This is a genomic window from Pseudanabaena sp. BC1403, from assembly GCF_002914585.1.
GTDB lineage: Bacteria > Cyanobacteriota > Cyanobacteriia > Pseudanabaenales > Pseudanabaenaceae > Pseudanabaena.
In genome coordinates this window covers 114606-197521 of record NZ_PDDM01000007.1, presented here as the reverse complement: position 1 = coordinate 197521, position 82916 = coordinate 114606, and the positions used below count along the sequence as shown (strand labels likewise).

The window sequence follows — 82916 nt, the reverse complement described above, 5'->3', positions numbered from 1 at the left end:
TGGACAGTTAAGCTATACTCTAGGATTTCTAGCTTCAGTGGTTATGTACGGACTGGTTACCGTGATTCACACTGAACGAATCGCACTTGTTGATGAGTTCTAGGAGGTTATCGGTTTGGGGTTCGAGGTGTTGGCGCAGTCGGGCGCGTGCGTCGGGGTTGCCTTTGAGTTTGGCGCTAAATTTGCCGATGCCGAGGAGGTCGGCGGTGACTTCACCTGTGCTGCTGGCGGCGACTTTGCCGATGAGGGGAATGTTACCTTCGCCTGAGACGCTGACATCGCTTTGGAGGACACTCCAAGTTTTTTGGAGGAGTCCCTGAAAGCCTGTGGGATTGAGTTCGATTTTGGCGGCGGTGAGGCTTTTGCTGATTTGGCGAGCGACGGTGAGGAGGATGTCGGATATGTCTACGTCGGTCATGACGAGGTCTTCGCTGGAGTCGAGATAGACGACGTGAAAGCCTTCGCGTTCGAGTTCGTATTTGAGTTTGCCGAGTTCGGTGGATTTGCCGCAGCCGATGTGACCTGTGAAGAGTTGATGGCTGCGATCGTCGCTACGGGTAATCGTGCGATAGAGTTCGTCGATGAGGCTGACGGTTTTGCGTTTGCCGCTTCTAGCGGCGGTGAAGTCGATGTAGTAGCTGCGGTCTGTTTCGTTGGAGACAATGAGGGTTTTGTTGGGGTTGCAAGCTTTGAAAAATTTGAGAGGGTCGAAGGTCATGGGTTTGTGGATTGGAGGAATTTTGGCTTCGGTTTGATGTGTCTAGCCCCCTAAATCCCCCAATTCTGGGGGACTTTAAGAGTTTGAATTTATCTTGTTCCCCCCAGAATTGGGGGGCTAGGGGGGCTATACAGTTCAATCATGGGAAAAACTCTACTTGAGCAAATTTAGCAATTTGGAGCAGGACATTTGATAAATCATACGAGTCTCTCTGTCTTCGGTTTAATGGATTTAAGCCCCCTAAATCCCCCAATTCTGGGGAACTTTAAGAGTTTTTAATTTGTCTTGTTCCCTACATCTCTCAAGTCTATAGGACTTAGACCTGAATCTGGTTCCCCCCAGAATTGGGGGGCTAGGGGGGCTATATACTTCAATCACGGGAAGAACTCTACTTGAGCGAATTTAGCAATTTGGAGCAGGACATTTGATAAATCATTTATCACTTCTTCGTTGGTAAATCTGAGAACGTGATAACCAAAGGTTTGTAGTTCATCTGTTCGTGCTTGATCGTAGGATTGTTGCTGATTATGAATGCTGCCATCGACTTCTATCACCAATTTGGCACTAGGACAATAAAAGTCAACGATAAATCTTCCAACAGGATGCTGACAACGAAATTTAAGTTGACCGATTTTGCGTCCTCGTAATGATTGCCACAATATTTCTTCAGCAGGTGTTAACTGTTTCCGTAAGCGACGGGCAGATTCTTCAATCTCTCTGGTAGTACCACGAATTCGATTAGAGTTTTTCATGTTTTGATAGTATCTCATGCTCTACGTTTTGATGTGTTTAAGCTTTCTAAATCCCCCAATTCTGGGGGAATTTAAGAGTTTTGATTTGTCTAATCCTCTAGATCTCTCAATTCTGGGGGACTTTAAGAGTTTTAGTGTGTCTAGCCCCCTAAATTCCCCAATTCTGGGGGACTTGAAGAGTTGAGTTTTGATTTGTCTAGTTCTCTAAATCCCCCAATTTTCGGGGGGTTGAAGAGTCTTAAACTATCTAGTCCTCTCAATCTCTCAGTTCTGAGGAACTTGAATCTGAATCTGGTTACCCCCAGAATTGGGGGGCTAGGGGGGCTAAACATTTGCTTTAAATGAAAATTTGTGCGTATGGACTTCTCAAATACTTTCTTAATCTCTTTTACCAATGAAAATAGAGGAGAGAAGGGTTGGTTTTCCATTTTTTAGGAAGTTGAAGGAGGTCTTGGGTGGGGGGATGCCTTCACAGGCGGTTTTGGCGCGTTGGCGGAGAACTCGGGTTTCTTTGGAGAGTTGACGATCACTATTGAGAGCTACAAAATCTTGCAAATAAAGTTTAAGATCATTATTTAGCGCCATAAAATCTTGCAAATAGTTACAACTTCGTGCCAATGAGAAATCTAGATCAATATGCCATAGCTGCGCTGTGCTATCCCAACTCCCTGTGACAACACTCTTGCCATCGGGAGAAAATGCGACACTAAAGACAACATCTTGATGTCCTTGGAAAGTTTGCATCAATCGCCCGTCAATGTTCCACAACTTCGCCGTTTTATCCCAACTCCCTGTGACAATACTCTTTCCATCGGGAGAAAATGCAACGCTATAGTAGACCTGAGACTGGCTTCCTTGGAAGGTTTGTAGCAATCGCCCATCAATGCTCCACAACTTCGCCGTTTTATCTTCACTCCCAGTGACAATGCTTTTTCCATCAGGAGAAAATGCGACGCTATAGACTGAATCTTGGTGTCCTTGGAAAGTTTGTAGCAATCGCCCATCAATGCTCCACAACTTCGCCGTTTTATCCCAACTTCCTGTGACAATGCTTTTTCCATTGGGAGAAAATGCGACGCTATAGACTGAATCTTGGTGTCCTTGGAAAATTTGTAGCAATCGCCCATCAATGCTCCACAACTTCGCCGTTTTATCTCCACTCCCTGTAACAATGTTCTTTCCATCGGGAGAAAAAGCTACACTAGAGACAGAATTTTGGTGTCCTTGGAAAGTTTGCAACAAGTGTCCGTCAATGCTCCACAACTTCACCGTTTTGTCCCAACTTCCTGTGACAATGCTCTTTCCATCGGGAGCAAACGCGACACTAGAGACTGAATCTTGGTATCCTTGGAAAGTTCGCAACAAGTGTCCATCAATGCTCCACAACTTTGCCGTTTTACCCGAATTTCCTGTGATAATGCTCTTTCCATCGGGAGCAAACGCGACGCTGAAGACTTGAGATTGCTGTCCTTGGAAGAAGATTTGCAACAAGTGCCTGTCAATACTCCACAACTTTGCAGTGTTGTCCCAACTCCCAGTAGCAATACTCTTACCATCGGGAGAAAATGCAACACTATAGACATTATCTTGATGTCCTTGAAAAGTTTGTAGCAAGCGCCCATCTATGCCCCACAACTTCGCAGTTTTATCCCAACCTCCTGTGACAATACTCTTACCATCGGAAGAAAATGCCACGCTATAAATATAATTTTGGTGTCCTTGGAAGGTTTGAAGCAAGCTTCCGTCTATGCTCCACAACTTCGCAGTAGTGTCCCAGCCTCCTGTGACAATACTCTTACCATCGGGAGAAAAAGCGACGCTAAAAATAGAATTTTGGTGTCCTTGAAAGGTTTGAAGCAAGCTCCCATCTATACTCCACAACTTCGCAGTGCTGTCCCCACTTGCTGTGACAATACTCTTACCATCGGGAGAAAAAGCGACGCTGGAGACAGAATCTTGGTGTCCTTTGAAGGTTTGCAGCAAGCGTCCGTCAATGCTCCACAACTTCGCTGTTTTATCCCCACTTGCTGTAACAATACTCTTACCATCGGGAGAAAAAGCGACGCTAAAAATAGAATTTTGATGTCCTTGAAAGGTTTGTAGTAAGCGCCCATCTATGCTCCACAACTTCACCGTTTTGTCCCCACTGCCTGTGACAATGCTCTTGCCATCGGGAGAAAAGGCAATGCTATAGACTCTACCTTGGTGTCCTTGGAAACGACTTTTCTCGCGGAAGACATTAATCGCAGGGCGTAAAATACCTATTGGGCGACGGTAGCTACTACGCAGAGTTTCAGGCTTAGCCTTTCCACTTTTGACATTTTCGATCGCCTCAACCTGATCTTCTATCGTCATGGCATCAGCATTGAGTAGTCCATTCCAAATCAGGATATCAGCAGTCCTTTTAGCCTCACTGGCTGTATCATCAGCAATAATTTTCTGCCAAACTGCCAAGCATCCAAAAGTAACCGCTAACATTGCCACCCCTGCCGTAGAGAACAAAACCTTAGTTAGTTTTCGGTTATTCCGTTTTGACTCTTCTAGCTTCTCTTGCAGAACTTGCTCAGCCTTTTGCTCTGCCTCCTTCCGCTTTTGTCGTTCCGACTCTAATTGCTTCGACAACTTCTCTCCAAAAATTTGACGAATCGGTTTTACGAGATAGTCATGAATCAATAGATAACGATTTTCTGGCAAAGCCGACACCTCAAAAGCTAAACCCGAACCTTTGAGAACTGTTAACACAAAATCTAAATCTCCTGTTACTGCAAATTCTCTCACTTCAGGCAACAGATCATCCGTCAACAACCGTACATCCATTTGTAATTCCGTTTTAGTTTTCGCAGGACGCTTTTCTGGTTCCTCTGTAAGCGCAAATAACACCCTTGGAGCCAATACCCAATTTACTTCGCCACAATCTCTCACCACCTGTATCAGCAAACTTCTTACTAGAGATTGTTTAGGATTTGGAGGCACAGACTCATACGCCGCCAAAGTCGTAATCTTCGCCTCCCCATGCAACATCTGCGCCCCCACCACCTGCAACTCAATCGGACGCACCTCCCCAAACTCCGCCGCCAGATCCGTCACCAACCGATCCACCAGCGACTCCTCCAACCGATAAGGCGATCGCTCTGTCAACTCCTTGATTACCGCTTTCGCCCTCTCCTTCGAGAAATTACCGAGGTAATAGCGCACATTCTTATTGAGAATGTCATTATAAATTATTTCTAAATTGGCAAGGCGATCGCACTCCAACAAATAATGAATATAATCCTCCCGCAACGACAAAATCACCCATACATAAGGCACGGCAAGACATTCGCGCAAAAAATCATATAACTTACGGCGATCGGGTACATCCGTATGCTTAAAAAAGAACTCCTCAAACTGATCGAAGATGAGAACCGTAATTAGATTTTGGCGATCGCGATCGTGGAGTTGAGCGATAAGTGACTCAGATCCCCCTAAATCCCCCTTATAAAGGGGGACTTCAATATCTTCTTCTTCTTTCCCCCCCTTTACAAGGGGGGCTAGGGGGGATCTATCCAACTTATGTGCTACGAGGGAATCCGATCCCCCTAAATCCCCCTTGTAAAGGGGGACTTCAAGATCTTCTTGTTTTCCCCCCTTTACAAGGGGGGCTAGGGGGGATCTCCCCAACTTATTTACCAATTCCCCTTGCCAATCCTCATAATGCTCAATCACCACAGGCTGAACCGATCGCGATTGATGAATAACCTTCCGTAAGGCTGGCACTAACCCCGACTGTAACAGCGAACTTTTCCCCACACCTGAAGGTCCATGCACCACCGTTAACCGACAATCGCTGCGTTTAACCCGATCCACCAATGCCTCAATATCTGCCTGTCGTCCTGAAGCCGCAACCTCCTCCATCGCATCCTCACCGATCGCCCCCACACGACGCTGTGGTTGCAACCTTCCCGCCCCAATAAACGCCCGAAAACCATAACTCGTTTCCACCGACTCGCGATCGCACTTCACCGTAAACGCATCACGATAATTTCCTACCGCCGTATAAGCCCGATGCAACGCTTGCAAAATCCGGATATGCAAATCAGGATCGACCTCTGGCAATACCAAAGCTTTCGCCCGTTCTAAAGATGCGATCGCCTCCTTTGCTTGATTCATACCAATCAGCGATCGCCCGAAAGACAACAAATAAAAACCTTGGCGCTCCTGTCCCTGTAAAGCTTTCTCTGCTTCAGTCTTAGCAACTTGCCAATCTTGACTGGCGATCGCCACCTCGGCACGTAACCCCGCCGCCCAGTCTGGCAAAATTATCAACTCATTCGCAAAATTTGCTAATGCTTCCCATTGAGTCGCCTTTCCAGTTTCAGGCAAAGCTAAAGCCAATAAAATCTCACCTAAAGCCAAGGCTACCGATGCTTGTTTTCCCTCAGACTCATGCCAAGCCATCTGTAACTGCTCACGGGCGCGATCGCAATAATCCAAAAAATTTACGCGCTCCTGTTTGCCCCGCAGTTGCCACCACAGCCCCAACCGATAACGCGCCGCCGCCGCCAAACTCCCCGTACTCACCTGCGCCAGACAATTCTCAAAATGCGCCCTTGCAGCATCACCACTCCCCGCCTCAATCCCAAACGCCAACGCAACCTTTGCCGCTAACTCAGGCGATCTATTTCCCTCAAGGCGCTGCCATTCCTGCCATGCCCACTGCAACTCTTGCCCAATTCCGCGTTTCCCCTCCCGCGCAAACGCCCAATCCAAAACATCCGCAGTCTCACGCTCTAGCATTGCTTGTAATTCTGCACGAGCCAAACCAAAGTCAAAGGGAGGCGCAGCCCAACTTGCCAAATCAGGCGATCGCCTGCGTAGTTGGGCATCCACATCATCCGTCACCCATAGCACCAAGGGAAACTTAAACCGCTTCCGAAATTCTTCCCGCGCATTATTCGCCAGCGCCAAAATGTCATGCAAGTGCGGCGAATCTTCCAACCCCGTGACACTAATTACCTGTGTCCCCTCACTCACCTCATCCAAAATATCGACAAGATTCACCACCCCATCTGCATCCGTGACATGGCGATCATAAAGCCCAGATCCCAATTGCGCTTTCAAATCCGCTACAAGGCGATCGCGTACATCTATCGAATTACAACGCGCCAACAGTAAAGCAAAATCGCCGACCGAAAGTGCGATCGCCCGTAATAGCCGTTTCAGAGTAGCCTGTCTATCTGCACTCATCTCTATTCACATCAGCGCTTTTCAATTAAAACTTTTGAGCCAATTCACTGAACGAATCAAAAAACTCAGAAGCTGCTCAAGTATAAATGCTATTTCTCAATATTTCGATAGTTTATCATTTAGAAATATTTAGGACTTATGCAAATAAACCAAGAACTGAAGTTCTTAGCTAAAAGATCAAATCTACTGAATCCGACTGAAGAATACGTCTGAATTTAAAAAATACCTGCGGATTCGTAGAGGCGGCGAATGAGAGAGAGTATTTTGCGATCGTAGAGAGGATCGATCGTCCAGCGTCCAGTTAGTTGATGTAAAACTGGGGCAATACCTCTCGCCACCAAATTGAATCTGGGTGCAACGAGTGGTTGAAATAGCGGAGCATTACTGGCATAGGCTTTAAGTTGTTGGATATGCGCTCTTACTCCTGTGCGCTGATCGGTAAAACTTGCTCCTACTCCATTTGTATGAGAACTGGCTGCTGCACCCAAACTAGCAAAATTATTTTGCTCAGGCTCAATACCTTTGACAAATCTGAGAAATCCCGTCTCAATACACATTTGGCAAAAAGCAATATCGTGATTTACCCCTTCAATTTCTGCTTCTTCGCGATATATATGCGGCAGATCGCTATATTTAGTGAGAACTGCTTCATTATTATTTTTAAGGAACATCAGCATTTGCACTTCCGAAGCATTTCCAACCCCCATGATCTGATCGATTTGTCCAGTGAAAACTTTGAAAATTGTTTTCAAATAAAGAGTGCGTGTATTGCTATCCCAAGATACGGAAGTATTGAGCTCGCGTAGCGCGATCGCCTGTACATAGACAATACCTTGATAACGGAGACGACAGTTTAGAGGAATTTGGTTGAGAGCGAAGCCGAGGCGATCGACTAAATCAGCAGGTACAAAAACATTGCCTGAAACTAAAATCCCTTTTTCTTCATAACTTTGACCATTGAGATTGATATTAATCTCTGGATGAGTAACGGGCTTGATATTAGTGGGGCGATTGGATGGCGAATATACAGGAATCGTCGTGGCAGTTTCGTTAATCCATGCTTGCAAACCATCGGCAATTCCGATCGCATAGTCGCGTCGCCTTGTTTGCATTAATAACTTATCTTGAGAATTGTTAGAAAAAACTAATTCCAGTAAAATAGAAGGAACTGAAATTTGGCGGCAAAAGCTCAAACTACCTATGCCCGCGATCGTATCCGCTTTTGCGCCGCGATTGATGATTTCAGGTACACGCTTAGTTAAAGCGCTGGTAAGTATTTCTGCTTGCCGTTTACGTAGGGCGTTATTTGTAATGTAATAGCCAGTTGTACCGCGTAACTCACTAGCATTAGCAATATCTATTTGCAATGACAACGCCACATCTTGAGATGTAGCTCTTGCATTAATCCATGCGATCGTCTCAGATAAATTTAAATCATCACTAGGGATGCTGATCGAAATGCCCCGCGATCGCAATTCGGCAATCACTAAGTCTCTGGTGGCAGCTAATTCAGCAGTTTCCATCGCTCCACCCGTCACCTCACTTAGATCGCGAAATGAACCCTCAAAACCACCGTGACCTGCGGAAATAAATATTTTACCCATATCTCTATCTGCCAGCCAATTTCAGCAACCAAAAAAGTCTTCGTAAGTCTATCAGCTTTTGTCCTGTTTGACTGTTTATTGTTAAAAATAGAAGGGCGCAAAGCGCCCTTCTATTTTTTTGCTTGAGATTTGATCGTAAAAACATCAAAATTGGTTTCATAATTAATACAACACTTTGTGAATGTGTGCTGAACATATTCGCAAAACAAAAATCAATCTCAGTGAGGTTTTTGGCTTTGTATTTTGCCATAGGCAAAATACAAAGCGATGTATTTCTGGTTATTAGGGCGGGAATCTTCAAAAAGCACCAATCATGAAAAAAAGAGTTAATCTTACCTTCCCCAAGCGATCAATCAGCATTCCGATCACCTATCGGCTTGCCAAAGATTTTAATATTGCCGCCAATATAATTCGCGCCCAAGTTGCCCCCAATAAAGTTGGCAAAATGGTGCTGGAGCTATCAGGCGATATTGACCAACTTGAAGAAGCGATGGACTGGATGCGATCGCAAGATATAGAGGTTTCATTACATGGGCGCGAAATTGTGATCGATGATACTGCCTGTGTCGATTGTGGCTTATGTACTGGTGTTTGCCCCACTGAAGCATTGACCCTCGATCCGAAGACTTTTCAGCTTAACTTTCTGCGATCTCGCTGTGTGGTGTGCGAACAATGCATTACTGCATGTCCTGTTAACGCGATATCTATCAACCTATAGCTTTTTTTAGCAATTTCAAATCAAAAGAGCCACAACAAATTTTTTGAAAGTCTTGCTTTGCGAGACTTTCAAAAAATTTGTTGGTTCATGTATGAGTGCAAAGCAATGTAAGCTCAAAAGAGGTAATGCTTAAGATACAAATCAACAACAACTGATTTGCGATCGCGATAACCGCCTATAATGATACAAAAAGTAACAATTTCGCATAAACCCTTTAATAAATCAAACTTTGAGTCATAACTCATGCATTTTGAGTTTTTTTCGCTAGAAATTATTCAAGAATGGACGCAGCAGTATGGATACTGGATTATATTCTTAGGCATCATGCTTGAGAATGCAGGTATCCCATTACCAGGGGAGACGATCACCTTAGTTGGTGGATTTTTAGCTGGAAATGGTGAGTTGCGATATCCATTAGTTTTGCTATGCACTGTCGCAGGAGCGATCTTAGGAGACAGTGCAGGTTACTGGTTAGGACGTTGGGGAGGCTTGCCAGCATTAGAAAAAATCGGCAAGTTGTTTCGGATGCCCAGCGATGAAATTGCGATCGCACGTGAAAAATTTCGCGGTAGCGCTGATCGGGCCGTCTTTTTTGGGCGCTTTATAGCTATTCTACGAATCTTTGCTGGTCCAATGGCGGGCTTGTCAGGGATGCCATACTCTCGATTTCTATTTTTTAACGCCACAGGGGCGATCGTTTGGGCAACAGTCACCACTGGAGTCGCTTACTACGCAGGCACATTAATTCCCCTAGAGGCGCTAGTCTCTGGAGTTGTTAGGATTAGTTCAATTATTCTAAGCGGTGTAGTTCTATGGTTTGCTTCGCCCCCTGCATTCCGATGGCTTAAGGCAAGATTTATCAGCTGGCGCAATGCAAATAAACCTCAATCTTCAAAACCTAGTCAACCTACTCTCCAATCTGCTCAAGAGCCACCTGTACTCTTATCAATCACTGAAGATAAAGTGATGGTGAAAATAGAAAAAGATTAAACACAAAAAGACGGGCTACCTAATAGGTGGCCCGTCTTTTTGTGTTTACGGAGAGAGAGGGATTCGAACCCTCGGTTGCTTTCACAACATTCGATTTCAAGTCGAACGCATTCGACCACTCTGCCATCTCTCCCGTTGGATATTCTAAAGCATGATTACACCTAACACAAGCAAAAAACAAAGACTCGCATTGCGAGTCTTTGTTTTTTGATGTTTGAGTTTCAAATGAGTATGCACTCATTTGAAACTCAAACATCAATCCTATGCCAAAGGCAGAATGAAAACCCCTACAGGCTAACGAGCCATTGACCTATGCCTTGACCGCAGACATCGACAAGGTATAGTAACCCAACTGGTTAGGAACTCTCTCCCATTTGCCATCCAGCTTGCCCTTAGACAAGTTTTTGGTAACGCGATCCTTTGCTTGACGGAAGTTTTCTGCTGAGAGATCACCATACAGAGCTTTGACAACGCTATCAGCATTGACAAACTCGCCTTTACGCTCTTGCAAAACCTTCTCGATCGCATCAGTTAAGGTATTGCCTTGATAGAGAGGGCGCATAATCAGAGAACTCATGCGTCCAGACTTCTTAGGCTGTGAAGCCTTAGATGCTTCAGCATCAGCTTTTTTTGAAGCCTTAGGAGCTGCCTTTGGAGCCGCAGCTTTAGGAGAGGCTTTGGTTGCTAAAGCCTTAGGAGCTTTGGTTGCTAAAGCCTTAGGAGCTTTGGCTGCTTTAGTTGCTTTAGGAGCTGGAGCTGCCTTAGCAGCAGTTTTAGCAGCAGTTTTAGCAGCTTTGGCTACTTTAGGAGCAGGAGCTTCAGTCTTCACAGATGCAGCTCTACCTCTCTTAATGGTAGAGGTAGGGACTGTTTTCAAGGTTTCTAAAGATAATGTGTAGTAACCAAGTTGGTTAGGAACACGCTTCCATCTATCTTCGCCTTTGCCCTTAGAGAGGTTTTTGGTGACGCGCTCCTTAGCAACGCGGAAGACAGTCTCAGTTAGATCACCGTAAAGGATATTGACCACGTCATCAGCATTTACAGCTTGACCTTGGCGTTCATTCAAAATCTTTTCGATCGCTTCTGTGAGGGTAAGACCATCATAGGCAGGACGAGTTGTCAAAGAGCCACGACGATGTCCTCTTCCTCTTCCTTTGGCGGTAGGAGCAACTTCAGGCTTAGCGACGGCTTTAGGTTTGCGTCCTTTAGTAGGGGCGGGTGGAACTTCAGCAATGATGACGGGAGCAACAACAGGAGCGACAACTTCGACTTCTTTCTTTTTAGCTTTGGTCTTAGGAGCTTCGGCGGGTAATGTGCCTAGAAGAGCTTCAACATGGGCGAGTTGGGCACGGGCTTGAGCAACTTTATCTTCATATTCAGAGAGGAATCCTTGCAAACTGCTATGCAAAGCTTGTAAAGTCGCGCCAAAGCCGTCTGGCTGTAAGGTTACAGGTAGATCTATAGTCATATTACGGAAACCAAAAAGATAGTAATGATTAATTGATTAGATTAGCTTGTTTCTTCATACGTTTGCTTATGATGGAAGAAACTCATCATTTCGTTCTATCATGTTTTGAGAGAACTCGCAATAGTTTGGAAAGAATTCTCACTATTTTATTTTTTTTTAGAAGAAAGAGGTCATATAAAGTACCCTCTCTCTTACTAATTGCCATTTTTTTAATCCAAGGAGAAACTTTGCTTCGGCAGCCCGATCGCTATTGGGATATCTCTCCAGTATTGTTTGTAAATAGTGAGGTTGGTCGCTGAGAAAGAAGCTAGAAAATAGCAAATCGTCAATATATGTGCTTTGAGGAAACTTAGCCTGTAACTCAGCGATAATCTCATCGATCCGTTTTTGATATTCAGAGCGTAAGCTTCTTGGCAAGTCATCCAAGTTAAAACGTTTACCTATGGCTGCTGGGAGTGTAGATAAGATTCTTTCAAAACTGCTGTTGAATTGATTAAAGCTTACCGTTGCAGTTACTCCTGCGGGAGGAAGGATTTCTGAGGGATTGTGGTTTTCCCACTGGTCAATTAAAGTCATAGCCAGCATATATAAAGTTTTTTCGCGAACTATTGGGGATGTGCTGCTGTCTTCGAGTAGTTCTTGATAGATAGAGATGGCGATCGCATTTGCACTATGCGGCAGATAACCGCGTAAGACTGGCAAATTTAGACGACCGTTTTTCCATCCGCCAATACCTGCCCAATTTGAAGCAATTTGATAGCGCGATTCGGGTGTATTTTCGATTTGCCATTGGAGGAGCTTTTGCCAGCGTAGTTTTTGTTCGCTCAGCAGCCATTGAGTTTCTTTTTTGTACCTAGCTACTCGATCGTACCAACTGTAATGCTTTCGACTAGGATCTTGAGGATAGAAATATGCATCAAGGATGCGATCGGGAAGTGTTTCTAGTTTTATATTTTCGGCAGTCTCTAGAGCTTTGGCATAGTCTTGCGATCGCGCGTATTGGATAGCGATCGCATATTGCAAGAAAGGAGCTAATGGTTGATTTTCTGGTTCTTGCAAAAGTATTTGCATTTGCTCGATAGACAAGCCAACATTTAGCAAGATGCGAATATGGGGAAAGGCGAGATAGAGGGCATCGCGATCGCCCATTGGATGAGCCATTATTTTAATCCAGAGGCGCATCGCTCCCATAATGTCATTATTGTCTTGTAAACTTAAGGCAAGGTAGTAAGAGGCATCATCTGCCGCTGAATGCTCTCCATATCGATCGATCCAGTCTTGCCAAGCATTGAGACGTTTCCGAGCTGTCATCTTTGCATTGTGATCGAGGATCTCTTGACTACGCTTCTCATTACCAAAATAAGAACGTCCCCTTAAATCGCCATATTCGCGAAATCCTTTCACAAATTTTGACTGCGGATATTTCTCCACCATTCCCAAAAGTAAGAAATAAGCGTGCCAACGCCTTCCTGAATAATTTAATGTGCCAGCAAGATAAGTAAGGGGATAAAGTTCTGGCAAGTCATTCTCCAAAATATCTTGAAGGATTTCCGACGCTTGCTCGTCTCCATGCCGATCAAGTTCGGCGATCGCCCAGATCCGATCTCTAGCCTTTTCCTCATCTGTGGAGAGATCGTTTGCTAAAGCGCGAAAGAAGGCACGACCGAAGGGAGTAATCTCTCCTGCTTTAATTTTGCCCAGACGCTCAACCAAAATTTTGTCTCGTTCATCAGTGGATTGTTTTTGGTATAAAGCGATCGCCTCATTTATTTGACTTTCTGTCGGATCTTGCAATTGCTCATACTTCTCCCATTCAGATGCCCCTACAAAAGCCTTAGCTTCATAATTATTTTTACCGTAAACTGCTTCATATTCACTCAGGTTTTCTAAAAAACGAGCGTTAAAACCATAGAATTGTGGAGAATCTCTCGGTTCCAGATTTGCTTTAGCTAAGGCAATCAACTCTGCTCTTACTTTAGGATCGTCCAAGCCAAAATCCTTCTTCCAAGATATAGTCTGACTCCACCAACTACTATATTCATCTTCAAAAAGCGATCTATAGTCGTCGCTATATCCACCCAAACGAGTAATCTTTCGTTTTATTTGTTGACGCAACCACATAGTCGTATAGGGTTTGCCGAGGCTGCGAATACCTTCAATACCATACTTTCGTCTCGTTCCATCACCAAAGCTAGCGTAATAGCTCAGTAAAGGATAAGCTTTTGCTCCATAACGCTTCCAAACTGGATTTGCAACTGTTTCTCGTCCCCATTTTGCCTGAATGAAGTCTTGACGGATGGCTTGAGCGATTTCTTGCCATTGCGGATCGAAGCGTAGGCGATCGCGCAGTACGTCATCGATTTCTAATTGGGCAATTTCTTCAGGACTGAAGGAATCCGCAAGTCGCGACATCTCGGCAGGGCTAGGGATTTTGTCGGTACGCGAATCAAAGATTTTCGCAGACTTAACCTCTAATCCAAACAAGCAAAAAGTTACGCATACAGACAATATGTATAGATGCTGCCTTTGCATATCTATCTTTAAAAATTTGTGTTTATTTCATTCTAATTGGTGTTCGTTCAAAACTATCCCTGCCCTTTTAATTGCAAAAGAAACTTTGCCTCAGCAGCGCGATCGCTATTGGGATATCGCTCTAGCAATTGTTGTAAATAATTGGATTGCTCACTGAGAAAGAAGCTCGAAAATAGCAAATCATCAATATATTGGCTCTGAGGAAACTTCACCTGTAACTCAGTGATGATGCCATCAATGCGCCTTTGGTAGTCAGAACGCATGTTCTTTTCGCGTTGCTCGTAATCTTGGTAAGAATAGCTACGTCTACTCATTGGTTGATATTGCTTAGTAGTCGTCACTCCTGCGGGTGGATGGATACGTTGGGTTTCTGAGAAAGTGTGGTTTTCCCACTGGGCAAGTAGGGTCATTGCTACCATGTAAAGAGATTTTTCTCGGAGTTCGGTCGGGAGACTGCGATCCTCAAGCAAGTTTTGATAGAGAGAAAGAGCGATCGCATTTTGACTGCCAGCTTGATATTTAGCGAGGATTTCTGCATTACTGCGTTTAGATTCATCACATACCCACCATTCGCGACAGCCCCAATCTGTCGGCAGGCGATAAAGGCGACTACCATCCCAGATTGGTAAATAACCGTTTTTCCATCCTCCCATGCCTGCCCAATCGGAGGCAATCTGATATCGTGATTCAGGAGTATTTTCGATTTGCCATTGGCGGAGTTTTTGCCACCGTAATTTTTGTTCGCTCAATAATGATTGAGCTTCTTTCTTAAAATTTTCGACCTGATTATATTGCCATGACCAACTCTGTCGTCCTTGCGGATAATAATAAGCTTCAAGGATGCGATCAGGCATAGCTTCTAGTTGCACATTTGCTGATATCTCTAGGGCTTTAGCATAGTTGTGCGATCGCGCATGTTGAATAGCGATCGCATATTGTAAAAGTGATGCAATAGGTTGATTTTCTGGTTCTTGCAGGAGGGTTTGCATTTGCTCAATGGACAGACCTACATCAAGGAGTGTGCGAACATGCGGAAAAGCAAGATAAAGAGCATCGCGATCGCCCATTGGTTGTGCCATAACTTTGATCCAGAGGCGCATCGCTCCGACAATATCATTGTTGTCTTGGAGGCTTAGGGCAAGGAAGTGATTAGCATCATCGGCTCCCGAATGATCGGGATATCGCTTAAGCCAATCTTGCCATGCACTAAGGCGTTCTTTTTCAGAGCGTTTGGCATTACTAGCAAGAATTGCTTCACTACGGGGCTGACCGTCAAAATAAGAGCGACCTGTTAAATCACCATATTCGCGACAGGCGATCGCAAATTTTGATAGCGGATATTTCTCCACCATTCCCAGCAGCAAGTAATAGGCATAGTCACCTTTTGACGCAAAATTTTCGTAACTGACGATCCGTGAGAGGGAATGTAGTTGAGATAGATCGTTATTCAAAATATTTTTGAGGATTTCTGTCCCTTGAGGATCACCATGTCGATCCAATTCTGCGATCGCCCACATGCGATCGCTAGCAGTGCGGTCATTAGCTAAAGAAAGAAAGAAGGAGCGAGCGAAGGGTGTGATTTGTCCTGCTTTGATAGCACCTAATCGCTCAACTAAAATATGCTCTTGGGCATCGCTAGACAACTTTTGATAGAGGGCGATCGCAGATTTGACTTGAATATCTGTAGGCTTTTGAAGTTGCTCGTACTGTAACCATTCCGATAGACCCACAAAATTCTTGTCCTTCTCGTAGGTGTTTTTGCCATACACAGCTTCATAACCTAGTAATTGAGTTAAAAAACCTAGATTAAATTGGTCGTAATATTGCGGCGAATTCCGAGGTTCAAGATTTGCTTTGGCAAGACTGATTAACTCTTCCCGTACTTTTGGATCATCCAAGCCAAACTCTTTTTCCCAGTCCTTGCTTTGAGCCTCTGAAGTATAGGGAGCGATGTCATAAAAGTTAGGATAAGCCAAACGTCGTTGAATCTGTCCTCTCAGCCACAGAGTTGTATAGGGTTTACCTAGACGACGAATTCCTTCGATACCATACTTTTGGCGAGTATCATCACGGGAGCTAGCATAATAACTCAGTAATGGATATGCCTTGGCTCCATATTTTTTCCAGACTGGATTCTCAACTGGATCTTTTCCCCATTTAGCAACAATAATATCTTGGCGAATTGCTTGAGCGATTTCTTGCCATTGGGGATCAAATCGAAGGCGATCGCGTAAGATATCGTCGATTTCCAGTTGTGAGATTTCTTGGGGACTGAAGGAATCCGCCAGTTTTGACATTTCAGATGGACTAGGTATTTTAACTGTCCGTGATTGAAATACTTCTGTTGCTTTAAGTGCTATGCCAAACGAGAAGATAGTGGCGACTATAGTCAATATATATAGATATCGCTTTTGCATTTTGATCTCCAAGTTTAGACAGGCTGACAGAAAGCTAGATAAGAATTTGCTTTTTATCATTAAACTTGATTTTGGTGAGATAGAAATACTTCTCAGCAATTAAACCCAAAAAGAAAAGGCTCCACGAAGTGCAGCCTTTTCTTTTTGAGGTTTGTTTTAAAAGAATAAATGGCTTTCGGGTTGAATATTGATTTCCATCGGTACGGCTTGTGGATCGGCTGAGAGCGCAAACATGATTGCATTTGCCGCTGTTTCAGTCGTTAGCATTTTGCTGCGATCAACCTTCAGGCTGACATTATCCCAGAATGGCGAATCAATTCCCCCAAAATAAAATAGAGTCACCTTAATCCCCAAACGACGAAGCTCATCTGCCATACATTTGCTAAATCCGATCGCCCCAAATTTTGATGCACAATAAGCTGATGCCATAGCCATGGGATGTTTGCCAAGAATGCCAATTACATTACAGATATGACCAATCTTGCGATCCTTCATTGCATTAGCAACCACTTGACTGGTATAGAAATTTCCCTTGAGATTAAGATCCAGCATATGGTCAAGTTCTTGAGGTTCAATGCGAAGGAATTGCTTCATCACACCCGCACCTGCGGCATTCACTAAGACATCAATCTGTCCAAACTTGGCGATCGCTTTCTGCACCATCGCTTCGACTTGCTCATACTTAGTGATATCTGTGGGAACTGCGATCGCCTCAATGTCGTAGTCATCTTCCAGATTGTTGACTAGCTCTTCTAACTTATCAACATCTCTAGCTACAAGAACTAACTTCGCTCCTGCTTCAGCTAGTTTTGGTACAAGTGCCGCACCAATTCCGCCTGTTGCACCGACAACGACAACAACTTTATTTTGCATCTTGAAAATACGATTTGTTTACAATACTTTACACTCCTTTACATGATAGAGCTTTGCAAGAAAAAAGAGCGCAAAGCGCTCTTTTTTCTTGCAAAGCGTTATTTTAGTTTTTGATTAGGCAACTCCATTTTCCTTAAACCAAGCCTGTAAACGTTTCCATCCATCTTCGGCTTCGGTCTGTCTATAGGAAGGACGATAATCGGCGTGAAAAGCGTGAGGCGCGTCAGGATAAACGACGATCTCAGATTTGGTACTGCCACCTTTAAGGCGATCGCGCATTTGCTCAACCGTATCTAAAGGAATGCCCGTATCTTTGCCACCATAGAGTCCTAAAATTGGCACTTGTAAACTCGTGGCGATATCAACGGGATGTTTGGGCGTGAGTGCGGTTGATTCGCCCACTAGTCTGCCATACCATGCCACCCCAGCCTTAACTTTGGGGTTATGGGCAGAATAGAGCCAAGTGATTCGGCCACCCCAGCAAAAACCTGTAATTCCCAGTTTGTTTGGATCTCCCTTCGCAGATTTCATCGCCCATGCCACGGTTGCATCAAGGTCAGACATTACCTGCGCGTCAGGTACTTTACTAACCACTTTGCGAATCTCAGCAATATCCGTCAGTTTTGACACATCGCCTTGGCGATAAAACATTTCAGGGGCGATCGCTAAATAACCTAATTTGGCTAAGCGACGACAAACATCTTGAATATAAGCATGAACTCCAAAAATCTCTTGGACAACTAAGATGACAGGGAAATCTTTGCCAAAAGTAGGTCTAGCCCGATAGGCGGGAATTATGCCATCTTTGACAGGAATTTTGACTTCACCTGCGATGATCCCCTTGCGATCAGTAGTAATTGTTTTGGCAGAAATTGGCTGTACGGCGATCGCAAAGCCAGCCGTTAGACTACTAATCGCAATGAACTTGCGTCTGGTCAGTTTTGGCATTTAATTTAACCTTCAGAATATAGATGGCGATAAGTTTTCTCTAACGCTATCTATATTCTGCAATCTAAAAAGGAAAGATGGCGCTTGCGCCATCTTTCCTTTTTTTTAATCCTTGTCATTAATAAATTCGTCTAATCCGCGATTCAGACCATTGATCTATTTACCAATTTTGACTGGAGTTTTGACGCTCTGTAGCTCATAAATTGCTGTTTCCAGCAAAGAAATGCCTGTCATTTCTTCTGGTTGCGGGACTTTCAGGATTTCTAAAATTGTAGGCGCAATGTCCGCTAGACGACCACCTGAAGGCTTGAGCTTGACATCAGCACCGTGACCATAGATCTTGCATCCTTCACCCTCTATCAAAATAAATGGTACAGGATTGCTGGAGTGGGCAGTCCAAGGATTGCCATGCTCATCGCACATATATTCAGCATTGCCATGATCTGCGGTGATTAAAGCCGTACCGCCTGCATTGGAGATACTAGATAATAATTTGCCCAAACATTTATCTACATGTTCAAGAGCCTTGACCGTAGCTTCAAAGTTGCCAGTATGCCCCACCATGTCAGGGTTAGCGTAGTTAATCACGATTAGCGAGTAAATGCGTTTAGCGATCGCTTCAGATGCGATGCGTGTCACCTCACTAGCAGACATGGCAGGTTCTTGATCGTAGGTAGATACCCTTGGACTATTTACCAGCACACGATCATCACCTTCACTAGCTTCTTCCAGACCACCATCAAAGAAATAGGTGACATGGGCATATTTCTCAGTCTCGGCTAGGCGAAATTGCTTCAGTCCATGCTTAGCAACTACTGGCCCCAGCAAATTAGTCAAGTTTTGGGGTAAAAAAGCAACAGGGACAGGCAAAGCGCTATCGTACTGTGTAAATGTGGTATAGGTGAGATCCTCAATATAATCGCGTTCAAAACCTGTAAAGTTATTAGCAACAAGAGCTTGAGTGATCTCGCGGGAACGATCGGGACGGAAATTAAAGCAAATTACACCATCACCTGAGGCGATCGCGCCATGGGCAACTCGAGTTGGCGGTAAAAATTCGTCGGTAACTTTTTCTTTGTAGGCAGCTTCCAACAAATCCGTTGGTTCAGTTAGCTCAGTGGTGATTTGATCATTTGTCATGACTTCATAGGCTTTTTGAACGCGATCCCAACGCTTGTCGCGATCCATGACAAAATAACGCCCGCTAACTGTGACAATGCGTCCGACACCAATCTTTTTAATATGTGCCTGTAAAAGCTTAATAAAGTTGATCCCTGAATGGGGCAAAGTGTCGCGTCCATCAGTAATCACATGAATGCAGACATCATCAATTTGTTGGGATTTGGCTAAATCTAGTAATCCCAATAGATGATCAATATGTGAATGCACGCCGCCATCGGAGCAAAGCCCTATAAGATGCAATTTGCTATGGTTGGCTCTGACCTTTTCACAAACTTGGACTAGCACAGAATTTGTCAACAACGAGCCATCATCGACAGCATCAGAAATCCTAACTAATTCTTGAGGAACAACTCGACCTGCACCAATGTTTAAATGCCCAACTTCAGAGTTGCCCATTTGACCTTTTGGTAAGCCAACATCTTTCCCTGAGGCTTGTAGGAGGGTTTTGGGGTAGGTACTCCATAGGCTATCCATGACGGGAGTATTTGCTGCGATGATCGCATTGCCCTCGGTTTCTTCCCTATATCCCCAGCCGTCCAAAATGATCAGAACCAGTGGAGAAACAGACCCCGTTTGCATAAAAGACAGTTCCTTGTTAATTAAGCGTTCACTCCTGACTAGGTAATCATACCATCGGAGTAAATCTACTGATTATCTTAACAATACTTGTCAATTAGCGCGATCGCAATGTATCGTAAAAAACTTTTAATTATTCCCAAAATTGAGCGCTTTATTTCAATAGATGAATTGCTGGATTCAAAACCCATTTTGGGGTTTGCGGCGACGTGGTAGACGCAAACCCCAAAATGAGTTTCATAAGGAGAATTGCTATTGTTAGTTACCTCATTTATTTTGCCGATCGCTAACGAATGTATGATGATTACTCTGTAGTGCTTTGCTGCGACTTCGGTTAGTTAGTAAAACAACGCAATAAATTCTTTCATCGGTTCAAAAATTTCCCTCACGAATGGCGTTAATAGTTCAGAAATATGGTGGCTCCTCCGTAGCCGATGCCGATCGCATTAATGCAGTCCGCGATCGCATTAAGCGGACAGTTGATGCTGGCAATCAAGTTGTAGTAGTGGTTTCGGCTATGGGTAAAACGACTGATGGTCTAGTTGCCCTCGCGGAATCAGTGTCAGTAAATCATAATCAAAGCCTCCTCGAAATTGCGGCGAAAGAGCGCGAAATGGATCTGCTCTTAGCCACAGGTGAGCAGGTAACGATCGCTTTGCTAAGCATGGCATTGCAATCAGTAGGGCAACCTGCGATCGCCATGAATGGCTCGCAAGTAAGGGTAGTCACCGAGCCGAACCATACCCGCGCCAGAATTTTATATGTGGAGCCAGATCAAATCAAAGCGGCACTTGCTCTCGGAAAAGTTGTGGTGATTGCAGGGTTTCAAGGCGTAGCAATTGATCAATCAACGGGTTTGCCTAGCACTGAAATTACGACCCTCGGACGTGGCGGCTCAGACACCTCAGCCGTAGCGATCGCGGCGGCGATCGAAGCTGACATCTGCGAGATTTATACTGATGTTCCAGGAATTTTGACAACTGACCCACGCATTGTTCCTAAGGCGCAAATGTTAGCGGAAATTACTTGCGATGAAATGTTAGAGCTAGCAAGTTTAGGTGCAAAAGTCTTGCATCCTCGCTCAGTAGAAATTGCCCGTAATTTTGGCGTAAAAATGTGTGTGCGATCGAGTTGGCTCGATGATGCAGGTACAGTGATCACCTCGCCGCGCATTGGTACAGGCAACCTCAAATCCTTAGAAGTGAATCGTTTTGTCGAGACAGTCTCGATTGATTACGATCAAGTCAAAATCGCGCTCTTGCAAATTCCCGATCGCCCAGGGATCGCTTCGCAACTTTTTAAATCTTTAGCCGCTCAAGGAATCAACGTTGACTTGATTATTCAAGCGGTACAAGAAACCGAAGGGGTAAATGACATTGCTTTTACGATTCCTCAAAATCAATTGCTGTTGGCGGAAGTGGTCACCCGTGGTCTGGAAATCGGGGCAAGTTTAGTTACCGTCGATTCCAATGTTGCCAAAATCAGCATTATCGGTGTGGGCATGATCGGACGGCCAGGGGTTGCCGCGCAAATGTTTACGTCTCTCGCTGAAGCGGGTATCAATATTCAAATGATTTCCACTTCTGAAATAAAAATTAGTTGTGTGATTGCGGCAACCGATGGGGAAAGTGCGATCGCGGCGATCCAAACAGCCTTTAATGTACCAGTGCGATCGCATCAAGCCTGTGAAATTACTGCTGATGAAAATAGCTCAGATATTTCGCCTGTGCGCGGAGTAGCTTTAGATCGTAATCGCGCCAGAATTGCAGTACAGCAAGTACCCGACCGCCCAGGCATGGCTGCGAAAATCCTTGAGCAACTGGTCGAACAAAACATTAGCTTGGATATGATTGTGCAGTCGCAGTCTGATCGAGATGTTAATGAGATTGCCTTTACTGTAGCGATCGCCGATCTTGCTAAAGCCGAAACAGCGCTGAAACAATATGCTAAAGTTCTCGGCTATGGTGAAGTTACCTGCGATGGTGACATTAGCAAAGTCAGTATTGTCGGTGCAAATATGATCTATCAGTCGGGAATTGCTGCACGCATGTTTAGCGCTCTTGCGGATGCAAACATTAATATTGAGATGATCGCCACATCCGAGATTAAAGTTAGCTGTGTGGTGCGTGATCATCAAGCGGAACAAGCACTGAAAGTTATTCATCAAGAGTTTAACCTGTCTGGCGATCATGCAATTGAAGTTCCCAGTGCCTTGAAAAAGTAGCAAGTGCGGCACTTCACGTCACACTTGCTTAACAGGCTTTAAGATAAGTACATATTCCGCGAGCATTTATATGTCATCTGATAATTCTAGCGATCGCACTGATGATTCACCAGTTAATCCTCCAACCGATCCTAAGCAAGCACCTCCTGTTCCAAAACAAGAAAATTCAGTCAAAAATTTCTTGCTCGATAATTTACCCACTGTCACAGTGGCAATTTTGTTGGCCGTTGGGGTGCGGGTATTTGTTGCAGAGCCGCGTTATATTCCCTCAAGCTCGATGGAGCCAACTTTATTAATTGATGATCGCCTAATTATTGATAAGCTTTCGATCCGTTGGCGCAAACCTGAGCGCGGCGAAATTATCGTATTTAATCCACCGATTAATCCTATTGTCCCTGATGCTTCTAAGGTATATATCAAACGAGTGATTGGTGTGCCAGGCGATCGCATCAGTATTCATGATGGCAAAGTCTTTATAAATGATGCGCCGCTAAATGAGCCATACATTGCTGCACCGCCAAACTACACTTTGCCAACTCAAGACGATGCTCTCTGCCCCAAATGCTTCCGTCCTGATAATGTCCAATCTGGTAAAGATCATCCATTTTTCACTGTGCCAAATGGAAAATATTGGGTGATGGGCGATAATCGCAATAACAGTTTGGATTCCCATGCATGGGGATTTATGCCCGAAGAGAATCTAGTTGGTCGAGCGATGTTTCGCTACTGGCCACTTGACAATCGCGCTGGTAATTTAAACGTTCCTAAATATTAGACTCACCCCCCAGATCCTTCTCCCTTTGGGAGAGGGAGAAAGATTTGTCCTCTCACAAAAATTGATACATGTCCACAGAAATTAAGCTCGATCCGCAAGTTCCCATTAAACCTTGGTGGCAACAACATGGCGAAACCATTCGGATTTTTGTCATTGCCCTTGCGATCGCCTTATTTTTGCGGACTTTTATTGTCGAGCCGCGCTTCATTCCTTCTGGCTCAATGGAGCCAACTTTGCAAGTAGGCGATCGCATCTTAGTCGATAAAATATCCCAACATTGGCAAGAACCTCAACGCAGCGATATTTTGATTTTCTATCCGCCTAAGTCTCCTGCGATTGAGGACAATACTAAAGCCTATATCAAACGTTTGATTGGCATCGAAGGCGATCGCATTGCGGTACGTGGTGGCAAAGTCTATCGTAATGATGAACCTCTCGATGAGCCATATATTGCGGAAGCACCCAAATATATGATGCGTCCTGTGACTGTGCCCAAAGGTCATTATTGGATGATGGGTGACAATCGCAATCACAGTAATGATTCGCATATTTGGGGATTTCTACCCAAGGAAAATGTGATCGGTAAAGCGACTATTAGGTTTTTTCCTTTTGGCGATCGTTTAGGCGCAATTACCACAAGTAAATAATAGCTACAACTTTCTGTCTAAATACAACGTGAACAAGAACTCGACAAACATTTGGCCGTTCGACCAACCTCGGAATTGTGCCACACTTACGATGAGACAAGTTTTGGATGGCACTGAGCCGATTCTTTTAGTGTCTCATGATGCCGAAGATCATGGCTGGCAGTTCATTGGGATTTCCGACGCATCAGTTTCAGACGCAAAGCTCGTGTGTTTGGAGGAGATTACTCGTCTCGATCCGACAGTTCTTGAAGTAGCGGATCTTCCTTCAGGTTGGCTGGCTATTCGTGAACGTGTTGGAGGCTCATGGACGCGACGGCAGCGACCAGCAGATTCAGACGATGAAACGATCTTGTAGCGTCTGTTAATGAACAGTTATTTTCAATGAACCTATTCGGTAGATTAAGCAGGAACTTTCAGTCTAATAGATATTTATCTTGCTAAACTTTGAGATAGTTATTCAAGTAGTTTTTGCATTGAAATTATTACTCTAATGAGCAGTTTAGAAGCCGAACAACCACGCATATATAAACTTCTTCCTATCCTTAACAGTAAGGAGAAAATCGAGAATTTATTAAGTTATGGAACGACGGAAGAGCTTCTAGTCTTACCATTGGCAGTGGGTGAAAGTTTTCCAGACTGGAAATATGCACAGAATATATGTTTACGTCTAGCCGATCACCCAAGTGACAAAGTCCGAGCTAATGCCTGTTTGGGACTAGCCTATGTTGCAAGGACAAAGCAACGACTAGAAAAGCATCTTGTCAAGCCTATTCTTCTTCGTGAACTCCGTTGTCAAACTGAATTTCGTTGGAGAATAGAGGATGCAATTAACGATATTAACCATTGTTTGAAATGGCATTTGGTGCATAAATCATGACAAGAAATATGATGAGTGCGATCGCACATCCCGCAAAACACTCTCACAAAGTGCAACATATCCTAATTTATTTGAACGAAAGCAATATGTTTTCTTATATTGAAAAATAGAGGATCGATTTATGTCAGTTACTAATGAATCACTGTTATCAAGAATTACTTTCGATCACAATATTTTAGGTGGCAAGCCAATAATTCGCGGGATGAGAATTTCTGTGGCGATGATTTTAGAGCTTTTGTCTAAGGGATCTGCGATGCAAGAAATCTTGGAGGATTATCCAGATTTAGAAATAGCTGATATTTATGCGGCGTTACTCTATGCTTATCGGCTAGTAGCTAATGAGGAGATTATTGAAAGGACGGTTGCATCATAATCATGAGGTTTTTACTTGATATGAATGCAAGTGGATCTGTATTGAGTTTATTACTAGATTCTGGTCATGATGTTGCTTGTGTGCGCGATGTCGATCGCAAAATGAGTGATAGTGAGATTTTAAATTGGGCAGTAAGAGAAGAGCGCATTATCATTACGACGGATTCTGATTTTGAGCAAATGATTTGGCTACAGGCAAGGCAGCATTGTGGAGTTTTAAGATTGGAAAATTTACCTCGTTCAGAAAGAATATCTCTATTGCAAGATGTATTGTCTAGTTATGGTCAAGATTTAGAATCTGGAGCTGTTGTGATTGCGACAAAGCAAAAAATTCGGATTCGTAGAAGCTAAAATTAATGAATGCTCGAATCCAACCCAAAATAAATTGGTTTAGTTATTAATGGAACAGCAGTCTATAACTTTTGAATCTGTTCAAGATTCCTATAAACTCCTCCAAAATTTAGGAGCATCGCCGCACCTAATGCAGCACGTCAAACTAGTTGGTGAAGCGGCAGAGTTACTGATTTTACAATTTCAACAGCTTGATATTTCATTTGATTCAGATTGGATTCGATTGGGTGTCGTTTTTCATGATGTTGGGAAAATTTTATATCCTTCTGAACTAATTAAAAAAGGAAATGAACATGAAACCGCAGGTGAAATTCTGTTGCTGTCACATGGTATTGATCCCAAAATTGCTCGTTGTTGTCGTTCGCATGGACAATGGCAGCAAATAGAATGTGATTTTGAGGAATTAGTGGTAGCCCTAGCTGACAATCTTTGGAAAGGAAAACGAAATACTGAACTTGAAAACAAGGTGCTTACCAAAGTTGCAAATATGTGTCACCAAGATTATTGGAATATATTTATAGGCTTGGATAGTGGGTTTGAAAAAATCGCAGCACAAGGTGATTTAAGACTCTCTCGGAGCATCACAACGTAGCCAGCACTTGTAAATGAGGCTTCAGGATGATCGCCGATCTCGTAAAATGCTTCAACAAAATGCAACACATCCTAACTTATTTGAACGAAAGCGATCGCATTGACATAATCACAACAGCTAAATAATAACTAAAACTTTCTTTGTAACACACCTATAGCTTGCTGAAAAAGTTTACAAAGCCATATATCTCTAACAATAATGATTATCAAAGTTGGAGCCACAATTCACTCTGCGATTCCTCTCCCAAAGTATATATGTCTTGAGGAAAACAACTGTCATAATATTTTATTTGTCTGCTTCAAAAAAAATTAAAACCTCTGTCTAGCAAGATTTCCAAATTTATTCAGCAAGTACCCTGTCTATCTATCTGATTTCGTAAAAAATTTCTATCAAATGCATAGTCAGATATGCAAAAAAATGGGAACTATAAGTTTACAGGGATTTTCGATCAGAAAAATCCAGAAATCACTTAAAAGTGTTATAGAACAACACTTTTAAGTGATTTCTGGATTCATTTTTGTGCGGAAATTTCTGCGTCTTAAATTATTGTGTAAATTTAGAAAGTTGTATGATACTAAAGAGTATATGGCAAAGGGTATCTAGCCTGAAAGTTGGACAAAAGATTGGATTAGGCTATACCATTTCTTTGGGGGTTGCTGTATCTGGAACCATCACTGGTTTTGGCATAGGGTATTATTATAGCGGAGAGGCTGCGAAGAAAGAAGAACATTCACGCAACGAAGTGCAAGTTTTACATCGTCTGCAATCCCGCGTCTTACAGATCCGAACCCACCAACAGCAACTCATTCCTCTCGCAGGATATCCAGAAAAGTTTCAGGATGAATACGCTCACTTGCTTAAGCATGAAGCTGAAATCCGAGAGATTTGGGGTGAGCTTAAAGACTTTTCGGCAAAGCCTCATCTATCAAGTCTTGATTATCAAGAAAAGATACCAGCCTTTATTCAAAACTACGACCATGTTCCAACAAGCTACATAAATGAATTAGAACGCCGAGTAGCAAGAATCCGCAAGCTGAATCAGGCATTACCCAGTGATGTCGTGCAAGCCCAAATGAGCCTGTTAGAATTTACGAATAGCAATTTGGCACTTGAATTCGATGGTATCTCGGATGATTTGCAAGATTTAATTGACCAAGCTTACCAAGAACAGAATTTTGGAGAAAAGTTGTCCGAACAAGCGAACGACATTGCCCTGAAAATTGTGGTTGTGAGTATTGGGATATCTGTTTTGACTGCCATTATTTTTGCATTTTTGACGAGCAAAATGATTACTAAACCCATTGAAGTTCTTACCAGTGTTGCCAAACGAGCTACTAAAGATTCTAACTTTGAGTTACAAGCGACTATCTTGCAAGATGATGAGATTGGGGCACTTGCCGATGCTTTTAACCAATTAATTCGCACTGTTCAACAACTTTTAGAAGAACAACAAAGGACTCATCTTCAGATGGTGCAAAGCGAAAAGATGTCTGCTTTGGGGAAAATGGTCGCAGGGATAGCACATGAAATCAACAATCCTGTCAACTTCATCCACGGTAACCTAACCCATTTAAAGGAATATTCCACTAACTTACTTGATTTTGTGCATCTCTACCAGAAGCACTATCCTAATCCAGTAAGCGAAATTCGAGCTCAGGTAGAAGAGTTGGATATAGAGTTCCTTAAAGCCGATCTACCCAAAATTCTGGATTCCATGAAATTGGGTAGCGAGCGCATTCGCCAGATAGTCCTATCACTCCGCAACTTCTCCCGACTAGATGAAGCTGAACTCAAAGCAGTTGATCTGCACGAAGGCATTAACAGTACATTGTTGATTTTGCAGCATCGCTTAAAAGAGAGAGCAGGCTTTCCCGAGATTCAAGTCGTTTGTGAATTTGACGTTCTACCGCAAGTGAAGTGCTATCCGGGACCAATCAATCAGGTGTTTATGAATATCTTGACAAATGCCATTGATGCTCTGGAAGAATCCAATAGCAAACTCACTGATCAGGAGATAAAAGAAAATCCTAGCAAAATTATCATCAGGACTTCAATAATTGATTCAAAGTGGGTAAAAATCATGATATCTGATAATGGAACAGGGATGCCTGAATCAGTTCGCCACTGCATTTTTGATCCGTTTTTTACCACGAAAGCTGTCGGTAAGGGAACTGGCATAGGCTTGTCGATTAGCTATCAGATTGTTACTAAGAAACATGGTGGTAAGTTGGAATGCTGTTCTGTCCTCGGCGAGGGAACAGAGTTTATCATTCAAATTCCTGTCGAACATAAAGACTATGATGCTTGATGCCATTAATTAAATTGGGCGAGATTGTTTTGCTTTCCAGCTTAGATGTAGGGATTTGGTTGCATAGTTCTCAAGGCAATGGTGAACGCTTGGCTGTATGCCTCGCAGCAAAAAATGAGATTATTATTTATGCCGCAATTGCTGTTAGATAAATCGGGATCGATTTTATTAAACACAACTTTATATTCAAATTCGCTGCTCTCACTTATGGGGCTTTTCTTCTCTCATGGGTTAACTGCCCAGTGCCTTAGAAGATTGGTTGTCCGTCACAATCATTGAATATTCGTTTGTCTTGCTACTACCCCCCATAGAGCCAAACAAGATTACAATATGTTAAGCAAACATAATGACAGTAAAGATCCAGCAAACAAGACATGAAAGCAGCGATTATTGGTGCAGGCTTGGCGGGTATGAGTGCGGCAGTCGAACTCAGCGAGCAAGGCTATGAAGTAGAACTTTTTGAATCCCGCCCCTTTGTGGGTGGCAAAGTCAGCAGTTGGCGGGACAAAGACGGCAACCATATCGAGATGGGCTTGCATGTATTTTTTGGCTGCTATTACAACCTGTTTGCCCTCATGAAAAAAACAGGTGCATTCGAGCATCTCCGCCTCAAGGAACATACCCATATTTTCGTAAATCCAGGTGGTAAACAAGCAGCCCTTGATTTTCGTAACTTTGGCGGCGCACCCTTTCATGGGCTGAAGGCATTTGTCACCACAGGACAATTACCACTGAAGGACAAAATCCAAAATGCGATCGCGATCGGGCGGAGTCCATTGATTCGCGGCTTAGTCGATCATGTTGGTGCGATGAAAGAAATCCGCGCCCTTGATAATATCAGCTTCAAAGATTGGTTTTTGGGCATGGGTGGATCTCAAGCGAGCCTTGATCTGATGTGGGATGCGATCGCCTACGGTTTAGGCTTCATCGACTGCGAAAATATTTCCGCTAGATGTATGCTCACCATTTTCCAGTTTTTTGCATCGAGAACCGAAGCTTCGATTTTGAGAATGCTCGAAGGTTCACCCAACGATTTCTTGCATAAGCCCCTCGTTAAGCATATTGAAGCAAAAGGCGGCAAAATCCATTTGCGTCGTGGTGTGCGCGAAGTTCTCTTTGAGGGAGAAGGTGAAGATACTCGCGTTACAGGATTGATCATTGGCAAGGAAGACGGCGAAGAAATTGTGACGGCTGATGTGTATATCTGTGCCACTGACGTACCTGGAGTAAAGAGAATCATCCCTGAAAAATGGCGAGTTTGGTCGCAGTTTGACAATATCTATAAGCTGGATGCGGTGCCTGTAATTACGGTACAACTTCGCTTTGATGGCTGGGTAACAGATATTGATAATCTCCTCTATGCCATTAAAGTAGATTTCTCCACCTTTGCTGATCTGGCGATTACTAGCCCCACTGACTATTACAAAGAAGGAGAAGGTTCGTTATTGCAAGTCGTAATTACCCCTGCGGATGATTACATTAAGCTCAGCAATGAAGCGATCGTTGAGAAGATGATTGCTCAAGTCCATGAGATTTTCCCTTCCTCAAATAAGCTGAACGTCACTTGGTCAAGTGTAGTTAAACTGGCGCAGTCACTATATCGTGAAGCTCCAGGGCAAGATCCCTTCCGTCCCGATCAGGCTACACCTGTAAAGAATTTCTTTTTAGCAGGTAGCTACACTATGCAGGACTATATCGATAGTATGGAAGGCGCAACACTTTCAGGCAAGATGTGTGCGGCGGAAGTGATTAAGAGTAAGCAGTTAGCAAAAGTTTAGAAGAAAGAACCGTGCATTGCACGGTTCTTTTTTGGTAAAAACTATGGATTTACCACTGATCTATCATCCCAATTATGTCGCGCCGATCGCTAATACCAATCGATTCCCGATGGAAAAATTTCGCTTGCTCCATGAGATGCTGATAGTCGATGGGGTAGCGCGATTAGAGCAGTTTTTTACACCAGAGTTACCAGATTTAGAGGCGATCGCCTTAGTACATGATAGCGAATATGTTGACGCATATTGGACTGGGAATCTCGATCCTAAAGCTCAGCGCAGGATCGGATTACCTTGGAGTCCAGAGCTTGCCTATCGCACCAGAATCGCAGTGGGCGGCACATTATTAACTGCGCGGCTAGCCTTAGCACACGGCTTAGCTTGCAATACAGCAGGAGGAACGCATCATGCTTTCCCTAGCTATGGTTCAGGATTTTGTATATTTAATGATCTTGCGATCGCCTCGCGAGTATTGCTAAAAGAAGGACTGGTTAAAAAAATCCTGATCGTGGATCTGGATGTCCATCAAGGCGATGGCACGGCTCTTATTTTTCAGGATGAGCCAAATGTGTTTACCTTCTCAATGCACTGCCAGATTAATTTTCCATCGATTAAACAAATTAGCGATCGCGATGTACCTCTGCGCGAAGGAATGGAAGATGATGAATATTTACGCACTCTTGCTAATTATTTACCAGATTTATTAACCGAATTTCAGCCCGACTTAGTGCTTTACGATGCAGGAGTAGATCCACATATAGGCGATCGTCTTGGCAAATTGGCTCTCACAGATGCAGGTATATTTCGGCGCGACATGCAGGTTTTGAGTACTTGTATTTCTCAAGGTTTTCCCGTTGGCTGCGTGATCGGTGGTGGTTATTGCGAAGACATGCGATCGCTAGTTTATCGACATTCCCTCTTGCATCGAGCTGCTAGTGAGATCTATCGACAATACCGTCTATAGTGCTTGCTGAAATGCTTTGAGTGCAGATTTTGGTTCAGCCATCAATAAACAACGGGCAAGCAAAGCCAAATCGAGATTAGGCAAACATTCACTTTGTGCGATTGTCTCATAGCCATCCTCGCGTAATCGATAGATCGAAAACTTACCATCTTCCCAAAACCAAACTTCCTTTGTATTAAAGCGGCGATAACGTTCTAACTTCGTCACATTGCCACTCGTGAAAATCACCTCAATTGCCAAATCGCGATCGCCTAATTTATTTCCAAAACAAAAAGATAGATCTGGCTCAACGCTTGCTCCCTTGGTCTCTGACTCCAACGTTGCGCTACCCGTAGGAATAAAATCGATATCCTTTTCTGCAAAGTAAATCCCCAATAACATCGCGAGTAAATGCACGATGATTTCATGGGCAGCAGATGTGGTCATAATCTCGATAGTGCCGTCAAGATAATTAAGATGGATATTACGTGAATCACCGATTAAAGCAGAAAGTGTCTTAAATTCTTTCCATGAATAGCTGTTCGGAAAAACAAAGTGCTGAGTTTCCGTCTCTTTAGGTATCTTATCTAATTCTGTAGATTTTGCTGAAGCTTGGACTATCATAAGCTCTGACCAATTCAAGCGGTTTGGTAAAGAACTTCTACTAAATTCTATATGGATAACTCGACGTTTATTCTTATTTGTCGTTTTACTAGATGAATGTAGAAGTAATGGCTTCATGAGCATGATACCACCTTTTTTAAGCCTACAAACATTTTCAGATTGAGTTGTCCAATCAATGCTCTCAGGTCTGCAAATGCCTTTGTTATGTGATTTTGGGATAACTTTTAAAGCTCCATTTTCTTCATTTGTATCATCAAGATGAATACGAATTGTGAAATTGTCTTTTAATATTGCTATTGGCGGTTGAACAGAAAACTGATTTTGTTTGATTGTCCATGACTTAAATCCTTCAATATCAATCTTTTTATCTACTGAAATCGTCAAGTCCTGATGGTATGATACAAACCAATTTGAGCCCTCAGGTTTATCAAAGTATATAGACTTTACAACAAAAAATTCATTCCCAAATATCCCTGAAATTACTGAGTTGAGTTTGTCATTAAAAACTATATCAACTGATGCAGGTACTTCTTTAAAAAATTGTCTTATTGCAAATAAATCACTATTTTTACGAAAAGTTGGCTTAGAGCTATCAATCTGTGAAATGACTTGAAATAATTTATCTATTTCTTCGTCTTTAAAAATATTATCAATTACCGCAAATCCATCAAGCGCAATTCTTTCTTTGATGTCGGCTAGATTATTCATATATGAATTTTTCCAACTTTAACAGTTAATCTCACTATACCTTTGAAGAAAAACTATGGGCTTTGAGAATTGCAGCTACTAGAAATGCATAGGAAAGACCTCCCACTATTGCCAAAAGCCAAAAACTTACTAGGGCACTCGTATTCCAAAGGGCATGAAGCAAAGCCGAACTGAGATATCCAATCGTGAGAATTTGCCAGCGGAGAGAAGGCTTCATGATGCTCAGACCAATGAAATAGCCGAAATAACCGCTATATGCCATATGTCCCGCCACTGAGCCAAGCACACGAGGAATCAACAATTGCAACCCCGTAAGCTCGGCAATTTCTGAACTACCTGTTTGACTAATACTTTGAACAATACTCGGTACATATAGCCCCAGAGTTTCCGTCAATGTAAAACCCACTGCCGAAGCCGCGCCAATCAAAATTCCATCCAATGGCTCACTAATACCAAAACGCGATCGCCATTTCTTTCCCAATCGCAAACCCATAAACCAGAGCGCAAATACTGGCAAAGCCTTGAGCAACTCCTCCATTAAGCCCGCCCCAAAAAACATCGCAATCAAAACATTTATAAAGCTTACCTGCCCCGTCGGTGCAGTTCCTGGTAAGACCTTATAAAAGAACCAGAGAAAAATATTTAAAATCGGACTTCTGAGAATCGCAGCCGTAAATATCGCCGAACCTAAAATCACCCACCAAGGCTTATTCTTTCCACAAAGCTGATAGACGAAATAATAGGCTGCAAGGCTGATATATACAGAAATCGTTAGATTAAATAATTGCGGTTGCCCCAAAAAAGCAAACATCATCACCACAAAAAACACCGTTAAAATTCCTGGGAGGAGATAGGCTTTTTCCCAAAGATCATTACCCTTTGAGAAAATCGGTAATAGCTTAGTCAGTGTGATGCTTGTAATCTGCGATCGCGGACGCAGATTATAATTAGTTTCTAAAGTTGTTTCTGGACTAGCCTCTTGTTCAAAAACAAATTGGGGGCCATCTTTAGTTAACTGAATCCGATCGCCATGCTTGAGTGGATAGCAACTATATAAACGGCGATCATTAATAAATGTGCCATTGGCGCTGTCAAGATCACAAATTTCCCAACCCTCAAACTTTTGTCTTACAAAGATTGGACGAATCTCAGCATGGCGGCGCGACACTGAGCCATAAATATTGATATCGATCGCCACTTCACAAATAGGATCGCGCCCCAAAGTAATCGAGCGATCGCCCAAAGGCACGACAATTTCGCTGCGATCATGATTTTGGGGATCGGCAGAAATTTGCTTAAGAAAAGCTATAGAAGTAAGGCGATCATACATAGCCTCATTTATATCATTAGTAACGCACCTCACTATGCGATCGCCTTTACTAAATCGGACTTTACTAAATCAGAATTCTTTCTATATCTAACTCTGAAGCGGCAAGAGCAAGTTGCGAAATATCATGCAAATCCTTGACATAAGGCAAAATCCCCAAAACAGGAATAGAAGTGAGTCGCGAAATCATCTGCGGCGGTGCAAGTTCCTCAACCTCTTCGGTCGTATAAACTTGAGAACAGCTCAGCACAATTCCCCTTAGCTTCACCTTTTGCATATTTGCCAAAGCCACATTTGCGATCGCTTGAGAGATAGCGCCCAAGCGCACAGGCACAACTAAAATTGCCTCCAAAGCCCAATCTCGCGCCAAATCCGCCACGATATACTCATCCGTAATTGGCGAGCCTAAACCACCCATAGATTCAACTAATAAACATTCCTTTTGTTGTTGCAATTTTTGGAACTGCTGCCAAATCAATCCTAAATCAATGGGTTTCCCTTCTTTGTGAGCCGCGATCGCAGGTGCGATCGGCGTTTCAAAATACAAGGGCGTAATTTCTTCAAGGGTTTGTGAAAGCGAGAAAGTCTGGTTATAGAACTCGCGATCTCCTTCTCCTGATTGCAAAGGCTTATAAATACCAAGAGATTTACTAGGTTCGGTTGGAGATACATTGCGATCGCGATAGGTCAACCAATAGGCTGCCAAAGCCGCCGTTAATACAGTCTTGCCCACACCCGTATCACTTCCAACAATCAATAGAGGTTTTATCATTTAGTTAATATTCAGTAAAGTCTGGCTAAGTTCTATTTGTAATATTTATCAAGCTTAAATCTTAGTTTAGGAGATCGCCTTCACATGAGCAATTTCCCAATTAATCATTCTGAGATTTTGCCATAGTAATATGGTTTATACTTCGGTAATGGTTCATTCTTTTCGATCGCAAGCTCTATTAGAATTTCGATCAGTTCCTTAGCATTTTGCAGTGCTTCTGAATAGGTTTTGCCATGAGTGCAAGGTTGGTTGATGTTGGTAAAGTCTGGCAAGAAAACAACAAAGCATTTATCTTCATCAGACCATTGCAGTGTAATTGTATATTTCATTTAGTGATAATTTATATTATATGTATGATATTTTAGGATTCCTCAAGCTTTTCATGCAATTGATTTAAAGATAAAAACTTAGGGGTAGAGATTTATGCAGGCATCAGAAACAAAGTTACAACAAATTATTGAGGGAACTAAACAGTATGTTGTACCTTTGTTTCAGCGTCCCTATAGCTGGAAGAAATCAGAATGGCAAATGCTTTGGGATGATCTTATAGACTTATGTGAGTTGGAAACCCCACGAACTCATTTTATGGGTTCGATCGTGACGATGCCTACTAATTCCATACCTGAAGGAGTGAGTAAATACTTACTCATTGATGGACAACAAAGATTAACAACTATTTTCATTTTGCTTTGTGCTTTGCGAGATCATGCAATGCGCTCAGAGGAAAGTAAATTATCGGCAAAAATTGATGCTATTTTAACTAATCTTCACGAAGATGGCGTAGATTACTTTAAACTGCAACCAACACAAGTTGACCGAGAAATATTCCATAAATTGATTCAAGGTGATGAGCTAATTATAAATAGCTCAATCCTTGAATGTTATTCGTTTTTCTTTAAGAAAATCAAGCAATTCAATATTGATTTGCAACAACTTCAGAAAATCATCTGTAGTAGTCTCTCCATTGTTAGTGTTGTTCTTAGTGCTAATGATGATCCCTATCTTGTGTTTGAAAGCTTAAACGCCAAGGGAAGAGCTTTGACTCAAGCCGATTTGATTCGCAACTATTTCTTTATGCGAATTCATATAGAGCAGCAGGATTCAATCTATACAAAATATTGGCAACCAATGCAAGATTTGCTTGGAGAAAATTTAACGGAATATATTCGACATTATCTAACTAAACATGGAATTGATGTTAAACAAAGTGACATCTACTTTCAACTTAAGGAAAAAATTAGCCAGAGTGATGCATTATCACATTTACAAGATCTATATAAGTTTGCCGACTATTATTCTCGACTGCTATCTCCAGAAAGAGAAAGTAATTTAAAAATCAGAAAGCATTTAATACGAATCAATCGATTAGAAGTTGCAACTGTCTATCCATTTCTATTGAATTGCTATGATGAATGGAAGCAACTGCGAATATCCGAAAATGAATTTGTTGAAGTTTTTCGAGTTTTAGAAAATTTCCTGCTTCGCAGATTTGTTTGCAATGTTCAAACGAGGGGGCTAAACCGAATCTTTGCATTATTATATTCACAAGTTGCCAAAGAGGTTGATATTGCATCTGACTCATTTGTTGAGAGAGTTAAAATAGTTTTGCAGACTAAAGACTATCCAAAGGACGCGGAATTTAGAGAAAGACTGCTAGATGTAAAAATGTATGGCAGCAATCGTACTGAAAAGGCAAAGCTTATCCTAGAATCACTTGAAGAATCTTTCAGGCATAGAGAGCAAGTTAGTTTCGACAACCTGACGATTGAACATATTATGCCTCAAACCTTAAGTGATGTTTGGAAAGATAGACTAGGGCAGGACTGGCAAATTACCTATGATTTATTCATTCATACAATTGGCAATTTGACTCTTACAGCTTACAATGGTGAACTTTCTAATTCTGATTTTCTAACCAAGAAAAAAGAATATCAAAATAGTCATTTAGAATTAAATTCGTACTTCCAAAATCTAAACACATGGCGCAGAGAAGATATTGAATTTAGAGCTGAGAAATTAGCAGATTCAATCATAAATATATGGCAATACTTTGGAGATGATTCTCTTCAGCAAGATAAAAAAAGCTATATAACGGGAAGTACTCCTAAGTTGCTTCGTATGTTTGGAGAAGAATATTCTGTAAAAAGCTGGCGTGAGGTTCTAGAAACCACACTTAATTTACTAGCAGATCTTGAGCCAGAGCATTTCAAAGAAATTATGGAACAATTTCCTCGTTTGTTAGCATGGGAGCAAACGACTTTTAGAAGTCCAAGACAATTGAAAAATGGTGTTTACTTTGAATCCAACTTTTCAGCTAAAAATATCTATAGCCTTTGTCATAGAGCAATTGAAACAGCAGGTTTATCAATTCAAGATTGGTATGTTGAGACTATGAAACTCTAGCTTTATGTTAATGATAATGATCAATCCTTTACTCTCAACCGAAGATAGATTTAAACGATCGCTTATTAAAATCATAGTTATATCCGCAAGAGTTGATTAAGCCATGTTACAAACAGCGATCGCTAATCATCAAAGAGATAAATTTAGTGTTCGCTATTTATCTCTTTCTGCTCTTTTGCGTTCTAGTTCCGTTAGTCTCTGCTCTAAATCCATCTTGTCAGACTCAAACGAAATACTATAGCCAACTAAGCGATCGACCATTCTTTCCTGCTGCCGAGACTTCTCAAGTAATAGTTCTATATCTTCACGATCGCGTATTTGACTCTCTTGTAAATTGCGCTGAACGCTCGAAACCTGTTTAGTTTGCTCAACCAATAGCAAGATATCCTCGCGCAATAGCAAAATATCTTCGCGATCGCGAAGTTGGCTTTCTTGTAAATTTCGCTGTACTTGCAACATACCTGCAATAACAGCTTGCATTTCTTCAAAGGTCATGATGCTAGATTTATGCTTATTCCAAACTTAGATGATTTGATTTTACCTCAACAAAACTGGATGTTTTGCCATTAATTGCATCGGATAAATGCGATCGCCATTAATCTCAACTAATAGATTTGAGCGATCGCATTCTCATTTATTCACTATCCCAAACAGCGCAGAGACTCCAACATTCCCTTTGCTTTATTCAAGGTTTCTTGATATTCCTTCTCAGGATCAGAATCGGCAACCACACCAGCACCCGCCTGAACGCTTGCAGTTCCATCCTTCGTCACCATTGTCCGAATTGTGATGGCGGTGTTTAGCTGACCTTCAAAATCATAGTAACCATAGGCTCCAGCATAGGTTCCTCTGCGATCGCCTTCCAAGTTATGAATGATATCCATCGCTCGAATTTTTGGCGCACCGCTCACTGTCCCCGCAGGGAAGCAGGCCTGAAGTAAATCCCAAGCCGTTTTCTCTGGACGAATCTCTCCGACGACATTGCTGACAATGTGCATTACATGGGAATAAAGCTCAATGGACATTAACTCATCGACTTTCACCGTGCCACTTTTACAGACACGACCAAGATCGTTTCTGCCTAAATCCACCAGCATCACATGTTCAGCAACTTCCTTTGGATCAGCTAGCAAATCCTTTGCAAGTTCTGCATCTTCCGCAGGTGTCGCACCTCTAGGTCTTGTCCCTGCGATCGGGCGTAAAACTGTGCGTGAGATTCCATCGATCACTTCCGCCTTGACCATGATCTCAGGACTAGAGCCAATTAGCTGCCAATCCTTAAAGTTAAAAAATGCCATATAAGGCGAAGGGTTGACCACGCGCAAAGAGCGATACAAACTAAATGGCTCACCCTTAAACTCTGTTGTTAGTCGTTGCGAAAGGACGACTTGAAAAACATCTCCAGCCTTAATATGCTCCTTGCCCTGTTCTACAGCTTTGCAAAACTTCTCACGGGTGACATTGCTCGTATAACTTACAGGTGGCTGCAAGCGCGGATTTGTCCAAGTAATTGCGGTTTTTTGGCGATCTAGTGGCGATCGCAGTTTATCCACCAACACCTTCAAGCGATCGCAAGCCGATTTATACGCAGTTTCAGGAGACTCACCGTTACTCAAATCCGCATAGGCGATCGCCCAAATCTTGCGCTTGACCTGATCGAATACCAGCAAACTATCTACCTGCATCCATACACCGTCAGGAGTATCCCCCTCATGGCAAGAATAAACAGGTACTTTTGGCTCGATCCAATTAATTAATTCATATCCCCAATAACCAAACAATCCACCCAAACTCGGCGGCAACTCAGGTAAATGCACAGGTTTAATCGATGCAAGGCAATTATTTAAATGCTGAAACGGGTTCCCAACAAACTCTTTCATCGTGCCATCACGAAATGTCTGTGTGGTGCGATCGCCTCTAGCTTCTAATACCCATAGTGGATCGCAGCCCAGTAAACTATAACGCCCAAGTCTCTCGCCGCCCTCGACTGACTCTAATAAAAAGCTATAGGGTTGACCTTGACATACACGATACCAAGCCGAAACAGGCGTATCAAGATCCGCAACCAGTTCCATATACACAGGTACAAAGTTGCCCTGCTTAGCAAGCTCAATAAAGTCAGAATACTCAGGGAAAATCATGCGATCGGGATTTTAAAATAAATTGCTGCAACTAAATTAAGATTTTATCTTGGTTTTTAGCAATGCTTGACAAAAAGCTACTCAAAACCCAAAAGACAATAGGTGGCGCTTCGCGCCGCCTCTCGCAAAATAGAAGAAGCCTCGCTAAGCGAGACTTCTTTCAAAAAATTAAAGAGTAATACTAAAGCACAAAATGGCGTAGCCATTTTGTGCTTTTAAAACCCTTACTGGGTTTGGCTTTTAATTCACGAAAGTGTTGCCACACTTTTGTGAATTTGTATAAGAGGCGGCGCTTTTCGCCGCCTCTTATACAAAAAAAAGAAGGCTCGCTTAGCGAGCCTTCTTTTTCTATTTGCTTAAACTTGGTGCAGCTTGAGCCTGTAGACTTGCCAAACGTTTGTTATCACGTTTATTAGCTAGGGCAGGAACCGCATTACGTAGAGTTGTCGCTAACTGAGTCGTAGTCGAATCATAGATTTGAGTCACGATTTTGGGATAGAAGCCAATCCCAATAATTGGAATCAACAGACAAGTGATGATGAATACTTCACGAGGTTCTGCATCCACTAAATTTTGATGGGATGTAAGTTCAGTGTTTTCTTTACCGTAGAAAATTTCACGCAGCATTGAAAGTAAATATACGGGAGTTAAAATCACACCCACTGCCATCAGCAATAGAGCAATAACTTTAAACGTGCCGCTATAGGCATCGCTAGTGGCAAAACCGACAAAAATCATCACCTCCGCCACAAAACCACTCATCCCTGGCAAAGCTAGAGACGCAAGAGAGCAAGTGGTAAACATCGCAAAGATTTTTGGCATCTGCTGACCGACACCGCCCATTTCATCAAGGATCAAAGTATGAGTGCGATCGTAAGTTGCGCCGACTAGGAAAAATAAGCTCGCGCCAATTAGTCCATGCGAAATCATTTGCAACATTGCACCGCTAGTACCAAGATCGGTAAATGAGGCTAAACCGATCAAAACAAATCCCATGTGTGAGATCGAAGAATATGCAATTTTGCGTTTGAGACTGCGCTGAGCAAAAGAGGTAAGCGCCGCATAAATAATATTCACAATCCCCAGAATTACTAGGATCGGGGCAAAGTAAGCATGGGCTTCAGGTAACATGCCCGCATTCATCCGCATCAGAGCATAACCACCCATTTTTAGCAAAATGCCAGCGAGCAGCATGTGAACTGGTGCTGTTGCTTCACCATGAGCATCAGGTAGCCATGTATGCAAAGGAAAAATCGGTAACTTGACCCCATAGGAAATCAAGAATGCACCGTAGGCTAGCAGTTGGAAGGTAAGAGGATAGTTTTTATGAGCAAGTGCCGCCATATCAAAGGTAACGGTGTCGCCATAAAATGCCATCGCCAAACCAGCCACAAGGATAAACAGTGAACCGATCGCAGTGTAAAGAATAAACTTTGTGGCGGCATATAGGCGCTTATAGCCCCCCCAGATTGATAGCAAGAGGTAGACAGGGATTAGCTCTAATTCCCATGTTAGGAAAAACAGCAACATGTCCTGTACAGCGAATACGGCAATTTGTGCGCCGTACATTGATAGCAATAAAAAGTAAAATAAGCGCGGCTTCAGGGTGACAGGCCAGGATGCCAAGACTGCTAATGTGGTGATAAATCCAGTCAGCAATACCAAAGGCATCGAGAGTCCATCAACGCCCACTGACCAATTTAGCCCCAGTTGTGGAACCCATGCATAGCTCTCAACGAGCTGGAGGTTGGGGTTGCTGTAGTCATACTTTGTGCAGAAGGCATAGGCGATCGCCGCAAAGTCAATCAGTCCAACTACGAGTGCAAACCAACGAATGGTTTTGCCGTCACCTTTGTCTGGCACAAAGGCAACCACGAGGGACATAACTATGGGGAAGGCAATGATAAACGTGAGCCAAGGGAAGTTTTCGAGACTTAACATATTCAAAAGTAACCGTTGTAATAACCCACCCATTTTCTAGACAGTCATTTTACCTATGGTCACTTACCGACTCTGTAGTTGTTTATAGTTACTTAAACCTAGCCAATGACAATAAATTTTAGAATCCGACTGGGATCGTTGCAGGGCAAGGTATTAAGAATATTTAATTGAATTGGAAAGGATTTAATGATTATAAAGAAATGTTAACAAATAGAGATAATTGTTTACATATTCTCTATTTGCAAGACCTAAGGCTTTGGGTTTCCAATTTTCTGCTAATCTCGAAAGTGAATAAATTATTTTTTTAATAGAGAGATTTTAGGCATGAAAGCACTTATACGCTTTTCTGTTTTATTAGTGGCGATCGCGTCAATTTTGACAACTGGCTTTTTAGGTTCTTTTGGCAGTAACGCTGCATTTGCCGAAGAATTACCTACTACCAATTTTTACACGCAAGATCTTAGCAAAATCGACCTGAATAACGCTAATATCAACACTTTTCGTCAAGTACGTGGTATGTATCCCACCTTGGGGCGAATCATCATCGAAAATGCGCCTTACAACTCTTTAGATGACGTACTAAAAATTGCTGGATTAAATGAATCGCAAAAAGAACTGATCAAGTCAAATGCTGACAAGTTCACTCTGAAAAAGCCTGATGAATCCATGGGACGTGAGCGCATTAACAATGCTAACTACAGGTTGTAACTAAGTAAGAACTTTGCGTCGTCAATAAAAAAAGCAGCACAACGTGCTGCTTTTTTTATTGTTGAACATTATCGCGATCTCTATGGCGCTATATGTTGCTAAAATGTTACACAACGTAATATAAAGACAAATTCGACCAGATTTTAGAAAAATAGGTATAAATACATGGCTCTTTTCGGTTTATTTGGCAAAAAGGATAAAAAAGATAAATCTGAAAATACGGAATCTTCTTTCTTCCTAGATCAAGACTCGGCAAAAACCTTTGGTGACATTGACTACATGCGGACACCCAAAGCTGTCAGAAAGACATTCCCCACCGTTAATGGGGTTAAGGGTGCTGAAATTACAAGTGCCTTCACTGCAACTGAAAAAGTAGAAGATTCTAAAATTGAGCCCAAGAACAATGAGTCTTCTGAGCCAATTCCTCAATCTACATTTGAGCCAAAGAAACTCAATACTCGTGTAGATTCGAGCATGGATATCTTCCTAAACATGGCAAAAGATATCAAAAAGAAATAAACCCATAAAAAAAGAAGCGACGCTTTGCGTCGCTTCTTTTTTTATGGACTTCGGAAAACCGTCTAGATCTGATTCAGTGCTAATAACCCAGACACCGTAAACTATCTTAGTAAGCTGATAATAGACTCAATAGTAGTTTCAGAGAAAGCTTAGCGCTTTCTAAAACTATTATTGAATTTGTTGTAGATTGAGGCATTGCGCGAGGTTATTAGTATGGTGTTTAACTGGTTTCGGCGAAAGTTTGATGATGACAAAGATGCAACTAATCAACCTGTAGAGCCAGCCCAAACTGAAGAAAAAGCGCCTGAATCTAAAACTGTTGACGAGCCTAGCCCGATCGCATCGCCAGCATCTCAAGATTTATTAAATTGGGCTAAGGCAGCCTATGCCAATGTACAGCAACAGGCAGAAGTTGCTGAGGAAAAAGCATCTGAAGCTGAAACCCCAGAGCCAGAAATTACTGAGCCAGAAGCAAAGATTGCTGATCTTGAAATGGTCGAATCTTTACCAGACACTAGTGAGTCAGAGGTCAAGGCTGCTGAGTCACAAATTGATCAGCCTGAGATTATAGAAGCAGATGTTACTCTAGAAATTAGTGAGCATGAAGTTATTGCCCCTGAATTGCAGGTTGACGAACCTGCAATTGTTGAATCTCAGCTAGACATTACTGAGTCATTTGCAACTCCAGCTCCATTAATTGAGGCTGAGTCTCCTTTAGAAATATCTCCAGAAACAATCACTGAAGTTCCTGCATCAGTTGAACCTGCGATTGAATCTGTGATCGCCGAAGTTGTTTCCCCAGAAGCAATTACCCCTGAGCCTGAAGCATTGCCTTTTTGGATGCAGTCAGAAAGCGATCGCCTTGCCCGCATCGCTGTCCTTGAAGCTACCGCGATCGTTGAGCCAGAGCCAGAAGTTAAACCCACAGTTCAATCCAGACGAAAAGCGACCATCAAATTTGATGATGATTTCATCTGGTCAGCCGAAGTTCTCGCCTCACAAGGTCGTCGTCCCGAAGAAATCTCCGTCGAAGAAATCACATGGCTCAATCGCCTACGTCAAGGCTTAGACAAAACTCGTTTGTCTCTAGTCAATCAACTAAAGGCGATCGTTGGACAGGGGCCTCTGAGTGCTGACTCTGTTGATGATATTGAAGCCTTACTCTTGCAGGCAGATGTTGGGGTAAAGGCAACTGACCAAATTATTTCCAAGCTGCAAGACAAGCTTCGCAAAGAAGTTTTACCACCTGAAGAAGCGATCGCCTATCTCAAACAAATTTTGCGTGAGATGCTTGATTCGTCTGGACAAAAAGGTGGCGAGCCAATTCCGATGCTGATCCCTGAAAAAAACCAACTGAATATTTGGCTGATTACAGGTGTAAATGGAGCAGGTAAAACCACGACCATTGGTAAGCTTTCTCATCTCAGTGTGAAGTCTGGCTATAAAACCCTGATCGCTGCTGCCGATACTTTCCGCGCTGCGGCAGTTGAGCAAGTCAAGAGTTGGGGAAAAAGATCTAACGTAGACGTAATTTGTAACCCAGCCCAAAATGCTGATCCCGCTGCTGTGGTCTTTGATGCGATCTCGGCAGCCCAAGCCAGAGGCACTGAATTACTACTAGTAGACACCGCAGGCAGATTGCAAAACAAGAAAAATCTAATGGACGAACTCAGCAAAATTCGCCGCATTATCGATAAAAAATCTACCGATACAAAAATCGAATCTTTGCTGGTTCTAGACTCTACACTCGGACAAAATGGACTTAAACAGGCTGAAATCTTTGCTCAATCCGCAGGGATTACGGGTGTGATTCTGACGAAATTAGATGGCACAGCGAAGGGTGGTGTAGCGATCGCAGTAGTGCAACAACTTGGTCTGCCCATTAGATTTATCGGCGCTGGTGAGGGTATTGAAGACTTGCGACCATTCTCTAGCTACGAATTTGTCGAAGCTTTATTAAGTAACTAGTTTTAATTAGCTAGGTTATAGCTACAGTCACTTGTCTTGGGACAAATCAAAGCCCAATAATTGATAGGCGGAGCGGAGCGCCGCCTATCAATTATTGGGCTTTATGCCCTAGTACTATTGGCGACAGCTATACAGGTAAAGCCCAAAAATCTGTATCGCCCGCTGCGTGGGATGTAAAGATTTTGGCTTTGAGCTTTTAAGTATGCCGATTTTTTTTAGCGACGTGAAGCGCCATTAAAACTCTTTTGGAAAATTACTGAAATCGCTTGTTAATTTTTGTCCCACTCAGGCTACACTGTTTGACTAAATTAGCTTTTGTTCAAACCACCTAGCGTTGCAGCATTGGTATGTCTCTATCATTGCCACCTAGAAATAGATCACTCCCATCACAAGACATAGACAATACGTCTGTGATGGTGATGAAAGATCTCAAAGACCTGCTCAGACGGATGAGTCAGGATCAAAACAAAATCCATGAGCTGCTTAGCTTTTTGGGTTACGCTCTCCGCAGCTTTAGTAATCTCAACCAATTTTTAGAATTAATTCCCCTAATCGCCAGTCGGGTAACTGACTCTGATGGTGGTGCGCTAATTTTGTTTAAAGCGAGTGGGCAGATGCGCCTAGAGTCTCTGCATTGTCCTGAGCGCAATCAAGGCGGCATGAAAGCGCAACAAGTAAGAACTGCGATCGAACGTGCTATACAACAAGTATTAACAGGTAGTCCAACCGCGCTTGATGAAATGGTCAGCCGCTATCTAGGTGCAGATGTACATTTGTACGGCACATCGGTTTTAGTCAAAAATGCGGTGCGCGGTCGTCTTTATATATTTAGCCGCAAGCCCGATTATGTATGGACAGATAATAAGCGCACTTTGATGCGCCTAGTCGCCGATCAAACTTCTGTGGGTTTAGAAAATCATGAACTCACAACTGAACTAATCAAAAAAGAGCGTCAAGATCGCGAGATGGAGATTGGCGCAGAAATTCAACGCCAACTCTTACCACGCAACTGTCCTAAAATTCAAGGTATTGAGATCTCTGCTAAGTGTTCTACTGCTAGTCGAGTTGGTGGAGACTACTATGATTTCATCCCGATGCAAAAAGGCGATCGCTGGAGCTTTGTCGTTGGCGATGTTATGGGTAAGGGTGTCCCCGCAGGCTTAATCATGACCATGACAAGGGGCATGTTACGAGCAGAGGTATTAAATAATCATTCTCCCAGTAAAATTTTGGAACATCTCAATGAGGTGATGTACGAGGATCTAGAGAAATCCCATCGCTTCGTGACCATGTTTTATTCGGAATACGATCCCGAAACCCAAATTCTTTCTTTTAGTAATGCTGCTCATACCCCTGCATTACATTGGCGAGCCAAGACCCGATCTGTACATGCTCTTGACACGATGGGAGCTTTAATTGGCTTAGAAGCTGGCTCTAAATATGAAGAAAGTAGTACTCATCTCAATTCAGGCGATGTCGTCATCTATTACACTGATGGCTTCACAGAGGCGGCAAATCCAGAAGGTGATCGCTTTGATGAAGAAAACCTTCGTAAAGCTTTAGACTGGGCATGTCAGAATTGTTTTCCTCTTTCCGATGATGTGACACGCCCACAGATGATTCTTGACTACATCTTCCAAGAAGTGCAAAACTTTATTGGAGAAGGGCATACTCATACTGATGACATGACCCTCGTCGTTCTGCATATCAAAGATAAAGCTCTAGTAAATTAACCCAAAACTAAAATATTATGTTTGACTTAGCCCAAGCCCAGCATTTAGTGACTAGTATGACTAGCGCTGACTTATCGTTTCATCTTTCCGCGATCGATATCTCTAGCAATATACATTTCAATATCGCCGATCTGCATTCGCATATAAACATGGATTTACTTGCCCAACAATTTAAGCAAGATGTAATGGGTGACTTAGGAAAAGGTTGGGATGGTTTTGTAAAATCTGGTCAAATTTGGGCTTTGATTATTGGTGTTGTGGTTGGATATCTATTTAGAAGTATTACAAACTCATAAAAAGATAAGCCACACTTAGTGTGGCTTATCTTTTTATTGTGTTATTGAGTTTTTTGTTAAATGGCGGGGGACGGATTTGAACCATCGACCTTCGGGTTATGAGCCCGACGAGCTACCAGGCTGCTCTACCCCGCGTTGTTTCGCTTAGCTAATATAGCATGGTTTCATGTAATTGCAAGCATTTGAATAAAGTTTTTTTAAAAGTGTCTCTGTGCCCTGCACAGAGACACTTTTAAAAAAACTTTATCACCCCTCCGCAACGCCGTCTTACCTCAGTTGTTTGACCCGGTAAAACCAGGTGGAGCCGAGGCGCAACGCCTAACTTAAGTTCCCAGATGCGTGTCTGGTATACTGCGGCGAAGACTGCCAAAGACTCCTAGAAAACAATTATCGATCAAGAACATTATCGGTAGTCACGCACGCCACAGAGGAGCTTGTACTAATTATAGCAATCTAAAAACAAAAAAGCAGACATGTCGCTTTGCGACATGTCTGCTTTTTTGTTTTAGCTTAAGCGATCGCTTGTTTAGTTATTTGAGACTATCTGCAAGCCAGTACACTAAAGGCGCGATCGCTAAAGCTGGCAAAAAAGACGCAACCCTTACCTTGGCTAGCTCTAATAAATTTAAGCCCAGTCCCAACAACATCAAGCCACCGACACCAGTGATAATTAAGACCGATGGGGCATTAGCTGGATCAGGTAAGCTTTGAGCTAAATTTCCTGCTAAAAGCGACATACTGCCTTGATATAGGGCAACGGGCAAAGCCGAAAAACCAACACCGATCCCGTAAGTACTAGCAAATACAATTGAAATAAACCCATCCAGAGCTGACTTGAGCGCCAAAAGATTATCATCGCCTCTCAGCCCATTATTGAGACTGCCGATAATTGCCATCGGTCCAATGCAAAATAATAGACTTGCAGCGACAAACCCTTCAGTAAATTTACCTTTGCCTTTAAATTTCGCTTTTAGCCAATCACCAACTGATTCTAATCGCTTCTCAATTTGTCCTAACTCTCCGATTATGCCGCCAATAATTAGCGAAATCAGTGACAAGATCACGCCGTCAAGAGCACCTGCTTTAACTTTAAGCAGGCTATTAGCCATATTAAGGCTGACAAACATGGTAATAAGTCCGATCGCTTGTTTGAGAATTGGTAAAACCTGAGACAGGAATCGTCCACGCAAGATTAGCCCTAAAAATGTTCCGAAGGCGATTGCCAAAACATTAATCCAAGTCCCACTGGTTTTTGTCCAAAAATCTAGCATTTAGTTACGGTTATTTTGTGCTGATGAGCAAGCCATAGAAGTTCTGAGCAAGCTTGTAATAAGTATATTTACTTGCGATCCCCATAGAATTGCCATAATTAAGGATTGTAGATCCTTATACTCCTGTAAACCTTTGCAACTTTTTACCCAGTCTCTTGGTTTTACTAAATATAGTAAAGAGAATTAATTTATTGATCGCGTTGCGATCGCGCACTTTTACAGCAGACATCGGCTAGCCCTATAAAAATTAGGACATAGCCTTTTAAGAAAAAACTAGGGATTTAGCCCAAAAGGAGAGCAAAACATGGCTCTAGAGCCTTGCACGGAATTACCTGTCAAAATTACTGCTGATATTCCCGTACTTAAGGAACGGGGACAAAGAGAGGTGTTTTGTGGCTTGACGGGGATCGTTTGGCTACATCGCAAAATGCAGGATGCTTTTTTTCTGGTAGTCGGTTCTCGTACCTGCGCCCATTTAATCCAATCAGCAGCAGGCGTAATGATTTTCGCCGAACCAAGATTTGGTACTGCAATTCTCGGCGAACGAGATCTTGCTGGACTGGCGGATGCCAATGAAGAACTCGATCGCGTTGTCGATCAACTACTCGAACGTCGCCCAGATATTGGCACGTTGTTTTTGGTGGGATCATGTCCCTCTGAAGTAATTAAGCTCGACCTTGCCAAAGCCGCAGAGAGACTTAGTACACGTTTCTTTCCAAAAGTTCGGATTCTCAATTATTCTGGCAGCGGAATTGAAACAACATTTACCCAAGGTGAAGATGCCTGTCTGGGGTCTATGGTTCCAGTATTACCTCGCAGCGATGAAGCTGGGCTAATGGTGGTTGGTAGTCTGGCGGATGTGGTAGAAGATCAATTTCGCCGACTGTTTGACAAAATGGGTATTGGCCCAGTTTATTTCTTTCCTCCTCGCCGTGCGGCTAATCTGCCACCAGTGGGTAAAGGTACAAAATTATTGCTTGCCCAGCCATTTTTAAGCGATACGGTGCGATCGCTCGTTTCTCGCGGCGCAACTTTGTTGCCATCACCATATCCGTTAGGGATCGAAGGGACGACAGCATGGCTTAAAACAGCGGCAGATGCTTGGAATGTCGATAGCAAAGTTTTTGAAGATGCGATCGAGCCTCCTGTCAAACGAGCCAAAATAGCTTTAGAACGCTATCGTCAAGCGCTGACAGGGCGTAAAGCATTTTTATTCCCAGACTCACAACTAGAAATTCCTTTAGCTCGTTTTCTATCAAGAGAATGTGGCATGGAACTTGTCGAGGTGGGAATGCCCTATATTGATCGCCTGTTGATGGACAAAGAAATTGCCCTGTTGCCTGAGGGAACTGTCCTATCAGAAGGACAAGATGTAGAGAAGCAGCTAGATCGATGTCGGGAAGCTCGTCCCGATATTACAGTCTGTGGTCTAGGACTTGCCAACCCTCTCGAAGCTGAAGGCATGGCTACCAAATGGTCAATCGAATTAGTGTTTTCACCGATTCATGGGTATGACCAAGCTGCCGACCTTGCTGAATTGTTTGCTCGCCCGCTTGAGCGACGCAGAAGATTAACAGTGTAGTTAAGTAGGAGCGCTTCGCGTTCCTACTTAACTATGCTTTTGTAACCTAAACTCATCGAAGTAACTTATGGAATTGACTCTCTGGACTTACGAAGGCCCTCCCCATGTGGGGGCAATGCGAATTGCCACTGCAATGGAAGGTGTCCATTATGTTCTTCATGCGCCGCAGGGCGATACATACGCCGACTTGCTGTTTACGATGATTGAGCGTCGCGATCGCCGTCCGCCTGTAACTTACACCACCTTTCAAGCTCGCGATCTTGGTGGTGACACGGCTGAAATGGTTAAAACTTCTGTGCGCGAAGCCTATGACAGATTTAAGCCTCAAGTCATGCTCGTTGGCGAAAGTTGCACAGCTGAGTTAATTCAAGATCAACCAGGTGGCTTAGCCAAAAGCATGGGGCTGCCGATCCCAGTTGTAAGTCTGGAACTGCCCGCTTATTCTAAGAAAGAAAATTGGGGAGCAAGCGAAACTCTGTATCATCTAGTTCGGACACTCCTATTACCAGTTGTCCCAGCCCCAAATACGCCACGTCCTAAACGCGATCCCAATATCCGTCCAAAAGCGAACATAATTGGTCCAACTGCATTAGGCTTTAGATGCCGTGATGATATTCGTGAAGTGATCAAGTTATTGGCGGAGATCGGCGTAGATGTGAATGTCGTTGCGCCAATGGGATCAACACCCGATGACTTGCTGCGGATCCCAAATGCAGATTTTAATATTTGTCTTTATCCTGAAATTGCACTGACAACTTGTACTTGGCTCAGCCGTAGCTTTGGACAACCAATTATTAAAACCGTTCCTATCGGAGTCGGAGCGACTCGCGACTTTATTACTGAAATTGGCAAAGTTGCTGATATCGATGTTAGTCAAGCTCTAGCGCGATCGCATGCTGATACTTTGGGTAATTGGGATGCAGCACGGGTATCATCGGCAGCCGAAGTGGGCGCTTCGAGACTACCTTGGTATTCCAGATCAGTTGACTCCACCTATCTCACAGGCAAGCGTGTATTCATCTTTGGTGATGCGACCCATGTTTTGGCGGCAGCAAGGATGGCAACTGAAGAATTAGGCTTTACCCTCGTTGGTATTGGAACCTACAGCCGAGAGTTCGCGAGGGAAGTACGCGAAGTTGCCAAGAAGCATGGAATTGAAGCCGTGATTAGTGATGACTATCTGGCAGTGGAAACTAAAATTGCTGAAGCCGCTCCAGAACTAGTGCTTGGCACTCAGATGGAACGACATATTGCCAAACGCTTGGGTATCCCTTGCGCGGTAATTTCTGCACCAATCCATGTTCAAGATGTACCTGCTCGTTACTCACCACAAATGGGCTGGGAAGGCGCAAATGTGATTTTTGATAGCTGGATACATCCTTTGATGATGGGTCTAGAAGAGCATTTGATTGGAATGTTCAAAGAGGACTTCGAGTTTGCAGAAGGTCATATGAGCCATTTGCATACTGCCCCATCACAAGAATCTCGTCGTGATCTACCTAGTGAATCAGTCGCTACTGATCATGCGATCGCCTCAACAAACAACTCTAATCAAGCCGTTCTTACACCTATCGCTCAAGCAATTGAGGGCATTACTTGGAGTGCTGATGGTGAAGCTGAGTTGAAGAAGATTCCCTTCTTTGTTCGCGGCAAAATCAAGCGTAATACTGAGAAATTTGCTAGCGATCGCGGCATCACTTCGATCACCGTAGAAACTCTCTACGATGCAAAAGCTCAGATTGGTCAATAGAAACATAAATGAAGTTTGGTGCGTAGCAGCAAACTTCAAATAAACAGTTAATTATTAATAATAGGAGTCTATTTTGGCAGTTTTAACCGCACATCCACCATCAATTACTAAATGTGAAGACGGCGAAGGCAGCGTCCAAGTCCATCAAGATCCAGGGATGGTGATTGAAGGGGCTTTGGTAATTGCTGTCTACGGTAAAGGTGGCATCGGCAAATCCACCACTTCTTCTAATTTATCGGCAGCTTTCTCTCATCTCGGTAAGCGTGTACTTCAGATCGGTTGTGATCCCAAACATGACAGCACCTTCACTCTCACAAAGAGAATGGTTCCCACAGTTATCGATGTGCTCGAAACCGTTGATTTCCATTCTGAAGAACTTCAAACTAATGACTTCATGTTTGAAGGCTATAACGGCGTGATGTGTATTGAAGCTGGTGGTCCACCCGCAGGAACTGGTTGCGGTGGCTATGTCACAGGTCAAACTGTTAAACTTCTTAAAGAACATCATCTACTTGAAGATACTGATGTCGTGATTTTTGATGTATTGGGCGATGTGGTCTGTGGTGGTTTTGCTGCGCCATTGCAACATGCTCATTACTGCTTGATCGTCACCGCCAATGACTTTGACTCTATCTTCGCAATGAACCGCATCGTCGCTGCAATCCAATCTAAAGCGAAAAACTATCGCGTGCGTTTGGGCGGTATTATCGCCAACCGTAGCGAAGGAACTGATCAAATCGACAAATTTAATGATCGCGTTGGATTGAAAACCTTAGCGCACTTCCGCACAGTTGATGCCATCCGCCGTAGTCGATTGAAGAAATGTACTGTATTTGAAATGGATCCTGATCCTGAAGTGTTAGAAGTACAGCAAGAATATCTGAAGCTTGCTAAAGGTATGCTGGAAAATGCTGAGCCTCTTTACGCTCAACCTCTAAAAGATCGCGAAATTTTTGACCTACTTGGTTTTGACTAATCATCAAAAAAGCCCTCGCTTAGCGAGGGCTTTTTTAGAAATCATGCGATCGCGTAATTGCGTACATCTTTACATCCCAAGGACGCTCTTTCGTGAAAACATAATTATGCAAAATCCCTTCAAACTGCATTCCTGATTTTTCTAGAACTCTTGCCGAGCTTATATTTTCTACAGCACAATAAGCTTGAATTCTGAGTAATTGCATCACATGAAAGCCAAAAGTAATCGCCACATTTACTGCCTCAGGCATCAAGCCTTGACCCCAATAATCCCTTGACAGTGTGTATCCTAGCTCTGCCCTTCGATGAACAGGTGTAACATGCAAGCCACAAGTTCCAATTAATTTGCTGCTTCCCTTTTCTACTATTCCCCAAGTCATTCCTGTCCCATCGCGATACATTTTAAAAACAAAATTGTTTAAATATTCATAAGTCTCATTAATTGACTGATGCGCTTCCCATAAAGTGTAAGTACTTACTTCTGGATCATGAGCATAGGCAAAAATATCCGCAGCATCAGTGATCTCCAATTTACGAAGAATCAATCGTGGTGTTTGCAAAGTTAGAAATTGTTCTGGCAGATCTAGCATCGTTGGAATTTTCATAAAGTCAGCGCGAAGCGCTGACTTTATGATACGAGTTAGCGATCGCGATATTTTGCTACACAATGCTTTACATTTGCCCCAGTCAACACAGACTAAATGTAAAGTATTTAACAGTGATATAGCAATTCTTAATGAGCTTAAAGAGTCTCAGCCGCAGGCTGAGACTCTTTAAGCTCACAAACTCTTATAAAAATTTTAATTCCAACCTCTGAAAACTAATACGAAACGATTATGACTATCGCCCCTGTCGCTCCTAGTAAGGTTTTACTCAAAGTTCCTGTTGACTCTAAGGCTCGCGTGAAACAGTTCATGCAAGGCTTGCAAGACAACATTTGCCAAGGTTTAGAAGAACTAGACGGCAAAGCAACGTTTAAGCAAGATCAATGGGAGAGACCAGAAGGCGGCGGCGGACGATCTCGTGTAATTACTGATGGTGACTATTTTGATAAGGGCGGCGTAAATTTTTCTGAGGTATTTGGCTCCCAGTTGCCCCCAGCTATTTTGCGCCATCACCCAGAAGTTGCAGGCGAAACATTTTATGCGACTGGGACTTCGATGGTGCTACATCCTAAGAATCCCTATGCACCAACGGTTCATCTTAACTATCGCTATTTTGAAGCTGGTCCAATTTGGTGGTTTGGCGGTGGACTTGATCTCACTCCTTATTATGGTTTTGGCGAAGACGCAAAGCATTTGCACACAACACTTAAAGCTGCTTGCGATCGCCATAATCCTCACTACTATCCTGTGTTCAAACAATGGTGTGATGATTACTTTTACCTCAAGCATCGCGGTGAAACTCGCGGCGTAGGTGGTATTTTCTTTGACTATCAAAATGGTGAAGATGGACTTTACAAAAACAGTAATGATTCAACAACCGCTCAAGTAATGAGTGACGAAGTCGGTGATGTACCTCGTACTTGGGAAGAGATTTTCGCCTTTGTTAACAGCTGTGGTAATTCTTTCTTGCCAGCCTATACTCCGATCGCAAATCGTCGCCGCAATATGGAATATGGCGATCGCGAGAAGCAATGGCAACTATACCGTCGCGGACGCTATGTAGAATTTAATCTTGTCTACGATCGTGGCACAATCTTCGGTTTACAAACCAATGGTCGTACCGAATCAATTCTGATGTCTTTACCTCCCCTAGTTCGTTGGGACTATGACTATCACCCTGAGCCAAATACTCCTGAAGCTGAACTGAATGAAACATTCTTGAAGCCTCAAGACTGGATTAACTGGAAAGCCTAATAAAAAAGCACCCCGCACGGGGTGCTTTTTTATTGATTAATCAGCCAATCCAAACACCGTTAGCATAGTCTAACCAATACTGCACTAACCATATACTTGATATTCCTAGTATCCACAAAAGCAATTTACTCACTTTTCGCGATGGAAAACATTGACTTATATAGGCGATCGCAAAAAAGAAATAAGGAGTTCCAAATATAAAACGTCTTAAGCTAGTTAACTTTTGATCACTAAAAACAATAATAACTGTATGTATTAGAGCAAAGTATACACAAAACCAAAATGTATAACTAGTGGATAGATTGTTGGCTGTATGAGTTAAGTTAATACCACTTAAATTATTTATTTTGTTTGAAAAATTACCTCTTTTAAAGTCAGAGCCATAGAATGCTAAAAAAGCTGGTGGATAAGCAAAAAGCAATATCCATTGCCAAACCTTTGGAATGACAAAAGTTAGTTTTCTAATATTAGTGGAGATAGAAATTAGCCATGATGTAATTAATACTATAAATGGCAAATATATTGATATAAAATCAGCATAAGTTAATGGGATAAAAAATAAATGAGGATAAAGTCCTAATTGTTTACCCCAATTTTTCTGATCATGAAAAGGGGCAAAAAAATCTCCTCTTGATTCCAAGCAATAATATCCATAGATGCAATAACCAACAGCAGCACCAAGGCAAATTATTAGGGTTACTATGCCATAGGTTTTAAGTATTTTTAAAGAGTCTATACTATTCTGAAATCTATTTATTACTAAAATTGAGACCAATGCAAATACACAAGCAAATGCAGCTTGTATAAGAAAAGGTCTTGTTAATGAAAGCAACAAAGACAAAATAAATATAAGTATCAATAGATAAATTGATTTAACCTTTTTAATAGGTGTTTTTGAGGTTAATTTAAAATTGCTTAGAATAATTAAAAAAAGCAGGCTTAAAAAAGAAAAAATCCCTTCTGTATAACCAATCATTCTGAAGACTGAAAGAGGATTCATTGCATAGAGCACTGCAACTAAAGATATTATTTTATAGCTTTTGATATTTTGTAATAGCAGAAATAAAAATAGGGGAATACTCATCAATGATAATAAGCTACTAAAAACACGAAAATATAATGCAGCATCATCTACTGTTTGAGGTTTTACTAATCTGTTAATTAGCCACGGCCATAGGGGATAAAATGCATTACAAGTTTGATGTATTGCTAAATTTGAATAATGCTCAATATCATAAAAAAGTTTGGTGGGAGAGTTAGAGAAAAAGCTTGTGAAAATATGTGGATTTATAATGATGGCAATGGCTGTACAAAGAATAAATCCTAAGATGATAAAAATTGATGTTAAAAATATACTGAATTTCATTAATGGTATAAATTGAACTTTGAAGTGATGTTTAATTTAGGATGACTTTAAATAGAAAATTAGAGTTAATGTCGATTTATAGGTAAGATTTTACAGCGTAGGAGGAAATTATTAAGTGTTAGACATTAACAATCTAAGCGTTAACTATGGAGGGATTCAGGCTCTGCAAGACGTGAGTTTAACCATCAATGAAGGCGAAATCGTGACTTTGATTGGCTCTAATGGCGCAGGTAAGACGACCACTTTACGCACTATTTCTCGTCTTGTTTCACAGCGATCGGGACAGATTATTTATAACGGCAAAAACGTTACCAATCTACGACCAGATCAAATAGTCAAAATTGGGATTGCCCATAGCCCAGAGGGGCGGCGAGTATTAGCAAGACAAACTGTGCTGGATAATTTGGAGCTAGGAGCATTTTTGCGAAGCGATCGCTGGGGGATTAAAGCAGATATCGAAAAGCAATTTCAGATTTTTCCGAGGCTCGGTGAACGACGCGATCAATTAGCAGGGACATTGAGCGGTGGCGAACAGCAAATGCTAGCGATCGCCCGTGCAGTGATGAGTCGCCCCAAGTTGCTATTACTAGATGAGCCTAGCTTGGGCCTAGCGCCGCAAATTGTGAAAGAAATCTTTAAAACCATTGTTAGCCTTAATGAAGATGGAGTAACAATTTTATTGGTTGAACAAAATGCCACATTAGCTTTACAACATGCTAATCGCGGCTATGTAATGGAATCGGGAGTGATTACAATTGAGGGGCAAGCATCGGATTTATTAGTTGATGAAAGAGTCCGTAAGGCTTATCTAGGATAAAGAATCAATTTTTGGTGGCGCGGTTTTGCCGCGCCACCAAAAATTGATTCTTTATTTTAGTGAATTTGTGTTTTAACCAACACTTTTAGCGCACAATTTTAAGTAGATACCTAGCGCTTCACATTGTTTCGTATGATTGAGACCCTCAATAAGTTGCCTCGTTGGTTTTCACTGGGCTTAACATTCCCGTTAATTTTTCTAAACGGGTGGTTATTGCTATTGCTTGGTCGAGAATTACAGCCATTGGTCAGTATTCTCATCACAGCAACAGTGATTTCGTTTTTGCTAGATTATCCCATTCGCTTTCTGATCAAATTGAAAGTCAAGCGTGGTATTGCTGCGGGATTGGTAATTCTCATATTTTTCATGGTACTAGGGACGTTAGCAATTTTTCTAGTGCCTTTGATTTTGGCGCAGGCGAATGAACTTATCGTCCGACTACCTGAATGGATTAAGTCGGGACAGCAACAGTTGCAAATTTTTGAGACTTGGGCGATCGCGCAGCAATTACCAATTGATATTAGTGGCACATTCAATCAAGTAATCGAAAAGTTAACGGGTGTTCTGCGATCGCTAACAACTCAACTTTTTAGCATTGTCTTTGGAGCGATCGGCAGTCTGGTAAATATCTTTTTGACCTTGATATTTTCGATTTTTCTTGTCATCCGTGGTGAATTCCTCTGGAATGGCTTATTAAGTTGGCTACCCCAGAAATGGAATGATCAAGTTCGCAATTTACTGCCCCGCAATTTTGAGCGCTTTATTGTTGGACAGGTTACTTTAGCGACAATCCTTGGTATTTTGCAAACTACAGCCATGCTAATCTTAGGAGTTCCCCTTGCCCAGCTTTTTGGCTTCGGTATTGGCATTGCTAGTTTAATTCCCCTTGGCGGCTCTAGCACGATTATCACCGTTAGCCTATTGATCGCCTTACAGAATTTCTGGCTTGGTGTCAAGGTTTTACTAGTCGCTGTGGCAATTATTCAAATTGTGGAGAATGTACTGGGTCCTCGTATCGTCGGTGAGTTAACAGGGTTAAATCCAGTATGGATGTTAATTTCTCTAGATATTGGCTTTAAGCTCAATGGAGTTTTGGGGCTATTAGTTGCTGTACCGATCGCAGGTTTTATCAAGGGTACTTTTGACACAATTCGTGGCGTGAATGGTTCCAGTAAAGTTGAGGCGATCGCGGATGTCCACACCGAAGTCGCCATAAAATAAAAGGCAAAAATTACGGATATATAACTTTCAAAACAATAAACAAAAGGCGGCGCTTTGCGCCGTTTTTTGTTTCCTTTAAGTTTTTGTAATGAATGCCCCAATCATATAGATATCCTGTTAATCTAGGTAAAAGAAACATGAGTAGCACTCAAGCGCCGCTCATGTTTCTCTTTTACAGAACTACTGATGATTTGGGCATATGAAGCGTTTTCGGGATGAATGGATTGATGAATGGTGTCAGGAAAATGGTTGGACTGACCTATTTGTTGAACGTTGCTGCAATTATTGGGCTTTCCCGCCAAGTTCTGTGATGCCATTACCAATCCCGAATGACACCCTTCGCAAGATAAAAAATGCCAAAGGCATGAGCGATGACGAGAGGACTTGGACATTTGCCGCGATCGCAATTTCTTGTCTAGCATCCATATTTAGTTTCATTTTAAAAAATCCCCTACCAATTACCTGTGCTTTTGGCTGTGTCGCCTTTATTGTCGGGCAACTAGAAATCGAAGAATTTTAATAAAAAAGGCTCGCACTGGCGAGCCTTTTTTTATAGTGCTAGTACTTTTGCTACTAGTGCAAGACTTTCTTCATAGAGAGCTTCTCGCCCCCAACGCTGCAATTGTTGTCCAAGAAGCGTATCAGCACTTTGATCGGACAAAGGCGATACTTGATGAACGCGATAGTTTTGCGCTCCGCCACCAGCTTCCATTCGCATACAGCCTGTAGATTCTGAGCAAAATACGTTACAAGCGTCCGTATTTTGATTAGAGGCTGTCAAGCGTAAACCAATGAGATCTCCAACTACCTCACCAACATCGCCAATGGGAATTGCTGCTAATTCAGCCTTAACTTTGATGTGGTTGCGACCTTCAAAAATAATATGTTGGATATCGTAATCGCCACCTTCAGAGCTGCGTTCAACTGGTTCCCATTCGAGACGACTGGCGATCCAGCCGAGAAACATTAGAGCTTGGGTGCTGTTGCCACGTTCGTAGTCGATGGTGATCCCATCAATTTCCCAAACAGCTGCACGGCGATCGGGTTGGTCAAATGCTTGAGCAGTAAGCTCTTGCCAAGGACCAAGTCGTTGCCAATTCAAGTCCGCAATTTGCGTACTTGCTTGAATCATCCCTTGTACTTTGAGTAAATCTGACTCAGAATTGGCAAACGTGGCTGAGTCCATAATTAAGCGATCGCTTAAATTAACCAGCTTCTCAAACATGCGTGTATTCGGGGCAGGGCTGTCTTTCCACCACAAGAATACAGGTAGGTCGGGGATCAATAATTCTGGAAGAATACTATGTACGCGATCGAATGCTCGTTTTGCGCCAGTTAGGGTGATGTATTCACCGCAAACCAAAGAGCTACGACTTTTTTGAATCGGGCAATAGGCAGCGACCTGTGCGGATATGCCTTGATCTTCTTCATTCAGAGTTACCAAATCGACTACTCGACACGGACTCTGAGAAACGATCGCATCAACAGAAGCCATTCGTGATACCACATCCATATTTTCTGGTTCGTACACCAAAAGATTAAAAGTGGTAGCACGAGCAGCCGAATTTTCACCATAGGACAGCCAGATTTTGCTTAGCTCTGCTTCGACTTGAGATACCGATACATCTTTGGGAGCTTGCAAAGATACAACGGAAGTTGCTTGCGTATTCATGAAAATTACGAGTTAGGGATTGGGATTTGGGATTTGCAAATTACGAATTGGGAGGGGGAATTACGAATTACAAATTACAAATTACGAATTGAAAAATTATTAATTCGTAATTCGTAATTCCCCAATTCGTAATTGATTACAGTCGTCGCCACTGTCGTCCATCACGTTCGATCAGTTGTTCGGCTTCAGATGGTCCCCAAGTTCCTGCTTCGTATTGAGGCACGACGCTGGGATCATTAGGCATTTCCCATGCAGTAAGCGCGGGTGTCACCACTTTCCAAGCAGCTTCCACTTCGTCACCGCGTGTAAAGAGAGTCTGATCGCCTAACATACAGTCTAGCAACAAGCGATCATAAGCATCGGAGCCTTCGATACCAAAGGTTTTGCCATAGCCGAAGTCCATTTCCACCGAACGCGATCGCAGATCAGCTCCTGGCATCTTTGCCTCAAACTTCAGGGCAACACCTTCATTGGGCTGAATCCTAAGTGTCAATACGTTTGGTGAGACCTGCTTTGCCGCAGACTGAAACAGTAAATAAGGCACATCACGAAACTGAATCGCAATTTCGCTGACTTTTTTGGGCATCCGTTTACCAGTTCGCAAATAGAAGGGAACACCTTGCCAACGCCAGTTATTCACTTCAAACTTCATTGCCACATATGTTGGCACTAAGGACTCAGGATTCACATTAGGTTCACGGCGATAGCCTTCCACTTGTTTACCTTTCATCCACCCCTCGCTATATTGCGCTCGCACACATGATCGCTCTAATCGGCGAGTATCAGCTAGTCGGGTTGCCTGAATCACCTTCACTTTTTCATTTCGCAGAGAGTCCGCATCCATAGCATTGGGTGGCTCCATCGCTGTCAAGCAGAAAAGTTGCATCAAATGATTTTGCAACATATCTCTGAGCGCCCCAGAGTTTTCATAGTAACCAGCCCTATCTTCAACACCAACGGTTTCTGCAACCGTAATTTGGATATGGTCGATAAACTGGCGATTCCATAGTGGTTCAAAAATCGCATTGGCAAATCGCAACACCAAAAGATTTTGAACGGTTTCCTTTCCTAAATAATGGTCAATCCGATAAATCTGTTTTTCGTCACAAGCATTCCGAACTATTCGGTTGAGATCTTGACATGATGACAAATCGCGCCCAAAGGGTTTCTCAATTACAAGTCGAGTTTTTTTGGCGTTCTTGATCATCCCAGCTTGCCCCAACTTCTCGATCGCATCGGGAAAGTAATTGGGTGAAACGGCTAAATAAAAGACTCGATTACCGCGAGTACCCCTTTCTTTGTCAATTTGACTTAGAAATTCATCAAGCTTTTTATAATCCTCAAGATTACTCATATCGAGGGATTGGTAATATAAGCCTTCAGCAAAATCTTGCCAAATTGCTTCAGCGCCAATACCCACTGAGAACTTTTCAACGCCATCACGCATTTGTTCACGAAAGTAGTCATGACTCCAAGGTCTTCGAGCCACACCCACAATTGTGAGTTCTGGCGGTAAACGACGCTGCTGTTTAAGATGATAGATCGCTGGAACTAGCTTGCGAATAGTCAAATCACCCGACGCACCAAAGATCACAAGGATCAGAGGTTCAGGTGTTCTTTCTTGCTGTAAACCAACCCGTAAGGGATTTTCGAGTATTTGTACCACAGGCTCGGTTGTTGAACGCTAGTGTAGATTCTAGCCAATACATTCAGTTTTCCACCAATATCGTCTGTTTTCCTTTAGGATCAATGGTCTTAATTTTTGTGGAAAAGCCAATAAATCAAGAATTTCAGTGATCTTAGTGGGTTTGAGCATCTAAATTTATTTGTGTACCTACCACTTTAATCCTTGTATTATATATGATAATGATTATCACTATCAGCTTGTTGGGCTGAGAAATGTGAATATAGCAAAACACAAAATGGCTTTGCCATTTTATGTTTTGCTATAAGTTGCTTGGTTTATTTTTTAAATGATGACCACGTTTTCGCATCCCAAAATTGCGATCGCAATTTTGGGATGCAGATCGCCAAGACCGCTAATGATAGAAATAACAATTCGACTCACGATTTCAAAACCCATTCAAAATAGCCGATCTCAGGTACTGCTCCAATTCTTATAGGTAACACTGAAACACCTAATCCGCGAGATACATATACAGAAATTGAATTAGCCTGATACCAACCACTAACATAGTTCCCACTACGTGGCGGCAGAACAGGCGCAAAGCCAAAGAAAGATAGCTGTCCGCCATGAGTGTGTCCTGTCAGCATATATTTGGGCTTATATGCTGACAGCATTTGCAGCTCATCGGCAGAGAATGTGTCTACATATGCGGGTGAGTGAGCAAGCAATAAATGATTGGGATTGGAATTAATATTTTGAAGTGATTTGATTAAATTAGGCTGGCTAACTAAGTCATCAATACCTGTTATTAATAGATTGCGATCGCCTTGTTTATATAAAGCACTTTCATTAACTAATAAGCGGCAATTGTAAGTAGCATATATTTTTGAGAGAAGCTCTAAATTGACTCTTGCCTTATATTCCCAATTCCCCAAAATCGCATATTTAGCTGTTTGGCGATCGAGAAGTGATAAGAAGCGATCGTATCCATCTAACTGTTCTGCCTTATCGATAGAATCTCCAGTAAACACTACGATATCTGGTTGGAGCTTATTAACTTGTTCGGCAATTCTTTGAGCGCGATCGTTAAATTTTTTTAGATGAAGATCACTAATTTGGACAATTTTTAAACTGTTTTGATTAGAAGAAATTTCTGGATTGAGTCGATGATGTGTCACCACAAAAAGATTGGGCTCAATCCAGAAAGCATAAATAGGCAGTAATACTAAGGCTGTAATAATGAGAAGCAGAATGTATCGTTTTTTCTTTATTTTTCGCATTGGAACTTCTGGTGGCTATAAAAACTTTGTTTTGGGGCAATGGAATTGTTACACCGATTGTCTGTACTTTTAACTTTAGCGAAAAAAATTGGTAAGCGCTCAATTAAAATTTTATGATTGCTATTTGAGATTAGGATGATCTTAAGCGTTGCACTCAAAATGGTATGTTAATAAACCTGACGCTTCTAATTTTAAAATGCAACTACCCTTTCAGAATTCTTATTCAAACATAAAATATTATGTTTGAGCATAATCATCAAGTTTATACGGCTCGTGAGATTGTTCAACACTACAGACAGTTACGCCAATTACAACCCGCCGAGCAAACTATTTTAGATCTTCTATGCAATGAATGGTCGCATATGAAAATGCTGGATGTTGGAATAGGAGGAGGCCGTACCACGCAATATTTCTCTAGAGTAGTTAAGGAATATGTTGGTATTGATTATTCTGAAAATATGGTGACAGCTTGCCAAAATCGTTTTCCAGCATCTTCACAATTAAGAGTTGAATTGGGTGATGCCAGAAATCTGAGTCAATTTCAAGATAACTCTTTCGACTTTATTTTATTTAGCTTTAATGGTATTGATGTTGTATCCCATTTAGATCGGTTACGGGTATTGCAAGAAGTCAGCCGCGTTGGTAAATCTGGAGGGTATTTCTTCTTTTCAAGTCATAGTCTACAAGGGCTAGAGCGAGAATTTAAATGGCAGAATCAAATTAGCCTAAATCTGCTAAAAACCTATGTCAATATGATCATGTTTGCTCTTCTACGCTTCTTCAACCGTTCAATTTCCCTAAAGCAAATAAAACATTCTGAATATGAAATCATTCAAGATGAATCTCATAACTTCCGCTTAAAGCAGTATTACATTCGACCTCAAGAGCAGCTCAATCAATTAAAAGCAAATTTTGAGAATATCAGAATGTACTCTTGGAAAAGTGGTCTTGAAATAACAACTCAACAGGAGTTAAGCGATAACTCTGACATGTGGCTTTATTATCTTTGTAAGATTAAATAAATGGCAATTGATGCAAGAAACTCATTTAAAACTCTACAAATCCTAATACTAGTTAAATCCTCTTCATTCTGCAATTAAAAAAGTCAAAGATATAACATTTATAATAGGTATATATCAAAGCGATCGCAATATGCCAGAGTTTCCACAAACCAAAAAACAACTTAGACAAGCATTGCTCGCCCAACGCCGCCAAATCCCTAATGAAATTTGGCAACAAAAAAGCCAAGCATTATGCGATCGCATTGCAAATTGGCAAATTTTCCAACAAGCACAAAATATTTTGGCTTTTACGAGTTTTCGCCAAGAGCCAGACTTAAATTCGCTTTGGCAAAGATTTCCTGACAAAAATTGGGGGTTTTCGTGCTGTGTGGAAAAAGAGCTGATTTGGCATCAAGTCGCGATCGCAGATTTTGAGAGCAACATGCGATCAGGAGCATTTGGTATTCTGGAGCCGCGCCAAGACTTGCCACTTATGGACTTAGATAATATTGATCTAATTTTGATACCTGCGGTAGCTTGCGATCTCGGAGGGTATCGATTGGGCTATGGCGGTGGCTTTTACGATCGCTGGCTGCCTAACTCGACAGGATTTAAAGCAGGAATAATTTTTGATGACTTTTATATAGATGCGATTCCCAATGATATTTGGGACGTGCCATTAGATGCAGTCATTACTGAAAAACAAGTGTGACGCAAAGCGTCACACTTGTTTTTTAAGTCCTGTAGCGCTTCGCACAGCCAGCAATGTACGGTAAGCCGATCTAGTCCCATACTCATTTCGCAGTATATTAGCACTCAGTGAGACAGAGTGCTAAAGCACGCAAGTTGTGACCAAAGTGAGATCAAAATCAACCTTAAGTCATCACTTGCAAAGTCCACTCTGATTAGATTTTAAGGAGGTATGGCATAGTGGCATCGTTAACCCTAAATACTGGTACATTGCAACCCCTAGGCGATCGCCTATTGGTCAAAGTAGCAACTAAAGAAGAAAAGACCGTAGGCGGTATTTTCTTGCCAGATACAGCACAAGAAAAACCTCAAGTAGGTGAAGTAACTGCCGTAGGACCTGGTTCTCGTAATGACAAAGGTACTCGCGTTGCACTAGAAGTCAAAGCTGGCGATAAAGTTTTGTACTCCAAGTATGCAGGCACTGAAGTCAAAATTGATAGCGTAGAGTATTTGCTCCTTGCAGAAAGAGATATTCTCGCGATCGTTGAATAGGGCTGAAAGCCTAATTACGAATTACGAATTACGAATTACCAATTACCTAATAAAAAAACATGGCAAAAATTGTAGTATTTGATGAAGAGTCTCGCCGCGCACTTGAGCGCGGTGTGAACGCACTAGCTGACGCTGTTCGTGTCACCCTTGGACCTAAAGGTCGTAACGTAGTTCTCGAAAAGAAATATGGCGCTCCTCAAATCATCAATGATGGTGTGAGCATCGCTAAAGAAATTGAATTAGAAGATCCTCTAGAAAATGCAGGCGCTCAACTAATTCGTGAAGTTGCTTCAAGAACCAATGATGTAGCAGGCGACGGAACCACTAGCGCTACTGTTTTGGCTCAAGAAATGATTCGCGAAGGCTTGAAGAACGTTGCCGCAGGTGCAAACCCAGTGGGCGTGCGTCGTGGTATCGAAAAGGCAGTAGCTCACCTCGTTGATGTGATTGCTCAAAAAGCTAAAGCTGTTGACTCCAATGCCGAAATCGCTCAAATTGCTACCATTTCTGCTGGCAACGATTCTGAAGTTGGCGAAATGATTGCTCATGCCATGGATAAAGTTGGCAAAGATGGCGTAATCACAGTTGAAGAATCGAAGTCCCTCACAACTGAATTGGAAGTTGTCGAAGGTATGCAACTCGATCGCGGTTATATCTCTCCTTACTTCGTAACTGACAACGAGCGTCAGCTAGTAGAATTTGAGAATGCCAGAATCTTGATTACTGACAAGAAAATCAATGTAATTCAAGATCTTGTTCCTATTCTTGAGAAAGCAGCTCGTTCTGGCTCTCCTTTGGTTATCATCTCTGAAGATGTTGAAGGAGAAGCTTTGGCGACTCTAGTTGTGAACAAGCTCAGAGGTTCTCTGAATATCGCAGCAATCAAAGCTCCTGGTTTTGGCGATCGCCGTAAAGCGATGTTGCAAGATATCGCAGTTCTTACTGACGGTCAAGTTATCTCTGAAGATACTGGTTTGGAACTTAGCGCAGCTACCCTCGAAATGCTGGGTACTGCTCGCAAGATCACCATTTCTAAGGACAAAACCACCATCGTCTCTGACATTGCTAATAAGTCCAATATTGACAAGCGTGTTGCTCAAATCCGTAAGGAATTGGATCTCAGTGACTCTGACTACGACAAAGAAAAGTTGCAAGAGCGCATTGCTAAGCTTTCTGGTGGCGTAGCTGTAATCAAGGTCGGTGCTGCTACTGAAACTGAACTTAAGGATCGCAAACTTCGCATCGAAGATGCCCTCAACTCCACTCGTGCTGCGGTTGAAGAAGGTATCGTTCCTGGTGGTGGTGCAACTCTTGCTCACCTTGCAGTTGAACTTTTAGACTTCAAAGCAACCTTGAAGAACGAAGAAGCGATCGGTGCTGAAATCGTATCTCGCTCTCTGTCGGCTCCTCTTCGTCAAATCAGCGATAACGCTGGTCTAGAAGGTACTGTCGTCGTTGAGAAGGTCAAGGGCATGAGCTTCAATCATGGCTTTGATGCACTTAAAGGCGAATACGTTGACTTGATTGCGACTGGAATCATCGATCCTGCTAAGGTTGTCCGCTCGGCATTGCAAAATGCGGCTTCTGTTGCTGGTATGGTCTTGACCACCGAAGCTCTAGTCGTCGAGAAGCCTGAGAAGAATGCTGGCGCTGGCGCTGGTGCTGCTGGTATGGGCGGCATGGGCGGCATGGGCGGTATGGGTGGCATGGGCGGTATGGGCGGCATGATGTAATCATCATCCAAATTTACTCATTCAAAAAGGCAGGGTTACGCTTCGCGTAGCCCTGCCTTTTTGAGTTAAAATCAAGTGAAGTTATTGCTAAAAATTTGCTATGACTATTGCAAGCTACCGCCTAAATTTTGCGGAGTACCTTAAGTATATTGATGGTACTGACCAGCGCTATGAGTTGGTAAATGGAGAATTAATTCCGATGAGTTTGGGAACTGGGCAACATGGTGCGGTAATCAAGTTTTTGGAAAGAAATCTTGAAGTCGATATTGCTGAGCAAAATCAAGATTGGGTAGTTTTACCTGCATTAGTTGGTGTGCGGAGTCCCAAGGGTGGTAGATGGGATACCTGTCGGATTCCAGACTTAGTAGTTATGCCGAGAGAGCAATGGCGATCGCTGCAAACTTGCGAAGCAGTTATCGAAATCAATCAACCAGCACCATTGCTAGTCATAGAAGTTGTAAGCGAATCAACTAAAGGTACTGACTATCGTGCTAAGCGTGCCGAATATAGCGTATTAGGGATTTTGGAATATTGGGTTGTCGATCCATTAGTGAACAAAATTACTGTTTTTAGTCTTGATGATGGCTGGTATGAGCCTTGTGAGTTTACTGATGATGCAATCATGCGATCGCAAACTTTCCCAAATTTGAAGTTGACTGCCAATCAAGTTTTTGGCAACCTGCTAAAATAATTCGCAGCTTTCTAATAATTTTAGCAATAACCCAGTTTATGACTCCAGAGCCAATCTTACTTCCTGACAATTTAGAAGATGCTACTGAACAAGCGATCGCAGCTACACATCAAGCGATCGCTGATGGAGCTAACCGTGTAATCGCCGATCTAAGGTTTCCAGAACTCAAAGTGATGCCGATCGCCTATGAGTTTGCAGCTAGTTTTAATCAACGCTATGGTAAAGCTTGGCAAGCCATTTTTTCAGATGCAGGGGCTGCTGCTCTGGCAAAGCGCGAATGGGCGGATCTTGATGTATCCGTGCGCGGTGTCAATGAAGGACGCAGAGCTATTCGTGAAGAAGATCAAGCATTTCTCATCATCGAGCCAACTTCAGTTGAAGTTGAACTGGTGGAAAAGTTAGCGCAACTAGCAGGCGATCGCCCCTTTGTGATGCTCAATCCTCGCCTTGAGAATAGTGAAGTGGGTTTAGGGCTTGCCGCAAGACAAATGCGCGATCGCTTTTTAAGTACTTTCGAGACAGCCTATTACATCAAGCCGCTAGAGCTTGGCGCATTATGGCGCTGTTATCCCCAAACATGGCAAGTATGGCAACAGACTGTAGATGGAATGCAGCCAATGGCTGAGGTAGCCCAACGCCCATCTAGTGACGACATTGATCGTCTGTTTCAGAAAAAGACTGGCAAGCAATCGGGTTCATTCTTAGGGCGTTTGCAACAGTTCTTGAGCGCTCTAGCACGATAAAATACCGTCTAGTAGCCCCTGCACTCAAGTGCAGGCTAAAAGCTCAAACCCGTTGAAACGGGTTAATTGAAAGGAAAGTATTTGTAGTCCACTTCAGTGGACTTGAGCTTTTAGCCAAGAACTTGAGTTCTTGGTTTGTTTACTAACAGCTTTATCGACGAATTGTCTCTGCCTTGCGAGGTTTGGGTAAAATAGCTGCAACTATATGGGAGCTTTCAGCAGAAATAGTTCTATGAGCGATCACCTATTACCCTCCAACCCTCGCAAATCCCGAAAACTATCACTTAAATTTATTCTGATTAGTCAGTTTGTGATCTTGATCTCTGGTATATCAGGATTAGTGGCGTGGCTGTCTTGGCGGAGTGAGCAGGAAACGATCGCTAATTTAGTCGGACAACTGCAAAATGAAATTAGCGATCGCATCAAGCAAAAGCTAACTTCTTATCTGGAAACTCCTCACTTAGTTAATAAAATTAATGCTGATGCGGTACGACAAGGAATATTACAAAAACAAGGTCAAGCTAGTGAGAAATATCTTTGGCATCAGATTAAGAATTTCCCTGCGGTTTCTTGGATTTATTATGGAGGGGAAAAAACAGGGGAATTTATCGGTGTTACCCGCTTGGACAAAGAGAAAAATCCAGAACTCTCTCTTCAATTAGCAATTAACATCGGTGGTCTTGAGCGTTACTATTATAGCCTCGATTCACAAGGCAACCGTCTTGAACTTAAAGGGAAGTCTGAATTCTATGATGCTCGTCAACGCCCTTGGTATCAGGCAGCTTTGCAAACCAATAAACCAATTTGGAGTCCGATTTATCAAGATTCCACTTTGCCTGAGCAAGTGATAACGGCTAGTATACCTGTATTTAGTTCTAATGGTGAGAGAATAGGAGTTTTGGGTGCTGATCTCTCATTAGGAAATATCAACAGTTTTTTGGGTGAATTACAAATTGGTAAATCTGGAGAAGCTTTTATTTTTGAACCTTCAGGCTTATTGGTAGCTAGCTCGACTACGGAAAAGCCCTATGAAGTTGACAGCAATCGCAAAAAAATACAGAGATTGCTAGTAAAAGATATTCGGCAACCCATGATTCGGGAGGCGACTGGGTCTCTAGAGCAGCAAGTAGGTAGCTTGGAGAAAATCAACACTGAGCAGAACTTAAAGTTTTCAATTGAGGGGAGGAATATATTTCTCAAAGTAATGCCCTATCGAGATGAATATGGGATTAACTGGTTAATCGCCGTGGTGATGCCTGAGGCTGACTTTACAGAACAACTTGAGGCAAAGCGAAAAACGACGATTTTGATTGCTTGTCTATCATTAGCAGGAGCGATCGCTTTAGGTACTTTCACCACTCAATATATCAACAAATTATTGCGGCGCTTAACTTCAGCGAGTCAAGCTTTAGCAAATGGTGAGTTAGATCGGGAAGTTCCCTCGGCAGAAATTGATGAACTGAATCTACTCTCCCAATCCTTTAATCAGATGGCGGCTCAATTAAAGCAGTCATTTAATGAACTAGAGAGTGCGAATCAGTCTCTCGAATTGCGGATTTGTGAGCGGATGGCAGAACTACAGTTGTCTGAAGCGAAATTTAGTAGTCTAGTTTCTAATCTTTCGGGAATTGTTTATCGAAGTGTAGGCGGAGATCGCGATTGGACGATAGTATTTATTGGTGGTGCTGTTGAAGAGCTAACTGGCTATCCCTCTGAGGACTTTATTGCTAATCAAGTTCGCAGTTGGGCAAGTATTATTCACCCTGAAGATCAAGATATGGTGGAAAGGGTAATTTTTGAAAGCTTAGCTTGTCAAGAATCCTTTGTTTTAGAATATCGAATTATTGGTGCCCAAGGCAATATTCGTTGGCTGTATGAAAAAGGTCAAGGAGCATTCACTGACAACGATCAATTGTTGTGGTTAGATGGAGCGATTTTTGATATTAGCGATCGCAAACAAGTCGAAGCTGAGCTTTTAGAGCGCGTCCATTTATCAATTTTGATGGCGGAAATTGGCTCTGCATCCACGAAACTATCCACATTAGAAGATGTTCTGCAAGCTTTTGCCGAATCTCTATGGCGACATATGAATGTTTCCTTTGCACAAATTTGGACTATCAATGCTTTTGGCAATGATTTGAATTTACAAGTCATTGCGGGAAACTATAACAAATCAGATAGCGAACGCCTCCGTAATCTAATTAAAAAAGACCAAATTTGGTCGATTACTCAAGGAATGTTTCAGCCGCTTTTGACCGATCAAATTTTGGCGGACTTAAGCGAATCCGATCAGTTGTGGCTACAGGAAAAAGGTATTGTTTCGTTAGTGGGCTATCCTCTAATCGTCAAGGGTAATGTCATCGGCGTAATTCTGATGATTTCTCTGTCACATTTAGATACAGATATTCAGACCATAGATTTGATTACGAATGCGATCGCGATCGGGATAGACAATAAACAATCAGAAGAAAGGCTCAGAGTTGCCAATGCCGAGATGAATGCCTTATTTGCAGCGATGGATGAAGTGATTTTGGTGCGGGATCGTTTAGGACGTATTCTCAAGATCCCTAAAACTCGGAGAAAATCTATTTGGCAAAATCCTAGTGAAGTAATTGGCAAACTCCCATCTGAAGTGTACTCTCCAGAACAGTCCGAATTATTTGCTAGTTATGTGCAAAAGGTTGTAGAGACTCAGCAAACTCTAAATCTTGAATATTATCTTGCCTCCACTGAACAAGGATTTTGGTGGAATGCCAGCATCTCTCCTATTGATACTGAGACTGTAATTTGGGTTGCTCGTGATATTACAGAAAGCAAACAAGTCGAGCAGCAACTCAATCAAGCAAAACTAGCTGCCGAGGCGGCTAGTTTTGCCAAAGGTCAATTTTTGGCAAGTATGAGCCATGAACTGAGGACTCCATTAAATGCAATTTTGGGATTTACTCAACTAATGGTGCGTGATAGCGCTCTAAAAGACAATCATCGCTCCTATCTCAAAATCATCCATGACAGCGGCGAACATTTATTAGAACTTATCAATGATGTTTTAGATATGTCCAAAATTGAATCAGGACGCATTAACCTAAACATAACTAGTTTTGATCTGTTTCACCTTCTCGACACACTTGAAAAAATGTTTCGCCTTAAGGTAAGTGATAAAGCATTACAACTGATTTTTAAGCGATCACTTAAAGTCCCGCAATGGATTAGTACAGATGAAGGAAAACTTCGCCAAATCTTAATAAATTTATTGAGTAATGCGATCAAATTTACCAGTCAAGGCTCAATAGTTCTATCTATTGATGTAACTGATGGCGCAACTATTGACGTAACTAAATCGTTGGAACCAGATTTTCAGTTGTCATCTCAGCCTCAGGAAAGACTCCCAACCATTTTGAAATTTGCAGTAGAAGACACTGGTGCAGGTATTCCAGCCAATTATTTAGAGAAAATATTTGAAGCTTTTGAACAGACGGACTTAGGTAAGAGATCTTCGGAAGGAACTGGGCTAGGACTGCCTATCAGCCTCAAATTTGCTCAATTCATGGGTGGGCAGATTACAGTCAGTAGTCGGTTAGGTGAAGGCAGTATCTTTCGAGTTGATCTTCCAGTGGATGTGTTGGCTTCTCCAGTTCCATTAAGGCAAATCAGCGATCGCTATATCATCGGATTAGCGCCCGACCAGCCAGAATATCGACTCCTCGTCGTAGAAGACCGATGGGAAAGTCGGCATTTGTTAGTCAAAATCCTTGAAGCTGTAGGCTTCCAAGTCCGTGAAGCCGAAAATGGCGTTGAAGCGATCGCTATTTGGGATGAATGGGAACCTCACCTAATCTGGATGGATATGCGAATGCCTGTTATGGATGGCTATGAAGCCACGCGCCAAATTAAATCCCATTTAAAAGGACAAGCAACCGTGATTATTGCCTTAACGGCAAGTGCCTTGGAAGAAGAAAGAACAATTATCCTTTCAGCAGGTTGTGATGATTTTGTGCGCAAGCCTTTTCGGGAAGCGCTTATTTTTGACAAATTGGCTGAGTATTTAGGTTTAACTTATCTGTACGAAGATGAGAGTAATCGCCGTCTCACAGACAGAACAGCAGATGATCTAGAAACCTTAGAAACTGATCTCAAAACTTATTTGTCACAAATGCCTGATAGTTGGATTAAGGAACTCCATCAAGCTGCAATGCTAGCTGATAATGACTTAATTACTGAACTAATCAAATTAATTCCTGAAAATAATACTATTTTAATTCATGCTTTAATCTGCCTTGTAGATAATTTTTGCTACAATCAAATCATGAATTCGACGCATCAAGCTTTTGACCAATAGTTAAATGATCGCCATATGGATACGGTTAAATAATGACTAGAAATTATAGTGGCGATATATTAATAGTCGATGATATGCCAAACAACTTGCGATTTTTATCGACAACTTTGACAGAGCAAGGGTATAAAGTTCGTAGTGTCACCGAAGGATTAATGGCTCTGACTGTTGCCCAAGCTGCCAATCCAGATCTGATTTTGTTAGACATTATGATGCCAAATGTTGATGGCTATGAAATTTGTCAGAGGCTAAAAGCGAACGAGCAAACCTGTGATATTCCTGTGATTTTCTTGAGTGCTTTGGATGAAGTGTTGGATAAAGTGAAAGCCTTTAGTGTTGGGGGGGTGGACTACATCACTAAACCATTTCAATTAGAAGAAGTTTTAGCACGCATTCAAACCCATTTAAGCTTACGCGCAGCCCAAAAAGAAATTAGTCAACTAAACTCTGAACTTGAACAACGTGTGCGTCAAAGGACTGCTCAATTGGAACAAGAAATTGCCGAACGATTGCAAGTTCAAGAGCGACTATTGCATCTGGCTTTGCATGATGTGCTTACGGGGTTACCAAATCGAACTTGGTTTATGAAGCGTTTGGAGCAATTACTCCAGCAAGTCAACCAAAAAGCAGGTTGTCTTTTTGCAGTTTTGTTTTTAGACTGCGATCGCTTTCAAGCTGTTAACGACTCTTTAGGGCATTTAGTTGGTGATCAGCTATTAGTTTCGATCTCCAGAAGAATTGAGCTTTGTGTACGTTCTGGGACAATGCTTTGTCGTTTAGGAGGAGATGAGTTTGCCATCTTATTACCAGATGTCGAAAATAACTCTGACGCAATCAAAATTGCTAACAATATTCTGAGAGAATTAGCCGCCCCATTTCAAATTGGCGACTATCAAGTATTTACGAATGTCAGTATTGGCATTGCTATGGGTAGTAATATTTACAAACAACCCGAACATATTTTGCGAGATGCTGACACAGCAATGTATCGAGCAAAAGCGAATGGAAAAGCTTGCTATCAAGTATTTGAGCAAACAATGCATAGCCGTGCTCTCCATAACTTTCAGCTAGAATCTGAGCTGAGACATGCTTTAGAGCGCAATGAACTGGTGGCTTATTATCAGCCAATCATTAGTTTAGATACTAACCAAATCAGCTCTTTTGAGGCGCTAGTTCGATGGAATCATCCAGGTAAAAATTTAATTGCTCCCAATAAGTTCATCCCGATCGCTGAAGAAACGTCATTGGTAATGGCGATTGATTTATTTGTATTACGCCAAGCTTGTCAACAACTGCGTGATTGGCGAGATGAAGGTATTGCCCAAGAGTCTTTAACTGTGAGTGTCAATCTCTCTGTAAAGCATTTTATGAGCTTTGAATTGCTCAAGCAGATTGATAATATTCTTCAAGAAGTCGGGATTAATGGAAGCTCTTTAAGGCTAGAAATTACGGAAAGCGACATTATGGAGAATGCTGAATTTGCAGGAAAAATTATTTCACAATTGCGCGATCGCCATATTCAATTAAGCATTGATGATTTTGGTACTGGTTATTCTTCTTTGAGTTATCTGCATCGTCTCCCAATTAACCATCTTAAAATCGATCGCTCCTTTGTAATGAGAATGGGCAAACACGGCAAAAATACCGAGATTGTTAAGGCTATTATTGCACTGGCTAAGAGTTTGGGCATGTTGACGATCGCAGAAGGAGTGGAAACGAAAGAACAGCTAGATCAGATCCGAGAATTAGAATGTGAGTTTTGTCAAGGATATTTGTTTTCTAGACCTGTTGATGCTGTGGCAGCTAGAGATTTATTAATTAAAGGGTTTCCGCAATTCTAATCTTTAAGGCGCTTGATTTTTTATCCATTTCAACCATTGAGCAAGAGAATTCCAACCGTTAAGATAACGCAACTGGGGCGCGCGAGATGCAACCAAACTATCAACCGATCGCAAAGCCGCAAACTGCAAACCTAAAAAGCTATCAACTGCGGCATAGGAGCTACCCAAAGTCGCTGCGCCTGATGCATAAACTCTACCACCCCCGTCATTACGCAGTTCTGCAATCTCAAAATCATTAGTCACATTTAGTCTGCCCAGAGCATTGACGGGAATGCTGTAACAATCGAGTAGATCCGCATAAAGGGGATTGGTCTCCACTTTGGCATCTAATCCAGTAGCATCAATAATAAAATCTGCTGTTAACTGCAAGATTCCTTCCATTTGGCGGGGACGAATATATGTAGCAGTTCGTCGATCTGGGAGTTGTTTGACCTTTTCGACATCACCAAACGTAATCTGATACCAACCCTCATTCAACCCAGATTGCACAATTTGTTTCCAGTCAGAGCGATCAGCAGTAGTTGTACCACCCCAATCCTTGAGCAGAGATTGACGAGTCAGCGGATCAGATTTTTCCAGCAGTCCACGTAAATATCCACCCCAACAAGCCTTTGGCCAGTTAAAAGGTTGAAATTCATAATGATTCTTGATTGGACGCTGAGCGCGACCATAACTATTGCCTTGGGCTTTTGGCGATCGCATTAGGTGCAAGAGATTAATTTTTTGCCGAGGCGATCGCTGTCTGATTTCAGAAATACGCTGCACAATCCGTGAAGCAACAATGCCACGTCCACGAATTAAGACTGTGCCACCATGATTTTCCAAATGTTGATAAATATGCTCATGTTCTTCATAACCATTCACGACTGCGAGAAAGTCTTCCGTTTGACTACGATAGGCTTGTAAGTCAGGCAAGAATTGAATCGCCGCATATCCCATTGCTAAATGCAGATACTTGGCTATCAGAAATGCATGATTTCCTTGACCAAGAGAATAGGCGATCGCATAGCGTCCATCGTTAGTTTTGCGGATTGAACGCACTCGCCCATAACGATAAATTTTTTCCCAACCGATTCGCCTTGCTTCGCGATCGATCGAATCAAATACATTTCCTGATCGCGGCGTGTAGGTTTCTGCTAGATCAGGTTCTGCAAAGACTTTCCAGAGATATTTATAAGCCTGAGCGATCTTCCCATGAGTTAAGTCATGCCAAGCCTCGCGCCATGCATAGCTAGGAAATCCCCAAATATTATCTGGGCAGGAATCGGAATTAGAACGCAACCTTTCGTGTAAGGGTATCTGCGAATTGAGACAGAGGCGCTTATAACGCGCATAGGGTTCAGGTTCTAGCCCCAGTGCTACGATTTGGTCAGCAGCCACACCAAAAATCCGCAAATAGTCTGTCCAAATATAACTTCCCAATCCTCCCCCGATCGCCCCGTAAGTTGTCTCATATACAGGCAGTCCTGTGCGATGCAGAGATTGCGCTTCCACTATCGGCAATTGAAAGAAGTCTGGTGGGAAACTAGAAGAACTAGCTAAACTCGGCTGAGTAATATTTGCTTGAGGTAAGCCTGTGTTGGGGTTAAATAAAATCGTAGGCGCTGTGATCGGCTTGACAGAGCTATTTGATGTTCCTGTAATAATTGTTTGCTTTGTAGATGGCAAATCAAAGGCGATCGCAATTTCATATCGTCCAATCGTGAGCCGATCGCCACTTGCTAGAACCTTGCGAAGTTCTCTACTCCGATCAATCAAAACCCCATTGACTAACATTCCATTAGTACTATTTTGATCGATAACTACGACATTTCCTTGCTCAAAAATCAGCAATGCATGGTATCGCGACACCGAGCGATCGCTGAGTATTACTTGCTCTACTTGATTTCCATCTAGTCTCTCTGGCAAGGAAGTTGCTTCTTTACCTATAGCGATCGGTAAACTCAGCCGCAAAGATTGCGGCTGATTGGTAGCTATTTCTAGCCAACTTAACTGAACGGAGATTTGCATAGTCTTCTAAATTATCAAGCTATTCTAAAGATGAGATGTAGTGCGAATCGCCACATCTCATCTTTTAGACGGTAAAATACTGCTAGCAGCTCCAGCTAGTGAAGTGCCACACCAAGGACATACTAATGTAATTCGTTCGTAAGGCGAAACTTTTGCACATTTTAAATTGGGGCATTGCAATCCATAAACATGATCAGGATTTCTCTGGGGAGAAATGGGTACATCAATATCAATTTTGGTGATTTGTAATATTTGTTGACCTAACGCGATCGCCATATTCACCTTCAATTCGCGTTCTCCCTTCGATAAACTTTGACCATCAATCATTGGCGGATTAGACTCACGCATATTTCTAATCCAAAAGCTCTGTTTCTGTGAATCGAAATAAATCACCACATGCAACCCCGATATTGTGGGATGAGTCAAAACTAAATCACACCTTGCAGGATCGCGCCCAATTCGTGCCATTGTCAGACCGATATGATAACTTTTGGTAATTCCTGCTTCTACCCAAGCCAATGTTAGTTCTGACATAATTGCTGTTAAAGCTGCTTGATTTCAAATATATAGCACAAGATAAGATTATGACTCCTACATTAATCGGAAGATGGCAAACTCGGATCTTACTTTTAGGGACATTGGGGGTACTCGTAACTATTCCCTTTAGCCTCAATGGTGAATTCGTCTATTTTCAAGTGCTATTAGCGATCGCAGTTTTAGGCTGCCTATGGGATATTGTTTACAACCAATTGCAAACTCTCCGTTGGGATCATGATTGGCCGGCGACTTTGCAGTTAGCAGCAGGTATTTGGGAAGCCTTTTTCTTTTATGTTCCCTTCAACTTTTTGATCAGCAATATTTTGAAGATTGGATGGCTGAGTGCCATTCCCTTTGATAAATTTTCACTACACTATATCTGTATTTGGCTAACAGTTTTTACTGCCTCACAAACACTCATGAGGATCATCTTTCCGCGTTGGCGATTTCATGGAGGCGAATGGTTACATAAATAGCTAAAAGCAGCAATTCCCCGCGTTGTGGGAATTGCTGCTTTTGATGTTGGCAAACAAAAAGAAAAGGAACGCTCAGCGTTCCTTTTCTTTTTGTTTAAGCTATTTAGCCGATGTGAAAAAAATACTTCTTTGAGAAGCTAAAAACAGCAACATAGATGTTTCGTTAAGCCCATTTGTAGCGAGATTTTAGACTAACAAGTTTGAATCTCGCTATTTTTGTTGCGATGTTTTATAGAATTTTTGGAACAAATATAGCTATTTATTTAAGCTTATTTATTGCAAGTTAGTATAGTAACATAAACTGGAAGATCTGGTCAGAAATTTTTGCTTTTATGGATGCAACCCTTATTCGTCAACTTGTATGGCTAGACTATCGATTAGCTCTGCTGTTTATTGTTTTAATACCCTTCGGCCTATTAATCTGGGCTTTGCGGAGTGGCAATGAAGCAATCAAGCGATCGCTACTTTTGTATTGGCGCGTTGCTAGTCTGGTATTGATTACTATTTATTTAGCGATCGGTAGTTTAGGTATATCTTATATATCGGGCATTGTAGCTGCGGTTTTAATCGTGCTTGCGCTCTGGTTTTGGCAAGATTTAAATGAAGATATTGAAGCTTCGCGCAAGAGCCTTAAGCCAATTTATTTAGGATGGCGTTGGGCTACGACGGTTTATTGCTCACTAAGCGTGATATTTCGGTTAATATTCGCTAATTGTGCCTTTATGAATGCTGAGCAACTGAGTGACATTTGCAAAATTTGGTTTGAGCCACCGCTAAGCTTTAGCGCCATATTTCATAATGGTATCCCTTTCGAGAACTTAGCCTTTGTTGGTGCAGTAGGGGGAATTGTTTATATGTTGTATTTCTTCTCTTTCCTTGCTTTTAGCCTACCGAAAACTGGTCGAATCGCATTTCGTGACTAATTACAGCACCTTGCGCTCCAATCCAAACCATTAAACAAGGGGGAGCGAAGAAACCCAATCAATATAGAAACTAAAAGAGGGCGCAAAGCGCCCTCTTTTAGTTTCTATATTGATTGGGATAGCGAACTCTTGCGCCTGTCCATAGAAGCTTTTGGCGTAACGCTTGATAATAAGAATATTCTTCTCGCAAGACAATAAATTGTGCTTGACACTCTGACATCTGGATGTCAACTCTCTGCCCAGGGAAAATTGACGTAGCCATGACTCCATCTGTCCATAGCTTTAGACTAAAGTCATCAGTCGAAAGCGGCCAAATACTGACCGTTAATTTGGGTGGAATCACGATCGCTCGACTCGATAAACTCAACGGACAAATCGGCGTAATCGCGATCGCGTGCATTCCCGAATGCACAATTGGCCCATTTGCCGCCACAGTGTATGAAGTCGAGCCTGTCGGTGTCGCCACAATTAGCCCATCACCGTGATATTGATCGACCACCTCGCCATCAATTTCTAGTTCTAGAGCCGCAGTGACCATGCGATCGGGCGAAGCTGGTTTGACGCACATCTCATTGAGACATAAAAATGGGCCACAGGGTTGACCGAGCCTCGTCCCTAAGCCTTCATCAACCGTAACTACTTTTGCCTCTAGCATCATGCGTCGCTCGATCGCAAAGCGATCGGACAAGAGGCGTTCCCAGATTTCGACAGTATTTTCACATTCCTCAATTGAGTGAGTGAGAAATCCTAAATGTCCACCGACATTAATTGCCAAAATCGGAACCTCAAGTTTTGCCAGATATCTAGCCGCGCCCAAGGTTGCTCCATCCCCGCCTAATACAACAGCAAGATCAATTTGTTGATGCATCGATTCGAGAAATACGGGATAAGGGTTATCTGTTGCTCCTGTTGGACCAATTAAGACCTTGACTCCGAGTGCTTCTAACTCATTACTACATCGCTCAGCCCATATTTTGCCAATTTGACTACCCGACTTATAGGCAATGATTGCTTTACTAATCTTCACAGATTCCCCTCATGTTGGGATTAATGGTTAGCGAAATCGGCAGTACTTTGCTTTAACTAATTCTAAGTCTCTATGTCAACTCTTTTTTGTTGTTCAAAGCGATGCTGGAAAAACTGAAAAGAGAGTTGAAGTGCGAAGCACCTCAACTCTCTTTTCAGTTTTAGAGATGGCAGAATTTGTCTTTTTTTTGGTCGTTTATAGTCATCATTGTCATAATTATCATAAATATTTTTCAATTTATGAAAATTAATGCTACAAAAAACAAATTTTTGAGCTAAGATTTGACACTAGGTAAAATTCTTGGTGTGAAGGGTAAGTCATGAGTCAGGCTGGATTTGGCGATTCATCAGCACAAGAGAGCATTAGTCCATTGATGCCAGAGCCGCAAACCCCGCTTCAGAGTGTATCTTCAAACATACACGGTGAGCCAACAACTCTGTTCAACGCCTTGCCCAGACAAGTCTTAGAGCAAGAGCTACAGTTTTGCAACGAGCGTAGTCAGCAAGCGCAAGTTTTGTTGCGTCAAGCGCAAGAGCAGTTACAACTATCTCAGTTAGTCATCCAGCGTCAGGAAACCCTCACTCAAACTCTTCAGTCACGCATTGACCAACTTGAGCGAGAGTTACAAGATGTGCATATAAATTGTGATGAATTGCGCGATCGCCTCAAGCGCCAACAGCACCACACGTCGCAACTAAAAGCTGCCCTTGAACGTTGCCTCGACACCTCAACACCTGCCCCCAATGACATGGCACTTTCGGCGTTAGAGTCTTGGTCGATCGCTAAGCTTGCCGATGAAAAGATTACTCCTGTTGAGGCGAACAATGACTCACCTCTGCAAAATGTAGTCAAAATTGTACCTGCACCTCAACCAATTGAGCTAGAAGATTCTCAAGAGCTAAAGCCATTCACGACTGATTTACACCAGTCAGAAGTAATTTCGGAAGTAATTATTGAAGAACCTGAACCTCTTCAGTTGTCGATTCCTGCAAGAAGTCAGCCAATTTCACCTTTGATTATGAGGCCTCATAAGGCTTCTCAAGGTTCACCGCTCTCCCCTAACTTACCACCTTTGCAGATTGCTGAGGAACCAAAGGATGCGCATATCGTTAACTGGCGTATTGAGAAGCAACCAGAGCAGGCGATCGCTATGCGCAAAAATGTTACCAGCAACAACGACTCATCTGCATCAGATTCGTCACTTTCTTCAAGCTCAGCTGTGACTAACTCGACAATTGCTTCCACTGTCGCTACTCCCAAGTTTATGCAAGCTTTGTATGGCAGTGTTGCTAATCCAGAGAGAGAAGACGATACTCAGCTAGCGATCTCGAATTCTAGCTCTCGTAAAGTGGTGACTTCTCTAGCGGCTGTGCAACTTCCCCAGTTTCCGCCATTGCCACGCCGATGATACTGACAATTGCAGTGGATTACAAGAGATCCAACGCCAAGATTTTTGTTGAGAATGTTGCTTTGCAACATTCTCAACAAAAATCTTGGCTTTTAGTTCAGTGCAAAGCACTGTAGATTATGATTGGTTTCCTGCGTGGTGCGATCGCTGCTTGCAAAGCTGCCGACAGTTCTCGAAAAAATACACCTTCCTATTGGCTCACCCTCGATGTACAGGGTGTTGGTTACGATATTCAAGTTACGGCTAGCACTGCAAATAAGTTGCCTCTAGTAGGGGAAGAGACGCAAATATTTACGCATCTGATCGTTCGTGAAGATCAAATGACCTTGTTTGGTTTTGCCACTCTAGCTGAACGTGAGTTGTTTCGCCAATTAATCAGCGTTTCAGGAATTGGGACTCAGGTTGGTTTAGCGCTGCTCAATAGTCTGGGTATTCAAGATTTAGTTAAAGCGATCGTTTCAGGTAATACGCGGGTGCTGAGCTTAACTCCAGGGGTCGGCACGAAAACAGCGGAAAGGTTGGCTCTAGAACTAAAGACAAAACTAGCGGATTGGCGCTTGGCTCAAGTTGGTGTAACTAGCTCTGTTGGTAGCGTGGTTAGTGTGGCTGTACAAGAAGAGGTCGAGATGACTTTGTTAGCTCTAGGTTATACGCCAACTGAAATTAGTAATGCCCTGAATGCGATCGCCAGTTTACCGATACTTGCTAAAACTCAAGATATCGAAGCTTGGATTAAAGAGGCGATCGCATGGCTATCTCGTTAAGCAACATAATAATTAATAATCATTGCTGCTGAACTTGTCCAATCTACTGTTTTATTCAATAGCTTATTGGTCAGTAATTGTTGAGCGATCGCTATCTCATCATCGGTGAGCAACTTGGCTAGATGACTGGCATAGGATGGCTTTGCCTGAGACTTGCTAAACCAACGGTTTAATAGAGCTGTAGAAATTTGCATGGGCGTAGTAATGCGTTCTACTTCTATTTCAACAGTTAAACCTACTTTCTCAAAAGCCGATCGCAAATCATCAATATCCCAATTTGTCATCGGGTCATCAGGATTGTTATAGATTTCTTCCTCTGCAAGTATCCAGCGATCGCCAAATTCATCTGGTAAATCGATCAATCGATAAATGCGCTGTGTGTGTTTGGGTATTGATTCATAGAGAGCAATTTTGCCATGAGGTTGCAAGAGATTTGCTAATTTCTGAACACAGGCTAATTTGTCAGGTTCCCGCATTAAAGCGTTATAGCCAACAATCGCTTCAAAACGCATAGAAGCGATCGCATCAGGAATCTTTATCAAGGAACCATGCATGACAATTGGGCGCAAAAGTTCGGGTAAACTTGCTGCTTGTTCTTGCAAAGCGATCGCTTCAGATTCTTGATAAGTCAGTGCATAGACTCCGCCTTCTGGAACCGATCGCAATGCTTCCCATGTTAATAAGCCTGTGGCGGCATTTAAGTTGAGAACCACATGATGACGTTGTATCGATAATTTGGAGAATAGGAGATCTCGTATTGTTGCTAATCGCTCACCCGCCTGTCCGATGGTGCGTTGTAACCAGCGATCACTTTTGTTATCAGTGGGACTAAAGGTAAGGATTTCAGGTAATTCTATGACTACACCACTTACCATTGCTGCCAATTGAGCTTCGCGCCGACGTTCCACTTGTAATTTAATTGCGGCTTCTGCACCTTGATCTGATGGTTGATAGAAGACCTGTCCTTGCAGACTGCTGGGTAAATATTGCTGCTCGATCCAATGATCGCGATAGGCGTGGGGATAGAGATAGCCTGCACCGTGACCGAATCCTTTTTTATCGCGATTGCTATCTTTGAGAGGATTGGGAACATCGGATTGACGTTCCTGCTCTACGGCAGCGATCGCATCGAAGAAGCCCATGAGACTGTTTGATTTGGGAGCATTGGCAAGATAGAGGGTGGCTTGGGCTAAATGATAGCGACCTTCGGGTAAACCAATGCGGTCAAAGGCTTCAGCACAAGCATTCACGACTACTACTGCTTGCGGGTCGGCAAGTCCGATATCTTCGCTCGCTAAAATCAGTAATCGGCGCAAAATAAAACGGGGATCTTCACCTGCATAGACCATTTTGGCTAGCCAATAGAGGGCAGCGTCAGGGTCGGAACCACGCACGCTCTTGATGAAAGCGCTAATCGTATCAAAGTGAGCGTCGCCTTCCTTGTCGTAGAGAACTGCTCTTTGTTGAATCGATTCTTCGGCTACGTCTAAAGTAATGGAGATCGCGCCATCTTCATTTGGTTCTGTTGTTTCTACGGCTAGTTCCAATGCATTCAGCAATGACCTCGCGTCACCGTTGGCGACATTGGCTAAATGAGCGATCGCTTCTTCGGCAATTTTTATATTGAGATTGCCATAACCTCTTTGGCGATCGCTAATTGCTTGTTCTAATACTCGCCGCAAATCCGCTTCGGTTAATGGCTTTAATTGGAATAATCGCGATCGGCTGACTAATGCCTTATTCACTTCAAAGAAAGGATTTTCAGTAGTTGCACCAATGAGAATGATCGTGCCATTTTCTACCCAAGGCAGTAATGCGTCCTGTTGGGATTTGTTGAAGCGATGGACTTCATCGACAAACAGGATCGTGCGTTGATTGTGATAGCCGCGTTGGGTTTGGGCGGTTTCAATTGCTTCACGAATTTCTTTTACACCTGCGAGGACGGCATTGATGGCGATGAAGTGGGCGTTGGTGGTGTTAGCGATAATCCGCGCTAGGGTGGTTTTGCCTGTTCCAGGGGGGCCATAAAAGATGAGTGATGATAGGCGATCGGCTTGAATGGCGCGGCGAAGTAGTCTTCCTTGTCCAAGAATATGTTCTTGTCCGATGAATTCATCGAGGTGGCGCGGACGTAAGCGATCGGCGAGGGGCGCTTCTGATGCGGTGATTTGTTGGCGATGGTTCTCGAATAGGTTCATGGATAATTTAAGTGGCTCAATAGGCGATTCGGGGAGGTCAAATATAATTAACGGTTCAATACTTTTGATGACAGGCGTTTTAGACATCAAAGACCTCCGAGGCTAAAACCATTGTGCATCAAGCATTTCAGTACTTTGAACTAAAATACCTCTCCGAAACACCTATTGAGTCTCGATTTATTGGCATAGTACTGCGTGCTAAATCCCTTTGTAAACCCGCAAAGCCTTATAATAGTAGAGACACTTAGTAAGAATTGCCTATATCACACGGGGCAAGCACTACCAAGCAATGCAAGGAGAATTTGAGTAGCCGTATGACTGATATCTTAGAAGATCGGATTATTCCAACAGATCTGCGTGGCGAAATGTCGCGATCATATCTGGAATATGCCATGAGCGTGATCGTCGGTCGCGCCTTGCCCGATGCCCGTGATGGACTCAAACCTGTACATCGCCGCATTCTCTTCGCGATGCACGAGCTGGGCATGACCGCCGATCGCCCGTTTCGGAAATGCGCCCGTGTGGTCGGTGACGTAATTGGTAAATATCACCCCCACGGTG

66 protein-coding genes, 2 tRNA genes and 1 other RNA gene (1 of these 69 only partly in view) are annotated in these 82916 nt (G+C 42.6%); 39 read left to right on the top strand and 30 right to left on the bottom strand.

Annotated elements, in window-relative coordinates; genetic code table 11:
• Positions 1–34: 34 nt before the first annotated feature.
• The 4 genes from CQ839_RS24780 to CQ839_RS09000 all read right to left on the bottom strand — a co-directional run bounded on the left by CQ839_RS24780 (position 35) and on the right by CQ839_RS09000 (position 8300).
• Entirely contained in the window at positions 35–718 is a 684-nt protein-coding gene (locus tag CQ839_RS24780) for an ATP-binding protein (RefSeq protein ID WP_146048712.1), read from the bottom strand.
• Between the two features lie 374 nt (positions 719–1092).
• Positions 1093–1470, bottom strand: a complete 378-nt coding sequence (locus CQ839_RS09010) for an endonuclease domain-containing protein (protein ID WP_103667937.1) — start codon at positions 1468–1470, stop codon at positions 1093–1095.
• A 378-nt stretch (positions 1471–1848) separates the two neighbouring features.
• Positions 1849–6696 carry a hypothetical protein gene (locus CQ839_RS09005; RefSeq protein ID WP_103667936.1) on the bottom strand — a complete coding sequence of 1616 codons (4848 nt, stop codon included), beginning with the start codon at positions 6694–6696 and terminating at the stop codon, positions 1849–1851.
• 215 nt (positions 6697–6911) lie between these two features.
• Positions 6912–8300: an N-acetylmuramoyl-L-alanine amidase gene (locus CQ839_RS09000; protein ID WP_103667935.1), complete on the bottom strand. Its 1389-nt coding sequence runs from the start codon at positions 8298–8300 to the stop codon at positions 6912–6914.
• A gap of 313 nt (positions 8301–8613) precedes the next feature.
• Here CQ839_RS09000 and CQ839_RS08990 point away from each other — a divergent pair, with 313 nt between their 5' ends.
• Together CQ839_RS08990 and CQ839_RS08985 are read left to right on the top strand one after the other, a co-directional pair.
• Positions 8614–9018: an NIL domain-containing protein gene (locus tag CQ839_RS08990; protein ID WP_103667933.1), complete on the top strand. Its 405-nt coding sequence runs from the start codon at positions 8614–8616 to the stop codon at positions 9016–9018.
• A gap of 243 nt (positions 9019–9261) precedes the next feature.
• Positions 9262–10008, top strand: coding sequence for a DedA family protein (locus CQ839_RS08985; protein ID WP_103667932.1), 747 nt, complete (start codon positions 9262–9264; stop codon positions 10006–10008).
• Positions 10009–10056: 48 nt separating this feature from the next.
• Here CQ839_RS08985 and CQ839_RS08980 read toward each other — a convergent pair.
• The 7 genes from CQ839_RS08980 to gpmI form a co-directional block, all read right to left on the bottom strand.
• Positions 10057–10141 (bottom strand) — tRNA-Ser (locus CQ839_RS08980).
• 177 nt (positions 10142–10318) lie between these two features.
• Entirely contained in the window at positions 10319–11476 is a 1158-nt protein-coding gene (locus CQ839_RS08975) for a hypothetical protein (RefSeq protein ID WP_103667931.1), read from the bottom strand.
• Positions 11477–11632: 156 nt separating this feature from the next.
• Positions 11633–13960: a hypothetical protein gene (locus tag CQ839_RS08970; protein WP_258040672.1), complete on the bottom strand. Its 2328-nt coding sequence runs from the start codon at positions 13958–13960 to the stop codon at positions 11633–11635.
• A 101-nt stretch (positions 13961–14061) separates the two neighbouring features.
• Positions 14062–16425 (bottom strand): hypothetical protein, encoded by a 2364-nt coding sequence (locus tag CQ839_RS08965; protein WP_103667929.1) that lies wholly within the window; start codon positions 16423–16425, stop codon positions 14062–14064.
• A gap of 156 nt (positions 16426–16581) precedes the next feature.
• Entirely contained in the window at positions 16582–17298 is a 717-nt protein-coding gene (locus CQ839_RS08960; protein WP_103667928.1) for an SDR family oxidoreductase, read from the bottom strand.
• Between the two features lie 114 nt (positions 17299–17412).
• On the bottom strand, positions 17413–18246 hold the full coding sequence (locus tag CQ839_RS08955) for a dienelactone hydrolase family protein (RefSeq protein WP_103667927.1): 834 nt from the start codon (positions 18244–18246) through the stop codon (positions 17413–17415).
• 156 nt (positions 18247–18402) lie between these two features.
• On the bottom strand, positions 18403–20007 hold the full coding sequence (gene gpmI, locus CQ839_RS08950; RefSeq protein ID WP_103667926.1) for a 2,3-bisphosphoglycerate-independent phosphoglycerate mutase: 1605 nt from the start codon (positions 20005–20007) through the stop codon (positions 18403–18405).
• Positions 20008–20395: 388 nt separating this feature from the next.
• On the opposite strand from gpmI, the gene CQ839_RS08945 reads away from it, so the two are divergent.
• From CQ839_RS08945 to CQ839_RS08895, 11 genes are all read left to right on the top strand, one after another.
• Entirely contained in the window at positions 20396–22228 is a 1833-nt protein-coding gene (locus CQ839_RS08945) for an aspartate kinase (RefSeq protein ID WP_103667925.1), read from the top strand.
• A 70-nt stretch (positions 22229–22298) separates the two neighbouring features.
• Positions 22299–23003 (top strand): signal peptidase I, encoded by a 705-nt coding sequence (gene lepB, locus CQ839_RS08940; protein WP_103667924.1) that lies wholly within the window; start codon positions 22299–22301, stop codon positions 23001–23003.
• 68 nt (positions 23004–23071) lie between these two features.
• Positions 23072–23650: a signal peptidase I gene (gene lepB / locus CQ839_RS08935; RefSeq protein ID WP_103667923.1), complete on the top strand. Its 579-nt coding sequence runs from the start codon at positions 23072–23074 to the stop codon at positions 23648–23650.
• A gap of 91 nt (positions 23651–23741) precedes the next feature.
• Positions 23742–24005: a hypothetical protein gene (locus tag CQ839_RS08930; RefSeq protein WP_181016149.1), complete on the top strand. Its 264-nt coding sequence runs from the start codon at positions 23742–23744 to the stop codon at positions 24003–24005.
• Between the two features lie 135 nt (positions 24006–24140).
• A complete protein-coding gene (locus CQ839_RS08925; RefSeq protein WP_103667922.1) occupies positions 24141–24527 on the top strand; it encodes a hypothetical protein in 387 nt (128 codons plus the stop codon).
• 121 nt (positions 24528–24648) lie between these two features.
• Positions 24649–24900, top strand: a complete 252-nt coding sequence (locus tag CQ839_RS08920) for a DUF433 domain-containing protein (protein WP_103667921.1) — start codon at positions 24649–24651, stop codon at positions 24898–24900.
• A gap of 2 nt (positions 24901–24902) precedes the next feature.
• The gene (locus tag CQ839_RS08915) at positions 24903–25250 is read left to right on the top strand and encodes a DUF5615 family PIN-like protein (RefSeq protein ID WP_103667920.1); all 348 of its coding nucleotides are present in this window, start codon (positions 24903–24905) and stop codon (positions 25248–25250) included.
• Positions 25251–25299: 49 nt separating this feature from the next.
• On the top strand, positions 25300–25842 hold the full coding sequence (locus tag CQ839_RS08910) for an HD domain-containing protein (protein ID WP_103667919.1): 543 nt from the start codon (positions 25300–25302) through the stop codon (positions 25840–25842).
• A gap of 568 nt (positions 25843–26410) precedes the next feature.
• A complete protein-coding gene (locus tag CQ839_RS08905; protein WP_103667918.1) occupies positions 26411–28150 on the top strand; it encodes an ATP-binding protein in 1740 nt (579 codons plus the stop codon).
• 374 nt (positions 28151–28524) lie between these two features.
• The gene (zds, locus tag CQ839_RS08900; RefSeq protein ID WP_103667917.1) at positions 28525–29928 is read left to right on the top strand and encodes a 9,9'-di-cis-zeta-carotene desaturase; all 1404 of its coding nucleotides are present in this window, start codon (positions 28525–28527) and stop codon (positions 29926–29928) included.
• A gap of 43 nt (positions 29929–29971) precedes the next feature.
• Positions 29972–30889 (top strand): histone deacetylase, encoded by a 918-nt coding sequence (locus CQ839_RS08895; protein WP_103667916.1) that lies wholly within the window; start codon positions 29972–29974, stop codon positions 30887–30889.
• Here the strand turns inward: CQ839_RS08895 and CQ839_RS25480 are convergent.
• The 4 genes from CQ839_RS25480 to CQ839_RS08875 all read right to left on the bottom strand — a co-directional run bounded on the left by CQ839_RS25480 (position 30884) and on the right by CQ839_RS08875 (position 34628).
• On the bottom strand, positions 30884–32200 hold the full coding sequence (locus CQ839_RS25480) for a Uma2 family endonuclease (RefSeq protein WP_219817752.1): 1317 nt from the start codon (positions 32198–32200) through the stop codon (positions 30884–30886). The two genes, CQ839_RS08895 and CQ839_RS25480, sit on opposite strands and share 6 nt — an antisense overlap.
• A gap of 34 nt (positions 32201–32234) precedes the next feature.
• Entirely contained in the window at positions 32235–33530 is a 1296-nt protein-coding gene (locus CQ839_RS08885; RefSeq protein ID WP_103667915.1) for a PrsW family glutamic-type intramembrane protease, read from the bottom strand.
• Positions 33531–33594: 64 nt separating this feature from the next.
• The gene (gene bioD / locus CQ839_RS08880) at positions 33595–34299 is read right to left on the bottom strand and encodes a dethiobiotin synthase (RefSeq protein WP_103667914.1); all 705 of its coding nucleotides are present in this window, start codon (positions 34297–34299) and stop codon (positions 33595–33597) included.
• A gap of 104 nt (positions 34300–34403) precedes the next feature.
• The gene (locus tag CQ839_RS08875) at positions 34404–34628 is read right to left on the bottom strand and encodes a type II toxin-antitoxin system HicB family antitoxin (RefSeq protein ID WP_103667913.1); all 225 of its coding nucleotides are present in this window, start codon (positions 34626–34628) and stop codon (positions 34404–34406) included.
• Between the two features lie 94 nt (positions 34629–34722).
• Here CQ839_RS08875 and CQ839_RS08870 point away from each other — a divergent pair, with 94 nt between their 5' ends.
• Entirely contained in the window at positions 34723–36702 is a 1980-nt protein-coding gene (locus CQ839_RS08870) for a DUF262 domain-containing protein (RefSeq protein WP_103667912.1), read from the top strand.
• A 153-nt stretch (positions 36703–36855) separates the two neighbouring features.
• Here the strand turns inward: CQ839_RS08870 and CQ839_RS08865 are convergent, their stop codons facing one another.
• From CQ839_RS08865 to CQ839_RS08855, 3 genes are all read right to left on the bottom strand, one after another.
• Positions 36856–37197 (bottom strand): hypothetical protein, encoded by a 342-nt coding sequence (locus tag CQ839_RS08865; protein ID WP_103667911.1) that lies wholly within the window; start codon positions 37195–37197, stop codon positions 36856–36858.
• A 146-nt stretch (positions 37198–37343) separates the two neighbouring features.
• Positions 37344–38843 (bottom strand): anthranilate synthase component I, encoded by a 1500-nt coding sequence (gene trpE, locus CQ839_RS08860; protein ID WP_103667910.1) that lies wholly within the window; start codon positions 38841–38843, stop codon positions 37344–37346.
• 348 nt (positions 38844–39191) lie between these two features.
• Positions 39192–40784 (bottom strand): NAD(P)H-quinone oxidoreductase subunit 4, encoded by a 1593-nt coding sequence (locus CQ839_RS08855; protein WP_103667951.1) that lies wholly within the window; start codon positions 40782–40784, stop codon positions 39192–39194.
• A 324-nt stretch (positions 40785–41108) separates the two neighbouring features.
• Here CQ839_RS08855 and psbU point away from each other — a divergent pair, with 324 nt between their 5' ends.
• From psbU to CQ839_RS08830, 5 genes are all read left to right on the top strand, one after another.
• Positions 41109–41492, top strand: a complete 384-nt coding sequence (psbU, locus tag CQ839_RS08850) for a photosystem II complex extrinsic protein PsbU (RefSeq protein WP_103667909.1) — start codon at positions 41109–41111, stop codon at positions 41490–41492.
• 165 nt (positions 41493–41657) lie between these two features.
• Entirely contained in the window at positions 41658–42011 is a 354-nt protein-coding gene (locus CQ839_RS08845; protein WP_103667908.1) for a hypothetical protein, read from the top strand.
• Positions 42012–42224: 213 nt separating this feature from the next.
• Positions 42225–43979: a signal recognition particle-docking protein FtsY gene (gene ftsY / locus CQ839_RS08840; RefSeq protein ID WP_103667907.1), complete on the top strand. Its 1755-nt coding sequence runs from the start codon at positions 42225–42227 to the stop codon at positions 43977–43979.
• Between the two features lie 347 nt (positions 43980–44326).
• Positions 44327–45712, top strand: coding sequence for a PP2C family protein-serine/threonine phosphatase (locus CQ839_RS08835; RefSeq protein ID WP_103667906.1), 1386 nt, complete (start codon positions 44327–44329; stop codon positions 45710–45712).
• A gap of 17 nt (positions 45713–45729) precedes the next feature.
• Positions 45730–46008 (top strand): hypothetical protein, encoded by a 279-nt coding sequence (locus CQ839_RS08830; protein WP_258040671.1) that lies wholly within the window; start codon positions 45730–45732, stop codon positions 46006–46008.
• 61 nt (positions 46009–46069) lie between these two features.
• Here the strand turns inward: CQ839_RS08830 and CQ839_RS08825 are convergent.
• The 3 genes from CQ839_RS08825 to CQ839_RS08815 form a co-directional block, all read right to left on the bottom strand.
• A tRNA-Met gene (locus tag CQ839_RS08825) sits at positions 46070–46143 on the bottom strand.
• 112 nt (positions 46144–46255) lie between these two features.
• Positions 46256–46442, bottom strand: a non-coding RNA gene (gene ssrS, locus CQ839_RS08820) — 6S RNA.
• A 96-nt stretch (positions 46443–46538) separates the two neighbouring features.
• Complete coding sequence (locus CQ839_RS08815; protein WP_103667905.1) at positions 46539–47279, bottom strand: DUF554 domain-containing protein; 741 nt, start codon at positions 47277–47279, stop codon at positions 46539–46541.
• 304 nt (positions 47280–47583) lie between these two features.
• Here CQ839_RS08815 and CQ839_RS08810 point away from each other — a divergent pair, with 304 nt between their 5' ends.
• The 3 genes from CQ839_RS08810 to bchL all read left to right on the top strand — a co-directional run bounded on the left by CQ839_RS08810 (position 47584) and on the right by bchL (position 51587).
• Positions 47584–48861, top strand: coding sequence for a ferredoxin:protochlorophyllide reductase (ATP-dependent) subunit N (locus CQ839_RS08810; RefSeq protein ID WP_103667904.1), 1278 nt, complete (start codon positions 47584–47586; stop codon positions 48859–48861).
• A 67-nt stretch (positions 48862–48928) separates the two neighbouring features.
• Positions 48929–50611, top strand: a complete 1683-nt coding sequence (gene bchB / locus CQ839_RS08805) for a ferredoxin:protochlorophyllide reductase (ATP-dependent) subunit B (RefSeq protein WP_103667903.1) — start codon at positions 48929–48931, stop codon at positions 50609–50611.
• A gap of 103 nt (positions 50612–50714) precedes the next feature.
• Positions 50715–51587: a ferredoxin:protochlorophyllide reductase (ATP-dependent) iron-sulfur ATP-binding protein gene (gene bchL, locus CQ839_RS08800; protein ID WP_181016150.1), complete on the top strand. Its 873-nt coding sequence runs from the start codon at positions 50715–50717 to the stop codon at positions 51585–51587.
• Between the two features lie 34 nt (positions 51588–51621).
• Here the strand turns inward: bchL and CQ839_RS08795 are convergent, their stop codons facing one another.
• A complete protein-coding gene (locus CQ839_RS08795; RefSeq protein ID WP_103667901.1) occupies positions 51622–52191 on the bottom strand; it encodes a GNAT family N-acetyltransferase in 570 nt (189 codons plus the stop codon).
• A gap of 231 nt (positions 52192–52422) precedes the next feature.
• On the opposite strand from CQ839_RS08795, the gene hemF reads away from it, so the two are divergent.
• Positions 52423–53445 carry an oxygen-dependent coproporphyrinogen oxidase gene (gene hemF, locus CQ839_RS08790; RefSeq protein WP_103667900.1) on the top strand — a complete coding sequence of 341 codons (1023 nt, stop codon included), beginning with the start codon at positions 52423–52425 and terminating at the stop codon, positions 53443–53445.
• A 40-nt stretch (positions 53446–53485) separates the two neighbouring features.
• On the opposite strand, the gene CQ839_RS08785 is transcribed toward hemF, so the two are convergent.
• The gene (locus tag CQ839_RS08785; RefSeq protein ID WP_146048711.1) at positions 53486–54811 is read right to left on the bottom strand and encodes a hypothetical protein; all 1326 of its coding nucleotides are present in this window, start codon (positions 54809–54811) and stop codon (positions 53486–53488) included.
• A gap of 115 nt (positions 54812–54926) precedes the next feature.
• On the opposite strand from CQ839_RS08785, the gene CQ839_RS08780 reads away from it, so the two are divergent.
• From CQ839_RS08780 to CQ839_RS08770, 3 genes are all read left to right on the top strand, one after another.
• Positions 54927–55628, top strand: a complete 702-nt coding sequence (locus CQ839_RS08780; protein WP_103667898.1) for an ABC transporter ATP-binding protein — start codon at positions 54927–54929, stop codon at positions 55626–55628.
• 132 nt (positions 55629–55760) lie between these two features.
• Complete coding sequence (locus CQ839_RS08775) at positions 55761–56849, top strand: AI-2E family transporter (protein ID WP_103667897.1); 1089 nt, start codon at positions 55761–55763, stop codon at positions 56847–56849.
• A gap of 199 nt (positions 56850–57048) precedes the next feature.
• Positions 57049–57369, top strand: a complete 321-nt coding sequence (locus CQ839_RS08770; RefSeq protein ID WP_103667896.1) for a hypothetical protein — start codon at positions 57049–57051, stop codon at positions 57367–57369.
• 30 nt (positions 57370–57399) lie between these two features.
• On the opposite strand, the gene opcA is transcribed toward CQ839_RS08770, so the two are convergent.
• The 3 genes from opcA to CQ839_RS08755 form a co-directional block, all read right to left on the bottom strand.
• Positions 57400–58521: a glucose-6-phosphate dehydrogenase assembly protein OpcA gene (gene opcA, locus CQ839_RS08765; RefSeq protein ID WP_103667895.1), complete on the bottom strand. Its 1122-nt coding sequence runs from the start codon at positions 58519–58521 to the stop codon at positions 57400–57402.
• 136 nt (positions 58522–58657) lie between these two features.
• Positions 58658–60187, bottom strand: a complete 1530-nt coding sequence (zwf, locus tag CQ839_RS08760) for a glucose-6-phosphate dehydrogenase (RefSeq protein ID WP_103667894.1) — start codon at positions 60185–60187, stop codon at positions 58658–58660.
• Positions 60188–60585: 398 nt separating this feature from the next.
• Positions 60586–61428 (bottom strand): metallophosphoesterase, encoded by an 843-nt coding sequence (locus CQ839_RS08755; protein ID WP_103667893.1) that lies wholly within the window; start codon positions 61426–61428, stop codon positions 60586–60588.
• Positions 61429–61664: 236 nt separating this feature from the next.
• On the opposite strand from CQ839_RS08755, the gene CQ839_RS08750 reads away from it, so the two are divergent.
• The 8 genes from CQ839_RS08750 (at position 61665) to CQ839_RS08715 (ending at position 73012) form a co-directional block, all read left to right on the top strand.
• A complete protein-coding gene (locus tag CQ839_RS08750; protein ID WP_103667892.1) occupies positions 61665–62450 on the top strand; it encodes a class I SAM-dependent methyltransferase in 786 nt (261 codons plus the stop codon).
• 130 nt (positions 62451–62580) lie between these two features.
• The gene (locus CQ839_RS08745; protein WP_103667891.1) at positions 62581–63141 is read left to right on the top strand and encodes a 5-formyltetrahydrofolate cyclo-ligase; all 561 of its coding nucleotides are present in this window, start codon (positions 62581–62583) and stop codon (positions 63139–63141) included.
• Between the two features lie 218 nt (positions 63142–63359).
• Positions 63360–63671, top strand: coding sequence for a co-chaperone GroES (gene groES, locus CQ839_RS08740; RefSeq protein ID WP_103667890.1), 312 nt, complete (start codon positions 63360–63362; stop codon positions 63669–63671).
• Positions 63672–63730: 59 nt separating this feature from the next.
• Positions 63731–65404, top strand: a complete 1674-nt coding sequence (gene groL, locus CQ839_RS08735; protein WP_103667889.1) for a chaperonin GroEL — start codon at positions 63731–63733, stop codon at positions 65402–65404.
• Between the two features lie 100 nt (positions 65405–65504).
• Positions 65505–66095: a Uma2 family endonuclease gene (locus CQ839_RS08730; RefSeq protein WP_103667888.1), complete on the top strand. Its 591-nt coding sequence runs from the start codon at positions 65505–65507 to the stop codon at positions 66093–66095.
• Between the two features lie 38 nt (positions 66096–66133).
• A complete protein-coding gene (locus CQ839_RS08725; RefSeq protein ID WP_103667887.1) occupies positions 66134–66838 on the top strand; it encodes a DUF1995 family protein in 705 nt (234 codons plus the stop codon).
• A 232-nt stretch (positions 66839–67070) separates the two neighbouring features.
• On the top strand, positions 67071–71174 hold the full coding sequence (locus CQ839_RS08720) for a cache domain-containing protein (RefSeq protein ID WP_181016148.1): 4104 nt from the start codon (positions 67071–67073) through the stop codon (positions 71172–71174).
• Positions 71175–71206: 32 nt separating this feature from the next.
• A complete protein-coding gene (locus CQ839_RS08715) occupies positions 71207–73012 on the top strand; it encodes a GGDEF domain-containing response regulator (RefSeq protein ID WP_103667885.1) in 1806 nt (601 codons plus the stop codon).
• A 3-nt stretch (positions 73013–73015) separates the two neighbouring features.
• On the opposite strand, the gene CQ839_RS08710 is transcribed toward CQ839_RS08715, so the two are convergent.
• Positions 73016–75022, bottom strand: a complete 2007-nt coding sequence (locus CQ839_RS08710; protein ID WP_103667884.1) for an FHA domain-containing protein — start codon at positions 75020–75022, stop codon at positions 73016–73018.
• Between the two features lie 57 nt (positions 75023–75079).
• A complete protein-coding gene (locus CQ839_RS08705) occupies positions 75080–75556 on the bottom strand; it encodes an FHA domain-containing protein (RefSeq protein ID WP_103667883.1) in 477 nt (158 codons plus the stop codon).
• Positions 75557–75606: 50 nt separating this feature from the next.
• Between CQ839_RS08705 and CQ839_RS08700 the strand changes: the two genes are divergently transcribed.
• Positions 75607–76035: a hypothetical protein gene (locus CQ839_RS08700; protein ID WP_103667882.1), complete on the top strand. Its 429-nt coding sequence runs from the start codon at positions 75607–75609 to the stop codon at positions 76033–76035.
• 332 nt (positions 76036–76367) lie between these two features.
• On the top strand, positions 76368–76958 hold the full coding sequence (locus CQ839_RS08695; RefSeq protein ID WP_103667881.1) for a DUF3177 family protein: 591 nt from the start codon (positions 76368–76370) through the stop codon (positions 76956–76958).
• Between the two features lie 97 nt (positions 76959–77055).
• On the opposite strand, the gene CQ839_RS08690 is transcribed toward CQ839_RS08695, so the two are convergent.
• Positions 77056–77985 carry an NAD(+) kinase gene (locus tag CQ839_RS08690; RefSeq protein ID WP_103667880.1) on the bottom strand — a complete coding sequence of 310 codons (930 nt, stop codon included), beginning with the start codon at positions 77983–77985 and terminating at the stop codon, positions 77056–77058.
• A gap of 319 nt (positions 77986–78304) precedes the next feature.
• On the opposite strand from CQ839_RS08690, the gene CQ839_RS08685 reads away from it, so the two are divergent.
• Together CQ839_RS08685 and ruvA are read left to right on the top strand one after the other, a co-directional pair.
• Positions 78305–79393 (top strand): hypothetical protein, encoded by a 1089-nt coding sequence (locus tag CQ839_RS08685; protein WP_103667879.1) that lies wholly within the window; start codon positions 78305–78307, stop codon positions 79391–79393.
• A 119-nt stretch (positions 79394–79512) separates the two neighbouring features.
• Entirely contained in the window at positions 79513–80157 is a 645-nt protein-coding gene (gene ruvA / locus CQ839_RS08680; protein ID WP_103667878.1) for a Holliday junction branch migration protein RuvA, read from the top strand.
• Here the strand turns inward: ruvA and CQ839_RS08675 are convergent.
• Entirely contained in the window at positions 80154–82355 is a 2202-nt protein-coding gene (locus tag CQ839_RS08675; RefSeq protein ID WP_103667949.1) for an AAA family ATPase, read from the bottom strand. The genes ruvA and CQ839_RS08675 overlap by 4 nt on opposite strands.
• 314 nt (positions 82356–82669) lie before the next feature.
• Between CQ839_RS08675 and gyrA the strand changes: the two genes are divergently transcribed.
• Positions 82670–82916, top strand: partial view of a DNA gyrase subunit A gene (gene gyrA / locus CQ839_RS08670; protein ID WP_219817750.1) — the beginning only. The gene runs 2456 nt beyond the window's last position; 247 of the gene's 2703 nt are visible here — the first part of the coding sequence; its start codon is at positions 82670–82672; its stop codon lies beyond the right edge, outside the window.

Coding starts and splice junctions, on each gene's coding strand:
- CQ839_RS24780 (WP_146048712.1), bottom strand. CDS start 718: ATGACCTTCGACCCTCTCAAATTTTTCAAAGCTTGCAACCCCAACAAA.
- CQ839_RS09010 (WP_103667937.1), bottom strand. CDS start 1,470: ATGAAAAACTCTAATCGAATTCGTGGTACTACCAGAGAGATTGAAGAA.
- CQ839_RS09005 (WP_103667936.1), bottom strand. CDS start 6,696: ATGAGTGCAGATAGACAGGCTACTCTGAAACGGCTATTACGGGCGATC.
- CQ839_RS09000 (WP_103667935.1), bottom strand. CDS start 8,300: ATGGGTAAAATATTTATTTCCGCAGGTCACGGTGGTTTTGAGGGTTCA.
- CQ839_RS08990 (WP_103667933.1), top strand. CDS start 8,614: ATGAAAAAAAGAGTTAATCTTACCTTCCCCAAGCGATCAATCAGCATT.
- CQ839_RS08985 (WP_103667932.1), top strand. CDS start 9,262: ATGCATTTTGAGTTTTTTTCGCTAGAAATTATTCAAGAATGGACGCAG.
- CQ839_RS08975 (WP_103667931.1), bottom strand. CDS start 11,476: ATGACTATAGATCTACCTGTAACCTTACAGCCAGACGGCTTTGGCGCG.
- CQ839_RS08965 (WP_103667929.1), bottom strand. CDS start 16,425: ATGCAAAAGCGATATCTATATATATTGACTATAGTCGCCACTATCTTC.
- CQ839_RS08960 (WP_103667928.1), bottom strand. CDS start 17,298: ATGCAAAATAAAGTTGTTGTCGTTGTCGGTGCAACAGGCGGAATTGGT.
- CQ839_RS08955 (WP_103667927.1), bottom strand. CDS start 18,246: ATGCCAAAACTGACCAGACGCAAGTTCATTGCGATTAGTAGTCTAACG.
- gpmI (WP_103667926.1), bottom strand. CDS start 20,007: ATGCAAACGGGGTCTGTTTCTCCACTGGTTCTGATCATTTTGGACGGC.
- CQ839_RS08945 (WP_103667925.1), top strand. CDS start 20,396: ATGGCGTTAATAGTTCAGAAATATGGTGGCTCCTCCGTAGCCGATGCC.
- lepB (WP_103667924.1), top strand. CDS start 22,299: ATGTCATCTGATAATTCTAGCGATCGCACTGATGATTCACCAGTTAAT.
- lepB (WP_103667923.1), top strand. CDS start 23,072: ATGTCCACAGAAATTAAGCTCGATCCGCAAGTTCCCATTAAACCTTGG.
- CQ839_RS08930 (WP_181016149.1), top strand. CDS start 23,742: ATGAGACAAGTTTTGGATGGCACTGAGCCGATTCTTTTAGTGTCTCAT.
- CQ839_RS08925 (WP_103667922.1), top strand. CDS start 24,141: ATGAGCAGTTTAGAAGCCGAACAACCACGCATATATAAACTTCTTCCT.
- CQ839_RS08920 (WP_103667921.1), top strand. CDS start 24,649: ATGTCAGTTACTAATGAATCACTGTTATCAAGAATTACTTTCGATCAC.
- CQ839_RS08915 (WP_103667920.1), top strand. CDS start 24,903: ATGAGGTTTTTACTTGATATGAATGCAAGTGGATCTGTATTGAGTTTA.
- CQ839_RS08910 (WP_103667919.1), top strand. CDS start 25,300: ATGGAACAGCAGTCTATAACTTTTGAATCTGTTCAAGATTCCTATAAA.
- CQ839_RS08905 (WP_103667918.1), top strand. CDS start 26,411: ATGATACTAAAGAGTATATGGCAAAGGGTATCTAGCCTGAAAGTTGGA.
- zds (WP_103667917.1), top strand. CDS start 28,525: ATGAAAGCAGCGATTATTGGTGCAGGCTTGGCGGGTATGAGTGCGGCA.
- CQ839_RS08895 (WP_103667916.1), top strand. CDS start 29,972: ATGGATTTACCACTGATCTATCATCCCAATTATGTCGCGCCGATCGCT.
- CQ839_RS25480 (WP_219817752.1), bottom strand. CDS start 32,200: ATGAATAATCTAGCCGACATCAAAGAAAGAATTGCGCTTGATGGATTT.
- CQ839_RS08885 (WP_103667915.1), bottom strand. CDS start 33,530: ATGTATGATCGCCTTACTTCTATAGCTTTTCTTAAGCAAATTTCTGCC.
- bioD (WP_103667914.1), bottom strand. CDS start 34,299: ATGATAAAACCTCTATTGATTGTTGGAAGTGATACGGGTGTGGGCAAG.
- CQ839_RS08875 (WP_103667913.1), bottom strand. CDS start 34,628: ATGAAATATACAATTACACTGCAATGGTCTGATGAAGATAAATGCTTT.
- CQ839_RS08870 (WP_103667912.1), top strand. CDS start 34,723: ATGCAGGCATCAGAAACAAAGTTACAACAAATTATTGAGGGAACTAAA.
- CQ839_RS08865 (WP_103667911.1), bottom strand. CDS start 37,197: ATGACCTTTGAAGAAATGCAAGCTGTTATTGCAGGTATGTTGCAAGTA.
- trpE (WP_103667910.1), bottom strand. CDS start 38,843: ATGATTTTCCCTGAGTATTCTGACTTTATTGAGCTTGCTAAGCAGGGC.
- CQ839_RS08855 (WP_103667951.1), bottom strand. CDS start 40,784: ATGTTAAGTCTCGAAAACTTCCCTTGGCTCACGTTTATCATTGCCTTC.
- psbU (WP_103667909.1), top strand. CDS start 41,109: ATGAAAGCACTTATACGCTTTTCTGTTTTATTAGTGGCGATCGCGTCA.
- CQ839_RS08845 (WP_103667908.1), top strand. CDS start 41,658: ATGGCTCTTTTCGGTTTATTTGGCAAAAAGGATAAAAAAGATAAATCT.
- ftsY (WP_103667907.1), top strand. CDS start 42,225: ATGGTGTTTAACTGGTTTCGGCGAAAGTTTGATGATGACAAAGATGCA.
- CQ839_RS08835 (WP_103667906.1), top strand. CDS start 44,327: ATGTCTCTATCATTGCCACCTAGAAATAGATCACTCCCATCACAAGAC.
- CQ839_RS08830 (WP_258040671.1), top strand. CDS start 45,730: ATGTTTGACTTAGCCCAAGCCCAGCATTTAGTGACTAGTATGACTAGC.
- CQ839_RS08815 (WP_103667905.1), bottom strand. CDS start 47,279: ATGCTAGATTTTTGGACAAAAACCAGTGGGACTTGGATTAATGTTTTG.
- CQ839_RS08810 (WP_103667904.1), top strand. CDS start 47,584: ATGGCTCTAGAGCCTTGCACGGAATTACCTGTCAAAATTACTGCTGAT.
- bchB (WP_103667903.1), top strand. CDS start 48,929: ATGGAATTGACTCTCTGGACTTACGAAGGCCCTCCCCATGTGGGGGCA.
- CQ839_RS08795 (WP_103667901.1), bottom strand. CDS start 52,191: ATGAAAATTCCAACGATGCTAGATCTGCCAGAACAATTTCTAACTTTG.
- hemF (WP_103667900.1), top strand. CDS start 52,423: ATGACTATCGCCCCTGTCGCTCCTAGTAAGGTTTTACTCAAAGTTCCT.
- CQ839_RS08785 (WP_146048711.1), bottom strand. CDS start 54,811: ATGAAATTCAGTATATTTTTAACATCAATTTTTATCATCTTAGGATTT.
- CQ839_RS08775 (WP_103667897.1), top strand. CDS start 55,761: ATGATTGAGACCCTCAATAAGTTGCCTCGTTGGTTTTCACTGGGCTTA.
- CQ839_RS08770 (WP_103667896.1), top strand. CDS start 57,049: ATGAAGCGTTTTCGGGATGAATGGATTGATGAATGGTGTCAGGAAAAT.
- opcA (WP_103667895.1), bottom strand. CDS start 58,521: ATGAATACGCAAGCAACTTCCGTTGTATCTTTGCAAGCTCCCAAAGAT.
- CQ839_RS08755 (WP_103667893.1), bottom strand. CDS start 61,428: ATGCGAAAAATAAAGAAAAAACGATACATTCTGCTTCTCATTATTACA.
- CQ839_RS08745 (WP_103667891.1), top strand. CDS start 62,581: ATGCCAGAGTTTCCACAAACCAAAAAACAACTTAGACAAGCATTGCTC.
- groL (WP_103667889.1), top strand. CDS start 63,731: ATGGCAAAAATTGTAGTATTTGATGAAGAGTCTCGCCGCGCACTTGAG.
- CQ839_RS08730 (WP_103667888.1), top strand. CDS start 65,505: ATGACTATTGCAAGCTACCGCCTAAATTTTGCGGAGTACCTTAAGTAT.
- CQ839_RS08725 (WP_103667887.1), top strand. CDS start 66,134: ATGACTCCAGAGCCAATCTTACTTCCTGACAATTTAGAAGATGCTACT.
- CQ839_RS08720 (WP_181016148.1), top strand. CDS start 67,071: ATGAGCGATCACCTATTACCCTCCAACCCTCGCAAATCCCGAAAACTA.
- CQ839_RS08715 (WP_103667885.1), top strand. CDS start 71,207: ATGACTAGAAATTATAGTGGCGATATATTAATAGTCGATGATATGCCA.
- CQ839_RS08710 (WP_103667884.1), bottom strand. CDS start 75,022: ATGCAAATCTCCGTTCAGTTAAGTTGGCTAGAAATAGCTACCAATCAG.
- CQ839_RS08705 (WP_103667883.1), bottom strand. CDS start 75,556: ATGTCAGAACTAACATTGGCTTGGGTAGAAGCAGGAATTACCAAAAGT.
- CQ839_RS08700 (WP_103667882.1), top strand. CDS start 75,607: ATGACTCCTACATTAATCGGAAGATGGCAAACTCGGATCTTACTTTTA.
- CQ839_RS08695 (WP_103667881.1), top strand. CDS start 76,368: ATGGATGCAACCCTTATTCGTCAACTTGTATGGCTAGACTATCGATTA.
- CQ839_RS08685 (WP_103667879.1), top strand. CDS start 78,305: ATGAGTCAGGCTGGATTTGGCGATTCATCAGCACAAGAGAGCATTAGT.
- ruvA (WP_103667878.1), top strand. CDS start 79,513: ATGATTGGTTTCCTGCGTGGTGCGATCGCTGCTTGCAAAGCTGCCGAC.
- CQ839_RS08675 (WP_103667949.1), bottom strand. CDS start 82,355: ATGAACCTATTCGAGAACCATCGCCAACAAATCACCGCATCAGAAGCG.